112 protein-coding genes, 1 tRNA gene and 1 pseudogene (2 of these 114 cut by a window edge) are annotated in these 115343 nt (G+C 55.4%); 58 read left to right on the top strand and 56 right to left on the bottom strand.

Going from position 1 to position 115343, the window contains the following annotated elements; all coding sequences use genetic code 11:
• The 6 genes from BUA49_RS01105 to BUA49_RS01080 all read left to right on the top strand — a co-directional run.
• Positions 1-404, top strand: the final stretch of a protein-coding gene (locus BUA49_RS01105; protein ID WP_072794959.1) for a hypothetical protein. It extends 958 nt beyond the left edge of the window; the window shows 404 of its 1362 coding nt (coding positions 959-1362); its start codon lies off the left edge, out of view; it ends in the stop codon at positions 402-404.
• A 245-nt stretch (positions 405-649) separates the two neighbouring features.
• A complete protein-coding gene (locus tag BUA49_RS01100) occupies positions 650-1477 on the top strand; it encodes an IclR family transcriptional regulator (RefSeq protein WP_072794958.1) in 828 nt (275 codons plus the stop codon).
• A gap of 183 nt (positions 1478-1660) precedes the next feature.
• Positions 1661-3754 carry a 3-hydroxyacyl-CoA dehydrogenase NAD-binding domain-containing protein gene (locus BUA49_RS01095; protein WP_072794957.1) on the top strand — a complete coding sequence of 698 codons (2094 nt, stop codon included), beginning with the start codon at positions 1661-1663 and terminating at the stop codon, positions 3752-3754.
• A gap of 211 nt (positions 3755-3965) precedes the next feature.
• A complete protein-coding gene (locus tag BUA49_RS01090; RefSeq protein WP_072794956.1) occupies positions 3966-5150 on the top strand; it encodes an acetyl-CoA C-acyltransferase in 1185 nt (394 codons plus the stop codon).
• Between the two features lie 20 nt (positions 5151-5170).
• Positions 5171-6973, top strand: coding sequence for an acyl-CoA dehydrogenase (locus BUA49_RS01085; protein WP_072794955.1), 1803 nt, complete (start codon positions 5171-5173; stop codon positions 6971-6973).
• A 106-nt stretch (positions 6974-7079) separates the two neighbouring features.
• The gene (locus BUA49_RS01080) at positions 7080-8057 is read left to right on the top strand and encodes an NAD(P)H-dependent flavin oxidoreductase (RefSeq protein ID WP_072794954.1); all 978 of its coding nucleotides are present in this window, start codon (positions 7080-7082) and stop codon (positions 8055-8057) included.
• 82 nt (positions 8058-8139) lie between these two features.
• On the opposite strand, the gene BUA49_RS01075 is transcribed toward BUA49_RS01080, so the two are convergent.
• The 7 genes from BUA49_RS01075 to cyoA all read right to left on the bottom strand — a co-directional run bounded on the left by BUA49_RS01075 (position 8140) and on the right by cyoA (position 14921).
• A complete protein-coding gene (locus tag BUA49_RS01075; RefSeq protein WP_072794953.1) occupies positions 8140-8676 on the bottom strand; it encodes a response regulator transcription factor in 537 nt (178 codons plus the stop codon).
• A 38-nt stretch (positions 8677-8714) separates the two neighbouring features.
• Entirely contained in the window at positions 8715-10034 is a 1320-nt protein-coding gene (locus BUA49_RS01070) for an ATP-binding protein (RefSeq protein WP_072794952.1), read from the bottom strand.
• Positions 10035-10108: 74 nt separating this feature from the next.
• Complete coding sequence (locus tag BUA49_RS01065) at positions 10109-10921, bottom strand: SURF1 family protein (protein WP_217650390.1); 813 nt, start codon at positions 10919-10921, stop codon at positions 10109-10111.
• The gene (gene cyoD, locus BUA49_RS01060; RefSeq protein ID WP_072794951.1) at positions 10918-11337 is read right to left on the bottom strand and encodes a cytochrome o ubiquinol oxidase subunit IV; all 420 of its coding nucleotides are present in this window, start codon (positions 11335-11337) and stop codon (positions 10918-10920) included. Before cyoD ends, BUA49_RS01065 begins: the two co-directional genes overlap by 4 nt.
• The gene (cyoC, locus tag BUA49_RS01055) at positions 11337-11960 is read right to left on the bottom strand and encodes a cytochrome o ubiquinol oxidase subunit III (RefSeq protein WP_072794950.1); all 624 of its coding nucleotides are present in this window, start codon (positions 11958-11960) and stop codon (positions 11337-11339) included. The genes cyoD and cyoC overlap by 1 nt, the downstream gene beginning before the upstream one ends.
• A gap of 1 nt (position 11961) precedes the next feature.
• On the bottom strand, positions 11962-13935 hold the full coding sequence (gene cyoB, locus BUA49_RS01050; protein WP_228704456.1) for a cytochrome o ubiquinol oxidase subunit I: 1974 nt from the start codon (positions 13933-13935) through the stop codon (positions 11962-11964).
• Between the two features lie 32 nt (positions 13936-13967).
• A complete protein-coding gene (gene cyoA, locus BUA49_RS01045; protein ID WP_084063458.1) occupies positions 13968-14921 on the bottom strand; it encodes a ubiquinol oxidase subunit II in 954 nt (317 codons plus the stop codon).
• 145 nt (positions 14922-15066) lie between these two features.
• On the opposite strand from cyoA, the gene BUA49_RS01040 reads away from it, so the two are divergent.
• Positions 15067-16383 (top strand): MFS transporter, encoded by a 1317-nt coding sequence (locus BUA49_RS01040; RefSeq protein ID WP_084063457.1) that lies wholly within the window; start codon positions 15067-15069, stop codon positions 16381-16383.
• Between the two features lie 107 nt (positions 16384-16490).
• Here the strand turns inward: BUA49_RS01040 and BUA49_RS17885 are convergent, their stop codons facing one another.
• Together BUA49_RS17885 and BUA49_RS01020 are read right to left on the bottom strand one after the other, a co-directional pair.
• Complete coding sequence (locus BUA49_RS17885; protein ID WP_228704376.1) at positions 16491-17888, bottom strand: hypothetical protein; 1398 nt, start codon at positions 17886-17888, stop codon at positions 16491-16493.
• 173 nt (positions 17889-18061) lie between these two features.
• The gene (locus BUA49_RS01020; protein ID WP_072794945.1) at positions 18062-18808 is read right to left on the bottom strand and encodes an SDR family oxidoreductase; all 747 of its coding nucleotides are present in this window, start codon (positions 18806-18808) and stop codon (positions 18062-18064) included.
• A gap of 131 nt (positions 18809-18939) precedes the next feature.
• Here BUA49_RS01020 and BUA49_RS01015 point away from each other — a divergent pair, with 131 nt between their 5' ends.
• The gene (locus BUA49_RS01015) at positions 18940-20001 is read left to right on the top strand and encodes an AraC family transcriptional regulator (protein ID WP_139248723.1); all 1062 of its coding nucleotides are present in this window, start codon (positions 18940-18942) and stop codon (positions 19999-20001) included.
• Positions 20002-20034: 33 nt separating this feature from the next.
• Here BUA49_RS01015 and BUA49_RS01010 read toward each other — a convergent pair whose 3' ends face one another.
• The 9 genes from BUA49_RS01010 to BUA49_RS00975 form a co-directional block, all read right to left on the bottom strand.
• Complete coding sequence (locus BUA49_RS01010) at positions 20035-21294, bottom strand: sensor domain-containing diguanylate cyclase (protein ID WP_084063456.1); 1260 nt, start codon at positions 21292-21294, stop codon at positions 20035-20037.
• An 11-nt stretch (positions 21295-21305) separates the two neighbouring features.
• On the bottom strand, positions 21306-22370 hold the full coding sequence (locus BUA49_RS01005) for an HD domain-containing phosphohydrolase (protein ID WP_072794942.1): 1065 nt from the start codon (positions 22368-22370) through the stop codon (positions 21306-21308).
• A gap of 7 nt (positions 22371-22377) precedes the next feature.
• Positions 22378-26058 (bottom strand): response regulator, encoded by a 3681-nt coding sequence (locus BUA49_RS01000; protein ID WP_072794941.1) that lies wholly within the window; start codon positions 26056-26058, stop codon positions 22378-22380.
• An 11-nt stretch (positions 26059-26069) separates the two neighbouring features.
• Entirely contained in the window at positions 26070-27668 is a 1599-nt protein-coding gene (locus BUA49_RS00995; RefSeq protein ID WP_072794940.1) for a methyl-accepting chemotaxis protein, read from the bottom strand.
• A 413-nt stretch (positions 27669-28081) separates the two neighbouring features.
• A complete protein-coding gene (locus BUA49_RS17735) occupies positions 28082-28243 on the bottom strand; it encodes a hypothetical protein (protein ID WP_175547537.1) in 162 nt (53 codons plus the stop codon).
• Between the two features lie 99 nt (positions 28244-28342).
• On the bottom strand, positions 28343-28606 hold the full coding sequence (locus BUA49_RS00990) for a Txe/YoeB family addiction module toxin (protein ID WP_072794939.1): 264 nt from the start codon (positions 28604-28606) through the stop codon (positions 28343-28345).
• Positions 28603-28845, bottom strand: a complete 243-nt coding sequence (locus BUA49_RS00985; protein ID WP_072794938.1) for a type II toxin-antitoxin system Phd/YefM family antitoxin — start codon at positions 28843-28845, stop codon at positions 28603-28605. Before BUA49_RS00985 ends, BUA49_RS00990 begins: the two co-directional genes overlap by 4 nt.
• A gap of 104 nt (positions 28846-28949) precedes the next feature.
• Positions 28950-29852, bottom strand: coding sequence for a GGDEF domain-containing protein (locus BUA49_RS00980; protein ID WP_072794937.1), 903 nt, complete (start codon positions 29850-29852; stop codon positions 28950-28952).
• A gap of 71 nt (positions 29853-29923) precedes the next feature.
• Positions 29924-30577 (bottom strand): DUF2238 domain-containing protein, encoded by a 654-nt coding sequence (locus BUA49_RS00975; protein ID WP_407656648.1) that lies wholly within the window; start codon positions 30575-30577, stop codon positions 29924-29926.
• Between the two features lie 251 nt (positions 30578-30828).
• Here BUA49_RS00975 and BUA49_RS00970 point away from each other — a divergent pair, with 251 nt between their 5' ends.
• Complete coding sequence (locus BUA49_RS00970) at positions 30829-31698, top strand: CHAD domain-containing protein (protein ID WP_072794936.1); 870 nt, start codon at positions 30829-30831, stop codon at positions 31696-31698.
• A gap of 134 nt (positions 31699-31832) precedes the next feature.
• Here BUA49_RS00970 and BUA49_RS00965 read toward each other — a convergent pair whose 3' ends face one another.
• The 3 genes from BUA49_RS00965 to BUA49_RS18215 form a co-directional block, all read right to left on the bottom strand.
• Complete coding sequence (locus BUA49_RS00965) at positions 31833-33020, bottom strand: MFS transporter (protein WP_228704375.1); 1188 nt, start codon at positions 33018-33020, stop codon at positions 31833-31835.
• Positions 33021-33119: 99 nt separating this feature from the next.
• Positions 33120-34076: an APC family permease gene (locus BUA49_RS00960; RefSeq protein ID WP_267283704.1), complete on the bottom strand. Its 957-nt coding sequence runs from the start codon at positions 34074-34076 to the stop codon at positions 33120-33122.
• Positions 33971-34294, bottom strand: a complete 324-nt coding sequence (locus BUA49_RS18215; protein WP_407656683.1) for a hypothetical protein — start codon at positions 34292-34294, stop codon at positions 33971-33973. Before BUA49_RS18215 ends, BUA49_RS00960 begins: the two co-directional genes overlap by 106 nt.
• A 358-nt stretch (positions 34295-34652) precedes the next feature.
• Here BUA49_RS18215 and BUA49_RS00955 point away from each other — a divergent pair, with 358 nt between their 5' ends.
• The gene (locus tag BUA49_RS00955) at positions 34653-35162 is read left to right on the top strand and encodes a DUF1269 domain-containing protein (RefSeq protein WP_072794935.1); all 510 of its coding nucleotides are present in this window, start codon (positions 34653-34655) and stop codon (positions 35160-35162) included.
• A gap of 115 nt (positions 35163-35277) precedes the next feature.
• Here the strand turns inward: BUA49_RS00955 and BUA49_RS00950 are convergent, their stop codons facing one another.
• Genes BUA49_RS00950 through BUA49_RS00940 form a run of 3 tightly spaced genes read right to left on the bottom strand, consistent with a single transcriptional unit; the run spans position 35278 to position 37678 of the window.
• Positions 35278-35472: a FeoB-associated Cys-rich membrane protein gene (locus tag BUA49_RS00950; protein ID WP_072794934.1), complete on the bottom strand. Its 195-nt coding sequence runs from the start codon at positions 35470-35472 to the stop codon at positions 35278-35280.
• A gap of 21 nt (positions 35473-35493) precedes the next feature.
• Positions 35494-37368, bottom strand: coding sequence for a ferrous iron transporter B (gene feoB / locus BUA49_RS00945; RefSeq protein WP_072794933.1), 1875 nt, complete (start codon positions 37366-37368; stop codon positions 35494-35496).
• Between the two features lie 4 nt (positions 37369-37372).
• Positions 37373-37678: a FeoA family protein gene (locus BUA49_RS00940; RefSeq protein ID WP_072794932.1), complete on the bottom strand. Its 306-nt coding sequence runs from the start codon at positions 37676-37678 to the stop codon at positions 37373-37375.
• 195 nt (positions 37679-37873) lie between these two features.
• Here BUA49_RS00940 and BUA49_RS00930 point away from each other — a divergent pair.
• Positions 37874-39027: pseudogene (locus tag BUA49_RS00930) on the top strand (IS3 family transposase).
• A gap of 33 nt (positions 39028-39060) precedes the next feature.
• On the opposite strand, the gene BUA49_RS00925 reads toward BUA49_RS00930, so the two are convergent.
• Together BUA49_RS00925 and BUA49_RS00920 are read right to left on the bottom strand one after the other, a co-directional pair.
• Positions 39061-40494, bottom strand: a complete 1434-nt coding sequence (locus BUA49_RS00925) for a gamma-aminobutyraldehyde dehydrogenase (protein ID WP_072794930.1) — start codon at positions 40492-40494, stop codon at positions 39061-39063.
• A gap of 13 nt (positions 40495-40507) precedes the next feature.
• Complete coding sequence (locus tag BUA49_RS00920; protein WP_072794929.1) at positions 40508-41428, bottom strand: LysR family transcriptional regulator; 921 nt, start codon at positions 41426-41428, stop codon at positions 40508-40510.
• 240 nt (positions 41429-41668) lie between these two features.
• Here BUA49_RS00920 and BUA49_RS00915 point away from each other — a divergent pair, with 240 nt between their 5' ends.
• The 5 genes from BUA49_RS00915 to BUA49_RS00895 all read left to right on the top strand — a co-directional run bounded on the left by BUA49_RS00915 (position 41669) and on the right by BUA49_RS00895 (position 47047).
• Entirely contained in the window at positions 41669-42805 is a 1137-nt protein-coding gene (locus BUA49_RS00915) for an ABC transporter substrate-binding protein (protein WP_072794928.1), read from the top strand.
• An 80-nt stretch (positions 42806-42885) separates the two neighbouring features.
• Positions 42886-43887, top strand: a complete 1002-nt coding sequence (locus BUA49_RS00910; protein WP_072794927.1) for an ABC transporter ATP-binding protein — start codon at positions 42886-42888, stop codon at positions 43885-43887.
• Positions 43884-44816 (top strand): ABC transporter permease, encoded by a 933-nt coding sequence (locus BUA49_RS00905; protein WP_072794926.1) that lies wholly within the window; start codon positions 43884-43886, stop codon positions 44814-44816. The genes BUA49_RS00910 and BUA49_RS00905 overlap by 4 nt, the downstream gene beginning before the upstream one ends.
• Positions 44806-45588: an ABC transporter permease gene (locus tag BUA49_RS00900; protein ID WP_072794925.1), complete on the top strand. Its 783-nt coding sequence runs from the start codon at positions 44806-44808 to the stop codon at positions 45586-45588. Before BUA49_RS00905 ends, BUA49_RS00900 begins: the two co-directional genes overlap by 11 nt.
• 31 nt (positions 45589-45619) lie before the next feature.
• Positions 45620-47047, top strand: coding sequence for a gamma-aminobutyraldehyde dehydrogenase (locus BUA49_RS00895; RefSeq protein ID WP_072797540.1), 1428 nt, complete (start codon positions 45620-45622; stop codon positions 47045-47047).
• 311 nt (positions 47048-47358) lie between these two features.
• Here BUA49_RS00895 and BUA49_RS18210 read toward each other — a convergent pair whose 3' ends face one another.
• From BUA49_RS18210 to BUA49_RS00880, 4 genes are all read right to left on the bottom strand, one after another.
• A complete protein-coding gene (locus BUA49_RS18210) occupies positions 47359-47511 on the bottom strand; it encodes a HipA N-terminal domain-containing protein (protein WP_084063455.1) in 153 nt (50 codons plus the stop codon).
• A complete protein-coding gene (locus BUA49_RS18205; RefSeq protein ID WP_407656682.1) occupies positions 47469-47651 on the bottom strand; it encodes a HipA N-terminal domain-containing protein in 183 nt (60 codons plus the stop codon). Before BUA49_RS18205 ends, BUA49_RS18210 begins: the two co-directional genes overlap by 43 nt.
• Before the next feature lie 521 nt (positions 47652-48172).
• Positions 48173-48249, bottom strand: a tRNA-Arg gene (locus BUA49_RS00885).
• A gap of 100 nt (positions 48250-48349) precedes the next feature.
• Positions 48350-48889, bottom strand: coding sequence for a YaeQ family protein (locus BUA49_RS00880; RefSeq protein WP_072794924.1), 540 nt, complete (start codon positions 48887-48889; stop codon positions 48350-48352).
• Positions 48890-48964: 75 nt separating this feature from the next.
• Here BUA49_RS00880 and BUA49_RS00875 point away from each other — a divergent pair, with 75 nt between their 5' ends.
• From BUA49_RS00875 to BUA49_RS00820, 12 genes are all read left to right on the top strand, one after another.
• A complete protein-coding gene (locus BUA49_RS00875; RefSeq protein WP_072794923.1) occupies positions 48965-49330 on the top strand; it encodes a CidA/LrgA family protein in 366 nt (121 codons plus the stop codon).
• Complete coding sequence (locus tag BUA49_RS00870; RefSeq protein ID WP_072794922.1) at positions 49323-50045, top strand: LrgB family protein; 723 nt, start codon at positions 49323-49325, stop codon at positions 50043-50045. The genes BUA49_RS00875 and BUA49_RS00870 overlap by 8 nt, the downstream gene beginning before the upstream one ends.
• Before the next feature lie 168 nt (positions 50046-50213).
• Positions 50214-51776, top strand: a complete 1563-nt coding sequence (locus tag BUA49_RS00865) for an ABC transporter substrate-binding protein (RefSeq protein ID WP_072794921.1) — start codon at positions 50214-50216, stop codon at positions 51774-51776.
• Positions 51777-51872: 96 nt separating this feature from the next.
• Positions 51873-52922, top strand: coding sequence for an ABC transporter permease (locus BUA49_RS00860; protein ID WP_072794920.1), 1050 nt, complete (start codon positions 51873-51875; stop codon positions 52920-52922).
• Positions 52919-53851 (top strand): ABC transporter permease, encoded by a 933-nt coding sequence (locus tag BUA49_RS00855; RefSeq protein WP_072794919.1) that lies wholly within the window; start codon positions 52919-52921, stop codon positions 53849-53851. Before BUA49_RS00860 ends, BUA49_RS00855 begins: the two co-directional genes overlap by 4 nt.
• A 6-nt stretch (positions 53852-53857) precedes the next feature.
• A complete protein-coding gene (locus BUA49_RS00850) occupies positions 53858-54868 on the top strand; it encodes an ABC transporter ATP-binding protein (RefSeq protein ID WP_072794918.1) in 1011 nt (336 codons plus the stop codon).
• Entirely contained in the window at positions 54865-55875 is a 1011-nt protein-coding gene (locus tag BUA49_RS00845) for an ABC transporter ATP-binding protein (RefSeq protein WP_072794917.1), read from the top strand. The genes BUA49_RS00850 and BUA49_RS00845 overlap by 4 nt, the downstream gene beginning before the upstream one ends.
• A gap of 87 nt (positions 55876-55962) precedes the next feature.
• On the top strand, positions 55963-56877 hold the full coding sequence (locus BUA49_RS00840; RefSeq protein ID WP_072794916.1) for a LysR family transcriptional regulator: 915 nt from the start codon (positions 55963-55965) through the stop codon (positions 56875-56877).
• The gene (pepQ, locus tag BUA49_RS00835; protein ID WP_072794915.1) at positions 56870-58162 is read left to right on the top strand and encodes a Xaa-Pro dipeptidase; all 1293 of its coding nucleotides are present in this window, start codon (positions 56870-56872) and stop codon (positions 58160-58162) included. The genes BUA49_RS00840 and pepQ overlap by 8 nt, the downstream gene beginning before the upstream one ends.
• Before the next feature lie 98 nt (positions 58163-58260).
• Entirely contained in the window at positions 58261-58467 is a 207-nt protein-coding gene (locus BUA49_RS00830) for a bacterioferritin-associated ferredoxin (RefSeq protein WP_072794914.1), read from the top strand.
• 156 nt (positions 58468-58623) lie between these two features.
• On the top strand, positions 58624-59100 hold the full coding sequence (gene bfr, locus BUA49_RS00825) for a bacterioferritin (RefSeq protein ID WP_072794913.1): 477 nt from the start codon (positions 58624-58626) through the stop codon (positions 59098-59100).
• Between the two features lie 9 nt (positions 59101-59109).
• The gene (locus BUA49_RS00820) at positions 59110-60462 is read left to right on the top strand and encodes a phosphohexomutase domain-containing protein (protein WP_072794912.1); all 1353 of its coding nucleotides are present in this window, start codon (positions 59110-59112) and stop codon (positions 60460-60462) included.
• Between the two features lie 49 nt (positions 60463-60511).
• Here BUA49_RS00820 and BUA49_RS00815 read toward each other — a convergent pair whose 3' ends face one another.
• A complete protein-coding gene (locus tag BUA49_RS00815; RefSeq protein ID WP_084063453.1) occupies positions 60512-61636 on the bottom strand; it encodes a phospholipase A in 1125 nt (374 codons plus the stop codon).
• Positions 61637-61649: 13 nt separating this feature from the next.
• Positions 61650-61988 (bottom strand): hypothetical protein, encoded by a 339-nt coding sequence (locus tag BUA49_RS00810; RefSeq protein WP_072794911.1) that lies wholly within the window; start codon positions 61986-61988, stop codon positions 61650-61652.
• Positions 61989-62186: 198 nt separating this feature from the next.
• Between BUA49_RS00810 and BUA49_RS00805 the strand changes: the two genes are divergently transcribed.
• A complete protein-coding gene (locus BUA49_RS00805) occupies positions 62187-62600 on the top strand; it encodes a c-type cytochrome (RefSeq protein ID WP_072794910.1) in 414 nt (137 codons plus the stop codon).
• Positions 62601-62649: 49 nt separating this feature from the next.
• Here the strand turns inward: BUA49_RS00805 and rep are convergent, their stop codons facing one another.
• A complete protein-coding gene (gene rep / locus BUA49_RS00800) occupies positions 62650-64668 on the bottom strand; it encodes a DNA helicase Rep (protein WP_072794909.1) in 2019 nt (672 codons plus the stop codon).
• Positions 64669-64808: 140 nt separating this feature from the next.
• On the opposite strand from rep, the gene BUA49_RS00795 reads away from it, so the two are divergent.
• The 4 genes from BUA49_RS00795 (at position 64809) to rmf (ending at position 70943) form a co-directional block, all read left to right on the top strand.
• Positions 64809-66545 (top strand): putative bifunctional diguanylate cyclase/phosphodiesterase, encoded by a 1737-nt coding sequence (locus tag BUA49_RS00795; protein WP_072794908.1) that lies wholly within the window; start codon positions 64809-64811, stop codon positions 66543-66545.
• 49 nt (positions 66546-66594) lie between these two features.
• Entirely contained in the window at positions 66595-68967 is a 2373-nt protein-coding gene (locus tag BUA49_RS00790; protein WP_072794907.1) for a Tex family protein, read from the top strand.
• A 68-nt stretch (positions 68968-69035) separates the two neighbouring features.
• Positions 69036-70589, top strand: a complete 1554-nt coding sequence (gene gshA, locus BUA49_RS00785; RefSeq protein WP_072794906.1) for a glutamate--cysteine ligase — start codon at positions 69036-69038, stop codon at positions 70587-70589.
• Between the two features lie 138 nt (positions 70590-70727).
• On the top strand, positions 70728-70943 hold the full coding sequence (gene rmf, locus BUA49_RS00780; RefSeq protein ID WP_072794905.1) for a ribosome modulation factor: 216 nt from the start codon (positions 70728-70730) through the stop codon (positions 70941-70943).
• Between the two features lie 6 nt (positions 70944-70949).
• On the opposite strand, the gene BUA49_RS00775 is transcribed toward rmf, so the two are convergent.
• Entirely contained in the window at positions 70950-71393 is a 444-nt protein-coding gene (locus BUA49_RS00775) for a flagellar basal body-associated FliL family protein (protein ID WP_072797536.1), read from the bottom strand.
• 114 nt (positions 71394-71507) lie between these two features.
• Here BUA49_RS00775 and BUA49_RS00770 point away from each other — a divergent pair, with 114 nt between their 5' ends.
• Together BUA49_RS00770 and BUA49_RS00765 are read left to right on the top strand one after the other, a co-directional pair.
• Positions 71508-72014, top strand: a complete 507-nt coding sequence (locus tag BUA49_RS00770; RefSeq protein ID WP_139248721.1) for a disulfide bond formation protein B — start codon at positions 71508-71510, stop codon at positions 72012-72014.
• Between the two features lie 102 nt (positions 72015-72116).
• Complete coding sequence (locus BUA49_RS00765) at positions 72117-72596, top strand: Rsd/AlgQ family anti-sigma factor (protein WP_072797534.1); 480 nt, start codon at positions 72117-72119, stop codon at positions 72594-72596.
• A gap of 120 nt (positions 72597-72716) precedes the next feature.
• Here the strand turns inward: BUA49_RS00765 and BUA49_RS00760 are convergent, their stop codons facing one another.
• The 3 genes from BUA49_RS00760 to BUA49_RS00750 all read right to left on the bottom strand — a co-directional run bounded on the left by BUA49_RS00760 (position 72717) and on the right by BUA49_RS00750 (position 74519).
• On the bottom strand, positions 72717-73433 hold the full coding sequence (locus BUA49_RS00760) for an FKBP-type peptidyl-prolyl cis-trans isomerase (RefSeq protein ID WP_072794903.1): 717 nt from the start codon (positions 73431-73433) through the stop codon (positions 72717-72719).
• Between the two features lie 148 nt (positions 73434-73581).
• Positions 73582-73965 (bottom strand): DUF4124 domain-containing protein, encoded by a 384-nt coding sequence (locus BUA49_RS00755; RefSeq protein ID WP_072794902.1) that lies wholly within the window; start codon positions 73963-73965, stop codon positions 73582-73584.
• Positions 73962-74519, bottom strand: a complete 558-nt coding sequence (locus BUA49_RS00750; protein ID WP_072797532.1) for a TIGR02444 family protein — start codon at positions 74517-74519, stop codon at positions 73962-73964. Before BUA49_RS00750 ends, BUA49_RS00755 begins: the two co-directional genes overlap by 4 nt.
• A gap of 46 nt (positions 74520-74565) precedes the next feature.
• Between BUA49_RS00750 and BUA49_RS00745 the strand changes: the two genes are divergently transcribed.
• Complete coding sequence (locus BUA49_RS00745; protein ID WP_072794901.1) at positions 74566-76545, top strand: ATP-binding cassette domain-containing protein; 1980 nt, start codon at positions 74566-74568, stop codon at positions 76543-76545.
• 14 nt (positions 76546-76559) lie between these two features.
• On the opposite strand, the gene ppx is transcribed toward BUA49_RS00745, so the two are convergent.
• Positions 76560-78086: an exopolyphosphatase gene (gene ppx, locus BUA49_RS00740; protein WP_072794900.1), complete on the bottom strand. Its 1527-nt coding sequence runs from the start codon at positions 78084-78086 to the stop codon at positions 76560-76562.
• Positions 78087-78400: 314 nt separating this feature from the next.
• Here ppx and trxA point away from each other — a divergent pair, with 314 nt between their 5' ends.
• A complete protein-coding gene (gene trxA / locus BUA49_RS00735; protein ID WP_011784020.1) occupies positions 78401-78727 on the top strand; it encodes a thioredoxin TrxA in 327 nt (108 codons plus the stop codon).
• Between the two features lie 161 nt (positions 78728-78888).
• Here trxA and BUA49_RS00730 read toward each other — a convergent pair whose 3' ends face one another.
• Positions 78889-80013, bottom strand: a complete 1125-nt coding sequence (locus tag BUA49_RS00730) for a putative sulfate/molybdate transporter (protein WP_072794899.1) — start codon at positions 80011-80013, stop codon at positions 78889-78891.
• Between the two features lie 44 nt (positions 80014-80057).
• The gene (locus BUA49_RS00725) at positions 80058-80942 is read right to left on the bottom strand and encodes a helix-turn-helix transcriptional regulator (RefSeq protein WP_072794898.1); all 885 of its coding nucleotides are present in this window, start codon (positions 80940-80942) and stop codon (positions 80058-80060) included.
• A gap of 117 nt (positions 80943-81059) precedes the next feature.
• Between BUA49_RS00725 and BUA49_RS00720 the strand changes: the two genes are divergently transcribed.
• From BUA49_RS00720 to BUA49_RS00690, 7 genes are all read left to right on the top strand, one after another.
• Positions 81060-81758, top strand: coding sequence for an ABC transporter permease (locus BUA49_RS00720; RefSeq protein WP_072794897.1), 699 nt, complete (start codon positions 81060-81062; stop codon positions 81756-81758).
• Entirely contained in the window at positions 81755-82498 is a 744-nt protein-coding gene (locus BUA49_RS00715; protein WP_072794896.1) for an ATP-binding cassette domain-containing protein, read from the top strand. The genes BUA49_RS00720 and BUA49_RS00715 overlap by 4 nt, the downstream gene beginning before the upstream one ends.
• Before the next feature lie 32 nt (positions 82499-82530).
• On the top strand, positions 82531-83337 hold the full coding sequence (locus BUA49_RS00710; RefSeq protein WP_072794895.1) for a substrate-binding domain-containing protein: 807 nt from the start codon (positions 82531-82533) through the stop codon (positions 83335-83337).
• Between the two features lie 65 nt (positions 83338-83402).
• Positions 83403-84272, top strand: coding sequence for a formate dehydrogenase accessory sulfurtransferase FdhD (fdhD, locus tag BUA49_RS00705; RefSeq protein ID WP_072794894.1), 870 nt, complete (start codon positions 83403-83405; stop codon positions 84270-84272).
• Positions 84265-84852, top strand: coding sequence for a molybdenum cofactor guanylyltransferase MobA (mobA, locus tag BUA49_RS00700; RefSeq protein ID WP_072794893.1), 588 nt, complete (start codon positions 84265-84267; stop codon positions 84850-84852). The genes fdhD and mobA overlap by 8 nt, the downstream gene beginning before the upstream one ends.
• Positions 84849-85340, top strand: coding sequence for a molybdopterin-guanine dinucleotide biosynthesis protein B (mobB, locus tag BUA49_RS00695; protein WP_072794892.1), 492 nt, complete (start codon positions 84849-84851; stop codon positions 85338-85340). Before mobA ends, mobB begins: the two co-directional genes overlap by 4 nt.
• 11 nt (positions 85341-85351) lie before the next feature.
• The gene (locus tag BUA49_RS00690) at positions 85352-86599 is read left to right on the top strand and encodes a molybdopterin-binding protein (protein ID WP_072794891.1); all 1248 of its coding nucleotides are present in this window, start codon (positions 85352-85354) and stop codon (positions 86597-86599) included.
• Here the strand turns inward: BUA49_RS00690 and BUA49_RS00685 are convergent, their stop codons facing one another.
• The 4 genes from BUA49_RS00685 to BUA49_RS00670 are packed head-to-tail and all read right to left on the bottom strand — an operon-like array spanning position 86600 to position 90616.
• The gene (locus BUA49_RS00685) at positions 86600-87076 is read right to left on the bottom strand and encodes a DUF6505 family protein (RefSeq protein ID WP_072794890.1); all 477 of its coding nucleotides are present in this window, start codon (positions 87074-87076) and stop codon (positions 86600-86602) included.
• A complete protein-coding gene (locus tag BUA49_RS00680) occupies positions 87073-87777 on the bottom strand; it encodes a biotin/lipoate--protein ligase family protein (RefSeq protein ID WP_072794889.1) in 705 nt (234 codons plus the stop codon). The genes BUA49_RS00685 and BUA49_RS00680 overlap by 4 nt, the downstream gene beginning before the upstream one ends.
• Complete coding sequence (locus tag BUA49_RS00675; RefSeq protein WP_072794888.1) at positions 87774-88619, bottom strand: Mrp/NBP35 family ATP-binding protein; 846 nt, start codon at positions 88617-88619, stop codon at positions 87774-87776. The genes BUA49_RS00680 and BUA49_RS00675 overlap by 4 nt, the downstream gene beginning before the upstream one ends.
• A gap of 17 nt (positions 88620-88636) precedes the next feature.
• The gene (locus BUA49_RS00670) at positions 88637-90616 is read right to left on the bottom strand and encodes a 4Fe-4S binding protein (protein WP_072794887.1); all 1980 of its coding nucleotides are present in this window, start codon (positions 90614-90616) and stop codon (positions 88637-88639) included.
• 135 nt (positions 90617-90751) lie between these two features.
• Here BUA49_RS00670 and BUA49_RS00665 point away from each other — a divergent pair, with 135 nt between their 5' ends.
• The 9 genes from BUA49_RS00665 to BUA49_RS00630 all read left to right on the top strand — a co-directional run bounded on the left by BUA49_RS00665 (position 90752) and on the right by BUA49_RS00630 (position 98076).
• A complete protein-coding gene (locus tag BUA49_RS00665; protein WP_072794886.1) occupies positions 90752-91330 on the top strand; it encodes a DUF3305 domain-containing protein in 579 nt (192 codons plus the stop codon).
• On the top strand, positions 91330-91929 hold the full coding sequence (locus BUA49_RS00660; protein ID WP_072794885.1) for a DUF3306 domain-containing protein: 600 nt from the start codon (positions 91330-91332) through the stop codon (positions 91927-91929). The genes BUA49_RS00665 and BUA49_RS00660 overlap by 1 nt, the downstream gene beginning before the upstream one ends.
• Before the next feature lie 90 nt (positions 91930-92019).
• Complete coding sequence (locus BUA49_RS00655; protein WP_072794884.1) at positions 92020-92631, top strand: TorD/DmsD family molecular chaperone; 612 nt, start codon at positions 92020-92022, stop codon at positions 92629-92631.
• A 41-nt stretch (positions 92632-92672) separates the two neighbouring features.
• Positions 92673-92864: a twin-arginine translocation signal domain-containing protein gene (locus BUA49_RS00650; protein ID WP_072794883.1), complete on the top strand. Its 192-nt coding sequence runs from the start codon at positions 92673-92675 to the stop codon at positions 92862-92864.
• Between the two features lie 87 nt (positions 92865-92951).
• Positions 92952-95837, top strand: coding sequence for a molybdopterin-dependent oxidoreductase (locus tag BUA49_RS00645; RefSeq protein ID WP_072794882.1), 2886 nt, complete (start codon positions 92952-92954; stop codon positions 95835-95837).
• A 15-nt stretch (positions 95838-95852) separates the two neighbouring features.
• Complete coding sequence (gene fdh3B / locus BUA49_RS00640) at positions 95853-96461, top strand: formate dehydrogenase FDH3 subunit beta (RefSeq protein WP_072794881.1); 609 nt, start codon at positions 95853-95855, stop codon at positions 96459-96461.
• Positions 96462-96546: 85 nt separating this feature from the next.
• Positions 96547-97719 carry a formate dehydrogenase subunit gamma gene (locus BUA49_RS00635; RefSeq protein ID WP_072794880.1) on the top strand — a complete coding sequence of 391 codons (1173 nt, stop codon included), beginning with the start codon at positions 96547-96549 and terminating at the stop codon, positions 97717-97719.
• Positions 97716-97844: a hypothetical protein gene (locus tag BUA49_RS18125; RefSeq protein ID WP_267283713.1), complete on the top strand. Its 129-nt coding sequence runs from the start codon at positions 97716-97718 to the stop codon at positions 97842-97844. Before BUA49_RS00635 ends, BUA49_RS18125 begins: the two co-directional genes overlap by 4 nt.
• On the top strand, positions 97837-98076 hold the full coding sequence (locus BUA49_RS00630) for a sulfurtransferase TusA family protein (protein WP_072794879.1): 240 nt from the start codon (positions 97837-97839) through the stop codon (positions 98074-98076). Before BUA49_RS18125 ends, BUA49_RS00630 begins: the two co-directional genes overlap by 8 nt.
• A 13-nt stretch (positions 98077-98089) precedes the next feature.
• On the opposite strand, the gene BUA49_RS00625 is transcribed toward BUA49_RS00630, so the two are convergent.
• The 4 genes from BUA49_RS00625 to moaB are packed head-to-tail and all read right to left on the bottom strand — an operon-like array spanning position 98090 to position 100610.
• On the bottom strand, positions 98090-98539 hold the full coding sequence (locus BUA49_RS00625) for a molybdenum cofactor biosynthesis protein MoaE (protein ID WP_072794878.1): 450 nt from the start codon (positions 98537-98539) through the stop codon (positions 98090-98092).
• A gap of 1 nt (position 98540) precedes the next feature.
• Positions 98541-98801 (bottom strand): molybdopterin converting factor subunit 1, encoded by a 261-nt coding sequence (gene moaD, locus BUA49_RS00620; protein WP_072794877.1) that lies wholly within the window; start codon positions 98799-98801, stop codon positions 98541-98543.
• Position 98802: 1 nt separating this feature from the next.
• Positions 98803-100014: a molybdopterin molybdotransferase MoeA gene (locus BUA49_RS00615; protein ID WP_072794876.1), complete on the bottom strand. Its 1212-nt coding sequence runs from the start codon at positions 100012-100014 to the stop codon at positions 98803-98805.
• 23 nt (positions 100015-100037) lie between these two features.
• The gene (moaB, locus tag BUA49_RS00610) at positions 100038-100610 is read right to left on the bottom strand and encodes a molybdenum cofactor biosynthesis protein B (protein ID WP_072794875.1); all 573 of its coding nucleotides are present in this window, start codon (positions 100608-100610) and stop codon (positions 100038-100040) included.
• Between the two features lie 365 nt (positions 100611-100975).
• Here moaB and rho point away from each other — a divergent pair, with 365 nt between their 5' ends.
• The 3 genes from rho (at position 100976) to BUA49_RS00595 (ending at position 104999) form a co-directional block, all read left to right on the top strand.
• Complete coding sequence (rho, locus tag BUA49_RS00605; RefSeq protein ID WP_072794874.1) at positions 100976-102238, top strand: transcription termination factor Rho; 1263 nt, start codon at positions 100976-100978, stop codon at positions 102236-102238.
• A gap of 267 nt (positions 102239-102505) precedes the next feature.
• The gene (gene ubiD, locus BUA49_RS00600) at positions 102506-103993 is read left to right on the top strand and encodes a 4-hydroxy-3-polyprenylbenzoate decarboxylase (protein ID WP_072794873.1); all 1488 of its coding nucleotides are present in this window, start codon (positions 102506-102508) and stop codon (positions 103991-103993) included.
• Position 103994: 1 nt separating this feature from the next.
• A complete protein-coding gene (locus BUA49_RS00595; protein ID WP_072794872.1) occupies positions 103995-104999 on the top strand; it encodes a 2Fe-2S iron-sulfur cluster-binding protein in 1005 nt (334 codons plus the stop codon).
• 102 nt (positions 105000-105101) lie between these two features.
• Here the strand turns inward: BUA49_RS00595 and BUA49_RS00590 are convergent, their stop codons facing one another.
• From BUA49_RS00590 to BUA49_RS00565, 6 genes are all read right to left on the bottom strand, one after another.
• Positions 105102-106343, bottom strand: coding sequence for a heme biosynthesis HemY N-terminal domain-containing protein (locus BUA49_RS00590; RefSeq protein ID WP_072794871.1), 1242 nt, complete (start codon positions 106341-106343; stop codon positions 105102-105104).
• Positions 106340-107431, bottom strand: a complete 1092-nt coding sequence (locus BUA49_RS00585) for a uroporphyrinogen-III C-methyltransferase (RefSeq protein WP_072794870.1) — start codon at positions 107429-107431, stop codon at positions 106340-106342. The genes BUA49_RS00590 and BUA49_RS00585 overlap by 4 nt, the downstream gene beginning before the upstream one ends.
• 8 nt (positions 107432-107439) lie before the next feature.
• Complete coding sequence (locus tag BUA49_RS00580; protein WP_072794869.1) at positions 107440-108252, bottom strand: uroporphyrinogen-III synthase; 813 nt, start codon at positions 108250-108252, stop codon at positions 107440-107442.
• A complete protein-coding gene (hemC, locus tag BUA49_RS00575; RefSeq protein WP_072794868.1) occupies positions 108233-109174 on the bottom strand; it encodes a hydroxymethylbilane synthase in 942 nt (313 codons plus the stop codon). The genes BUA49_RS00580 and hemC overlap by 20 nt, the downstream gene beginning before the upstream one ends.
• A gap of 131 nt (positions 109175-109305) precedes the next feature.
• Positions 109306-110064 carry a LytR/AlgR family response regulator transcription factor gene (locus BUA49_RS00570; RefSeq protein WP_072794867.1) on the bottom strand — a complete coding sequence of 253 codons (759 nt, stop codon included), beginning with the start codon at positions 110062-110064 and terminating at the stop codon, positions 109306-109308.
• Positions 110061-111029, bottom strand: coding sequence for a sensor histidine kinase (locus tag BUA49_RS00565; RefSeq protein WP_072794866.1), 969 nt, complete (start codon positions 111027-111029; stop codon positions 110061-110063). The genes BUA49_RS00570 and BUA49_RS00565 overlap by 4 nt, the downstream gene beginning before the upstream one ends.
• A gap of 173 nt (positions 111030-111202) precedes the next feature.
• On the opposite strand from BUA49_RS00565, the gene argH reads away from it, so the two are divergent.
• A complete protein-coding gene (gene argH, locus BUA49_RS00560; RefSeq protein ID WP_072794865.1) occupies positions 111203-112612 on the top strand; it encodes an argininosuccinate lyase in 1410 nt (469 codons plus the stop codon).
• 53 nt (positions 112613-112665) lie between these two features.
• On the opposite strand, the gene BUA49_RS17880 is transcribed toward argH, so the two are convergent.
• Positions 112666-113214, bottom strand: coding sequence for an EAL domain-containing protein (locus BUA49_RS17880; protein WP_072794864.1), 549 nt, complete (start codon positions 113212-113214; stop codon positions 112666-112668).
• 207 nt (positions 113215-113421) lie between these two features.
• A complete protein-coding gene (locus tag BUA49_RS17875) occupies positions 113422-113883 on the bottom strand; it encodes a PAS domain-containing protein (RefSeq protein WP_072794863.1) in 462 nt (153 codons plus the stop codon).
• A 118-nt stretch (positions 113884-114001) separates the two neighbouring features.
• Between BUA49_RS17875 and BUA49_RS00545 the strand changes: the two genes are divergently transcribed.
• Positions 114002-115343: the 5' end (the start) of a class I adenylate cyclase gene (locus BUA49_RS00545; protein WP_072794862.1), read on the top strand. 1529 nt of this gene lie beyond the right edge of the window; only the first 1342 of its 2871 coding nucleotides appear in the window; its start codon is at positions 114002-114004; its stop codon lies off the right edge, out of view.

Genomic DNA, 115343 nt, shown 5'->3' with positions numbered 1-115343 from the left:
GGGTGTCAATCTCCAGCGTGATTCCAGAGGATGCCCTGAGTGGCCTTGTGACCTCCGCTGGGGGGATGTGGCTGCTCGCTGTGGCCGGTCTGCTGATTCTACCGCTGCTATCAACCATTGGGATTATCCCGATTACGGTGCTCAGCGTTCTGGCTGGCTTGCTGCCGCAACTCATTGCGGAAGGCATGGACCCGATTCTGATATCCGTAGCTCTGGTTATCGGTTTTTCCCTGGCGATGATGCTTTCGCCCTTTGGGCCGTCTGTCATGCTGCTTTCCCGTTTTGGTCAGGTGCCGCGCTGGGTGGTGGCATTCCGCTGGAATGGCGTGTTTGTATTAATAGCAGTGCCATTGTTACTAGCGCTTCTGGCTTTAGAGATCGTTATCTTGCCAACCATTCGGTAAAGGGGTGTTTTCGGAGCCTTTTCTTTTATCAGGCAGAACGATATACCAATTATTACTCATGTCTGGCAGTTTCTCGGACATCAGGATGCTGCCTGAAAAGCGTATGTTTCATTTTTCGATGCGAGTTTTGACCTGAGTTTGTGGTACTTGCATTCATCAACGATTAAAATGCTGCATACTTTATATTCACAGAATTTATAGCCCGGAACACGGGAGCAGGCGACGTTGTTGGAGGGCGCCATATTATGTCAAAAGCAAAAACCACTTCACCGGGGCTGATGGCCGCTTCCGGTGACGGCGAACCGGTGAAGCCGGAGAAGGATCGGAAGTTCGTCGAGGCGCTGTCCCGTGGTCTGGATGTGTTGCGTGCCTTCAGTCAGGGCTCGGTGATTCTTGGTAACCAGGATATTGCCCGGCTTACCAACCTGCCCAAGCCAACCGTGTCCCGTATGACCTATACCCTGACCAAACTGGGGTATCTCAGTTACAACACCCAGCTGGAGAAATATCAGCTCAGCTCCGGTGTGCTGGCATTGGGTTATGCTTACGTATCCAACTTGAAAGTCCGTCAGTTAGCCAAGCCTTACATGGATGAGTTTGCGCGCCAGACCAATATGTCTGTGGGTTTGACCTGCCGTGACCGGCTCCACATGATCTATGTGGAAAACCGCCTGCCCCCGGAAGCTTCTTTGCTGCGGATGGATATCGGTATCAAGCTGCCTATGGCGACCACGTCTGCAGGCCGGGCCTACTACTGCGCAGTTGCAGATAAAGGACGCAAGGTTATTGAAGATGCGATGGAGCTAAAGTACGGCCCGGAATCCTGGCCTGAGAAGAAGGAAGGGCTGGATCGCGCCATGGAGGACTACAAGAAGTATGGCTTCTGTCTTTCAATCGGTGAGTGGGATCGCAATATCAACTCCGCAGGTGTGGCTGTTCACCTGCAGGACGGCACTATCATGACATTGACGTGTGCTGCACCGTCTTACCTGGTTTCGGCTGAAAAGCTTCGCGGCTCTATTGCCCACCAGCTTGCCATGCTTGCAAGTGACATTGAGACACTGGGCGTTTAATCCGGTTCCGGAGCGCCATACCCGCCGGTATACCCCGGGCTTCACAGAAAACCGCAGGATTCGTTCTGCGGTTTTTTTGTGCCCGGTTTTAAATGGTGGTTGAAACCCGGAGAGAACTTGTATTAAATCGTATGCATGTTTCGCTTGATAAAACTAAATTTCATATAGAGCGAGGGAGAGGTTATGTCTGAGGTCGTAAATTACAATCGTGAAGGCAGTATCGGCGTGATTACCGTGAATTACCCGCCGGTCAATGCCCTCAGTCATGCGGTGCGTTCCGGCCTGGTTGCCGCTCTGGAGCAAGGGCAGAAGGATTCAGAAGCCAAGGTGCTTTTGTTGGTGTGTGAAGGCCGTACCTTTATTGCCGGTGCTGACATCCGCGAATTTGGTAAACCCATGCAGGAGCCGGGGCTGCCCGCAGTGGTTGAACAATACGAAAACAGTGACAAGCCTCTTGTTGCAGCGATCCACGGCACAGCACTGGGTGGCGGGCTGGAAACGGCTCTTGGTTGCCATTACCGGGTTGCACTGAGCAGTGCCAAAGTTGGCCTGCCGGAAGTAAAGCTCGGCCTGTTGCCGGGTGCCGGCGGCACTCAGCGTTTGCCTCGTCTGACTGGTGCGCAGAAGGCGCTGGAAATGATTACGTCTGGTGAGTTTGTCGGGGCTAAAGACGCCCTCGCGCTGGGCATCGTGGATGTCGTTGACGACGGCAATGATGTGAAAGCCGCTGGTCTTGCCTATGCACAGCAGATTGCGGATGAAGGCAAGCCGGTGCGCCGGGTTCGTGATCTGACGGACAAGGTTTCGGCCGACAAGGGCAGCGAAGTATTTGATCAGTTCCGTGCCGTGCTGCAAAAGAAGGCCCGTGGTCAGTTTTCTCCGTTCAAGTGCGTAGATGCTGTTGAAGCGGCTGTTAACCTGCCGTTTGCTGAAGGCATGAAGCGCGAGCGTGAACTGTTTATGGAGTGCATGGACTCGCCCCAGCGCGATGGTCTGATTCATTCGTTCTTTGCGGAGCGTGAAGTTTCCAAGGTGAAAGGGCTGTCAAAGGATACGCCGGTGCGCGATGTGAACAGCGCGGGCATCATCGGCGCGGGCACCATGGGCGGTGGTATCGCCATGAACTTTGCCAACGTGGGTATCCCCGTCACCATTGTGGAGATGAAGCAGGAAGCCCTGGATAAAGGGCTGGGCATCATCCGCAAGAACTATGAAAGCTCCGCAAAGAAGGGGCGCATCACGCAGCAGCAGGTGGAAGACCGGATGGCGCTGATCACAGGTAGCCTGCGTTATGACGATTTCAAAAATGTGGATCTGGTGATTGAGGCTGTGTTTGAAAACATGGCGGTCAAAAAAGAGATCTTCGCGAAGCTGGACGATGTCTGTAAGCCCGGAGCCATTCTGGCCTCCAACACTTCTACTCTGGACATTGACGAAATTGCGTCTGCCACCAGGCGCCCTGAAGATGTGGTGGGCATGCACTTTTTCAGCCCGGCCAACGTGATGAAACTGCTGGAGAATGTTCGCGGAAGCAAGACCTCTGATGAGGTGAAAGCGACTGTGATGGCAGTGGCCAAGAAGATTAAAAAGGTAGGTGTACTGGTCGGCAATTGCCACGGCTTTGTTGGCAATCGCATGCTGCACAAGCGCGGTGCCGAGGCCATGGCTCTGGTAAACGAAGGCGCCACACCGCAACAGGTAGACAAGGTTCTGACGGATCTGGGTTATCCCATGGGCCAGTTTGCCATGTCGGATCTGGCAGGTATTGATGTGGGTTATCGTATCCGCGAAGAGCTTCGCAATGCCGGTGAGAATGTAGCGCCTAGCTGGATGGATAAGCTTGCCGAGCAGAACCGCCTTGGTCAGAAAACCATGGCGGGTGTTTACAAGTATGAGGAGGGCAGCCGCAAGCCTGTTCCGGATCCTGAGGTTGAGGGGATTATTGAGGATTTCCGCAAGGAGCAGGGTATCAGCTCCCGGGAAATTACTGTCCAGGAAATTCTTGAACGCTGCATGTATGTGATGGTGAATGAGGCAGCCAAGATTCTGGAGGAAGGTGTTGCTGATCGGGCTCTGGATATTGATGTGGTCTGGATTTATGGCTATGGCTTCCCGGCATACCTTGGTGGTCCGATGTTCTGGGCTGATCAGGTGGGTCTGGATGTGATTCTGGCTGCTGTGGAGAAGTATCACGGTGATGTGGGTGGGGAGCAGTGGAAACCTGCTGATCTGCTGAAGCAGCTGGTTGCTGATGGGAAGAAGTTCGGCGACTTGTAAGACCGTTATTGGCTGGTCTCTTTTGCCATATGCTTAGGGGCTGGCCCGATATGGGTCACTTTTTCTACTGGAAAAAACAACTCGCTTTGCTCAGACATTTTTTTCCGACAGAAAAAGCGACCCATACCGTGCCGATTTGATCAGCGGATTTTTATCTTTGCGATATTCCGATGAAGGGTAGGCACTCCATCTTTATTTTGAGGTAATTCTTATGTCAGACGCACTTATTGTTTCTACCGCACGCACCGGTCTTGGGAAGTCTTACCGGGGCGCTTTGAATAATACGCACAGTGTGGATCTTGCGGGGCATGTTATTAAACATGCGGTTGCGCGTACTGGTATTGATCCCGCAATTTTTGAGGATGTGATTCTCGGCGCAAGCTTTCAAGAAGGTGCACAGGGCAGGAATATGGCTCGTCTGGCGGCTATTCGTGGCGGCTTGCCAGTGACGACTGCCGGGTTGTCTATTAACCGTTTTTGCAGCTCTGGTCTGCAGTCTATCGCTATTGCTGCGCAGCGTGTGGTGTCGGAGAAGGTGCCGGCGATGGTAGCTGGTGGTGTGGAGTCTATTTCTCTGGTGCAGAACGATAAGTTCAACAGCTTTCACGCGACCAACGAGTGGCTGATGAAGCACAAGCCTGAGCTGTACATGGCGATGATTGAAACGGCGGATATCGTAGCCCAGCGCTATAACGTCAGCCGTGAATCTCAGGATGAGTATGCGCTGATTTCCCAGCAGCGTACGGCTGCCGCGCAGGAAGCAGGCAAATTCGACGACGAGATCGTGCCTTTCGACGCGACGATGCTGGTGAAGGACAAGGAAACCGGCGAAGTCAGCAAGAAAGACGTCACTCTCACGCGCGACGAGTGCAACCGCCCGAGCACGACGCTTGAAGCCCTTCAGGGTTTGAAGGCAGTGCGTGGTGAGGGTAATTTTGTCACGGCAGGTAATGCCAGTCAGTTGTCTGACGGTGCGTCTGTTTGCACCGTGATGAACAGCACTTATGCCGAGAAAAATAACATTGAGCCCATGGGTATTTTCCGTGGTTTTGCAGTGGCAGGGTGTGAGCCGGACGAGATGGGTATTGGCCCGGTGTTTGCCATTCCCCGCCTGCTGGAACGTAATGGTCTGACCATGGATGACATTGATCTGTGGGAGCTGAACGAAGCCTTTGCGTCTCAGGTGGTTTACTGTCGTGACCGTCTTGGCATTCCCATGGAAAAGCTGAACGTTAACGGTGGCTCCATTTCTATCGGCCACCCCTATGGCGTTACCGGTTCCCGCCTTGCCGGCCATGCGTTGATTGAAGGTAAGCGTCGCGGTGCCAAATACGTTGTGGTTACCATGTGCATAGGTGGTGGCCAGGGAGCTGCGGGTCTGTTTGAAGTCGTATAATTGATGAGGGGTGCGACAACGTGCAGCAAAAGATCATCAACCCACAGGATCTGGCATTCCAGCTCTACGAGCTTCACAACGTAGAGCAGTATCTCAGCTATGATCGCTACTCTGATCATAGCCGGGAAACGCTTCAGGCCGCGCTTGATCTGGCATTGAAGGTCGCTGCAGAGGAGTTTGCTCCCCATGCGCGCCTGGTTGACGAGGAAGAACCTCGCTTTGAAAACGGTCGTGTGGAAATGCGCCCCGAAGTTAAAAAGGCGCTGGGCGTGTTGAAAGACACCGGGCTGATGGCGGCTGGCCAGGATTACGAGCGTGGTGGCATGCAGCTGCCGGCGGCTGTGGCGCAGATGTGTGTGGGTTTGCTCAAAGGCGCAAACGTTGGCACCCAAGGCTATGCCGGCCTGACCATTGCCGCGGCCAACCTTATTATGGTGCAGGGCTCGGAGGAACAGCAGGCCCGTTTTGCCGAGCCGATGATGGCTGGCCGGTTCTTTGGCACCATGTGCCTGACTGAGCCCCATGCGGGCTCTTCCCTTGGCGATCTGCGCACCCGCGCTGAGCCTCAGCCGGATGGAACCTATCGTCTGTTCGGTAACAAGATTTATATCTCCGGTGGCGACCACGAACTGAGCGAGAACATCATTCACATGGTGCTCGCTCGTGTGCCGGGCGCACCCCTGGGCGTTAAGGGCATTTCCCTGTTTCTGGTGCCGAAAATTCTGGTTGATGAAGACGGCAATCTTGGCGATCGGAACGATGTTGCGCTGGCAGGTCTGATTCACAAGATGGGGTATCGCGGCACCACCTCTACCATGCTCAATTTTGGTGAAAAACACGGTGCTGTCGGTTACCTGGTGGGCGAGGCCAACAATGGCCTGGCGGCCATGTTCCACATGATGAACGAGGCTCGCATTGGTGTTGGCTTAGGCTCCGTAATGCTCGGCTACACCGGTTATCTGCACGCGCTGGAATACGCTCGCGAACGCCACCAGGGCCGGCCTATCGGGGAAAAAGACCCGGGCGCACCGCAGGTGCCATTGATTCGCCACGGGGATATCCGCCGCATGTTGCTGGCCCAGAAAGCCTACGTGGAAGGCGGGCTGGCCCTGTGCCTGCAGGGTGCAATGCTGGTGGATGAGAAGAAATTCGCCACCACGGATGACCAGCGTAACCTGGCCGCAGGTCTGCTCGACTTACTGACTCCGGTGATCAAATCCTGGCCTTCGCGCTATTGCCTTGAGGCCAACAGCCTGGCGATTCAGGTACACGGTGGTTATGGTTACACCCGGGAATACCCCGTGGAACAGTTCTACCGGGATAACCGTCTGAACCCTATCCACGAAGGCACCCACGGTATTCAGGGCATCGATCTGCTGGGCCGGAAAGTGTCCACGGCTGGCGGTCGTTTTTATCGGGAACTGATGGGGCGCCTCGAAGCAACCATTGGTGAAGCCAGGCAGGAATCGCGGCTTGCTGAATCTGCGGATTGTCTTGAACAGGCGATGAAAGCAATAACGCAAGCCACAGACGTTATCAACGGCGAGAAGGCCAATGGTGACAAAGAGAAAGCTCTGGCGAATGCCACGCTTTATCTCGATGCCTTTGGCCAGGTTGTGGTTGGTTGGCTCTGGCTTCGACAAGGCCTCAAAGCCATTGCCGGGCTAGCTGGTAAAGGTGAACAAACGCCGGCGTTTTACGAAGGTAAAATTAAAGCCTGCGAGTACTTCGCCCGTTACGAACTACCCGGTGTGGTGAGCGCCGCAGAACTGCTGAAAGCTCTTGATACAACAGCGCTTGAGATTCATGAGGATCAGTTCTAGAAAGCAGAAAGGGCGCACCCGAAATGGACAGAACAGCCAAAGCCCTGACAATTATCTCTACTGATGAGTTTTGAATTCATTTAAGTGACGAAACAGGAAGCCCGCTATGAAAACCAGAATCACCGAGATGTTTGGCATCCGCCACCCGATCATTCAAGGGGGGATGCACCATGTCGGCTACGCTGAGCTGGCATCAGCCGTCTCCAATGCCGGGGGCCTGGGTATCATCACAGGGCTGACCCAGCCCACGCCTGAGGATCTTGCGCGAGAGATTACCCGGTGCCATGAGATGACCGACAAACCTTTTGGCGTGAATCTTACCTTCCTGCCTTCTTTTAATGCGCCTCCTTATCCTGAGTATATCGCCGCGATTATTGAAGGTGGTGTAAAGGCGGTTGAAACGGCGGGGCGCAGCCCGGAAAAGTATATGCCTCAGCTCAAGGCCGCAGGCATCAAGGTGATTCACAAGTGCACCTCCGTACGTCACGCCCTGAAAGCGGAAAAGATTGGCTGCGATGCGGTCAGTGTTGATGGCTTCGAGTGCGGCGGTCATCCCGGTGAGGACGACATACCGAACTTTATTCTGTTACCCCGTGCGGCTGAAGAACTGAAGATCCCTTTTGTTGCCTCTGGCGGTATGGCGGATGGCCGTAGCCTGGTTGCAGCCATGGCGCTGGGAGCCGAGGGCATGAATATGGGCACCCGTTTTCTGGCCACCAAGGATGCCCCCATTCACGATAACGTCAAACAGGCGATCGTGAAGGCTGATGAGCTTCAGACTCGCCTGATCATGCGCAACCTGCGCAACACGGAAAGGGTTCTGAATAACGCCGCCGTTGAGGAGATCATCCGTATTGAAAAAGAGAAGGGTCAGGCGGAAACCATCGATGATATCCGTCACCTGGTAACCGGCGCCAAAGGCCGTCTGGTACTGCAGGAAGGTAAAATGGACGAAGCAGCCTGGAGCTGCGGCATGGTGGCGGGCCTGATTCATGATATCCCGACCTGCGATGAGCTGATTCAGCGCATCATGGCGGAAGCCGAGACCATTGTGTGCCAGCGCCTGGCTGGTTTTCTGGGATAGGCACAGCCCAGCAAGGTCCAAGTCCAGCAGAGCCAGTGTGCCCAGTTCGCCACCTTCGGGGGGCGGGCACTTGCCATGCCAGTCACTTTACCGGCTTTTTCTCAAGCTTCCGGGCCAGAGTTCGGCGATGCATGCCGAGCCTGCGGGCGGTTTCGGAGATATTGTAATCGGTTTCCGCCAGCACCTCATGAATCCGCTCCCACTCCAGCGTTTTGATGGATGTGGCGCGGTTGGTTACCGCGATGTTGGTCGTGCCCGCTACGTGCTCGAAGGCAGCTTCTATATCGTCGGTGTTTGAGGGTTTGGCGAGATAGTGGCAGGCGCCGAGCTTGACCGCCTCTACTGCGGTATTAATGCTGGCAAAGCCGGTCAGTACTACAATTAACATCTTTGGATCGTGTTTGTGGAGCAGCTGCACGCATTCCAGGCCCGACGAGCTGCCTGTCAGCCTGAGGTCAACCACTGCATAACCGGGCGAGAAGGTGCTCAGAAGATTGGCTGCCTCATCATGAGTCGCTGCGATCAATACCTCGTAATCCCGACGCCGAAACGAGCGTGCCAGGGTGCGGGAGAATGCCTCGTCATCTTCAATGATCAGTAGCAACCTTGTTGCCGACATCAATAATCCATCCTTTCAGAAATTGTCCCGCTCCGGGCTTACCCCGGGGGCCGCCACGTTGCAGGAGGATCTTCGATTGCAATCGCGGCCAGCGGCAGAGTCAGCTTGACCCGGGCACCACCTTTCGCCCGATTGTGTGCCTCTACGGTGCCGCCCAGACGCCGGGCGACGTTAACACTCAAAAACAGCCCGAGGCCACCGCCGGGTTTGCCTTTACTTGACTGGTAGGGCTTGCCGAATTCAGCCAACATCTCCGGTGGAAAGCCCGGCCCCCGGTCAGACACTTCCAGCTGAAGCAACTCGTCATTCCGGCCGATCTCCAGGCTCACCCATTGTGGCGATGCCTCAAGGGCGTTATCAAGCACGTTCCAGATCATCTGTTTCAATGCGGTATCAAAAACCACCGGGCAGTCTTCTATAATACGGTTGTCGTACTGAAATGTCTCAATCGACCGAATATTACGCCACTCCTCGACCAAATCCTGTAAAAAGGTGCGGAGCGTGGTTTTGACCGAGGATTCGCCTCGGGTTTCACCGGCCGACAGCAGAATCCCGCTGACGATGGTTTTGCAGCGTTGCAGCTGAGCCTGCATTTCGGCGATTTCATCCTGCAGTTCGACCTGTCCGGTCAGCTCGGGCATTCGCCGCCAGTCACCCAGAATGACCGACATTGTTGCCAACGGGGTGCCCAGCTCGTGAGCCGCGCCGGAAGCCAATAAACCCATACGCACAATATGCTCCTCTTCGGCGGCCCGTTGGCGTAAATCCGCCAGCTGTGCATCACCAGAGCGCAGGTTGCGGGTAATTCGGGTAATAACAAAGGCCAGCAGGATGGCGTTCAGCGCAAAGCTGATCAGCAGACCTTCGAGATAAGCGCTGGGAAAAGGATGGGCGTGGCTGGTCAGTGGTGCCAGCGGAACATAGTAGACGGTCATCGCGGCAAGGCTGATGCTGGTCAGCCCGACAATGATCCAGGTAGCCCAGACCTCAAGCAGTACCGCGCTGAGAATAACCTGCAGCAGAAACAGGAAAGCGAAGGGGTTGGTAGCGCCGCCGCTCAGAAACAGCAGCGCGGTCAGGCTGACGACATCCACCAGCAGGGCCAGGAACAGCGGCCTGTTGGTTACCGACTGGTGCAGGCGGTCGCGCCAGAGACTGAACAGATTGAACAGAATCAGCCCGGCAATAACCAGCAGCATTGGCAGCAGTGGCAATTGATACTCAAAAACCAGACTGACCACGGCGATGGTGGTTATCTGGCCGAGCACAGCAATCCAGCGCAGCTGAATCAACAGTTGCATGTTTTTGCGGCCACCGGCGATGTCGCCGCCCGCCTTCTGGTGCGGTTTCGGTGTCAAACGGGGTTCTCCCTGGCTGGTATTCACGATTTACGTCAGGAGTGTCGCGCCGGAATATCGTCCTGTGGTGCGTTCTATTGTCTGGCAGTCTGCCAGCGCTGGCGCTTTCGCACCAGCCGCTCTTCGCGGCCAACCCAGAATGCGCCAGCACCGACCATCAGGGCCAGTACAAACCAGGTCAGGGCGTATTGCAGGTGGTGATTGTAGAATGAAATTACCGTGAGGCCGCCGACCGGTTCCCGGTAGGTTTGTTTCAGGGAGTGGGGTGCCCGTGTTTCACCCCGGGCTTCGGCGTCGATAAAGAACGGGGCTACCCGGGCAATGGGCAGGGCTCTGGCGGTAGCGATTGCCTCAACGTCGCGGGAGTACCAGCGGCCGGTGGCCGGGTCGTTGTCCCTTAGCACGCCGCCCCCTGTTTGGCTGAGCCGAAGCAGGCCAGTAACGGTGACCGGCTGATCGTTGGCCGTTCTCGTGGCCTTCTCGTTGGGCGTTTCGGTCACGAATCCCTGGTTGATCATCACCAGGCTGCCGTCGGCCTGTTGCAGCGGCGTCATTAGCCAGAAACCCTGGCCCAGATCAGTCGATGTTTGTACCGGCGTGGTTTTTTCATAGAGCAACTGGCCGGTCACGCGTACATGAAGGTAGGCATCATCCCGTTCATTGATGGCCGGCCAGACGTCCGGGCCGGGGGCAGGGGAGGCGGGTGCTTCCACCCGTTGGTTAACGCGCTCAATCAGATTCTGTTTCCAGCCCAGCCGTTGCACCTGCCAGATGCCCAACGCGGTGAACCCGCTAAAAGCCAACAACGCGATCAGGGCCCATATAACAATAAAGGTGGTTGATCGGGGGCGCGGCGCTGGCTCGCCATGGCGGGCTTTGCCGGTCACTGGCTCTGCATTTCCAGTACTGGCTCTGACATCAGGCCGGGCATCATATTGATATTGAGGTTATACATTACCCAGACAGAGCCGGCCAGGGCAATGAACACCAGAATCAGTGTGAAGATCAGTGCCAACAGGTTCCAGCCGCCTTCGGCTTTCGGGCTCATGTGCAGGAAGTAGATCATATGTACAAAGATTTGTACCGCGGCAAAGGCCAGTATGACCAGCGCGGTGAGTTCGGTGCTTTCAATAACGTTGGCCATCACCAGCCAGAAGGGAATGGCGGTCAGGATGACCGACAGTACAAACCCAATCATATAGCCTTTCAGCGTGCTATGCCCCGGGTGCGTTTCTTCGCCATGGTGCCCCTGATAGTGATCATGGTTGTCCCCGGACGGTGGCTGTGCGTTGTGTTGGCTCATTACAGAACTCCCATCAGGTAGACGAAGGTAAAGACACCGATCCAGACCACGTCAAGGAAGTGCCAGAACATCGACAGGCACATCAGACGGCGGCCGTTTTCTGCATTCAAACCAAAACGCTTGACCTGCACCATCAGCACGATCAGCCAGACAATGCCGAAGCTGACGTGCAGGCCATGGGTTCCTACCAGCGCAAAAAATGCGGTCAGAAAGGCGCTGCGCTGTGGGCCGTAGCCCTCGCTAAGCAGGTGCGTAAACTCGTAAAGCTCCAGGCCAATAAAAGCCGCACCAAACAGGCCGGTAACTCCCAGCCATAACAGGGCACCGTTGACGCGTTTCAGCTGCATCTGCAGCATCGCAAAGCCGTAGGTGATTGATGACAGCAGCAGGAAACTGGTGTTCAGCGCTACCAGAGGCAGATCGAAAATATCAGCCCCGGTGGGCCCTCCAGCGAAGCTGTTACTCAACACGGCATAGGTGGCGAACAGGCCTGCGAACAAGAGGCAGTCGCTCATCAGATAGAGCCAGAAACCCAGCAGCGTGCCCTGTTCCGGGTGATGTTCGCGCACATAAAAGTGCGAGCTGGGAAGGTTCTGTGTGGCGTCGGTCGCGTTCGTTGTCATATCAGGCGTACCTATCCAGCTGTTGTGACCGTTCGTTCTCGATGCGGGTAACGTCTTCCGCCGGAATGTGATAATCACGGTTGTAATTGAAGGTGTGAATAATAATTCCGCCGATCAGCGCCACAAACGAGACGCCCGCCAGCGGCCACATGTGCCACACCAGACCAAAACCACAGGCTGCACTTAGCATCGCCAGCACAAAGCCAGCCGCCGTGTTCTTGGGCATGTGGATTGGCAGGAATCCGTCCCGTGGCCGCTCATAGCCGTGCTTTTTCATGTCGGTCCAGGAATCGTTGTCGTAGACTACCGGGGTGAACGCAAAGTTGTATTGTGGCGGCGGCGATGAGGTGGACCACTCCAGAGTGCGGCCATCCCAGATGTCACCGGTGTGGTCACGCAGTTCATCGCGACGGCGATAGCTGACCACAAACTGGATGATTGAGGCGACGATGCCGCCCAGGATCATCAGCGCGCCGATGGCCGCAACCACAAACCAGATCTGCAGTGACGAATCATCAAAGTGATTCATGCGTCGGGTCACACCCATCAGGCCGAGCACGTAAAGCGGCATGAAGGCCGCGTAAAAGCCGATAGTCCAGAGCCAGAACGACCATTTGCCCCAGTAATCATCCAGCTTGTAGCCGAACGCTTTCGGGAACCAATAGTTGATTGCTGCGAACATGCCGAACAGCACGCCACCGATGATCACGTTATGGAAGTGCGCCACCAGGAACAAACTGTTGTGCAGCACGAAGTCAGCCGGCGGCACGGCCAGCAACACGCCGGTCATACCGCCAATGGTGAAGGTGACCATGAATGAGACTGTCCACATCATTGGCAGCTCGAAACGGATACGGCCGCGATACATGGTAAACAGCCAGTTGAACAGCTTGGCGCCGGTCGGAATCGAGATGATCATGGTGGTGATGCCGAAGAAAGCGTTCACACTGGCTCCGGCCCCCATCGTGAAGAAGTGATGCAGCCACACCAGGTACGACAGCACGGTGATGACTATCGTGGCGTAGACCATGGAGGTATAGCCAAACAGACGTTTGCCACTGAAAGTCGCGACCACTTCGGAAAAAACCCCGAAGGCAGGCAGTATCAGAATGTAAACTTCCGGATGGCCCCAGATCCAGATCAGATTGACATACATCATCATGTTGCCACCCATATCGTTGGTAAAGAAATGGGTGCCCAGCATGCGGTCCATCGAGAGCATGGCTAACACGACGGTCAGGATAGGGAATGCCGCTACAATCAGGATGTTAGTGCACAGGGCGGTCCAGGTGAAGATCGGCATTTTCATCAGTGTCATGCCCGGAGCGCGATTTTTGATGATCGTCACCACAAAGTTGATCCCCGATAGCAGGGTGCCGACACCGGCTATTTGTAACGACCATATATAGTAATCAACCCCGACACCCGGACTGCCCTGAATGCCGGACAGCGGCGGGAAGGCCAGCCACCCGGTTTTCCCGTACTCGCCGACAAACAGCGAAACCATGGTCAGGCCGGCGCCAGCTGCGGTCATCCAGAAGCTGAAGTTGTTCAGGAACGGAAACGCCACATCCCGAGTGCCCAGTTGCAGTGGCACAACAAAGTTCATAATGCCGACAATCATCGGCATGGCGACAAAGAAGATCATGATCACGCCGTGAACGGTAAACAGCTGATCATAGTGCTCCGGGGGCAGGAAGCCCTCGGAGCCGCCAAAGGCCATCGCCTGCTGCGCCCGCATCATCAACGCGTCACTGAAACCCCGCAGCAACATGACGAACGCCAGAATGATGTACATGATGCCGATTTTCTTATGGTCGATACTGGTGATCCAGTCGCGCCATAGAGTGCCCCAGAACCGCTTATGGGTGATGAAGCCCACCACCCCCAGACCGGCGAGCGCGGCGATGACAAAAGTCACGATCAGTATGGGCTCGTGATAGGGGATCGACTCCAGTGAAAGTCGACCGAAAATCAAGCTGGTCAGATCTGTCTCGTCCTGCATTGTCAGTCTCTTAGATCAATTGAGGTGATCGGCCTGCCATCGGCAGACGCGTCGTCGCCTTTGCCCATCATCATTTGGTCCATGCACATTTTCCCTTCCACGACGCATCGGTTCAGAATCGCGTGATACAGATCTGGCGCCACTGTGCTGAAGTAGGTGACCGGCGTGGCAGCGCTGGGCTGCGCCAACTGCAGGTACTCGGGCCGGTTCAGAGTGCCGCCTTGCTTTTTGGCTTTTTGCACCCAGGCATCAAACTCGTCGTTCGATACGCCGTGGTATTTGAAGCGCATGTCCGAGAAGCCGGCGCCGCTGTAATTGGCGGAAAAGCCCTGGTATTCCCCCGGCTCGTTGATTACGGCGTTCAGTGTGGTTTGCATACCGGGCATGGAATAAATCTGGCCGGCCAGCGCCGGTATATAGAACGAATTCATTGTGGAGGAAGACGTAATGTGGAAACGGACCGGCGTATCGACCGGGGTCACCAGTTCATTGACCGACGCCACGCCCTGCTCGGGATAGATAAAAAGCCATTTCCAATCCAGTGACACCACCTGAACATTCAGCGGCTCGTGATCCGCAGCCAGCGGCCGATCGGCATCAATCCGATCAAGTGGACGATAAGGGTCCAGCTTGTGAGTGCTGATCCAGGTGATCAGTCCCAAGGCGATAATAATCAGCAGGGGCACGCCCCAGATCACCAACTCAAGCTTGGTTGAGTGGTCCCACTCCGGATGGTAGGCGGCCGTTTTGTTGTTCTTGCGATAGCGCCAGGCAAAGAAGAAAGTCAGCAAAATGACCGGCACGATCACAATCAGCATCAGCAGAGTTGAGACAATGATCAGGTCTGCCTGCTGGGAGGCAATATCCCCCGATGGGTCCATGACCACCATGCCACAGCCACCGAGCAGGGTGAGCGGGAAGAGGGCGAGCCCGTATCTAAGTCGTGGAAAAGGCATGTAAGCAAATCCAATATAGAAATGGAAAGGCCGACATTATAAAGAGCGGGAATACGCTTGGCGATTGGACAGGTTGTCCCGTACCTTATCCGAAAGAATCATCGTACACTGCGCTAAATATGTTCAGTTTTGAGGATAGAAGATCATGACAACTACTCGTACCCACAGCGATGCTGTGCCTGCCGATACGTCGGGTCACCAGGCACCGATCACACCCGGCGAGATTGCAGTTGGTGTCAGTATCGGCCGGGCGTCCGAGTATTTTGACTTCTTCGTGTATGCCATCGCGTCGGTGCTGGTGTTTCCGGCACTTTTCTTCCCGTTCGAGACGCAACTGGTCGGCACCCTTTATTCCTTTGTGATTTTTTCGTTTGCCTTTATTGCGCGACCGTTCGGCACCGTTATGTTCATGAAGTTGCAGGAACGTTTCGGGCGCGAAGCCAAATTAACGTTAGCGCTGTTCGCCCTGGGTACCACCACGGCCGGTATTGCATTTTTGCCGACCTATGATGACATCGGTGCCTACGCCATTGTGCTACTGGCGCTGTTCCGGCTAGGGCAGGGGTTTGCGCTGGGCGGCGCCTGGGATGGGTTGCCCTCGCTGCTGGCATTGAATGCCCCCGCTAACCGTAAAGGCTGGTATGCGATGGTCGGCCAGTTGGGCACGCCGGTCGGGTTTATTGTAGCGGCCAGTCTGTTTGCCTACATGCTGGCGAACGTGTCGGAAAAAGATTTCTTTGAATGGGCCTGGCGCTATCCGTTTTTCGTGGCCTTTGCCATCAACGTGGTTGCGCTGTTTGCTCGTTTGCGCCTGGTGGCAACCGATGATTACGCCAAGCTCCTTGACCAGAGAGAGCTTCAGCCTTCCAGCGTTTCAAAGCTGGCCAAAGGTCAGGGTCGGGTGGTGCTGATCGGCGCTTTGGCGACGCTTGCCAGCTACGCGTTGTTCCATCTGGTCACCGTTTTCCCACTGTCCTGGCTGAGCCTTTATTCTGATCGCACGATCACCGATATCCTGATGGTCGAGATCGTTGGCGCGTTTTTCGCTTTGGGCGGTGTGGTTCTCTCCGGAATACTGGCTGACCGCATTGGGCGGCGCACTATGCTTGGCAGCCTGGCTGCACTGATCGCTGTCTTCAGCCTCTTCATACCGGCGTTTCTGGGCGGCGGTGAACTCGGCGAGAACCTGTTCATTATCATTGGCTTTATTCTGCTTGGGCTGTCCTACGGCCAGGCGTCCGGGGCTGTAACGGCAAACTTTGAGGCGCGCTTCCGGTATACAGGTGCTGCTTTGACGGCCGATATGGCGTGGTTGCTGGGGGCCGCTTTTGCACCCCTGGTGGCTTTGGGCCTGTCGGCGCACTTCGGGGTTACATCGGTGACGCTCTATCTGTTGTCCGGTGCGGCGAGCACTCTGGCGGTTCTCTGGTTCAACAAAGCGAGTTACGCGCGGGATCAGTGATCTCGACTCGCTGCCGTTGAACGCTGCAGTGCTAGCGAAGAAGCTAGGCAGCTCGCGGGCCTGCCTGCAGGCTCTGGCATTGGCTCACGTGTGAGCTTTTCCCGGGTTTACCGGGTAATCGTCTTGCTGGCAGATACCGACCAATCACTCTCAAGACCGTTTGTATCTATGGCTTTGATGGCGAAGTACCAGGTGCCCTCAGCAAGCCCTGCGACTTCGTATTCCATCGCCTGACCATCTTCCACAACCGCTTCATTAGACCTCTCTTCAATGCTTTGTTCGGTGCCGTATCGCACGATGTACTTTTCAATCTCACCCATTGCCAGTGAATCCCCGTTGACGCGGGTGGAAGGTGCATTCCAGCTCATTTTCGCGGACCCGGTTACCGGCGCCGGTTCAGGAGCAGGCTCTGGGGTCGGTACGGGTTCAGGAACAAGTTCTGGGGCCGGTGCGGGTTCAGGAACAGGCTCGGGAGTTGGCTCCGGCGCTGGCTCAGGAACCGGCTCAGGCTGAGGCGAAGTAATATGTCCTGTTGAACTCAGAGTGTCTTCAAGGCTCGTGACAGCATCGGCCAGAATATTGTCCTGAACGCCCGTATCTATTAATAACGCCTGCAAATATTCAGCCTGAAGCATGCCTGCCAGCGCTAACAGCTCAACGCTCAGATTCAGATTACCCCCGGCGCTCAGAGGCAGGTCTCCATTTGCCTCAGAGCTCGCCCGGGCGGTTTCAAGCACATCACCCAGTGTGCGCCAGAGATCACCATCTACCAGGCTCAGAAATGCGATATTCAGCAAAGCGGTCTTCAAATCCGACGCTTGAACGCTACTTAAATCAGGCGCTGCAAGATCTACAGGCCTCCTGGACAGTGCGCCAGCATCAAGCCCAAAGCGCTCTTCCTGGTCCCCAAGTAGCTCCACGAACCGGGACAAACTGCCATCCGGAGATTTGAGGAATTTTTCAAATGCCAAGGTTACCAGTGGCGTTAAAACAACACTCCGGTTGGGGTCTGAAGGATTCACAAGCGATTTTAAAACCAGGTTACTTCCCGGCCAGAACCATTCGCCAAAGCCGACGCTAACGCGCGAAGGCGTTATACATGCAGGTTGAGCATCACAGCGCATGAGAGTTTGGGTATCTGACTGCAGAATCACTTTCAGGGGTTGGTTTGAATAGTCTTCAGGTACTGAAATGCGGAACCCACCATTCTGGTTAGTCCTGACCGTTTCACCTATCTGTACCCAACCGCTATCCATGGCGCCAGGCTCGTGATACCAGATAGATATCAGCCCTCCCTCAATGGCGCCCTTGACTGCATAGCCCTCCACCCATAGCTTTTGGTTTTCAGTTTCGCCAGAGGCGGAGTCGTTACCGGGAGTGCTCACCGATGCATTGGGCGCTTCAGCTGGCGGGGTTGCTGAATCAACGCCGCCGCAGGCCGAAAGCAGCGAGCTTAGCGCTATGGCGAAAAAGCCGAGCCGTGTGCGTGTATGGAAGGTGGTCATTGCAACTCCAGGGAAAGTGGATGCTGCAATGCTAACGGCCAAAGGTGTCAAATGGTGTTAAAAATGGCGCCGTTTGGTTACGGAATGCGTCAATTTACCGCCATCTGGTATTCGCCTTTACCCGGTTCCCGTTTTTTCCTGACGGTAAAGGCCCAGCCAACGGCTTCGGTGCGCTACATGGTTCGCGCAAACAGACCAAAGGGCATGGCCTTCAGCACGTAACTTACGGGTGTCCATGGCCACCAGGGTACGTAGGCCCGGCGCTTTTCCTTGTCGATGGCTTGAACCAATGCACGCACGCCGGTGTCCAGATCCACCCGGAAAGGCGCATTTTTGGTGTCCCGGTTAATGTCGGTGAGAATGTAGCCTGGCATGATGTTACTCACCCGGATTGGCGTACCTCTTGTGTCCAGCTGCAAGCCCTCTGCGAGAGAAGCCACGGCGGCCTTGGTTGCGGCGTATACATTCAGTGCTCCACGAAAGCCGCGCACGCCGCTGACCGAGGACATCAGCACCAGGTGGCCGCTGTTCTGTTCCCGGAAGATTTCCATGGCGGATTCGCATTGGGCGATGGCGGCTACAAAGTTGGTTTCGGCAGCCTGGCGATTGGACGAAAACTGGCCGCGACCGATGGCTGATGAGCTTCCAATGCCTGCGTTGACAACTACCCGGTCCAGACTGCCGAACTCCTGCTGGAAAGCCCGGAAGACCTCAAATACCTGCTCGTAGTCACACACATCGAGAGGGCGCACAAGTACGCGGATATCGGGGTAGTTGGTCTGCAACTCCTGCTGCAACTCGCTCAGCTTCTCGGCGCTACGGGCGCATAACGCCAGATTACAGCCCTTCGCCGCCCATGCCCGCGCCATTCCTTCACCCAAGCCAGTGCTTGCTCCGGTAATCAGGATGTTTTTTCGCATAGTGTCTTCCTTAGTGAGGCGTTCTGCTACCAAGTGTCCGGCAGAGTCTGTTAACGCAGTTGTTGCAATAAATGGATATCCGCACAGTGTAACTCAATGTAAAGTTGTTGGCCGCAAACGAGCCAGTATGCGTGTTAATTCAGAGCCAGTCACAAATGCGCGCTTGCAACACCCAGATTTTTGTACTTGAGCATTACCTCCGCATCGCAACTGGAAACCCGAAAAGCTGGCTGTCCGCGCTTCAGGTGCTGACCGGCAGTCCACGGTTGTCGCAAGAGGTGAAAGTGTCGCCTGGTTGTGCCGATTTCGATTCCCGCCTGTCATTTCTCAAGGCGGAAAACGTTAACGTGTGCGGTATCTACCTGCGTTCCGCGTCCAGTATCGTCGGTTCCAATGCTGGGATCGCGACGATCATTATGCCTGTCCAGGGGAGCGTTGATTTTGAGGTTGAAGGCCGGCATTTTTGCTGCACCCCCGGGGTTCCTTTTGCGCTCAAGCCAAATGCAGAGTTTCGTGCCCGGCTGTCATCGGAGGTCCACCTTTTCATTGTTCAGATTAGCGAAACAATCTGGATAAATGCGAACGATTCGCTGGAAAATGGCGATGCTCAACTCGCAAAAATACTCAATAGCTATTTGCTTGAAACACCATTTTTTCGGGATCATCATCATGCAAAGCAACGGATCCGTTGCTTTGAGGAAGTCCTGGCACGTTATCTGGCAGGCGAAAGGTCGGCGGCTTCGACGGTTCAGAATAAAGTGCTGATTGGAGAGGATCGAAGGATATGCACGGCCCTGGAACAGATCAATGACCGATTAGCAACAGATATTGAACTGGAAACAATAGCCCGGGATGCAGGCCTGAGCCTGAGAAACTTCTATTACCTCATGAAAAAATATACAGGTATGACACCTTACAATTACTGCCTGTCACGCAGATTGGTCAAGGTCAGGGAGTCCCTGATCTGTTGCTATCGCGAGGAACCGGGAGTCGGGAATCATGCGCTGAAATGGGGATTTAATCATGCGGGCCGCTTTTCATCGTATTATTACGACCATTTCGGTGAGTATCCCAGTGATACTATTCAAGGCCTTGAGGTATTGAAACGGAATTCTGCAAAGGTGGCTTCGGTCAGCACAGGCGCTTCGGGGCAGAAGACATTGTGGTATACCTCTGCGGATTCTTCCTCTTGAGAGGTGTTGGCTGCAAGTGGTCAACCCATTTACCTATTCGCAAATGCTGACCTTGTTACGGCCATTGGCCTTACTTCGATAAAGTGCCTCATCTGCCCGTATAGAAACATCTTCGAAGCAGCTATCTGAGCGGTGGAGCTGTGATACGCCGAGACTGACGGTTGTGCACGCCCAGGCATCGTCGAGTCTGAAGCGTGCTTCTCCAACCGATTTCCGGATTCTTTCCGCTAAAACTCGCGCATTCTCCATATCGGTTCCGCGGAGCAGGATCGCGAATTCTTCGCCGCCCAGTCTGTAGGCATGATCCGATGCCCTGAGTTGGTCAGTGACGATAGTGGCGGATTGGCTGAGGACTTGATCGCCCATGGCATGCCCGTACAAATCATTGATATTTTTGAAGTAATCAAAATCATAGGTGATGATAGACGAGTTGGTTCCGGAACGGACGAATTCCGAATAGCGACTTTTCAGATCGCGGTTGAATTGCTTCCGGTTGAACAGCCCTGTCAGTTCGTCGGTAACCGATTCTGTGCGCAACTTTTTTTCCAGGTTTTTCTGGTCAGTGATGTCACGCATGACACCAAGCACGATATGGTCCATCTCCTGATGAACGGTCTCTTCGATCCAGCGTATTTTGCCATCTTTTTTACGTATTCTGTAAGTGGCCGTCTTGCCGGATACAGTTCCCCAACGACCATGTATGGCATCGAAGTTCTGCCGGTCTTCGGGAATGCAGCGGTTGCGTATTGTGCAGAAGGAAGGGTGGTCCGCCTGTCCAAGGTCCAGAATTCTGGGAATCACGGCGGACCAAACCAGTTCATTTGTCCGGAGGTCAGCCTCCCACCAGGCCAGCCCTCCGACCTCCTGAGCCTTGGCCAATCGGAGATTTGCTGATTCAAGCTTTTCTTTCATCGCCTGTATTGCCGCTCTGTCAGAGTCGTCGCGAATGATGGCAATTGCATAGTCTGTGGATTCGACCATGATCTGGCTTAACATGACGGCGACCGGAAAAATGGAACCGTCGGCGCGGCTGCCATGAAAGCGAAGCCCTGATCCCATGGGGCGCTTCATTGGCTCGCTGAAAAAGCCCTCAACGTGTTGTTCGTGAGCGGTTCTCGAATGTTCTGGTATCAGGATGTCCAGTGAATCGCCTTCCAGCCGTGTCACGCTCGTTAAAAAAATGTCGGCCGCTTTCTGGTTGGCATTGATAATGGTTCGGTCCCGACTGATGAGAATGGCTGCATCGGGAATCGCATTGATCATCCACCTCAGGTTTTCGGAAGTCATTGGCATAGGTGGTCTGGCTAGTCCTGATAGGTATTTTTGATTTTTGCAAAGCTGTCGACGTCATCAAGGAACAGGTCGACCAGCTCCGGATCAAAGTGCTTGCCCCGGCTTTCCCGTATCAGTTGCACAGCATCTGCTATCGGCCAGGCTTTCTTGTAGGGGCGTGCGGAAGTCAACGCATCAAATACGTCGGCCAGTGCTGCAATTCTCCCGGAAAGGGGAATATTTTCACCTTCTAATCCACTTGGATAGCCGCTCCCGTCCCATTTTTCGTGGTGGTTGATGGCAATTTCACGGGCCATGACCATGAGTTCGTTGTCATTACCCTCCAATAGCCGCCCACCGATTTCAGCATGGGCTTTCATGGTTTGCCATTCTTGCGGATCCAGCTTTCCGGGTTTTAACAGGATGGCGTCGGGAATGCCAATTTTACCGATGTCATGCATTGGGCTGGCTTGCAGGATCAAGTCGCATTGCTCTTTGGGCCAGCCAGCTTTGTCGGCAAGAAGGGCACACATCTTGCTCATTCTTATAATGTGGCTTCCCGTTTCTTCATCCCGGTACTCCGCCGCATGTCCAAGCCGCCGAATGATTTCCAGCCTGGTTTCCTGCAGTTCCTGTGTGCGTTTTCCCACCAGCATTTCCAGATGATTTTTCTGATCGTGCACTAGCCGATGGGCGAGATGGGCGTCCAGAAAATTCCTGACGCGCATCAGTAACTCCCGGCGATCAAAGGGTTTACTAACAAAGTCCCGGGCCCCTGCGTCCAAAGCACGAAGCAGATACTCCTGCTGATTCTGCGCGGTCAGTATAACAATGGGAGGCAGCATCGGGTCATTCAGATTGCCGAGCTGCTCCATAATCTGGTATCCGTCAAAGCCCGGCATATTAAGATCCAGGAGAATCAGAGAAGGATTGTGCGCCTGGTAGGCAGGAAGAACCTGATGCGGATCGCTGATGAGTACCAGGTTTGTATAGCCTGCGGACCTGAGAGTTTTTTCCAGGAGTTTCAGGTTGACCAGTTCGTCGTCAACCACGAAGATGCTCTGTTCCTGAAGGTTTTTTTCTGAAAAGGTGCACATGATTCGTTTACCCGAGGTATTTTCCCAGTGTGTTCGTTAATTCTGCAATGTTGATTGGCTTGGTTAGATAATCATCGAAACCGGCATTTTTCCCTCTCCGGACTTCACTATGCATGGCGTTCGCCGTGAGGGCGATGACAGGGGCATTGTTCGGGGGCACCTGTGCCTTTAACTTATCCAGGACAACGTAGCCGTCCAAATCCGGCAAATTAATATCGAGAAGAATGAGGTCCGGTTGACAGGCCCTTGCCAGGTTCAATCCTTCTTCGGCGGTGATCGCCGAAATAAGCGAAAAGTCGCGTTGCCGCTGGACGATTCTTTCAACAAGTTTCAGGTTCGCCGGATTATCCTCAATATAAAGAATGGACCGTTTTTTGTTGGAAGTTCGCTCGCCAGACAGAGTTTGGCTTTGACCGTAATCGATTGACGGCTCGGCGTTTGTGCTCGTGTGCAGCCGTTCAACCGGCAGGCGGATCCAGAATGTAGATCCTTCGCCAATGGCGCTGGTAACCCCAATGCTGCCTCCCATCAACTCCACGAGCCGCCGGGTCAGTGATAGCCCTATGCCGGTACCTTCGATATGGCCAAGCTCTGCCCCCAAGCGGTTGAACGGCTGGAACAGTTCAGGTATTCGGGACTCCGGGATGCCAGGGCCGGTATCTGTAACCCGAATATCAACCCATGCAGATCCATGGGGTTTTGCCTCGATCAGGATGCTGCCATCGACCCGATTGTACTTGACGGCATTGGACAGAAGGTTCAGCAGGGCCTGTTTCAGGCGGGTCCAGTCGGCGGCGACGCGGAGGGTCCCCATGTTTCGGATGGAAATTTGGATACCGCGCTTTTCAGCGGACAGCCTGACGAACGTTAACGCTTCGTCAGTGATTGCGCGCACGGGTATGGTTTCGAGCGAGAGCTCCAGCTTACCCGACTCGATCCTTGCCAGATCAAGCACTTCATTGATGAGTTCGAGCAGGTGTTTGCTGGCGGACAGAATTTCGTTGACGCTGTCCTGCTGGTCGTCATTCAGCTCTGGATCGCTTTCCAATAGCTGGCCAAAGCCCAGGATGGCATTCATCGGCGTGCGCAATTCATGGCTCATGCTGGAAAGGAATTCGGATTTTGCCCGGTTGGCTTGGTCTGCCTGTAGCTTTGCATGAGTCAGACTCATGCGATTCGTTTCTCCCATATCAATCATTCGCTGAGAGTTAATGATCACGCCGTAGTTCGCGGCAAAGGGCCGTAGAAAATTGATGAGTGACTGGTCGTAACCGGAATCACGGTTGGCAAGGGCGAAGACACCGACCAGGTCGGAGCCGATAAAGACCGGCACGCTGAGAAACGTCCTTATTTCAGGGTGCCCTTCCGGGAGCCCGGTGAACAGTTCGCCTGATCGGGTTTCGTCGACACTCACCACCTTCCCTTCTCTGACCGACTCTCCAATTACACTATCGAGACCGAAAAGCTCGAATCTGTCCGTCCCGACCCGGCTGTACATCTCTTCAGAGCTTGGGCCCCAGGGGATATTGCTAATGGATTGAACCCGGAGATACGGAGTTTTCTCGCCGTCATGGAGCACTTCTGCCAGAAAACCAAATTCGCTGCTGGTCAGTTCCAGCAGGCTCTCGAGCATGCTGTCAAGGGTGGCCCGGAATTTCCCTTCGCGAATGAACGCGGTGAGGGAGTCATGAAGTATGTTCAACAGGCGGGTCTGGAGAGCCAGCTGCTGCTTCGCTTCATGGGCCTGAGTCACGTCCTGAACGATACCCAGCATTTGTTTTGCCATGCCATCATCGCTCCGAATCACAGCGCCCGCTTCCAAAAGCAGCCTCACCGTGCCATCGGGCCATACAACCCGATGTTCAATTCGATAAGGTTCATCATGTTCAATAGCGGCCGCTATTCCTGCCTCAACTTTTGCACGGTCATCGGGATGAACAGCGGTTATAAAGTTTTCATAGGAGGTTTCCAGATCCCCTTCCGGGTATCCGAAAATTACCGGGATGGTTCCCGTCCAGAACAGATCGTTGGTTTCAAGGTTCCACTCCCAGGTACCGATGTTTGCAAAGGACTGGGCCTTGCGGAGCCGTTCCCGGTCCCGTTCCTGGTAGAATTCTGACATCCAGCGGGCAAGAGAATTGGAAATGACACTGCCAAGTATATCAATCAGACCCTGAGCGCGGGGAACATCCTTCAAGGCGTTCTGCCGTGTTAGCAGCTCCAGTGAACCCAGCTCTGTCCGGTCTGCCCGGAGCGTGGTTTCGATCTTGTAGCAGTCATCTGCTTGTCGTTCGCTTCCAGTCGTGTCAAACCCTGTAATCGAAAGGGAGGCGTTATGGCTCGAGTCGACTGCAGGCCGGTTCCCTTTGGCAAAGAGGTGATCGGTCTGGTGAAGCTTTATCGATACATGATAGATGCCAAGAAATCTGCAAAGTGGTTGCAGTGCTGACTGGAGTATTTCCGGGACGTCTGCCCAGTCGCCGGAAAGAACCTGGGCGCTGGCCCCACTGACCAGCCTTGCGAGTTGCCCATACAGCTCCCCGCGGTGTTCGGACGTTTTGACATGGGTGATGTCTTTGCGAATAGCAATGTACTTGTACGGGCGCTTTCTGCTATCCAGAAAGGGAACGATCGTCGATGAGACCCAATAGTAACGACCATCTTTAGCTCGGTTGCAGATCTCACCCTTCCAGACATCGCCCCGGGATATCGTTTGCCACAGGTCTCTGTAAAAATCGGGTGAATGATAGCCGGATTTCAGTATGCGATGATTCTGGCCGAGGAGCTCTGTCTCGGAATACTGGCTGGTGTCACAAAAGTTTCGGTTAACTTCGGTAATTTGCCCCGCGCTGTCAGCCATACTGACTATGGCGTGATGATTCAGTGCAAGGTGTTCCTGCTCTCGTTCGTACAAGATGTCATAGAGTCGTCCACCGGATGTTGCCCGCCCGACCCGTTGATTTGTCACTTCAAGGATAAGCCGGGGCAGGTCCGCATAGGTTGCACAGTGAGTATTGGTTTCCGTCAGACTGAGTAAATCCCTGGCTTCACTATCGGTAATGTCGTCGGTCGTAAAGAAAACGGGTATGCCTGAGCTCTGAGGGAAAAAACGGAGCAGGGCAGAAAGCTTACGATAACTCATCAAGTCGCTGTAATGACTTACAACGATTACATCGGGATCGTGTTGTGTGAGCAAGTCGAATGCCGCCTGAATGGAGCTTGCCGGCAATATTTCAATAGACCGAGTGGCCAGATGTTCCCGGATTGCCTCATGGGTTGCCTGCCGATCCTCAAGAATCAGGGCAGTTCTGGGCATCGGTGAGTGAGAAATTCCCAGCTCCTGACAGGTGCTGGCCAGCATTCGGGAAGTGAGCGGTTTAACAAGAAAGCGCCTGGCTCCCGCTGCCATAGCCTCGCTCGCTAATTGGGTTGTCATTGATTTTCCGACAACCACGATCGGGGCTTTGGCTATTCCGTCATTGGTATGCAGTTCGGCTATTATCTCTCTCAACGGCAGCGCTTCGGAACCATCGGCATCAATTAGCCAGACATTGGGTGGCTCCGTCGCTTCGACGGGGGCAGCCATTGATGAGAACCGACAGTTGAAATCTGAGGACAGCAGGGTTTCCTGCTGCCGTTTCAGCCAGCTTTCCGTTTCTCTATTCCCGACAATCCTGATATCAATCATTCGGCTAACCGTCAGGCGCTGTTGCGCTCTCTCAGCCGGGAAACCAATCCACCAACTTCACCGATCTGTCGTTTCAGTTCGTGCATGGACTCCTGCGCTTCCTTCACGACCTGCATTGCCGTGTCGCCCAGATCGTTAATACTGACAATTTTGCCGGATATTTCGCCTGAGGCATTGTGTTGTTGCTCTGCCGCAACCGATGTGCCGTCACAAGCTTCGGAAATACGTTCTATAAAGGTAACGAGTTCCGACAAGGTGCTCTCGGAGCTGATGGCATTGTCGACCGTCTTTTGTGCATAGCTGTCGCAACGTGTCATGGACTGGGTCGCATTGGAAACGGTCTCGTGAAATCGGCCGAGGGTAGTATTGATCTGCTCAGTTGTGGCCTTGGTGCGCTGTGCGAGGCTGCGGACTTCATCCGCGACTACAGCAAAACCACGACCGGCATCTCCGGCCCTGGCCGCTTCGATCGAGGCATTGAGGGCAAGCAGATTGGTTTGCTCAGTGATGTCACCGATTATACTCAGCGCCTGACTGACCCCCTTGCTCGCCTCGGTGAGCTGGCCGACAGCATTCGATGCCTCTGCAAGCTCCTTAGACAGGGCATCCATACTGTGACGGGTTTCCTGAGTCAGGGCCTGCCCACTGGCAACGCGCTCGCTGGCCAGTCGAACTTGCTCGAGCATGCCGGTCGCATTGCTCGCAACCTCTTTGGATGTGGCAGACATCTGCTCGCTTGCTGAGGCAATGGTATCTGTCGCTGTAGCCTGTTCCCGAACCGCAGAATGGGCATCGTTACTTCTGGAAATAGTGTGTTCAGCACCGATGTTCAGCTTGCCGATAACGTCGTCCATGCGTTTGACAATGGCATCGAGCTCAGCACCCTGTTGGGCAATCACCAGATCAAGACTGCCAATATCGTCTACACGACCAGTAAAGATTTTCTCTGCCACCGTATCGTCTATTATGCCTCTGGCCCTTTGAACACATCTCTTCAGTGGGCTGGTGAGGCCGGTGATGGCGGCCGAGCTGACAACAAAGGCTGCAACCCAGACGCCAAAGGCGGAGTACCAGGTCTCCATAAAATACTGAGCAGCCCCTGCGCCACTCATAATGAAAGCCATGGTGAGAATCAGTTTAAGTTGCAGGGGCATTGCTCTGCGGAGCTTTGGCGGCTCAACGGGGCCCTTGGTGGCCTGAGTCTCGCGCAGGGTGGCATATAGTTTTTCTGCGCGCGCCTCGGCCGCAGGTGAGAGCTGCGAGCGAATGGATTGCAGCTCAAGAAGCTCGCCATTCTTCCCGGTAACGGGTATCGCATAGGCCCGGACCCAGTAGTGGTCGCCGTTCTTGCACCGGTTTTTAACCGCGCCAAGCCAGGTTTCTCCTGATTTTAACCGTCGCCACATTTCTTCATACGCTGCCCTGGGCATGTCGGGGTGGCGAATAATGTTGTGCGGCTGTCCAATCAATTCTTCTCTGGAGAATCCACTGATATCGACAAATTCGTCGTTAATGTGGGTGATCTGTCCTTTCGGGTTGGTAGTGGAAAGGATATTTGCGCCGGAACTGACAGGCACATTTCGATGGGTGACAGGGTGGTTCACGCGCACGTGTGTGTCTCTCTAAGTGAAGTTTGAAGAGTAGTTGTTAGCGTCACTTACGAGGATAAGTATGCATTAGTTCCTTTATTTTTTGCGTAAAGGAGTTTTTAAAATAAATCTACTTTTTTGTTTTTGATTTTTTATTGATATGATTTAAAAGGAAAATTTATTTCATTTCGAGATTTTCGGGCGTGCTCTGCATATTTTTTCTGCAGAAAGCGGATAATAGAACGTTGTTTTGTGCAGAATTCGGATAAGTGGTTCCGAAAATAGTTATGGATGTTATGTCGGGAAGATCAGAAGGGCGGCGGTTTTCAATCCAGACCCATAGGCACCCGGTCACGCTGCGCGAGCTCAAGCTGCGTACCCGGGTGCTGGCAAACCGGAACTGCGGCGTTTCGATGCACTCGGGCTTTTCAGGATCAGCTTTTTTTCGGGTTAATCTGCTTCGCACCCGTAGGGAAGATTTGTCCACTTTTACCTTTGACTACATACTGAACAGCTCCGCCAGACTTTAAAAAAGCAGCAGTTTGCTCCTCGATTGAGGCAGTCGTTACTGAATCTTTTGTGGGTTTCTTACTCATTATATTCTCCCGGTTAAATGTTGGCTTATTCGCCCACTTCGGTAATTCTGGAGCCGCGAAGAGGCTGAAAATTGCCCGGCAACAGCGACTGGCTATGCATTATTCGTAGTGACTCCAAAGCCGTAGAACCTTCACCACACGCTGATCCTCCAGCACTTGATACACTAAACGATGCTGTATATTGATCCTGCGTGAATAGGCTTCCGCCAGATCACCGATTAACTTCTCAAACGGAAGCGGCTTTCGATATGGATTTTCCGAGATCAGTACCAGCAACTCCTGAGCTTTTGGTTTCAAGCCGCTGGAGGCCAGTTTTTTTGCATCTTTTTGGGCTTGCTTGGTATAGGCCAGCTTCCATGTCACCAGTCGAGCTCCTCATCGCATTGATCGACGGAGGTAACCATCCCATCACGAATAGACTCACGCATACCTGGAACAGACAGCAGGTAAAGCGTTTCCTGAATAGCCGCCCAATCATCCTCAGACACTAAGACAGCTCTATTTCGCTTACCCGTGATAACAATGGGTTGGTGGGACTCGGCGGCTTCATCAATTAACCGATATAGGTTGCTGCGCGCCTCAGTTGCAGTAATTCCTGTCATGACGCACCTATAATGTGTTCGACTTTTGATCATTGTACGCTTTTTGATACGTACGTCAAAACGAACGCTATGCATAACGCGGAGCGCAGCGGCGGCCCATTTTGTCAGGCCGAGACAACCCTGTCTTTGCCCAGGCCTTTGGCCTCATACAGGGCACCATCGGCCCGCTTGAGAGTGTCTTCGTATGAGCGGTCTGCCGGCATCATAGTTGTGACGCCAATACTGACTGTGACGGCGGTATTGCCTACTGAAAACCGACTCAGTTCCTTTCTGAAAGACTGGTGTAAACGCGCGGCAAACTGCACCGCGCGCTCACGTCCAGTATTGGGGAGAGCAACCACAAACTCATCACCGCCCAAGCGGTAGGCAGTATCGGTTTTTCGGAGCTCTGATCGACATATGTTGGCCACGGCAAGGATCATCTCATCCCCGACGTGATGCCCCCGGGAATCGTTGATTTTTTTAAGGTTGTCCAGATCAAACATCAAAATGGAGGTCGGCGCGGAATGCCGCGAGAATGTCTCGTGGTGAAGCACCAAGTCGCGCTCCAGTTTCCTTCTGTTGAAAAGGTCAGTGAGCTGATCGGTGTCGCTCAGTTCCCGTAGTCTGATTTCCAGATCGTGGCGCTCTGAAATATTACTCGCGACCCAGAGCACCACCGCCTCATCGTCCACCAGGAAATCCAGGGCTTGTATGCGACCTTCAAACCAGATCGGTTCCTCGGGTCCTTCATCGGGCAAGCCTTTCACATCCCCACTGCTCAGCTCATACTCTTCGACCAGCAGCCTGCGGGTCTCCAGCGCCCGGTTAATCTGCTCGAGAAACCAGTCTGCCTTCTCAGGTTTCACCAAGTCTGAAACGTACAGACCGACCAGGCCGCTGCCGTCGTGGTAATAGCGAACATCACTGCCACCGAACACCGCGACGTATTTGCCGCTGCGGGACAGGATAAAAGCCGGGTCTGGTAAGGCTTCCAGAACGGAGGCCATCTGCTCGATATTGATCATGAATCGGTTCTTATGAACTGTCGCAATTGCGCACATATTACCCGAATTCGGAGTCAGTGTGGATAGCTCGGCTACCCGACTACATTTTTGATCTGTTTGTCATGAAATTTAGAAAGAAAAACCAGTGAAGAAATAGCCCCGACTAGTGCAAACGCCATATCGGATTGGGTATCCCAGATATAACCTTGAGTCCCCAAAAAGGCTTCGGCTCCCCCGCCTGATATCACGGCAACCCACCACTCAATCAGCTCATAAAAAGCACTAAAGGATAATGCCACGCAAATTACGAATAGGCTTAGCCACCATCGCCCATTCACAACGTGCTTTCTGATCAAAATCTCTCTTGCTATTAAAGCAGGCACAAAGCCCTGAAAAAAATGGCCGAGTTTGTCGTAGTTATTCCTTTCCGCTCCAAATAAACCATCAAAGAATGGAACCTCTGCATAGGTGTAATGGCCACCAATCATTAAAACGATGCAATGTGCCAAAATCATTAGATACACGATTGATGTCAGCTTGAAGCTTCGATAAGTGGTGACTAAAAGGGCAGCCCCAATCAAGGCTGGAAGAATCTCCAGAAGCCACGTTATCTGGTCTTTTGGATCTATTCCAGACCAAATAAGAACAATAAAAAAAATACCGGCCCATAAATATTTGATCGTATTTACCCCTGAAATGTAACCGCGACTGGACAGACCATTTCGATATTTCAGGAATCTGACCACTTAATTACGGATTTTGAATTCCCGGAATGCCTGTCTGGAAATCTATAAAAAAGCTTAGCTGAGTATGGGGTTCACTGCCACGTAATCGCTTGGCTTCTGTGATTTGCTGCATGATGCAGGAAGTGATGGGGCTTGTTGCGGGAACAGGTTGTCTGGATCGACAATACGCTTGTTCCACATCAGTATTCTGTGATCTCAATAGTGTTTAGATAACCTCAGCTGTAACTTCTGAATAAAATGCGGGTGAAGCAATGCGCTATCGTCTCAATCCTAACGGTAATTTTGGCAAGCACCTCAAGCGGCTAATGCAGTCCATTAATGAAGACATCTCTCTAGCGCTTCTGCACGCATGCAGGGTTCCAGAAACGGGGGTCCATGAGGCTCGAAAAAGCTGTAAAGAAATGCGGGCTCTACTGCGGCTGATCAGACCCCAGATTGGCAAAGCAGAGTACAGCCGTTGGCAAGAACACTACAAAACGATTTCCGGGAAGCTTTCCGGCAGCCGAGACGCGATCGTTCGTGTGAACACCTGGCGAGGGCTAGTAAAAGAAAACGCAGCGTTGCAAGAACAACGATACGATGCCATTGACCGTTTTCTGTCTGAACAGCAAAAGCTCAATCCACTTGAGGCTAAAGGTCGTGAATTTTTCATGGAGCTGGCTTTAGAAGTTGAAGCTCAGAGCCCCGCGCCTCAAGAATGGGACCTGCCAAAGTCACTGTCTAAACTTATGCCCAACCTCAAACACCTTTATCAAAAAGCCCGTGACGCCGAGAAAAAGGCGAATAGCTCTGGCGATATTGAAGCCTTCCACCAATTTCGAAAACGCTCAAAAGATCTGTTCTATTGTTCACGTGCATTGCGCCCGATGTTTGGCAAAAGCCTGAAGTCAAAGGTGGACGGGTTGGAAGCAATGACAGAGCTTCAGGGTTCGGCTAATGACCAAGCTGTGTTGCTCGAATACCTTACCGATCATCGCCATGAAATTGGTCTGGACTCTGAACAATGGGACTTGGCTGAGGCATGCATTGTTGCGAAGCTACAGGAGCTCCAGAAGCAGACCCATAAGCTGGCGAAAAAACTTCTTTCAGATTCACCAGCATCCTTTATTAAGTCCCTATAGCTGACCGATGCCGGATTTCTGGGCTCGCTGGTCAAACGGCATGTCGTCATACCAGTCCTCCTTATAAACATCCCGGTTTTAATTGCACGGCTGGCTGAGTACCGGAGCCCACTCAATACTTTAGAGGAACCTGCTCAACGCAACGGCTCCCGGCTGCGATCCGGCATCAACATGAGCGCCAGTACAGCTATAAACGAAGTAATCGCCAGATACATGGCAGGTGCCGTCAGCAACCCGGTGATCGCGATCAGCGAAGTGGCAATCATCGGGGTCAGGCCGCCGAACACGCCCATCCCCAGATTGAAGGCAACGGAATAGCCTGACAGACGATCACTCTCCGGGAACAATTCAACAAAAAGCGCGGGCCCGGAACCGAGCGGAACAGCCAGCAGCAGGAACACCAGCGAGTGGGCCACGATCACCGCAGTGAGCGACCCACCGGAATCCAACATCCAGACGTGGAGGGGCCACGCAATGATCGAAAGCAGCATCAGTGATAATGCGATCCAGCTCCTTCGCCTTAGCCAGCGGTCACCAACGATTGCGAACAACGGCATGGCAGGAATGACGAGCACCATCATGCCGGTGTTGATCAGCAGCGCGGTGCCGCGTGACATCAAATCCTGCGCGGAAAGCCATTCCGGCAGGTACACGAAAGCGATGTAGTAGCAGGTCCCGTAGCTGGAGGCGAACACAAGGGCCAGCAGAGTCTCACGGCGATTGGTAGTGAAAGCCTGCAATAGCGGTGACGTCTCTTCGCGGCCCTCATGGTGTTTTTTGAACCGTTCGGAGTTGTGCAGATTGCGGCGGATTGAGATCGCCGCGATACCGAGAATCGCGCCTATGTTGGCCCAGCTACCTGTGAGGCCACGCTTACCCTTCGGTGCAGTTTCAACCAGATAAGTAGCCGAGGAAGAGAACTCCCCGCCCACAGAAAGCCCCTGTAAAAGCCTGACCAACACCAACAACGCGGGCGCGAGCAGCCCCGCTTGCTCATAGGAAGGCAACATGCCCAGCAACAAGGTTGGAAGGGCCATCATGGTGACCGAGATCTGCATGGTCCGCGCCCGCCCGTAACGGTCCCCAAACCAACCGAAGACTGCGGCACCGAGCGGACGCATTATGAACCCGGCAGCGAAGATCCCATAGGTCGCGAGCAGCGCCGCCGTCGGGTTACCAGAAGGAAAAAAGACCGGCGCGATCACCCCGGCGAGGTAGCCGTAAACAGCAAAGTCGTACCACTCCACCACGTTTCCGATAAACCCCGCCATGATCTTGTGTCGCAGTGTGGGAGGACGTGGCGCCCGAGCGTTCCTGCTCATTCGGGATTTCTCCATTCCAAAGTGCAAGAGCCTAGTGTGCTGAAAGGTTCATGGTTCGACCTTTCACCACTCTGTAGGTGGCTTCAATAACAAAGGCGGCTACCACCATTGCGACCAGAAACCAGAGTTGTCCGGGTGAACTGATGGCGGTCTGCCAGATAAGGGCTCCCAATGCACCAAGGCACCAAGGCACAGTATGATGCCAGCAACCGAGAGCATGCGTTTCCACCCCGAACCGCCCGTCAGTGCCAGATTGGCGCCATTAACCTCCGCAAAAATCACAAGGAAGCCAGCACTACCCATCATCGACATACTGGACAGATTAACCAGATTGGCAGTCAACACGGTTGCTCCTGATGTGATTAAGAGTCCTTCGACGGGCTTTCCCCAGATCTTCCTCTCCAGTGCCTCAGGCAGCTCTCCGTCTTTCGCAATGATGTAACTGAGGCGAGCCGCACCATAAGTCGTGGCATTGATTGCCGAAGCCGTTGAAAGCATGGCCGCAATCGCGATCAATACGAAACCGGTTTGCCCCAGCGATGGCCTGGCTGCTTCCGCAAGAGCATAGTCCTGGGCATCGACGATCTTATCGACAGGCAGGCTTCCCACGGTCACCATCGCAACAAGGACATAGAGCACGATCACGAAACCGACGCATGAGTAGAAGGCGCGGGGCAAAGTTCTGGGCGCGTCCCTCACATCCTGGGCGGTGTTGGCAATCAGCTCGAAGCCTTCGTAGGCCAGGAAAATGATCATTCCGCCGGCAATCAGATGCAGCGGCGAGGACCATGTCGACGGTGCCAGTTTGCTGCTGTCGATGCCCCAGATACCAACGCCGATAAAAATGGAAAGAATCACCAGTTTAAGCAACACGATCCAGTCCTCGGCTTCGCCGATGAGTCGGGCGTTCAACAGGTTCAGCCCGGTAATGCCGAGGACACTGCCCGTGATCAGAACGTGTTTCCAGAAAGGCTGACAGTCCGGGGGGAAGAAAGAGGCACCATAGCTCCCGAACGCATAGGAATAGATCGAGAGCATGCGATGTAACTTAGCCAAAGCAGAATGTTGGCCGTCCCTGTGAGCAGGCCGGGCCCGAACGCGCGATCCAGGAACGAAACTGTATCTCCCTGACTGGGGTACCTGACCGAGAGCGATGCGTACGAGTAGGATGTGACAAGCGCAACCATGCCCGCGATAAAGAAGGCCAAAGGGGCGCCCCCGCCGGTTAACTTCACGGACAGGCCCAGAACCGCAAAGATCCCACCCCCTACCATGCCGCCGATCCCGATTGACAGGACTTCCCAGTAACCGAGACCTTCTTTTTCTGACTTATTCATAAAGGTTCATCCGCTATTACAACATATAACAGCCCAGTCGACGGTTCCCCGGTACGATCCCGGCGGTAACGGCATAAACGTCGGCCGGAGAACTCTAATTACGCATGCACCGATTTTAAGGGATGGTTACAAAAGTACCTCTTGAATTCTGGAGTGCGACGTTGGCTTCCCATCGCACTTCCTCCTATGCTCTAACCATAGGCCGGGAGTGTCCACTAGAGCGGGCAAGGGCCAAGTCTATTTTTAGACTGATTTATTAGTATTGCTGTAGAAAACCAATTGGAAGGAGCCAAACATGCGCCGCCTGTATTTTCTTATGCCTGACATTGCTGCAACTCAAGAGCTTGTGAAAGAACTGCTCCTCTCACATGTGGACGAGCATCATATCCACGTTGTCGCCAAAGAAGGAACCCCAATGGAAGAACTCCCTGAGGCCAACTTGTTCCAAAAGAGTGATTTTGTCCCGGCGATTGAGAGAGGCCTTACCGTGGGCGCCGCCACTGGCTTGATTTGTGGATTGGTAGCAATGACCCTGCCAGCTACCGGGGTGATAATTGGTGGCGGCGCCGTTTTGTTTATCACTGCTGCAGGCACCGGTGTTGGCGGCTTGATGTCAAGCCTTGTGGGTGTGGGTCTTCCAAACTCACGCCTGGAAAAATTCGAAGAGAGGATCAATGCAGGAGAAGTCCTGGTGCTAGTGGATGTGAAACGTCGCCGGGTGGATGAAATCCAGGAGTTGGTAAGAAAACATCATCCCGAGGCGGATATCCAAGGCACCGAACCACTGTCGCCGCCTTTCCCCTGAAGCTCCGATATCCGGCGTTTCAAGCGGGTGATCTCATCCTGCTCCTGGATTTTCTTCTTCGTGTCAGCTAGCGCTTTTTACAGTGCGGTGGGCCTGATGACTCCGCCCCACCGCTTTAGCTTTGCGGCGAACCGGAGTGCCGTGTAGATGCCTCGGGTTCTACCCCGTTGCGGCAGCTACCAGCACTGCTGCTGCAACCGTTACAGCCGCCACAACCTGAAGGTTTCTTGCCCAAGCCGGGTATCCACTGGCGCGCCACGAAAAACACCGCTGCCAGCACGCAAATTCCTACGATAATGTCCTGCCACATAGTCCCTCCTCAACAAGATTCTCAGTGAATCAGTAACGCTGAGATTTGGTAAGTTGCCCAGGCCGCAAAATAAGCCAGACTAAATAAGTAGGCCGTAAAAAGTGCCGTTGATTTCGCCGAGTTGGTTTCTCTTTTAACGACCGCAATGGTGGAAATACACTGAGGCGCGTAAACAAACCAGGCGAGATAGGCAAAGGCCACGGGTAAACCCCAGCTGCTGTGCAACGCACTGCCCAATGCTTGATCTCCGCCAGCCACGGCGTAGACTGTCGCTAGAGCACTTACGGCCACCTCCCGTGCGCCCATAGTGGGAATCAGTGCAATACACATCTGCCAGTTAAAACCAAGGGGGGCGAAGAGGGGCTGCATCCAGTTACCCAGCATGCCGGCAAAGCTGTACTCAATCGCCGAGCGGGTGGCATCCACCGGAGCGCCGGGATAACTGGCCAGAAACCACAGGATTATCGAAAGTGACAAAATAATAGTGCCCACGCGGCGCATGAAGATCCACACCCGCTCACGCAAACCGATGAAGACGTGATAGGCCATAGGCCATCGGTAACTGGGTAGCTCCAGTAATAGCGGGAACTCTTCACGCGTCTGACGGCGCCGCATTACCCAGGCGACCAATGCGGCGCTCACAACCCCGGCAAAATAGAGTACGAAAAGGGTTAAACCCTGCAAATTAAATACGCCTGCTACCGTCTCGCGAGGAATAAAAGCACCGATAATCAGGGCATAAACCGGTAATCGCGCCGAGCAAGTCATCAATGGCGCCACCATAATAGTGATAAAACGCTCGCGCGGATCAGATATGGTTCGGGTCGCCATAATGCCCGGCACTGCGCAAGCGAAGCTTGACAGTAAGGGGATAAAGGACCTTCCTGAAAGTCCGAGTCCGCGCATGGGGCGATCTAGCAAAAAGGCTGCACGTGTAAGGTAGCCACTGTCTTCCAGTAGCAAAATAAACAGAAACAGAAGGACAATCTGGGGTAGAAAAACGATGACGCCGCCAACTCCGGCGATAATACCGTTTACCAAAAAGTCGCGCAGAATACCGACGGGTAAAATATGAGTCAGTAAACTACCCAGCATACCAAAGCCCGCATTTATGCTGTCTGCAACGGGGGTGGCCCAGGCAAAAACTGCCTGAAAAACCACCAGTAGAATACTAAAGAGAACCACCAGACCCAACACAGGATGCATCACCACCTGATCCAGGCGATCCTGCCAGCGAGGCATTTGAGTTGGTTGAATTACGTGGGAACGTATTAAGCTCTCGATCTTGTCGTAGAGTTCCTCAACCGATTCCTGGCGGTCGCTCAGTGTCAGTACCTGGGCATCCCCAGCCTGGTGGTGGGCATATTGGTCCAGCTCATGTTTAAGTGCATCTACACCATGGCTGTTTACGGCGACTGTCTCAATCACTGGAATGCCAATATCCTGTGACAGGCTGGCGGTATCAATGGTTATGCCCCGGTTGCGGGCCGCATCCATCTGATTCAGTGCAAGAATCAGTGGTCGGTTCAAACTGCGCAGTTCCATCACCAGGCGCAGTCCCAGGCGCAGATTGGTGGCATCCACTACGGCGATAAGTACGTCAGGTCTGGCTTCGCCGTGGATATTTCCCAGGATGAAATCGCGTGCCACCTGCTCGTCGGGGGAGGTGACAAACAGACTATAGGTGCCGGGAAGGTCAAGGAGTTCAGCTTTGTTAGTGAGGCCGCTAATCGTCCCCGAACGCCGCTCGACGGTAACGCCGGGATAATTGGCCACCTTGGCGCGTGCACCGGTTAAACGGTTAAAGAGGGACGTTTTTCCGCAGTTAGGGTTTCCTATCAGTGCGAAACGTAGTGGCGCTTTGTCAGCGTCGATATTTGCTGCAGCTTGATTCAATCTACTACCTACCACCAGTCACGGTGACCTCTTCAACACAAATTTTGGCAGCCTCAGCACGGCGCAAGGCGAACTTGGTTCCATTGACTTGAACCGCCATTGGGTCGCCACCAAACAGACCAAAACCTATAACCTTAAGATGAGCCCCCGGAAGGAACCCCAGTTCTTTAAGTCTTAGGCCAACCTGCTCGTCATGCGAGCCGAATAGAGATTGCGGGAGCAAACCGATGACCCGTAAGGTGGCTCCCTTTCGGCACTGATCGAGGCGGGCTGAGGTATGCAGTGCATTGGGAGATACTGCAGATTCCATAAAATAACACTCATTAAGCGCAAATGAGATTGATTGATATTAAGAATAGCGTATTTACAGCTCTCCCGCAATCGGTAGGGGCTTTGGTGAATAAACGCAGATTCCTTTGCGCGTGCTGATTGTAGTCGGCATTGGGTTCTACCCTGTTACTGCGGACACTTCTAAAAAGAGGCACACTGTGCCAAAGGAGTGTTCATGTCCAAACGCAGAAAATTCAGTCCAGAGTTCAAACATGAAGCCATCGCGCTGACTCGCCAACCCGGTGTCAGCTGTCGCCAGATAGCCTTGGAAGTGGGCATCAACCCAAACCTGTTGTCGAGGTGGCGACGGGAAGCGGATGAGGAGGCAGATAAAGCCTTCAAGGGCTCAGGCTCCCCCAGAGACGAGGAGGTTGCCCGTCTCAAGCGAGAGTTGGCCCGTGTAAAAAAGGAGCGTGATTTTTTGCGCGAAGCGGCAGTGTTCTTCGCAAAGGAGTCGTCCTGAGGTATCAGGCGATTCAACGTTGTCGCAATCAGTTCCCGATACGTCTTATGTGCCGATGCTTGAAGGTGTCAGCCAGCGGTTATTACGCTTGGGTATCTCGCCCTTAGTCCATACGGGCAACGGCGAACCAGCGTCTGTTATCGCGCATCAGAGAGATTCATGATGACAGTGGTGGGATGATTGGTTCGCCTCGCATGCACGAAGACCTAGTTGCCGAAGGTGCGTCAACCAGCCTGAATCGTGTTGCACGCTTGATGGCTACGCATGGCATCCAGGGGTGGCCGAGGAAGAAGCGAGGACGTGGTGGACGACGATCTTACAGACCACCTGGTATTCGGAACCATCTGGAGCGGAACTTCTCGGCGCTAGAGCCGAATACCAAATGGGTGACGGACATCACGGAGATACCGACGCAGGAAGGAAAACTCTTTCTTTGTGTAGTCCTCGACCTGTTCAGCAAGCTGATTGTGGGTTGGTCTATGCATCACCGACAGGATCGCTACATGGTGATCAGGGCCGTTGAGATGGCGGTTTGGCAACGTCAGGGACAAGCTCCTGTCATATTGCATTCAGATCGAGGCAGTCAGTTTACGAGCGGAGACTACCAGCGATATCTCGGTGGCAACCGCCTGATAAGTAGCATGAGCGCGGTTGGCCATTGTGGCGACAATGCCGCCTGTGAAGGGTTCTTCGGGGTACTCAAGCGAGAAAGAATCCACCACCAACGCTACCGTACTTTAAATGAAGCGCGTGCTGATGTGTTCGATTACGTAGAGCGGTTCCATAATCCCAGGATGCGACGTAGAGTCGCTACTCAAGATCTGAAGTTATCAGCTGTTTTAAAACCGTCCGTGGAAACGGGGTAGAACCCTTGCCATGCTCTAGTGAGATGTCGTCTATCAGTGCGACACCATGATATGCCGCAGTACAGAGTAATCATCCAGAGCAAACGCTGAGAGATCGTTACCGTATCCAGACGCCCTTAAGCCACCGTGTGGCATTTCGCTGGCTAGCAGGAAGTGGCTGTTAATCCAGGTCGCACCGTACTCCAGCTCCGAAGCCACGCGCATCGCCCGACCGATATCGCCTGACCAGACTGAAGACGCGAGGCCGTATTCGGAGGCATTCGCCCAGCTCACGGCTTGCTGCTCGTCGTCACAGCAGGTGACCGATACTACCGGCCCAAAGACCTCGGCCTGAACAATCTCATCGGACTGCTGAGCTCCAACAATCAGCGTTGGAGCATAAAAATAGCCTTCCAAGTCAGGAATATAACCACCCACTGCCACATCGATATGAGACTGTTCCCGGGCTCGTTCCACAAAGCTCGCAATACTATTGCGCTGGCGATCACTGATCAGCGGACCAACATCATCCTGCTGCCGCGACACCCCGAACCGGAGCCCACGAACCCGCTCCGACAGCATTTCAACAAACTGGTCGTAAATCCCTTTCTGAACGAAAATGCGACACGCGGCCGTGCAATCCTGCCCCGCATTGTAATAGCCGTAGCGCGCAACGCCGGCCACGGTCTTTTCAACATCGGCATCGTCAAGGACAAGCACTGGCGCTTTGCCGCCGAGTTCAAGGTGGGTTCGTTTAACACTTTTATGGGCTGCCTGAAGGATCTTCTGGCCCGTTGGAATGCCGCCGGTGAGAGAAATCATACGGACCCGGGGGTTCGCGATGAGCTGGCGACCCACACTCTCACCCCGCCCGGTGACAATGTTCAAAACACCCGGAGGCAGCACCGACGCAATCAACCGGGCGAGCGCAAGCGCCGTGTAAGGCGTCAGCTCGGACGGTTTGAAAACGACGGTATTACCCGCCGCGAGAGCTGGAGCAATTTTCCAGGCAGCCATCATGATGGGATAGTTCCATGGCGCGATGGCGACGACGACGCCGACGGCTGATCGCCGCACAAAGCTGGTCTGCCCCGGACAGTACTCGCCGGCCACAGGGGCCGCCTGGTTGCGAACCAGGCCCGCGTAGTAACGAAAGGTGTCCGCAGCGGCCGGGAGCTCTTCATCCAGCGCCTGGCCGGGATTTTTGCCACAGTTGATCGTCTCCAGGCCGGCAAGCCATGGCTTCGCCCGCTCTATCGTTTGGGCAATCGACAGTAGCAACCTGGAGCGCTGGTTAATGGCCATTCGCGACCAAGCATGAAATGCGTCGCTGGCCTGCGCTACGGCGCCATCGACCTGATTGGCCGAAGCCTCAGGCACTGCGCCGAGTGATTGGGCGGTCCGCGGGTCATAAATAGTTTCCGCTGTACCCAGACCAGTACAAAGCTGGCCGCCGATCAGTAACTCTGTGGGCCAATCATCAATCATTATGCACAACTCTCTATATAGGCAGGGCGGATCCTGAAGCCGAAGGCAGTTGCTCCCGTGCCACCGACACAAAATATTCAACCAGTGCATTGCGACGACCACCCCGGCGCCAGGCCAGTCCAATGTCCAGCGTGTCGGAGAGATCAATGATCTGCCGCGCTTCAACACGATCACCCTCCAGTGACCATGGGCGGTAGGTCATATCCGGCATCAGAGACACTCCCATTCCGGCATAAACCAGACTTCGCACCGCCTCTACAGAGCCACTCTGAATGGCGATCTCCGGTTCCTGGGAAAAGCCGCGCCACAGACGCCGGATCTGATCGCTGAGATCATCAACCCTGAGCAAAATCTGGGGTTCCCGCAACAACTGGTCCATGCTGATGGACTCTTCCAGCAGCAGCGGGTGGTCCGGCGGTAACCACGCCCGGTAACGGGAATAGGTCAGAACTTCGGTGTTGAGCGCTTTATGGTTCTCGATACTGGATAGAAGAAGCACCCCCACGTCCAGTTCACCATTGACCAGCAAATGCTCGATATAGGAACGGTCATCCTCGAAAACACGCAGTTCCACATTGCCATAGATTTTCTTGAAACCGGAGAGCAGGTCAGCGAGATAGTAGCCTGAGACCAGGCTTGTCACGCCAATGTTGAGGGCGCCAATGACTTCATCGGTCGCCTCGGTCAGGCTGCGTTTCGCGTTATCGACGGCAGACATGATCTGGTAAGCCTGACGCAGAAACTGATGGCCGGAATGGGTCAGCTCCATGCCCTTGGAATGCCGGGCGAAAAGACTGACGCCGACATCGTCCTCAAGCTGTTTGATGGCGGTTGTGAGCGTCGACTGGGAAATATGGACGGCATTGGCCGCCGATGACACAGAGCCCGTCTCTGCCACCGCAATGAAGTATTGAATCTGCCTGAACGAAAACATGTCGCCATGCTCCTGCACGGTATCTGTTATGCCGGGCCCGCAATTCGATGATTCGTTACGGAAAGTTCATTATTCAACGAGATATCGATTTTTTCAATGGTAGGCTTCTTTATTTTGTATTGGCTATGCCCCGCGATTGCTGAATAAGCTCTAGTAAGAACTCAGAAAAAAAGAGTTTTCAATAACAAGTCAAATACGTTGTGCCAACAACGCGGCTCACTCAGACGACAGGTACCGGTCATGAAAATAAAGAATCTGAAACTAGCGGCGCTTTCGCTCACCCTTGTTTGCACCAGCGCTCATGCTGCCGAGGGCTTAGAGGACCAGGTCAACATTGTGGCTTGGCCGGGGTACATTGAACGTGGGGACACTGATCCCAATTACGACTGGGTGACCCAGTTTGAACAAAATACCGGCTGTTCGGTAAACGTAAAAACCGCAGCGACGTCTGACGAAATGGTCAGCCTGATGGCAAAGGGTGGTTATGACCTAGTCACCGCATCGGGCGATGCCTCGCTTCGCCTGATCTATGGCAAGCGCGTCCAGCCTATTGATATCAGCAGAATAACGGCCTGGGACTCGATAGACCCTCGCTTGCAGGATGGCGCCTGGTTCACCGTTAACGGTGAACACTACGGTGTGCCTTTCCAGTGGGGCCCCAACCTGCTGATGTATGACACCGATGTATTCACTACGCCGCCAGATAGCTGGGATGTGGTCTTCAAGCCCATGACACTACCGGACGGCAAGTCCAATGAGGGTAGGGTTCAGGCCTACGATGGACCGATCTATATCGCTGACGCTGCGCTTTACCTAAAAGACAAGAGGCCTGAGCTCGGTATCACCGACCCCTACGAGCTGAATGAAGAGCAGTACCAGGCTGTTCTGGACGTACTGCGTACACAGCATGATCTCCTGCATCGGTACTGGCACGACTACAACGTGCAAATGAGTGATTTCAAGAACGAAGGCGTTGTTGCGTCCAGCGCCTGGCCGTTCCAGGCCAATGCCCTGAAAGCGGATGGCCAGCCTGTTGCAACAAGCTTCCCCAAGGAAGGTGTGACAGGATGGGCAGATACCACCATGCTGGCCACAAATGCTGAAAATCAGGAGTGCGCCTATGCCTGGCTGAACTGGTCAATCACGCCCAAGCTGCAGGGTGACCTGGCGTCCTGGTTTGGTTCCGTACCCGCCGTACCCGCCGCCTGTGACGACAACGACCTGCTGGGCAAAGACGGCTGTAAGGCCAATGGTGCAGACCATTTCGAACAGGTCTCGTTCTGGAAGACTCCGAGAGCTCAGTGTGACGGCGACAAGGAATGCGTGTCATACAGTCGCTGGACGCAGGATTACATCGCCATCATGGGTGGCCGCTAACGCTTCCCTCCCGGGAGCCTGTTCCCGTGTGTAACGGTAACAGGCTCGATTGACGACAACTTCAGGAATCCGGGTCATCTATGTCAGTGATCTTTGAGAATGTGAAACGTCACTTTGGCGATGTTAAGGCTGTCGATGATGTGTCTCTCACCGTCAAAGAAGGTGAGTTCTTTTCCATGCTTGGGCCTTCGGGATCGGGCAAGACCACATGCCTTCGCCTGATGGCGGGGTTTGAGCAGCCAACGTCGGGCACCATCTATATCAATGGTGAAGACGCCACGTGGCTCCCTCCCTTCAAACGCAACGTGAATACGGTCTTCCAGGATTATGCGCTGTTTCCTCATATGACCATCGAAGACAACGTCGGTTACGGGTTGATGGTCAAAGGGGTACGACGCAAAGAGCGGGCAGTACGGGTAAAGGATGCGCTGAAACTGGTGGATCTGGAGCATCTGGCCAATCGCCGACCTAATCAGTTGTCAGGTGGGCAACAACAGCGTGTGGCACTGGCGCGGGCACTGGTGAATCAGCCAAAGGTGTTACTGCTGGATGAACCACTGGGCGCCCTGGATCTGAAGCTCCGCGAACAGATGCAGGGTGAACTCAAGGCCCTGCAGAAACAGCTGGGTATCACTTTTGTCTTCGTCACGCACGATCAGGGCGAAGCCCTGTCCATGTCCGACCGGATTGCGGTATTCAACCAGGGCCGGATTGAGCAGGTCAGCACCCCGGAAGCACTCTATGAGTCGCCGAAAACCCGCTTTGTTGCCGACTTTATGGGAACGGCCAACATCATTGACAGCAAGCTGTTTCCCGAGCTTGTCGACGGTCCCCAGGTTTTCGCATTGCGCCCGGAAAAAATCCGACTCAACAATGGCCACGGCGATATGACATTGCAGGGCCAGGTATCCGAAATTTTCTACCAGGGCGCGGTAACCAAAGTTGAAATCCGACTGCCCAACCATCGTACGTTACTGGTCCAGCCACCCTATGCCTTTGATCGCAGCTCGCTGGGCGAGCAGCCCGTCAGTATCAGCTGGGATCGCGCGGATATGGTGAGGCTGGAGGAGCCGGGGTCATGATGCCTGCTACCGCCGAAAATCGGGCCGCCGTCAGGAAATCGGGATCCCTGTTCAACCGGCCGCGCCTGAAGCTGATACTGCTGCTCGGACTGCCCGCCATCTGGTTTCTGGTTATTTACATCTACCCGCTGCTGCATTTGCTGAGCCAGTCCTTCTATACCTTTGATGATTTCACCATGACTGTGGTCAGGGATTTCAGCCTCGAGAACATCAGAAATCTGTTCTCGCCCGCCAACGCCGACATCATTATCAGAACAGCCACCATGGCACTGGCGGTGTCGGTATTCAGCGCGGTTATCGCCTTTCCTGTGGCCTACTACATGACACGTCATGCCTCGGGGAAGATGCAGGCGTTTCTGTATATCTCCGTCATCCTGCCCATGTGGACCAGCTATATCGTCAAGGCGTATTCCTGGACCCTTATCCTCTCGCAGGAAGGTGTGGCTTACTGGATCATTGATGCACTGGGCCTGACCAGCGTACTGCATGCGATCCTTGATATACCGTCCATCGGTGGCAATACCCTGTCCACCTCCAATGTGGGACGTTTTCTGGTATTCACCTATATCTGGTTGCCGTTCATGATATTGCCGATACAGGCGGCTCTGCAGCGACTGTCGACGAGTTTGCTGGATGCGTCAAATGACCTTGGCGCACGCCCTTTCCAGACGTTTCGCCATGTGATTCTGCCGCTCTGCATTCCCGGTGTTATTGCCGGCTCCATCTTCACCTTTTCACTGACGCTCGGTGACTACATCGTTCCGCAGCTAGTGGGTCCGCCCGGCCTGTTTATTGGCAACATGGTCTACATCCAGCAGGGTTCGATCGGCAATATGCCAATGGCGGCGGCTTTCACCCTGGCACCGATCCTGATTATCGCGGTCTATCTCTACTTTGCCAAAAGGGCGGGGGCGTTCGATGCACTCTGATAAATCGACCTGGCTGCTGAAAGGGCTTGCGCTGGCGGGTGTCTGCTTTCTATATCTCCCGATACTGATCATCCTGATCTACGCCTTCAATACCGAGGAATCGGCCTTCTCATTCCCGCCCAAAGGGTTCACGGTCGAGTGGTTCTTCAAGGCCGCCGAGCGTGATGACATCTTTCAGGCGCTCGGCTTTTCCCTGCAGATTGCGGCGATATCCACGCTGATCGCACTGTTACTGGGATCACTGGCAGCGCTCGCGCTCTACCGGAACAATTTCCCGGGTAAAAATGCCTTCACGCTGATCATGATCCTGCCTATCGCCCTGCCGGGCATTGTCACCGGCCTTTCACTGCTGAGCACATTTAAGTCAGCGGGCATCACCCCGGGTATGGCGACCATCACCATCGGGCACGCAACCTTCTGTGTGGTGATCGTCTACAACAATGTTGTCGCCCGATTACGCCGCATTTCATTCAACATCGTCGAGGCATCCTATGATCTGGGGGCAAGCGCCTTGCAGACTTTCTGGCACATCATCCTACCCAACCTGGGAGCGTCCCTGTTTGCCGGTGGGCTACTGGCATTCGCGCTGTCTTTCGATGAGTTGATTGTGACGATCTTCACTGCGGGTCATGAGCCGACCCTTCCGCTGTGGTTGCTCAATCAGCTATCCCGGCCGCGTGATGTGCCCATCACCAATGTAGTGGCACTGCTGGTCATGATGATGACCATGCTTCCCGTACTGCTTTCCTACTGGCTCACCAAAGACCGATAAGGACCAAGCCATGAACCAAATGATCAAAGATATTGAACACCAGATGCTCATCAACGGGATGCTTGTGGCTGGACAGGGCGAGGCCGTTGATATTGTGTCCCCCCATAATGACGAACGGGTTCTGGGCATCAGTGAAGCAACCGAAGCGCAGGTGGATGAGGCGGTCAAGGCGGCGCGGGCTGCCTTTGCCGGCTGGTCGGAACTGACCCCCAAGGACCGGTCGCTCCACATGCTGGGCATTGCCGACCTGATCGAAGACAATGCCGAGCTGTTTGCGAAGCTGGAATGCCTCGACACAGGGAAACCGTACCACCTGATGCTGGATGAAGAAATTCCTGCCGTCGTTGATATTTTCCGATTCTTTGCCGGTGCGGCCCGCTGCATGAACGGCTCTGCCGGTGGCGAATACCTGCCTGGTTTCACCTCTATGGTTCGCCGTGACGCGATTGGCGTTGTTGCCTCAATTGCCCCGTGGAATTACCCGTTGATGATGGCCGCCTGGAAGCTGGGGCCTGCACTTGCAGCCGGCAATACCGTGGTTCTCAAGCCGTCTGAATTAACACCGCTGACAACCCTGCAGCTTGCCGCCATGCTCAAGGACAAGTTGCCGGCCGGCGTTCTCAATGTCGTTTTTGGCCGTGGCCAGACAGTCGGCGCGCCGCTGACATCACATCCGGACGTTGACATGGTGTCACTGACCGGATCGATCCCTACCGGCCAGGCCATTGTCAGTAGCGGCGCGGCCACGATGAAACGGACGCACATGGAACTGGGCGGCAAAGCCCCGGTTATTGTCTTTGAGGACGCGGATATTGAGAAAGCGGTTGATGGCGTGAAGAATTTTGCCTTCGCCAATGCGGGACAGGACTGCACCGCAGCGTCCAGGGTCTATGTTCAGGAATCCATTTACGACAAGTTCGTCGACGCACTGACCGACGCCGTTCGCACCCTCCGGGTGGGAATGCCGTTTGACGACGAGAGTGAGATTGGACCGGTAGTCAGCAAGGCACATCTTGAACGGGTCGAAGGCTTCGTAAAACGCGCCGAAGCACTGGACCATACCAGGGTTACCATCGGTGGTGGCAGGCTCGATCAGCCCGGTAACTTCTTTGCGCCAACCGTGATTGCCGATGCCCGGCAGGCTGATGAAATTGTCCAGAAAGAAGTCTTCGGCCCTGTCGTTTCCGTCACATCATTCGAGACTGAATCCCAGGTGCTCGACTATGCCAACGACTCCATTTACGGCCTGGCATCTTCAGTCTGGACGCGGGACACTGCCCGAGCCACCCGTCTGGCGGCAAAACTCCGCTATGGCTGCACCTGGATCAACACCCACATGCTGCTGGCCTCGGAAATGCCCCATGGGGGCGTGAAGATGTCGGGCTATGGCAAAGACATGTCCATGTACAGCCTTGAGGACTACACCGTCGTACGTCATATCATGATCAGCCACGACTAAGCCCGCAGGCGACTGCTTCAGGTTGCCTTTTTCAGCTCCAATTGGCCGCGCGCGGGCATAGGCGCCTGCTAGATTCCTGGAGCGGTTTGCGCAATCCGACGGCCGTTGTTATGTTTTGAGCATGGTTTCCACATATGATTGCCGATTACCGTAGGGCTATCGAGGGAAAAGCGCATGACAGATAGCGAGAAACCGGGACAGTCGGACAATTAGTACCAATTAGTAATTCGCGTTACTAATTGGTACTAAACCAGCAAGTATCAGAACTTTCGATAAAAGTTTTTCCGCTCGGACAGCTTAGGGCCTAGGGTTTACGCAAACGACTCGATCGTCACCGCTCCTGCCAAATCTTTCCCGTTATTGATTAGCAATGTGAAGCTGTCCTCGGGGTCAATGCGCTGCTCGAAGGCCTGTACTCGCTTCAGCCAGCCCTCAGAGCAAAGACCGCTGAAATAGGGAGGCACAACCCCTCTGACTCATAAGGCTCAGAACGAAGGGGTAAGCTCATGCTGATAGCACTACCGATTTTGAGGTATTGAGCATCGTACTGAAACTGAACGCGGCTTCCAATCCGCTCCAAATGCCCTGCAAGCCTGCCATGCATAAATACCGTCGCTTTGGTACTGAAGCGGCTCATTGATTGCACCTCTTCCTGTTTGTAGTGGAAATTTGTAAGAGGACTATAATACTGGAATCATAATCTATGGAGCCTCTCTCGAGTCTTAGGAAAATGACACAATTTTTTCGCCGGGCAGATCTTCTCCAGCCCTGCTTGCAAACTCCACTAAACTTGGTTCTGCCAAAACGTAAAGCGGTCATCCTGTAGTGGTTCAATGATTCCGGACACCAACGTAGGTAATAATTAGGTAGGCGCTGGAGAGTAAGGCCGTGCTGTTAGGGATGGTTAGTTGGAAGTGGTGAGAAATTCCAACCGTTAAGTTTTACTCGATAGCGCGAAAAGGTGTTTAGTGCGGTGCCCTCACGAACATGGAAAGCAATCAGGCAGGGGTCATGCGGTTAGGGGGCTACCTATGTGCTAAAAAATATAGGGCACTGTCAGGGCACCATTTGGGCACAGCCAAATAAAAAGGCCCTACGCTTTCACGTAAGGCCTTCTTAAAAATATGGTGCGCCCAGCAGGATTCGAACCTGCGACCCCTGCCTTCGGAGGGCAGTACTCTATCCAGCTGAGCTATGGGCGCATTCGAGCATGACGGCGATGCGTCAATTTCGAGTGCGCAATCTTACGTGTGCGAGCGGGCACTGTCCAGCCCCGAGTTCACTGGTGGGACTGGCTTTTTCTTACGGGAAAATGGTGCTGGGGGTAATGCTCGCCAGCGCGCCTTCATTGCTGAAAGAGACCTCGCCATCCTGAATCGTTACCTGATAATTCATGTTGCGTTCTGCCAGTCCAGCAAGGGTTTCTGTGGATTCGGCCGGCAGTTCAATAATGGTGAGGTTGCGGAAGCGGCTCAGTTTATTCTGGTGCTTTTCCAGCCACAGCGGCACGGCGCGGCCGCCGTAGGCGTAAAGAATAACCTGGCGTGAACGGTTGCAGGCTTTGCGCAGGCGGCTTTCGTCGGGCAGGCCCAGTTCAATCCACAGCTCTATCTCGTCACTGAGGCTTTTCTGCCAGAGCTCTGGCTCGTCGTCTGTGCTCAGGCCTTTTGTGAACTCGAGTCCCTCACGGGCGTTCAGTGCAAAGGCCAGCAGGCGTATCATCATGCGTTCGTCATTTTCTGACGGGTGCTGAGCAATAGTGAGCTGATGGTCGGCATAATAGTGCCTGTCCATATCGGCGATATTGAGCGTGGCTTTAAAAATGGTTGCTTTGAGCGCCATGGCCTTCCTGCAGTGGTATCAAGATGTTGGTTTGCGCTAGTGTAATGCAATTCTCCGGCTGATGAGCATGACGGCATGTCGATGTTGCGCGGTTTTCTGATACTGGTTCTGTTTTTCCTTTTTGGCGAGGCGTTGCGGTTGGTGTTTCTGATACCGGTCAGCGGCGGTGTGCTCGGTATGATCCTGATGACGTTTACGCTAATGTTGCGGGGCAGGGTAAGCGATGCGTTGGCTTCGTCCAGTCAGGCGCTGATCTCGGTGCTGGTGTTGCTGATCATGCCGGGTGTGGTCGGGGTGTTTTTTATGGCATCACAGTTCTCAGAACAGTGGCTGGCCGTGGCGGCTGCATTGCTGCTGGGTACCTTTCTGAGCGTTCTGAGCACTCTTTTGTTAATGAAAAGCGTGGTTCGTTTGGCTGCTCGGGGCCACACAAATGACTGAGCTTGCTGAACGCTTTATCGCTATCCCTGACATTTTGTCTGCCAGCCCGATATTCGCAATAGGGCTCACGTTGAGCGCATTTTTTGCCGGCAACTGGCTGTTTGCGCGTATTGGCCGGCCGCTGTGGATGCCGCCGGTGGTCCTCTCGGCCGTGATGTTGGCGGCGGTTATTGCTGTTCTGTCGGTGGATTACATTCGCTATCAGGAGGGTGCTCGCTGGATAGCCGTGTTGCTGGGGCCCGCGACGGTGGCTTTGGGGATCCCGCTGTATCAGCAGATTCACCATATCCGGGCCATGTGGCTTCCGATCGTTGTCACGCTGCCTTTGGCGGCCACACTGGCGGCGGTCTATGCGGTGGTGATCGCTTGGGCGATGGGCGCTCCGCCAGAGGTACTGGCTTCGCTGGCACCCAAATCTGTGACGGCTCCGATTGCTATAGGTATCACCGAGCAGCTAGGTGGATCTGTGCCTTTGATGATGGGTGGTCTGCTAATAACCGGTGTGGTTGCGACATTGTGTGTCGACCTGCTGGCAAAGTGGCTGCCGGTTGACGATGAGCGAATTCTCGGTTTTGCCCTTGGTCTTAACGGCCACGCGATTGGTACGGCGAGAGCGTTCGAGATCAGCCATACAGCTGGTGCTTTTGCCTCCTTGGGTATGGGGCTTACGGGCATTTTTACCGCACTTATATTGCCCCTGGTTTTCCGGTTTTAGAGTCTGGCGCGGGCTGTCCGCGCCAGCCGTCATTCAGTTCACGAATAGCCGCAAGTTGTAATTTCGATTGCCGTACGTAGTTTCCGGTACTAGTTTCTATCACAGACATCCGGGGCGCCTGAGCCTCGGTGTGCCGTAAAAATTCGTAAAACAACGACGGAAAACGCAATGAAAAAACTACTTGCAGCTTTAGTCGGTACCCTGGCGCTGGCCACGGCTCCTGTTGCTCTTTCTGCCGAGGCGACGAAAGAGCTTAAGATGGCGTACGACGCTGATCCGGTTACCCTCGATATTCACGAGCAGCTCTCTGGTGGCATTCTGCAGTTGTCCCATATGTCTTTTGATCCGCTGGTGCGCTGGACAAAAGATCTTGGCTTTGAGGCCCGCCTGGCAGAAAGCTGGGCGCGCATTGATGATAAAACCATGCGTTTCAAACTCCGTGAAGGGGTGAAGTTCCATTCCGGTAACGAACTCACCACCAAGGATGTGAAGTTCACTTACGACCGCCTGAAAGAAAGCCAGGATTTCAAGGCCATCTTCAAGCCGTTCAGTGGCATTAATGTCATTGATGATTACACCTTTGAGCTGGTGACCAGCGAGCCCTTCCCGCTGCTGCTCAATACCGCTACCTACATCTTTCCGCTGGACAGCGAGTTCTATTCCGGCGAGACAGCCGATGGCAAGAAGAAGAGCGCTATTCTGAAGCACGGCAACTCGTTTGCTTCCGGTCACCTGTCCGGCACGGGTCCCTACATGGTCACGTCACGCCAGCAAGGCGTACGCATGGAGTTTGAGCGCTTCGCGGATTACTGGGATGAAGACTCTCCCGGCAACGTGAAGAAAATCGTGCTGACTCCGATCAAAGAAAACAACACCCGCGTTTCTGCGCTCTTGTCTGGCGGCGTGGACTTTATCGCTCCGGTGCCGCCTACGGATCTTGAGCGCATCAAACGCGACAAGGACACGAGTCTGGTTACCATGAGTGGCACCCGCATTATTCTGTTCCACCTGAATCAGGAGCGGGTCGAGGCCTTCAAGAATCCGAAGGTACGCCAGGCCGTAGCCTATGCCATCAATCAGGAAGGCATTGCCGCCAAGATCATGAAAGGCTTTGCCACGCCCGCATCCCAGTTGTCACCGGTTGGCTATCAGGGCCACAACGAATCCCTCAAGCTGCGTTATGACGTGGAAAAAGCCCAACAGCTGATGAAAGAAGCCGGTTACGAGGATGGTTTCACCATCACCATGATGGCGCCGAACAATCGCTACGTGAATGATGACAAGATCGCTCAGGCCGCCGCCGCCATGCTGGCGCGCATCAACATCAAGGTAGATCTCAAAACCCTGCCCAAGGCACAGTATTGGCCCGAGTACGACAATCGCTCGGGGGATATGATGCTGATTGGCTGGCACGCAGATACCGAGGACTCTGCCAACTTCTATGAGTTCCTGACTTTCTGCCCGGAAACCGACAGCGGCGCTGGCCAGTACAACGCCGGTAACTATTGCAACCCGGAAATTGATGCGCTGGTTGAGAAAGCCAACGTTGAAACCGATGTGGAAAAGCGCACCGCCATGCTGCAGGAAGTGGAAAAGCGCCTGTATGACGATGCTGCTTTCGTTCCGCTGCACTGGCAGGATCTGGCGTGGGCGAGCAAGAAGAACGTGAAGATTGAGCCGGTTCTGAACGTGATGAACTTCCCCTTCTTGGGCGACCTGGTCGTAGAGTAAGGGGGCGCCAGCTCCCTTCTCTCCAAACCTCTCTCCCGTCCCTCTCCAGGGATGAGGGGGAGAGGCTTTCAAGCATTTACGAACGGTAAATCCTTCATGTTAGCGTTTTTGGTTCAGCGGATATCCCAGGCAGTGCTGGTCATGTTCGTGATCAGTGTGATCGCGTTTGCCATCCAGGATGGCCTGGGCGATCCACTTCAGGAAATGGTGGGTATGTCAGTCTCCCTGGAGGAGCGGGAAGCCCTGCGCGACGAGCTGGGGCTAAATGACTCCATGGTGGTTCAGTATCTGCGATTTGCGGGTAACGCCATTCAGGGGGATCTGGGCAACTCCTATTTTTACGGCAAGCCTACCCTTGAAGTGATTTCTGAACACCTGCCGGCGACTCTGGAGCTGGTGATCGGGTCCAGCCTGATCATCATGCTGTTGTCGGTGCCCATTGGTGTCTATGCCGCCATCCGGCCACAGACTTTGTTGTCCAAGTTCTTTATGGGTGTGAGTACCGTCGGGATCTCCATCCCGGTATTTCTTACGGCCATCGTTCTTATCCAGATATATTCCATCGGTGTAACCGTTGAGTGGTTCCCGGTGGACACCAGCTGGGGTCAGTGGCTGAACGGCGCTGTGAGCACCGAAGGCGGCCTGCCATCCTATGGCCGCGGCGATGAACTGACTCACCTGTTTGGCACCTGGTATTCCGGCTTTTTCTCGAAAAGTGGTCTGTTGCACCTGGTGCTGCCCTGTGTGTCTCTGGCGTCCATCATGCTGCCGCTGTTCATCCGCCTGATTCGTGCGGAAATGATGGAGGTGCTGCAGAGCGACTACATTCGTTACGCCCGGGCCAAAGGCCTGAGCGCGGTGCGGATCAATTTTCTTCACGCCCTCAAGAACACCATGCTGCCGGTCATCACCGTAGGTGGTGTGCAGATTGGCATCATGGTGGCCTACACGATTCTTACTGAAACCGTATTCCAGTGGCCGGGCGTCGGGCTGATGTTCCTCGAGGCCATAACTCGAAGCGATATTCCCTTGATCGTCGCCTATCTGATGGTCGTGGGTCTGATTTTTGTGATTACGAACACGTTGGTGGATCTGGTTTACGGGCTGGTGAACCCCACGGTTAAACTGACAGGTAAGAAAGCATGACAACAGCGACTCTTTCACGCTGGGATCGCTTTCGCGAGTCCTTTCTCTGGTATAGCTTCAAGCGCGACAAGGTTGCGATCGTCAGCTTTCTCGTACTGCTGCTGATGGTGCTGGCGGCAATTTTCGCACCCCTGCTGGCCCCGACGGATCCTTACGATCTGGCGCTGATCAATATCATGAACTCGGAACTGCCACCGGTGGGTATGCAGGGCGCAGATCCGGCCTTCCCTCTGGGCACAGATTCCCAGGGCAGGGATATGCTCTCCACCATTCTTTACGGCACCCGGGTGTCGTTGCTGATCGGCTTTGGCGCTGTGGTGCTGCAGGCCGCGCTTGGCATTCTGTTCGGGCTGTTGGCGGGCTATCTGGGGGGCCGCGTAGATTCCCTCCTGATGCGTATTGCTGATGTTCAGCTTTCTTTCTCCACCCTGATGGTTGCCATCATTGTGGGTGCGGTATTCAAGGCCAGCTTTGGTAACCTGATGTTTGGTGAGATCGCCATCTACATGTTGATTTTCATCATCGGTATTGCCGAGTGGCCGCAGATTGCCCGCACCGTGCGCGCGTCCGTGCTGGCGGAGAAAAAGAAGGAGTATGTTGATGCTGCCAAGGTGATGGGCTTTCGTACCAATCGCATCATGTTCCGCCATATTCTGCCCAACACGCTTTCTCCGATTTTTGTTATTGCCACCGTACAGATCGCCAACGCGATTATTTCCGAGGCGGCCCTGTCGTTTCTCGGGCTTGGAATGCCGGAGACACAGCCTTCTCTGGGCTCGCTGATCAAATCCGGTTTCGACTACATTCAGAGTGGTTCCTGGTGGATTACCCTGCTTCCCGGCCTGGTGCTGGTCGTGCTCGTGCTGGTCATTAACCTGTTGGGTGACTGGCTGCGGGATGTTATGAACCCACGGCTGTACAAGGGCTAGAGAACCATGAAAAGCGACACGCCACTGTTGGAAGTAAAAGATCTGGATGTTCGGTTTGCCGTGCGCGGCGGCGATCTCACGGCCCTGCGCGGTATCAGCTTCAGCCTCGACAAGGGCGAGAGGCTGGGCCTGGTGGGGGAATCTGGTGCCGGTAAATCTGTTGCGGCTTTCTCGATCCTCAACCTGATTGCCCGCCCGGGTTATATTGCCGGCGGGCAGATTCTGTTCGAAGGCCGAGACCTGGCTGCCATGAGCGAGCGGGAGCTGCGCAAGATTCGCGGTAACCGCATTGCCATGATTTTTCAGGATCCGATGATGACGCTTAACCCGGTGCTGAGGATTGGGACCCAGATGGTTGAGGCCATTAAGGCTCACCGCCAGACCAGCACGAAAGCAGCGCGGGATATTGCGCTGAGCAAGCTGCGCAAGGTGCAGATTCCCTCGCCGGAAAAACGGCTGGACCAGTATCCCCACGAGTTGTCGGGTGGTATGCGCCAGCGGGTGATTATTGCCATTGCCCTGTTGCTGGATCCGGAAATCATCGTTGCCGATGAGCCCACCACGGCGCTGGATGTGACGATACAGGCAGAGATCATGGCGCTGCTGCTGGATCTGTGTGAGCAGGAAAATGTAGCGCTGATGCTGATCACTCACGATCTGGGTGTTGTATCCCAGGTAACCCAGCGCATGCTGGTGATGTATTCCGGCCGCATTATCGAGCAGGGGCCAACGCGGGAGATCATCAACGATGCCCAGCACCCCTATACCCAGGGATTGATTAATGCATTGCCGCAGATGGGCGAGCCCGGTGCGCGGCTGTTCCAGATTCCCGGTTCCATGCCGTCCCTGAAAAACGTACCGACCGGCTGCCCGTTCCATCCGCGCTGCAATTTCGCTACCGATCAGTGCCGGCAAACCATGCCCGAGTACGTGCGCTCCGGGAACGTGGATGTGGCGTGTTACGAGGTCAGCAACCTGATTGAGCAGGAGAAGCAGATGCAGGAGGCCGGATCATGACCTCCCCACTGGTAGAAATTCGCGGGTTGGAAAAGCGGTTTGATCTTTCTGGCAGCCTGCTAGAGCAGATCACCTTCAAAAACGGCCGTTTCCAGCGCAAGCAAGAAGCGGTGCATGCCATCAACGGTGTCGATCTGCAGGTACAGAAAGGTGAGGCGCTGTGTGTGGTGGGCGAATCAGGCTGCGGCAAGTCCACGATTGCCCGCACGGTTATGGGCTTGTTGTCGCCCAGCGCCGGAGAGGTTCACTACGGTGGCCAGCGCATTGATAATCTCAAAGGTCGGGATGTGCTGCCGTATCGCCGCAAAATGCAGATGATCTTCCAGAACCCCTACGCCTCTCTGAACCCGCGTATGACAATTCAGCAGACTCTGGAAGAACCGATTCATTTTCACCGCCCGGACTTGGCTCGCAGCGAGGTGCGCGACAAGGTTCAGGAGGTCATGGCGTCCGTGGGGATAGATCCGGACTGGGGCAGCCGGTTTGGCCACGAATTCTCCGGTGGCCAGCGCCAGCGCATTGCCATCGCACGTGCCCTGGCGGTGGACCCTGAGTTCATTGTGGCGGACGAGCCCATATCGGCACTGGATGTATCCATTCAGGCCCAGGTGCTGAACCTGCTGATGGACGCTCAGGAGACCCGCAATCTGACGTACCTGTTTATCACCCACGATCTTGCCGTGGTGGAACATTTCGGCACCCGGGTTGCTGTGATGTACCTGGGGCGTGTGTGTGAGCTGGCGGATACCAAAACGCTGTTTGCCGCGCCGCGCCATCCGTACACCCAGGCTTTGCTTTCAGCAATACCCAAGCTGGCAGACGACAGGCCCAACTACATTCGGCTACAAGGGGAAGTGCCAACGCCGGTCAATCTGCCATCCGGATGCGTATTCCATGGCCGGTGCCCTTATGCTAATGAGCGCTGTCGCCAGGAAATACCTCAGCTTATTGCTACTGACGGTGGTGCACAGGTTGCCTGCCATGCAGTGGAAGAAGGGCGGTTGTAAGAAGGCTACTGCAATAAGCTATGATGCGCGCGGTGAGTAGCTTTTGAAAAACCGTCACTCTTTACTTGTTAGTTTGCTGGGGAGCCCATGGAAATACGCTGGCTGGAAGACTTCATGATGCTGGCACGCACACGCCATTTTTCGCGTGCCGCCGAACTGCAGCATGTAAGCCAGCCCACGTTCAGCCGTCGCATTAAACTGCTTGAAGAAGCCATGGGTGCTACCCTGATTAACCGGCAGACTCTGCCCTTGTCTCTGACACCGGCCGGGGAACGGTTTCTTGATCTATGCCAGCGGGTAACCCGGGATGTCCGCGAAGTCCGCAGCCAGATTGCCGATATGGAAGCGGAAGTGTCTGCGCGCATCAGTGTGGGTTCTACCCAAGGGCTTTTTTCCCATTTTTACCAGCGCTGGGCCAGTGATGCAGGCGTTGCAGACCGCTTGCAGCTCAATCTCAACGCGACAAGCTGGGTGGGGGAGCAATTTCTGGATGCTCTCGACGGCGGCGAATGCGATTTGGTGCTGTGTTACTGGCATCAGGATTTGCCCTGGAGTGACCGACTTGGCCAGGGCGAGTACGAATCAATCATTCTTGCCCGCGAGTGGCTGGTCCCAGTGAGTGTTGCAGCGGATAACGGCCAGCCCCGGTTTCCTCTGCCGGGAACCGCAGGCCAGACGGTGCCGCTGATTGGCTATCATTCGCGGGGATTTTTGCAGTCTGCAATTGAATCGCATCTGGCGCGGATTAAAGAATCCGTAAACCTCCTGCCACTGAACGAAAACACCCAGTCTGCAAGCGTCAAGGCGCTGGTCAAGCAGGGCTTTGGAATGGGCTGGCTGCCCAGCCGGATGACGGAAAAGAGCGAGCACTTTGGCAGTCTGACGCGGGCTGGCGACGAACGCTGGGATGTCCCATTGGAAATCCGCCTTATCCGCCTGCGTGAGCAACGCTCAGACGACTTTTTAACTCTCTGGAAAACACTGGAAAACCAACATGCCTGACACCAATCTGCTGTCTCTTCAGATTGATCACGTGGGTATTCTGCAGGGCCGCTATGAGGAGGTTCTGGAAAACCATGGATATGACAGCTTGCTTATCAGTTCTGGCGCGGCGCCTGTGCGCTACGGAGACGATCAGTCCTGGCAATTTCAGGGTTATGGCCCGTTCCTGCACTGGACGGGGCTCGCCGGTTTTGAACACGCATGGCTGCTGATACGGAAAGGCCACAAGCCACTGCTCTCAATGCATCAGCCTGTTGATTTCTGGCACGCGAGTCTTGAGCTGGCACAGGAACCCTGGCTGGCGGAATTCGAGCTTCGCTTCAGCGAGCATCGCGCGGCGCCTGCGCTGGACAGCTTAGGCCAGTTGGCTGTTATCGGTGATCCGTTGCTGCTGGCGGATGTGTCAGGTGAGCACAATCCAGGCGCGCTTTGCGATGCGATTGATGAAACGCGGGTGCATAAAACAGCCTACGAAATAGCCTGCCTGGCCCACGCCAACAGGTTGGCCATTGCAGGGCATCACGCCGCCCGCGATGCGTTTCTAGCCGGTGCCAGCGAGTTTGAAATTAACCTGACATACCAGCGCGCAACACAGCAGCGTGAGGCCGATGCCCCTTATCACAGCATTATTGGTGTAAACGAGCATGCCGGGACACTGCATTACCAGTGCTACGACGCGGCAGCGCCCGACAAATCGCGCAGCTTACTGATTGATGCCGGAGTGCGTTACCGGGGCTATTGCTCCGACGTTACCCGCACCACCGCTGGTGTCGGGGAAGGGCGCTTTGGCGCGCTCGTGCAGGGCCTTGAGCAGTTGCAGTTCCGGCTATGCAAAATGGTAGCTCCGGGCGTTGACTATGTGGACATCCACCGCAGAACGCATCAGGGCATTGCCGCCTTGCTGAGTGCAGCAGGTCTGGTCAGCGGCCTGAGCGATGAGGAGATGGTATCCGAAGGCGTTACCCGGGCCTTTTTCCCCCACGGCATAGGGCATTTCCTTGGCGTTCAGGTACACGATGTTGCTGGCAAGCCGGTACCGTCCCCTGCTGACGCTCCCTTTCTTCGTCTGGTCCGAACGCTGGAGCCCGGCATGGTCGTTACCATTGAGCCAGGGTTGTATTTCATACCCTCCTTGCTTGAGCCGCTTCTTTCTGGCCCTCTCGGGGAACATATGAACCGTGCGCTGATTAAAGAATTGCAGGGATGTGGAGGAATACGGATAGAAGATAATGTGGTGGTTACCGATTCGGGATCCAGAAACCTGACCCGAGAGGCAGAGGCCTGAAACAATCCCTTGCACAAAATTAATACAACAGACTTGCAATCTTGGATGCTAATGACAATAATTATCACTAACATTGTTGTCGTTGGTAGGATTGCATTATGTATGTATGCCTTTGCCACGGAGTCACAGACCGGGATATCCGTGAAGCTGCAGAAAACGGTGTTTCTTCCATGCGCCAGCTCGGTGAAGAGTTGGGCGTAGGTACCCAGTGCGGACGCTGCGCCTCGACAGCGCGCGGCATTCTGCGTGAAAGCCGCGCGCCGGATTACCTCGCTTTGGCAAACATCTTGGCAAGCCCCGCCTGACGTCCCCGGGGTTTATTTCCTTTCCGCAATTTTGTAATGCGCTTTAACACGCTATTCTTGCTGGGTGACGAGAGAATTTTCTGAACCCGAACTAACCAGCCGGATTGGATTTTATTCAAAAGGTTTACCCATCGGCTGGGATCAAGGAGCGTTGCAATGAAAGGCGATAAGAAAGTCATCCAGTTTCTGAACAAAGTCCTTGCCAACGAGCTGACAGCCATTAACCAGTACTTCCTGCATTCACGCATGTACAAGGACTGGGGCATCACCAAGCTTGCGGCCAAGGAGTATGAAGAATCCATCGATGAAATGAAGCACGCCGATCAACTGATCGAGCGCATTCTGTTTCTGGAAGGCCTGCCCAACCTGCAAGACCTGAACAAGCTGATGATCGGCGAGAACGTTGAGGAAATGATTGCCTGCGATCTTAAGATCGAACACATCGCCCATGTCGATCTGAAAGAAGCGATTCTCTACTGCGAGTCCGTTAACGATTACACAAGCCGTGAGCTGTTCCGCAGCATTCTTGACAGCGAAGAAGAGCACATTGACTGGCTCGAAACCCAGCTGGAAATGATCAACCTGATGGGAATCCAAAACTACATTCAACTGCAATCTGCTGCTGCGGAGTAAATACCGACGATGGATCTGTCCTGCTTTAAAGCCTATGACCTGCGCGGCAGTGTGCCGGAGCAGTTGAACCCAGCTTTGGCCGAGCTCATCGGCCGTGCCTATGTGGAAATCACTGGCGCTAAAAAAGTCATTGTCGGCTATGACATTCGCCTCTCAAGCCCGGAAATCACCAAAGCCCTGAGCTCCGGACTTATGGCAGCGGGTGCGGATGTGTTCGATATAGGTTTGTGTGGTACCGAACAGGTGTATTTCGCCACCAGCCATTATGAAATGGACGGCGGCATCATGGTCACCGCCAGCCACAACCCCAGAAATCATAACGGCATGAAAATGGTGGGGCCGGAATCCCGCCCGATCAGCTCCGATAATGGTCTGAACGATATTCGCGACCGGGTGCGCGAGCCCTTTGCTGACGCGCCGGTACAGGGCAAATATGAAACATTGGAAGTCACCAGGGCTTACATAGACCACCTCTTGGGGTACGTTGACGCGGCTGCCCTGCGCCCCTTGAAACTTGTCGTCAACGCCGGCAACGGCGGTGCGGGCCTGGTGATCGATCAACTCGAAAAGCACCTGCCTTTCGAATTCATCAAAGTGCACCATCAGCCAGACGGTAACTTCCCCCATGGGGTGCCCAACCCCATCCTCGAAGAGAATCGCGCTGCCACAGCCGATGCTGTAATCGAACACGGTGCAGCTATGGGGATCGCCTGGGATGGTGATTACGACCGCTGCTTCTTCTTTGATGAGAACGGTCGGTTTATTGAAGGCTATTACATTGTCGGCCTGCTGGCTGATCAGTTCCTGCGCAAAACCGGCCCCGGCAAGGTCATCCACGACCCGAGGTTGATCTGGAATACCCAGGACCTGGTAAAAGCCGCCGGCGGCGAAGCCATCGAAAGCAAAACCGGCCATGCCTTCATCAAGCAACGCATGCGAGACGAAGACGCGGTTTACGGCGGGGAAATGAGCGCTCACCACTACTTCCGGGATTTCGCCTACTGCGACAGCGGCATGATTCCCTGGTTGCTGATCGCCGAACGCCTGTGCCAGTCCGGCAAGCCGTTCTCATCCCTGATCGATGCCCGTATTGAAGCCTATCCGGCCAGTGGCGAAATCAACCGCACCATCGCTGATCCTCCCAAGGTGATCGCAGCCATCGAGGAAAAATACGGAGCCGGCGCAAAAAGCGTCAGCTACGTAGACGGCCTCAGCGTCGAATTCGACAACTGGCGCTTTAACCTGCGCATGTCCAACACGGAACCCGTCGTTCGCCTGAACGTGGAAACCCGTGGTGACATACCTCTGATGAAAGCGAAGACAGAAGAGTTGCTTGCAGAAATGGAGCGCTTGAATAAGTAACAGCTATTGATGGGGGCCGGGGTGCCGGCACCTCGGCTTAGCTCCAAACTTAAAGCCAGTCTTTCAGCATAATTCCAAGCCCGAACCGCTCAGTCCGATGATTGTAGTCAATCAGGCTCTCCCCATACCCGTTGTAGTACTGGAAAAACCCCTTGATCGTATCCCCTAGCGGAAAGCTGTAACCAAACTCCACCGAGGTGTGATTGTCCGAGCGCAGGTTGTTTAGCAGCTTCAGTGAAAGCGTCCGGTCCTCGGAAAGCTTATAAACGAAGTTGTAATCGGCATGTCCCAGATAACGCTCAATGTCTGCATTATCATCTTTACTGTTCTCCGGAATCCGGTACCAGGGCTGCACAACGAACAGCCAGCGCCCATAGGTGAAGCCGGCGCTTGCAATAATCCGGTTCCAGCTCCGTGAGCGCGGTTCCGACTGGCCGTTGGATTGATGGTTAATGCCAATCGTCATACCGCTCAGTGTTGCTGCACCGAGGTTCCAGTTCGCCTGGTGGCGCAGAAAAATCTCGGGTTCGTAGTTGGTCTCCCGGAAAGGGGCGGAATCCTCCTGATTATAAACCTGCCAGAAAGAACGCTGGGTATAACCGAACCATAATGTTGTGCGATCGGCCAGCCAGCCAGTCAATAGTGGAACCTTGAAGCTGATCTGGTATTTGGCCTCCTCGTTCTCAAGCTCGTAATCGTAAGTGGTAGCACCCAGCCTGGGGTTGGTTGGCACCGTATTCGGGTCTGCGACCCAGGTGATTGGCATGATATAAGTAGGCTTATAGCTTATGAAACTACCAGAAAACGAAAACAGCGCTTTCTCAGCAGTAACGTATTGATCCACCATATTGTTCATCACGCCACTGTCGGGGTCATCCTCGCCGGAGCCCTCAGCCACCTGCTCCTGGCTTTTCCTGTCAGGAGCTAATGTATCTGCTGCCTGCTCGGCATCCTCAACGTCCTGCTCGTTTGCCTGGTCACGGGCCGTTTGTGGATCGTTGAAAGAATCGTAGCAGGCCAGGCGCTGCACGCCCTCCCGAATCAGAGCGCACTCTTCAAGAGAAGTGGTTTGGCGGTCGTCTGCCGGTATGGTTTCCTGTGCAATCGTCAGCGCAGGCCACAGCAGTGCCAGCGTAGCGGCCTTCGAGGCCCGGGCATTGGGGCATTTGTGCATACTTCGAATCTCTCTATGCTGCATTGAGGCTGAGCCATGTGTTGGCAATACCGTAAACCCAGACGCCAATCAGGGTAACTGCCAATAACGAAAAAACGATTTTGTGTCGAAGCTGGTTGTCAGCACTTGCCGCTACAATCCACCGCAGATACATAAGGCCAATGAAGCTCAGGAAAACGGCAAGGCTTGCGAGCGCGGGTATCAGGAGCCACGCCGGGTTGATACTATGGCCGTTGTCCGTCTGGCTGGAGAACCAGCCCATGGATGCCAGTAGCACTGCCAACGCGCTGAACTCTGTAATCACAAGTGTTTTACGCAGTGGGTGCGGGGAGGGTTTATCCGGGTTGTTCATGAATCTGATCCTGAATTTCTGGGGTAAGCTGCGACATGGTAACCGGATGCCATGAAAGAGTCTCCACGCTAACGAAATGGCAATAAAAACGGTGGAAATCAATTTATGATTTTGCTATTCGGTTTTTTTGCCGGGGTTCAGTCGCTATAATGCGGCAACCAAAGATTATAACGCTCAAATGCGAGGTGCATTGTGAAGATGAAGAGAGTCCTGGCTGTTGTATTGCTCGGTTTTGGCATCACTGCCGGCGCCGTTATGGCAAGTGTTGAAGACGAAATCCGTGCGCGTATCCAGCCGGTCGGTGAAGTATGCCTGCAGGGTGATGCGTGTGGTGAGGCCGCAGCAGTTACTGAAACAGCCAGCTCCGGACCTCGTTCCGGCAGCGAAGTTTACGGTGCCGTGTGCATGGCATGTCATACCACAGGCGCTGCTGGCGCACCGGTAATCGGTGATGCTGGAGCCTGGGCTCCTCGCATCGACCAGGGCATAGAAACCCTGATCACTCACGCCCTCAATGGCTTCAACGCTATGCCCGCCAAGGGCGGTTGCGCCAGCTGCCCGGATGAGGAAATCCAGGCTGCAGTGGAGCACATGGTGGCAGAGAGCAAGTAAATCCTGCGCTCTTGCCGTCAAAAACCCCGCAGTTGCGGGGTTTTTGCTTTCAGAGCCCTAAATCACCAAGAAGAGCGCTTAGTGTCGCCTTGCCCTTTTTCTGATTGGCTTCGACATCCAGGTCTCCGGTACCCTCCCAGTGTACGTCGTCCTCCGGGAGTTCATCCAGAAACCGGCTGGGAATGGTTTCGAGCTTTTCCCCATACTGCCTGCGCTGGGCGGCGTAGGTCAGGGTCAGAGTTTCTTTTGCGCGGGTAATTCCCACATACATCAACCGCCGCTCTTCTTCGATATTGCCTTCTTCGATACTGGATCTGTGTGGCAGGATTTCCTCCTCCAGCCCCAGAATAAACACATGAGGGAACTCCAGGCCCTTGGACGCGTGAAGTGTCAGCAGTTGTACCTTGTCGCTGTCATCCTCTTCTTCCCGTTGTTCCATCATGTCGCGCAGAATCAGCTTTGTGATGGCATCTTCTATTCCCAGCTCATCGGCGGTTCCCTTGCCGTCGTCCAGCATCCTCTGGATCGAGTCCACCAGATACCAGATGTTCTCCATGCGGCGCTCGGCTTGTTTTGGCGTACCGGAGTTCTGGTGTAGCCACTCTTCATATTCAATATCTGTGAACAGCTGTTTGATCACGGGTACAGGGTTTTCACCGTGCAGGCACTCACAGGTTGCATCCACCCAGTGGGCGAACCGCCGCAGCCGGTCCAGGCCTTTCTCGGTTACATGAGTTTCTGCGCCCATATCGCTCAGTGCCCGGAACAGGCTGACGTCGCGGGCACGGGCATAGTGGCTGAGTTGCTCGAGCGTGCGCGGGCCGATTTCGCGCCGAGGTACATTCACTACCCGCAGAAAAGCGGCGTTGTCATCCGGGTTAATCAGCAGGCGCAGATAGGACATCGCGTCCTTGATCTCGTTTTTAGAGAAAAACGACTGGCCCCCTGAGATGCGATAGGGAATCTGGTAGGCCTGTAGTTTCATTTCCAACAGGCGGGCCTGGTGATTGCCCCGGTAAAGCACGGCAAAGTCCCTGAACCCCAGCCCCTTCTTCAGTTTCTGGTCGAGAATTTCGGTGGCCACCCGCTCGGTTTCGGCGTCTTCGTTACGGCAACGGACAATGCGGATCTCGTCGCCAATGGTGTGGTCGCTCCACAGAGCTTTTTCGAATACGTGGGGGTTATTGGCGATGACCGTATTGGCGCTGCGCAGAATGCGCGAAGTGGAGCGATAGTTTTGTTCCAGCTTTACAATTTTCAGGCTTGGGAAGTCTTCCTTTAGCTGCGCCAGATTTTCCGGCCGTGCGCCCCGCCAAGCGTAAATCGACTGATCGTCGTCACCAACAACAGTGAATGCAGCACGCTCAGCAACCAGCATCTTTACCAGTTCATACTGGCACAAGTTGGTATCCTGGTACTCGTCCACCAGCATATAGCGTATTTTTCTACGCCATTTTGCAAGCACCTCGGGGTTGGTGCGAAAGAGTTGCACCGGGAGCAGAATAAGGTCGTCAAAGTCAACGGCATTGTATGCCTTCAGGTACTCGCTATAATGTTTGTATACGATGGCAATGCGTTGCTCCCGCTCATCCTCAGCTTTGCTGTATGCTTCTGCGGGCCCGCGCATGGCACTCTTCCACGACGAAATGGTCATCTGGACATCGTTGAGTTCATCGCCGGCGTCGGCACTGGCCTCTCTGAGCATCAAGTCCCGTAGCAGGGCTTTGGCATCTTCCGCGTCAAAGATGGAGAAGCCGGGGTGATAGCCAAGGTGGGTGTACTCTTCCCGGATCATGTTCAGCCCGAGATTGTGGAAGGTGGACACTATCAGCCCGCGGGCCAGTTTGCGGTCTACAATCCGGCCCACACGCTCTTTCATCTCGCGGGCGGCTTTATTGGTGAATGTAACAGCGGCGATATGGCGCCCCGGGATGCCAAGGTGCTCAATCAGATAGGCAATTTTCCGGGTGATTACGCTGGTCTTGCCACTGCCTGCACCGGCAAGAACCAAAAGCGGGCCATCGGTGTAGCGAACAGCTTCATTTTGTCGCGGGTTAAGTTTGTTCACAAATACACTGCCAGAATGGATTGAGACGGGAACTTTCGGTAAGACAACAGTCTACACCAGCCTGACTGTACCTTGTCGATCTATCAGCTATCCTTTTATAAGAACGGATTTATTGCTCACGCACCCATGGATTCTGCTTAATGACCTTGCCACTGGAAACTGTCGGACATGACCAGCTTCGCGTTCTGGTTCTGACGCCGGATTATGCCGATTTTCTCTGGCTTAGCGCACTGCTGAAAGGCGATTCTGAGATAAGCCCGGATTCGACCTGGTGCCCGGATCTGGTGGATTGTGACGACCTGATTCGCAATGCAAAGTTCGACATTATTGTCTGGAACTGCGTGTTTCATGGTGGGTCAGAAACCGCCTTTTTGCAGTACCTGGCCGTTGCCAGTGGTGGCCGTCCGGTTCTGGCACTGAGTGCTGAAACTCCGCGCGAGCGGGCGCCGGAATTGCTTTCCGGTGGTGCGGCAGATTATGTGAGCTTTCAGGAGCTTGATCGCTGGAGCTTTCGTCGGGCGGTGAAGTGCCTTTGGTATCGCGAGCAACTTGCTAATTCGGCGCACAGCCAGCTGGGCCGGGGAGTCGCAAGCGGATTTATTAACCGGGATCTGTTCTTCGACAGGCTGCAGCAAGCCCTGCTCAGGGCCCAACGGGGTGGTTACCGGCTGGCGTTGTTGCATCTGAATATCGATGATTTTCGCAGCATTAATGAGACCTTCGGCTACCAGAAAAGTGATCAGCTGATGATCATGGTAGCCGCTCAGGTCCGACAGGGGCTGCGCCGCGTGGATTCCCTGATGCGCATTGGCGGTGACGAGCTGGCCATTATCGTTGAAAAAATAGAAGACTCACTGGATATCACACAGATCATACGAAAAGTAGTCAATGCCCTGGATGAGCCGGTAACGATTGATGGCAAGAGTGTTGTTGTCAGTGCCAGCTTGGGGGTGGCTACGTATCCGGAGGCCGGAGACAGTCCCGAAAATCTCATGCGCAGGGCTAACCGGGCGATGTTTGAGGCCAAGCGGGATCCGGGCACCAGCTATCGCTTTTACGATCGCCAGCTGCATATTTCTGCCGGCTACCAGCTCAGGCTGGAAGCGGATCTTCGCAACGCGCTCAGAGGCAATGAGCTGGAGCTGTATTATCAGCCAAGAATTGATCTGGCCAGTAATGACGTGCGTGGCGTTGAGTGTCTGTTGCGCTGGAACCACCCGGAGCGTGGCCTGGTTGGGCCGGACGAGTTCATCCCCGTTGCAGAGCGCAGTGGCCTGATTGTTCCTATCGGTTACTGGGTAATAGAGCAGGCCTGCAAGCGCCTGCAGGAGTCCGCTGAGCTCGGGTTTCCCGGGCTGGTGTTTGCCGTCAATCTCTCGTTCCGGCAGTTCCACGACCGCAAGATGACAGAAACCATATTCCGGATCATCTTCAACGCCAATGTAGATACCAGCTTGCTGGAGCTGGAGCTGACGGAAAGTGCCATGATGCACGATCCTGAATACGCGCAACGCTGCCTGCGTGAGCTCAATCAGCTGGGTATCAGTTTCGCGCTTGATGACTTTGGCACAGGTTTTTCTTCTCTCAGCAATCTCCAGCACCTGCCGATCTCACTGGTTAAAATCGACAAATCGTTTGTGCAGGCTCTGGGCGAGTCTGCGGACGCCGAGCATATTATCCGGGCGATTATCAGCCTGGCGCACAGCCTCCAGATCAGTGTGGTGGCCGAGGGCGTTGAGACGGAAAGCCAGCTGGAGTTTCTGCGTCAGCAACACTGCGATGAAATTCAGGGTTACTTCTATGCGCGCCCCATGCCCTGGGCCGACCTTGTGCAATTCCTGAACAAGCGTGGCGAGTCCGCTTGCCTGCAACTGTAAGCCGCTGTACCTTTGCTGCTTTATCCGACACGCATCAAACAGAGGTTGCATGAACAGTATCTCCAGGCGAATCGCTGACGAACTCGGCGTACGTGAGCAACAGGTTAATGCCACCGTCGCCCTGCTGGACGAAGGTTCCACCGTTCCGTTTATTGCCCGGTACCGCAAAGAGGTAACAGGCTCGCTGGATGACAGCCAGCTGCGCACGCTTGAGGAACGCCTGCGCTATCTCAGAGAGCTGGAAGACCGTCGCGGCACTATCCTCAAAAGCATTGAAGAGCAGGGCAAACTGACCGACGAATTGCGCGCCAGCATCCTGAGTGCGGATGCCAAGAATCGCCTGGAAGATCTTTACCTACCCTTTAAGCCCAAACGCCGCACCAAAGCTCAGATTGCCCGGGAAGCGGGCCTGGAACCTCTGGCTGACGCTTTGTATGGAAATCCGGCTCTGGATCCGGAAACCGTGGCTGAAGGCTATATCAACGCGGATGCGGGTGTTGCCGATACCAAAGCCGCCCTCGACGGTGCCCGTTATGTCCTGATGGAGCGTTTTGCCGAAGATGCGGAACTCTTGGGCGAACTGCGAAACTTTATCTGGCAGCAAGGGCAGTTGAAAGTCACGGTTATTGCAGGCAAGGAAAACGAAGGTGCCAAGTTCCGTGATTATTTTGATTATGTAGAACCGTTGAAGAAAGTGCCTTCGCATCGGGCTCTGGCGATTTTGCGTGGACGCAATGAAGGTATCCTCTCTTACGCTCTGGTTGTGGGTGATGTGGATGATGACCGGCGCCAGCCGCATCCCGCAGAGCAACGTATCGCTGCGCGCTGGAACATCCGGGATAACGGTCGCCCTGCTGACAAATGGCTGTCAGAGGTGGTGCGCTGGACCTGGCGGGTAAAGCTGTCTACGCAGATCGAGACAGATCTCATGTCCCAGGTGCGTGAAGCAGCTGAAACCGAGGCCATCAACGTTTTTGCGGCCAATCTGAAAGACCTGCTGTTGTTGGCGCCTGCCGGGCCGCGCCCGACTCTGGGGCTGGATCCCGGCCTGCGCACGGGTGTAAAGGTAGCCGTTATTGATGGTACCGGCCAGGTTGCAGGACATGGCGCTATCTTCCCCCACGCGCCCAAGAACCAGTGGGACAGCTCCATCGAAAAGCTCGCAGCCTGGTGTCGTGAATACCGCATTGAGCTGGTTGCCATCGGCAACGGCACAGCCTCCCGTGAGACGGAGAAGCTGGTGGGGGATCTGAGCAAGCGCTATCCGGAACTCAAGCTGGCGCGCATCGTTGTGAGTGAGTCCGGTGCTTCGATCTATTCCGCCTCAGAATTTGCCTCCAAAGAGCTGCCGGATCTGGACGTGACCATTCGTGGAGCTGTCTCCATTGCCCGTCGGTTGCAGGATCCGCTGGCCGAGCTGGTCAAGATCGAACCGAAATCCATTGGTGTTGGCCAGTACCAGCACGACGTATCCCAGGTTCAGCTCTCACGCAGCCTGGATGCTGTAGTGGAGGATTGTGTCAACGGTGTCGGCGTCGACCTGAATACGGCATCGACACCCTTATTGGCAAGAGTGTCGGGTCTGAACCAGACCATCGCGCAGAACATCATCGAGTACCGCAACCAGAACGGTATGTTCCGTAACCGCAAGCAGCTGTTAAAGGTTTCCCGACTGGGTGCCCGCACCTTTGAGCAGGCAGCTGGCTTCCTGCGTATCGCCAGCGGAGAGAATCCACTGGACCGGTCATCTGTGCATCCTGAGGCCTATGGGGTGGTTGAGGGTATTGCAGCAAAGAATAATCGGAAAGTTGAGGGTATTGTTGGCGATGCAGCGTTCTTGCGTGGTCTGAATCCCCAGGATTACGTAACAGATCAGTTCGGTGTGCCTACCATCCAGGATATTCTCTCCGAGCTTGAGAAGCCCGGCCGGGATCCGCGCCCGGAGTTTCGTTTTGCAAGTTTTGAAGAAGGCGTGGAAACCCTTGGCGATCTTGAGCCCGGCATGGTGCTTGAGGGGTCCGTTACCAATGTCACCAACTTTGGAGCATTTGTGGACATAGGCGTGCATCAGGATGGGTTGGTGCATATTTCCGCGCTTTCTCACACCTTCGTGAAAGACCCTCGTGAAGTGGTCAAGGCAGGGGATATCGTGAAGGTTAAAGTCATGGATGTAGACATCCCCCGTAAACGGATTGCGTTGTCCATGCGAATGGATGACCAGCCAGGTGAAAAAGCGGATTCAAAGCGGTCAGCTTCGGGCCGGGCGGCGGGCGGCCAAACTGCCGGCATGCCAAGTGGGCAACAGGCGGGTAAGTCCAAAGCCAAGTCAGCGCCCCGGGGCCAGAACAAAGGCGCTGATCCGGGTGCCATGGCAGGCGCACTGGCTCAGGCGTTTGCGTCAGCCCGCAAGGATAAGCGTTAAGCGGTTTCAACTATTTCCACCAGCCGGCGTCGCTCACAAGGCATAGCTGGCTGCAGCAGGAGTCAATCATGGCCGAATCCCGCCATTCTGTGTTCCGCCAGTTCGCAGCCAGCGACTGGAACGGATTTCTGAAAGGGGTAGAAAAAGAAGGTTTGCGCGTCGACCGCAACGGGTTCATTGCGCAGACGCCACACCCAGAGGCCCTGGGCTCTGCGCTCACGCACCCGTCCATTACAACGGACTATTCTGAGTCCCTTCTGGAACTGATTACGCCGGTGTGTAGCAGTACTTCCGAGATGCTGGAGTCGCTGCGCAATACCCATCGCTTCGTTCAGCAGAACCTGGGTGATGAAGTTTTCTGGCCGGCCAGTATGCCCTGTGAGCTGGATGGTGATGCCAGCATTCCCATTGCCGAGTATGGTTCTTCAAATATCGGGCGCCTTAAGCACGTTTATCGTCAGGGACTGGCAGTGCGATACGGGCGCATGATGCAAAGCATTGCCGGAGCTCACTACAACCTCTCCTTACCGGACAGCTTCTGGGACATCTGGCAGAGCGCGCTCGGCGACCAGCAAAGCATGAAGGATTTCAAGTCTGATCAGTATTTCTGGTTGATTCGCAATTTCCGCCGCAGAAGCTGGTTGCTGATGCTGTTGTTCGGCGCATCGCCGGCCCTGGATGCGAGTTTTGTTGCCGGAGTGCGTCACGACCTCGGCCGTTTTGATGGTCGCAGTTGGTTTGGTAAACACGCTACTTCTTTGCGTATGGGCGATCTGGGTTATCACAACAATGCCCAGTCTTCGCTGAACATCTGCTTCAACAAGCTCAGTACCTACACCCAGACTCTGGATCGGGCCATTCATACCAACTGGCCAGCCTATGAAACCATAGGCACCCAGCGTAATGGCGAATTTATCCAGATCAATACCAGCGTGCTGCAAATAGAAAACGAGTACTACAGCGCCGTGCGTCCTAAACGTACTGCTCAAAGTGGAGAAAAGCCGATTCAGGCGCTCGATGCCCGCGGTGTGGAATATGTTGAGGTGCGATGCCTGGATCTGGATCCGTTCTCCCCGGTAGGTGTCAATGAGGCTCAGGTCGACTTCCTCGATCTCTTCCTGCTGGACTGCTTGCTGTCAGAGTCTCCGCGGATCGATGATGCCGAATGCAGCATGCTGGACGACAACTACAAAGATGTTGTCGCCAGAGGTCGTGATCGCGAGTTAACGCTGTGCCGGGATGGCGGGCGTACGCCCATCGGTGAAGCGGCTACGGCATTGTTGGATGGGCTCGAGCCACTGGCAGAAATACTGGACGGTTGGAATGGTGGTGACGTTTATCGTCAGGCACTGTCGGCCCAGCGAGGAATTCTGTCTGGTGATAGCCAAGTGCCTTCTGCGCGGGTTATTGATGCCATGCAGGCTTCCGGGATGGGGCATCGTGACTGGGGCATGGATATGGGGCTGAGACACCAGAACACACTCCGGCAGGAAGGCATGGAGGCCAGCGTACATGCTGCGTTCACTGCTGCCAGCAAGGATTCTCTGGCAGAGCAGAGGCGGATAGAGGCCTCGGATACCCTGGGGTTCAGTGACTTTCTTGAACAGTATCTGCGTTCCTGACGGGCGCAGACTGCTGGCTCTGACTCCTTCTTCGGGTTAGCATCGCTTATAGGCCTGTTTCACAGAAGGTGAACAAAAGTTTGTCACTTTCTGACGCTGGTGCTAACTTCAATAGCTTCAGTCAAAGGGAGTATTGGCATGGCAAGGGATATCAAGCTCGGATGGGACGTTGAGGCTCTGAATAAAGCCTATCGTCAGGGCTATATGGCGGCTTCCATGGGAATGGATAAAACCCGCTGTCCCTATCGCGGTGACGTCGTCGTAGCGGCTTGGGAGGCCGGCTGGGATGATGCAGGTGAGGTTGTCCGGGAAGAGCATGCCTTGGGTAATGACCTGTTTTCCCGGATTGCCTGAAGCCCGCTATTTTTGCACCACAAACTCCGTAAACAGTACACCGGTAATAGCTTCGCCGGTTTGCTGTTCTTCCAGCACCCCGTTTATTCTTGATTTCGCTTCTTCGCGCAGCGCCTGCTGGCCGTCCATTGTTGTCAGCTTTTCCGTATCTGTCTGCTCACCAAACAGCATTACCAGTTCGTGGCGTAGCCTCGGCATGTGAGCCGCAACAGCCGTTCGCGTGGTCTGCCGGGAAGCTCGCAGGGTGACCGCTGCTTTCAGGTAAGTCAGCTTGCCGTCTGAGCTGCCTACGTGGGTTACGAACGGCGGCTCCATGGCAATATAATCAGTGATGCCTGATTCTTCTGCGGTTTCCTCTTCTGCTTGAACGGCGTCTTCCGCCCAGGCGGCGGGGACCAGTGAAAACAACAGGAAGATACTCAATAAAACGAATTTTGGCTGAGGTGTCATAAGCTTGCAGTTAGTCATGGTTTAGGGTTTAGTGACAAAATCAGCAGCGTTTCCGCCGGATTAACCGAGAATAGCAGGCTCGGCGGAGCATTTGTGGAAAACCGAGGAAACTTTGTGAAAGGAAGAGCAATCTTTGCAGTTGTTTTTGTAGTCTGTGCCGGATTGTTGGGCGTAGCGTTTTACATGGAGCATGTGATGGGGCTGGAGCCTTGTCCTTTGTGCTGGCTTCAGCGCTTCGGCTTTATGGGAGTGGGTCTGGTGAGCTTTGTGGCAGCTTTGCATGGTCCCGGGCAACTGGGGTTGCGTGTGTATGGCCTGTTGCTGGCGGTAACGGCCGGTGCTGGTCTGGGCATGGCAGGTCGCCAGCTGTGGTTGCAGAACTTGCCGGCTGATCAGGTGCCCGCCTGCGGTCCCTCTGTGGACTATATGCTTGAAGTGTTGCCGTGGGCGGAAGTGCTTTCTACAGCTCTCAAAGGCACCGGAGACTGTGCTGCTGTGGTCTGGCGTTTTCTTGGGTTGAGTATTCCCGGTTGGACAGCTGTCTTTTTTGCTTTGCTGGTGATTGTAGGCCTGGGCATGCTTTTTCACCGGGGGAAACCAAAAGGCTGGATCGCTGGCTGAAACGGTTGCGGCCGGCGGCGGGCATGGGTTAACTTAATCCAGAGTTAACACATGTCAGCATCAGGGCTGAACAGCCGGATTATCAAGCGGAGAGCAGGCGTCATGTTGGAAAATTGCCGAAATGCCAGGGAGCGTTGGGGTGGCGTCAGCGAACTCATTGATCGTTGGCTCAAGGATCGTCAGGAGCTACTGGTTCACTACTGCGATTTATCCGGAGAAAGCGACTTCTCGCAAACCGAAGCGCTGAGGCAAAAGTTCGTTCGGCTTTGTGAAGTGCTGGTGGATTACGTCTCTACCGGTCACTTCGAAATATACGAACAACTGGTCAGGGAGGCCCGGGAGTTCAATGACGGTGGGCTTGAGCTGGCCGCGAAGGTTTATCCGCGCATTGAAAAAACCACAGAAGTGGCTCTCAATTTCAATGATCAGCTGGGTGAGCATGCGCTGTCTGAGCAGGACGTGAAGGCGCTGTTTGATGAGCTTTCCGTTTTGGGCGAAACTCTGGAAAGCCGTTTCGAGATGGAAGATTTTCTGATTGAGCATCTCCACAACGTGCATGCGGACAAGGTAATACCTGCGTGATCTGACACCGGGGGTTACAAAAAAGCCTCAGCAGCGGAAACGCTGTCTGAGGCTTTTTTGTGGCTTCAGGCAGGCTGAAGCCACAGGTGGGAGCCATGCAGGCTCCTTGGGCATAACGGCTTAGTTGCTTGCTTCCGGGTTAATGGCCAGTAGCTCCACATCAAAAACCAGGGTTTCGTTCGGACCGATAGCGCGGTTGCCACCCGGGCCGTAGGCCAGATCAGAAGGGATATACAGCTTGTAGCGGCTACCTTCGCTCATCAGCTGCAGGCCTTCGGTCCAGCCCGGAATAACCTGGTTCAGGGCAAAGGTCACCGGCTCGCCGCGTTCACGGGAGCTGTCAAAAACCTCGCCGGAAAGCAGTTCACCGGTGTAGTGCACCTGCACAGTATCAGTTGTGCCCGGTTGGTCACCCTTGCCTTCTTCCAGCACTTCATACTGAAGGCCGGATTCGGTTGTTTCGACACCGTCCCTCTCGGCATTTTCTGCAAGGAAAGCTTCGCCGGCTGCCAGGTTTTTCTGTGCCAGCTCTTCCACCTGCTTGCTTTGTTCTTCCTGCAGCGACTGCTGGTATTCCATCAGAGCTTTCTGGATTTCCTCACGGCCCATTCGTTTGGCTTCTTCATCGCCGGCGTGACCATGCTGAATCCCCTGAAGAAACTGATCCATCTGCAGATTCGGGAGGTCGTTGTTCATACGCTCACCCAGTACCAGGCCCATGCCATAGCTGACCTTCTGGTCAGTAGAGTCCAGTTTCGGATCCGCCGGAGTCTCGGGAGGAGTTGAGCAGCCGGCAACAATGCCGGTCATCGCCAGTGCAAGCAGCGTTTTTTTCATTACGTCATCCTTTTGGGTTAGTAAGGAGTGGGCCATAGCCCACGCATTGTGTTTATCAGAGGGGAAAAGGTAACGGGTTCAGAGCGCAGATTCCACTGAACATCTGTTAAGGAGCTGCGGATTCCGTCTTGTACCCGCAAAGATGCCGTCAGCTCCCATTGCGTCCCGCACTCGGGCCAAGATAGAAGGGCGCGCTATAGGGTGACTGCCAGTCAGTCTCGGGGTTGGATGCTCTGGCAGGAAGTCTGTCCGTATCTGCTCTTTCTATGGCCAGCGTGTTCCACGGGCCGTGCTGTGGTGGCTGGTCGGCGTAATGCCAGTTGCCATCTGTATCCTGCCACTTGAAGACGATATCCGGCCCTTCTGTTGGAATCGGAGAAGGCACCAGGCCCTCAAATGCAGGTATTTCGGGCTGTGCGTCTTCCGCAACCGGTTTTGAAGCCTGGTCTGGGTCATTCAGGCCGAAAAACATCAGCAGTAACAGCAGGCCGAGAGCCGGAAACGAGAGCCGGACGAGCCATTTGATCATCATGGCTGTGTGTCTCCCTGTGGAAAGGCGATGAGAATATCGCAGAGTGTGCCCAGAAGCTGCGTGGTTTTCACGGTCGTGCCGGATGCCGGTGCTGCAGCAGCGAGGTTGGGGCGGATCAGATTGTTTCGTTCATACATGTTGCTCTGTTCCGGATTGGGCGCTGTTAAAGTCCGCCAGGCCAAAGCCAGCTCGATGCGCTCTGACTCCAGCTCAAGACCGGCCAGGTTTGTGCGCAGAGCATTGTATGAAGCCTGCGCCTTTGGCACTGACGTGCGAATGGCACGCAAGCTGCCGGTTACACGATCGCGCCACTCTGTTACCGTAGCGTCATCAATTCCGGTGTACGCCCTGCCTTTCAGTGCAAGCCATCCGGCGCATAAAATTCGTGTTACGCTCCAGCCTTCATTCTGAAGGGCCAGACAGGTTTCCTGCGCCGGCGAGTGCTGCCAGAATGTCAGTGCAAACTGCCAAAGCGGATTGTCCGGCTCCAGATTGTCCGGCAGCGCCATGGGTTTTGACGGTAATTTCGGGTTGGTCTCCAAGCTGACCTGCATGAGCACTGAACCATCCCTGACAATTTCACTTTGATTATATGACAACATGTTAACGATAACCGATCTCAGTTTACAACGGGGTGGCGTCTGGTTGCTAGATTCCGTCGCTCTGACGGTGCAATCCGGCCAGCGCGTGGCAATTGTAGGTGCCAATGGTGCCGGTAAGTCCAGCCTCTTTCAGTTATTGCTGGGCCAGTTGGCACCAGAGCAAGGCAGTGTGTCACTTCCCGGCGGCTGTCGCATCGCCCATATGGCTCAGGAAGTTGAGGCGACAGGGCGAAGTGCCAGAGATTTCGTTCTCGACGGTGATCTTGACTTGCGCCGGCTTGAGCGGGAACTTCAGCAGGCTGAAGCGCGGGGCGATAACAACGCGGTTGCTCATATACACGGCGAGCTGGATATACACGAAGCCTGGTCTGCCGCCAGGCGTGCCGAGTCGCTGCTGCGGGGGCTTGGGTTTCAGAATGGGGATGCAGATCGGCCTGTTTCAGCTTTTTCCGGCGGCTGGCGGATCCGGTTGAACCTTGCCCAGGCGCTGATGCGGCCATCGGATCTTCTATTGCTGGATGAGCCGACTAACCACCTGGATCTTGATGCCTGCTTGTGGCTGGAGAACTGGCTGCGCCGTTTCGACGGAACCCTGCTGTTTATCTCTCACGACCGGGATTTCATGGATCGGGTTGCTACTCATGTGGTTCATTTTGATCGGCAAAAGCTGGAGTTGTATACGGGTAATTACTCAGCGTTTGAAGGTCAGCGCAGCGAGCGGCTTGCGCAACAGCAGGCGGGTTTCGAGCGGCAGCAAACGAGAATCGCTGAAATTCAGCGTTTTATTGATCGCTTCAAAGCGCAAGCCACCAAGGCCCGGCAGGCGCAGAGCCGGGTAAAATCACTGGAGCGGATGGAGAAGATTGCCCCCGCTCATATCGATTCACCGTTCAACTTCCAATTCCCGGTGGCAGACAAGGTCTCCAACCCACTGCTTTCTATACGGCATGGGCAGGCTGGGCATGGCGAGAGTGTGATTCTCGACAATATCAACCTGACCCTTCTGCCGGGCAGTCGTGTTGGTTTGCTGGGGCCAAACGGTGCCGGTAAATCCACCTTGATGGATGCGTTGCTGGGACAGGGTGAAGAAGGGATAACAAGCACATTGCTGTCTGGTGAGCGGACATGCGGAGAGAACCTGGCCATAGGCTATTTTGCCCAGCACCAGCTGGAATCTCTGGATCTCGACGCAAGCCCCTTCCTGCACCTGCAACGGCTGTCGCCCAGGGCCTCTGAACAGAGCATCCGCAACTTTCTGGGTGGCTTCAATTTTCATGGCAATGAGGCGTTAAGCCCCATCCGCTCCTTTTCGGGTGGTGAAAAGGCCCGTGTTGCGCTGGCGGTTATTGCCTGGCAAAAGCCCAACCTGCTTCTCCTGGATGAGCCAACTAACCACCTTGATCTGGAAATGCGCCAGGCTCTGACAATGGCACTGCAAAATTTTGATGGTGCTATTGTTGTGGTGTCTCACGACAGACACCTGCTGCGTAACACCGTCGATGAATTCTGGCTGGTTAATGACGGTCGCGTTATGGAGTACCAAGGTGATCTTGAAGATTATGAGCGCTGGCTGGCGGATCGTCGCAAGGACGATACCGAGGCGCCGAAGCGGCAATCAGCTGGCGCCGGGAGTTCAGATGACAGTATCGCAGCTTCGGAATCAGAAGTCGGTATTGGAGAAAGTGCTGAAGACCGGAAGGTGCGTAAGCGGGCGGAAGCGGCTCTAAGGCAGAAGTTGAGTCCATATCGTAAGAAGCAGGCGACACTGGAAAAGCAGATGGAATCTCTGCATGAAACCCTTAGCGACATGGAGTCAGAGCTGGTCGACCCGGATTTGTATGATGATGAGTCAAAAAGCCGGTTAAAGGAGCTGCTGGGTAAGCAATCAGAAGCTAAAGCCCGTCTTGAGGGAATCGAAGCGGAATGGCTCGATGTCAGCGAAACGGTAGAAGCGATGGAGGAGGAGCTGGCGGGCTAGCGAGCCTGCCAGTGTCAGCCGCCCGCGAGTTCAAGCACAAAGTTCTGTTTGGCCAGATAATCCTGCTCGTTCCTCAGATCTGCAAGCGTTAGCGGGCGGTCATTGAACCAGCCATCCGGAAAGGTCAGTAAAAGGCCTTTCTCCCTTGGCTGCAGCGTGAAGGCCGGTGGCGGTTCCAGGTTACGGGAATGCTGAATCAGAACCGCAAGGCGTACCAATATGCAGAGGTGTCGCAGGCGCTCCCGATCACTGGAGTCAATTCCATCAAAAATGGACGTGGCGAATTTGCGCCGATGGCCCCTCACCAGAACTGCCAGCTCTAGCTGGGCCTGCTGTGTGAAGCCGGCCATGTCGGAGTAACGCAGCAGGTAGGCTCCGTGCTTGTGATACTGGCTGTGCGATATGGTCAGGCCAATTTCGTGCAGCTGGCAGGCCCAACGCAGAACTTCCTCATCGTGAACCGTGTCCAGGCTCCAAGTGCGTGCCATCTGTTCCCAAGCCGCAACCGCAGTTGCCTCGACAGCAGCTCCCTGGCTTTGATCTACGTGGTACCGCTCCTGAAGGGCCGAGATACTCCGTTCCCGCACATCTTCGTGTTGAATCCGCCCGGCAATGCCATACAGCAGCCCTTCCCGGAGTGCGCCATCAGCGAAGGTCATATCCTGTATGCTCAGGGACCGAAAGGCCCCCATAAGGATGGCGAAACCGGCAGGAAAAATATTCTGGCGATCCGGACGTAAACCCAGATCGCCCAGCTTCTCCACGCTGCCCATATCCACTAGCCTGCGGCGCAGCTCCTCCATGGCACTAAAGGTAATCGTGCCATCCGTTATTTTGAGAGTCGCCAGTACGATGCTGATGGCTTTGATTGAGCCGGACGCACCCACTGCACTCTGCCAGCCCACCGACCGAAAACGCTTGCGGATACTCAGAAGCTCCTGCTCGGCATGGGTAATGGCATTGTCCATCTGTTTGCGGGTAATCCGACCATCGGGAAAATACCGGTTCCGGAAAGAGACACAACCCATGTGCAGGCTTTCCAGCTCCTGGGGCTCAAAGCGTTGCCCGATAATCAGTTCCGTACTACCGCCACCTATATCGATCACAAGGCGTCGCCCGACATCGTCAGACAGCGTGTGCGAAACGCCAAGATAGATCAGTCGGGCCTCTTCCCTCCCGGCAATAACCTCCACCGGATACCCCAGAACCTCCTCGGCCCGAGCCATGAACTGGTTGGCATTGCGCGCGACCCTGAGCGCATTGGTGCCCACAATCTGGACACTTTCCGGCGGTGTGCCGTTAAGGCGCTGGGCAAACCGGCGCAGGCACTCAAGGCCGCGCTCCTGGGCCTCTTCGGTCAGGCAGTTCTTTGAATCAAGGCCGTCGCCGAGTTGTACCTTTTCGCCCATCTTTTCCATGGTGCGGATTTCGCCGTGCACGAGCCTGGCCACAACCATATGGAAACTGTTTGAGCCCATATCAATGGCTGCCAGCGTATCCGGTGAAGCAGGCGTATTTTCGGCAGAAGATGTGGCCGTCACGGTGATTAGAATCCTGTGGTATGAACTTGCGCGTACTATAAGCGATAATCAGCGGATCTGTCAGTAAATGCCCGGGTTTGAGCGTGGCATCGCGCCAGTCGAATTGAGTGGGGTCATAGGATCGCCGATTCAAGCTGGTGGATCTACTGCTTCACATACGCGGGATCAATCGCGTAAAGTAGTCTTTAACGTGATGGGGGTGAAGGGCTGCCGCCCGAACAACGGCAACCTTCAGCAACAGTCAACTGCACGTGCATGCGGGAGTCGGTATAACTGCCGAAATCCTGCTGTTGCGCATGAATCAGGAAAATGAAATGAGCGGAAATATCGTAAATGTAACGGATGCCTCCTTCGAGCAGGACGTGCTTAAGTCCGACGTACCCGTACTGGTAGATTACTGGGCGGAGTGGTGCGGCCCCTGCAAAATGATTGCACCCGTGCTTGAAGAAATTGCCGACGAATACGATGGCAAGCTGAAAGTCTGCAAACTCAACATCGACGAAAACGAGCAGACACCGCCCAAGTTCAACATCCGTGGTATCCCGACCCTGATGCTGTTCAAAAACGGCAACGTCGACGCCACCAAAGTGGGCGCACTGTCTAAATCCCAGCTCGCGGCATTCCTGGACAGCAACCTCTGATTGCATCCTGACTGCCTGAAAACCGCCCCGGAGCCATGCTCCCGGGCGGTTTTTGTTTGTCCGGCGAAACCGGAAAAGCCGGACATCTGTAAGGGAGGTTACGCCTTACCTTGCTCAATATTCGGGTGTATCCACCACTATAGTCTTAAATCCTGGCGGCTCTAAGCAGTCTCTTGCCTGCGCAACCAGGCACCCCGAACAGTCTCCGAAGCCACTCCGGCCAGAAGCCCGAAAAACGGGTCGACCCAAACGGTTACCAATGCTGTTATGGCGATAACAGGCCAGCAGGACGGCTTGACTATCCATAGGCGTTTGGACAATGCAAGCTCGGCTGCTGCCACGAACAGCAGAGCTCCGAGTCCGGCCATCGGAATGGCTGCAATCATTGAGAGGCCGCCCGGTATCACCGCAATCAGGAGTAAACCTGTTCCCAGCAAAACGGGCGCCACGCCGGTCCGGGCGCCGAAGCGATAATGCGCCGCCACACCACCCGCTCCGTGACACATGGGTAAGGCACCGAGCGGCACCATAAAGAGGTTCGCCAGGCCGGTAGTCACCGAAAGCCGGGCTGGCGAAACGCGGTGCGATTGCTCCCCGAAGTAATCCTCAACCACCAAAGCTGTCAGTACAATGGCATTGGTTATCGTGAGGGCCAGTTGGGGTAATACCAGCATGGAAATCGCTTGTTGCCAATCATCCATGCCCGGTAGCTCAGGCAGAGAAAGTGTGGTCGAATCCACTACAGGAAGCGTGAGCCCCGGTGCCCCCAGAATTGTTCCAATCGCTATAGACCCACCAAGTCCCATAAGCGCTGCTGGACAATTCGGCAACAGCTTCAGGGTAATGCCCAGCAGTGCCAGCGTGACCACGCCCAATGGCAAGGACGTGGCCATCAAACCGAGACTCATGTTGGCCAGCATCAACCCCAGCCCCAACTGGAGGCCACTTAACACCGATCTTGGTATGAGACGCGCTGCCCCGTTAATCCACCCGGTGGAGCCGAGAAGCAGCAAAACTGTCCCGATCAGCACGCCACTGGCGACCAGGCTCTGGGCGCTCACCTGAGTCGTAAGCAATAGTGCAGCAACCGCTTTCATGGGCTGTACTGGTATCGGCAAGCGGTAATACAGTCCTGTTGCGATGTAGAAAACGGCAAACCCTACCAATACCGGTATCGGTGCCAGGCCCGCAAGCCCGATAGCCCCCAGGCCCAGGGGAATCAGGGTGCCAAGATCCCCCAGCGCTCCACTGGCATCCTTCATCAGAACTTTTTGTATTGAAGGCATGCAGGCTCCTGATTAATTCGCCTGTTTGTTGTTATTGGAGTTGGTCAAGCGTTATATACGACTTTCCCCAGCTCACTGATGTCGTAGCCACCCAGCGCCTCGGCACGCTGAACGAAGCGCTCGCTTCTGGCAAACGACAGCAAACGCTGCAGCGTCGGCTCAAAGTAGTGACGCCTGCGCATGGCCAAGTCGAAATACTCCTCCTGCAAAGGAATAAAAGCCAGCCCCTGGCGCCGCGCCGCAGCTTCAATCCCCACGCCAATATCCGCTTCGCCCTGGCGAATGGCCAAAGCGAGATCGTCCTCGCTGAGCGACGGATGAGCGGCCCATGTAAGCTGGCTGGTGTCGATGCGGTGGCGGGTGAGCAAGCTCTGCAGCAAATGGCTGACGCCGGCATCGGGCTGCCGATGCGCGATCCGTATGCCGGGGCGGGTGGCATCCTCAATTCGCGCAAGTTGATGCGGGTTGTCGGAGGCTAAAAGAAGCCCCTGCTGACGTTTTGCCCACCGAATCAGCACCAGATCGCGCATCCCGCTCAGCCCTAAGGTGGCGGGGTCATTGTACCGCCGGGTTTCAGCATGCCAGATATGCATCCCGGCGAGCATCGCGCGCCCTTCGATTAACCGTTGCACGCCATCGCCGCTTCCCTGGCACAGCAACGCCAGCTCCGCGCCGCTTTCCTTCACTGCCCACTCCAGCAGCGGATCCTGGCTACCCGCCAGGACCGGCGGTGTCGGAGAACTCACAGCGTCGTCGCCCTCCAGGTGGTTCATCAACCAAAGATCAATGCGCTGACGCGGAAACAGAAGTTTTCCTGTCACCCGCACGCAGGGAATAACGCCTTGACTGACCAGATCGTAGACTTTGCGCTCTTTCAGGCGCAGATACTCGGCTGCCTCGGCTGTCGTAAGGTAAGTGGGAAGGGGCATCGCGTTCTCCTACTGTCCGGCAAGGCGCAAGACTGTTTGTGGCTGCATATTTTTCAGCAGGCTGTGCAAAGCGTAGTTAGAAACGCCACGATGCTCAAATAATAAGGAGACGCAGCTTTGGAAAATAATGCGTTCTATGTAGCGCTCTCGCTACTTGTAAATCTCGACGCCTCGCTATTCCAGATCGTGGCGCTTTCGCTGAAGGTGTCTCTTATGGCGGTGCTTATAGCCGCCGTGCTCGGCTTTCCCCTGGGTGCAGCTTTAGCGTTATGGCGCTTCCCCGGGCGCGGCGGGGTGATTGTTATGCTCAATGCCCTGATGGGACTGCCCCCGGTGGTGGCAGGGCTTATGGTGTACTTGCTCCTCTCGCGCGCCGGCCCACTGGGAGAACTGGGATTGCTGTTTACACCGGGCGCCATGGTGGTTGCCCAGGTGGTACTGGTGTTGCCGATCCTCGCCGCGCTGTCGCGCCAGAAGGTGGAAGAGATGTTGGGTGAATACCGCGAGCAGTTTGTTTCCCTGGGTATGTCACGTGCACGAATGATGCCTACCCTGCTGTGGGACGCCCGCTTTGCACTATTGACCGTTCTGCTCGCCGGCTTTGGCCGCGCCAGTGCCGAAGTGGGCGCGGTGATGATGGTCGGCGGCAACATTGACGGGGTTACCCGGGTAATGACCACCGCCATCGTGCTGGAAACCGGCAAGGGCAACCTGCCCCTGGCACTCGGGTTGGGCATTGTGCTGCTCTCTCTGGTTTTGCTGATTAACGCCGGCGCCTACATGGTAGGTGAAGTAACCAGAAGGCGCATAGGATGACTTCATTGAACGCCTCGCACTTGTCTTCATCGGTTCTTTTAACACCGCCAGCATTGCGCTTTGAGGAGGTCGCCTTCAGCAACGAGGACAAGCTCCTGCTGGGCCCCTGTTCGTTCACCCTGGACGGCATCGGTCCTACCTTGGTGATGGGGCCTAACGGTGCGGGCAAGAGCCTGCTGCTGCGACTGGCCCATGGTTTGTTGTCACCCACCCTGGGGCAAATCTCCTGGTCAGGTCAGGAGCGTCCCCGCCAGGCCATGGTATTCCAGCAACCAGTGCTTTTGCGCCGTTCAGCGGTGGCCAATCTCGTGCACGCACTGGCGGTGAATAACGTCCCGCGCAGGGAACGTATGAAGCTTGCCCTTGACGCTCTCGAGCGGTTTGGCCTGGCCGCCTGCGCAAAGACACCCGCGCGGGTGCTCTCCGGAGGGCAACAACAGCGCCTGACACTGGCGCGCGCCTGGGTGCTTTCGCCCCAGGTGCTGTTCCTTGATGAGCCCACCTCTGCGCTTGATCCGGCAGCGATTAGAGCCGTAGAGGCCGCAGTGCTCGAGTTTCACCATCGGGGAACGCGCATTGTGATGACTACCCACGATATCCATCAGGCCCGGCGCCTTGCCGGAGATGTACTTTTCCTGTCCGGCGGGAAAATACGTGAACACACGCCCTCTGAAGCTTTTTTTGACAAGCCCGTCTCACGAGAGGCGCAGGCGTTTATCGCAGGAGAACTGGTCGAATAGTCCGGTTTTTACATTTAAAAGGAGAAAACAAGATGAAAAAGACGCTTAATCTGGTACTCGCAGGTGTAACCAGCATGGGCTTGGCTTTCAGCGCTTATGCCGAGGACTACATCACCCTGGCCTCTACGACCTCGACCGAGAATTCTGGGCTGTTCAGCTCCATTTTGCCGCAGTTTGAAGACGCCACCGGTATCGAAGTTCGGGTAGTGGCCGTGGGCACCGGGCAGGCGTTTGAAATCGCGCGTCGCGGCGACGCCGACAGCCTTCTGGTGCACGACACTGCAGGCGAGCAGCGCTTTGTGGAAAACGGCTACGCCAGCGAGCGAGCCGATGTCATGTATAACGACTTCGTGTTGATTGGTCCCGCAGCGGATCCGGCTAATATCAGTGAGGCGCAGAGTGTTGCCGAAGCATTCGCGGCTATCGCAAAGGCCGAGGCCGCCTTCGCTTCACGCGGCGATGACAGTGGCACCAATCGCGCCGAATTGCGTCTCTGGGAAAACGCCGGTGTCGAGCCCGATGGAGACTGGTACCGGGAACTTGGCAGCGGCATGGGGCCGACGCTCAACACCGCCGCGGCCATGGATGCCTATGTGATGTCAGATCGCGCTACCTGGGTGGCATTCGGAAACCGACAGAACCTGACGCTGCTTTTTGAAGGCGACAAAGTGCTGTTCAACCAGTACGGTAGCCTGCTGCTTTCCGAGGAGAAACACCCGCACCTCAAACACGATCTGGCCAAACAATGGCACAATTGGCTGATTTCCGAAGATGGTCAACAAGCGATTGCCGACTTTAAGGTCGACGGACAACAGCTGTTTTTTCCGAATGCCAAATAGGCTAATCTCTGCCGACGCTCATTGAGATTCAAGGTAGGGGAGTTCCTGAAAGTGTTGAAAAAAACATGACGATTACAACTCTTTTGCCGGATCCTGCAGACCCTCGGCTATCCCGCATGGTTGAGGGCGTTGATGAAAACGGGCAACCGAAGTCGATCAGCGTGATCGAAGAGCGTCCTCTGACTATCTATCTGAATAGCCGGGAGATCGTCACAGCGATGACCATCGGCGATCATCCAGAGTACCTGGCACTCGGTTTTCTTCTGAATCAGGGTATGCTGAAAGAGACCGATCAGGTCACGAAGATTGATTTCGACGAAGAGCTGGAAGTTGCTGTGGTTCGCACCGCAGAAGTGACAGATGTAGAGGACAAGCTGAAAAAGAAAACCCGAACCTCCGGCTGCGCCGTGGGCACGGTATTTGGTGACATGATGGCGGGGCTGGATGGGCTGTCATTGCCGGATACACCGGTACACACCAGCACCTTTTACGATCTCTCCTACCAGATTAACCACACGCCCAGCCTTTACATGGAAACCGGTGCTATTCATGGCACTGCTCTGTGTCAGGGCCGCGAAATCCTTGCCTACATGGAGGATGTCGGGCGTCACAATGCGGTCGACAAGATCGCAGGCTGGATGCATCTGAACGGCATCCCTGCGGCAGACAAAGTTCTCTACACAACGGGCCGTTTGACCTCTGAAATGGTGATCAAGACGGCCCTGATGGGTATCCCGACCCTGATCAGCCGGTCGGGCTTTACGGCCTGGGGAGTCGATATTGCCCGGCAAGTCGGGTTGACGCTGATCGGACGGATGCGAGGCAAGAAGTTCACCTGTCTCAGTGGCCAGCATCGCCTGGTGTTCGATCAGGACCTGTCCCAGGTTCCCGATGAAGACAAGAAGCAGCGTCGAAAAGGGGCAGGGCATGACTGAGTGTGCGGTTATTCTTGCCGGTGGCCAGGCCAACCGAATGGGTGGTGGTGACAAAGGGCGATTGATGCTGGGCGATCAGTCATTAATTGACCGCGTTATTGAGCGTATCACCCCGCAGGTTGATGAAGTTGTGCTGAATGCCAATGGTGACCTGAGTCGGTTTGATGACCTGAGTTTGCCCGTGGTGGCGGATTCTATAGGCGATTTTCCGGGGCCTCTGGCCGGTGTTCTCGCTGGAATGGACTGGGCAGCCGAGCAGGGCCATGAATGGCTGATCAGCGTTGCTGCGGATACTCCATCTTTCCCCCGGAATCTGGCGGAGCGGCTGGCCAGGTACGATACCCCTGTGGTGTTGGCAGCCACCCCGGATCCGGAACGCGGTCGACTGCCCCAGCCGACCTTTGGCCGCTGGCAGGTCGCGTTGCGGCATGATCTGCGAGCCGCCCTTAACGACGGAGTACGCAAGATCCGTCAGTGGACACAAACCCAGGGTGAAACGCTGGTGGTTTTTAATGAGGGTGATTTTTTCAATATTAATACACCAGCAGATCTTGCCTGGGCGGAGAAGCACCTCAAGTGAACGTTATCGGTATCGTGGGCTGGAAAAATTCCGGGAAAACAACTCTGGCCAGTGCATTAATTCGTGAGCTCTCTGGTAGAGGGCTGACGGTCAGCTCGATCAAGCATGCCCATCACATGGTGGATGTGGATCAGCCCGGCACGGACAGCTACAAACACCGCGATGCTGGCGCCCAGGAAGTCATCCTGGCAGGTGGTCAGCGTTTCGCCATCATGCACGAACTACGAGGGGCCAAAGAGCCGACGCTGGACGAATTGCTGGCCCGTTTGGGCCCCTGTGACTGGGTCGTGGTGGAAGGGTTCAAAACCCATTCGCACAGAAAGATCGAAGTGCACCGGCGGGAAAGTTCGCGAACACCCCTGTATCCGGAAGATTCCAGTATTGTGGCTTTGGCAGCGGACTATGCTGCGGAGTTCCCGGGCCCCGTTTTCGATGTGAACGATGTACCCGGAATCGCTGACTTTGTTTTGAACTCTGAAAAACAGTAATCGGGAGAGCCATGAATCCGCTTCGTAATGACTGCTTTGCCTTACCTCCCGGGGTTAACTGGACGCCGGTAGAAGAAGCGCTGGAACGGTTACGCTCGCGCTTGCATCCCGTGGTGGGCATGGAGCGCTCCGTTCCGCTTTCACAGGTGAGTGGCCGGATATTGGCGAACGACGTTTATGCGCCTCGCGCTCATCCTCCCAGCAGCAATTCTGCGGTCGATGGCTATGCGTTTGCAGGGCCTTTAACCGAGGTGCCCTGCGCCATGCCCCTTGTTGATGGCCGGAGTGCCGCTGGGGAACCTTACATGGAGCATGTGCCTGAAGGCCATGTTATCCGGATTCTGACCGGTGCGGTGATACCCGCCGGCACTGATACGGTGGTCCTGGAAGAGGACTGCGAGGTCATTGACGGTCAGCTGCATTTGCACGGTACGTTAAAAGCAGGCGCTAACTTACGTAAGACCGGAGAGGATATTAAGGCACAGGATAAGATTCTCACGGCGAGTACCCGTCTGACGCCTACGCAGATTTCGGTCCTTGCCAGCGTGGGCGTTGAATCGGTTGATGTCTACCAACGGCTCCGTGTCGGAGTCCTGTCCACGGGCGATGAAGTGAAACCTGTCGGTTCAGCGGTCACCGATTGGCAAATCTACGACGCCAATCTCCCGATGCTGAGTGCACTGGTGGTGCAGCTCGGTTATGAGTTGGTGAACCTCGGCCATGTGCTTGACCGGGCCGAAGACGTCAAAGCGGCGTTAGAGAGCGGCGCTGAGCGGTGCGACCTGATTCTGACCAGTGGCGGTATTTCCGCAGGAGACGAGGATCATGTATCAAAAACACTGAAAGCCCATGGCGACATCAGTAACTGGCGCATCGCGATAAAACCGGGCCGCCCTCTGGCGCTGGCCATGTTCCAGGGTACACCTGTGGTGGGTTTGCCGGGCAATCCGGTGGCGGCCTGGGTCTGCGCGCTGCGCTTTGGAGCTCCGGCAATGGCGCTTCTTGCAGGCAGTGGATGGTTCGAGCCCCAGGCGTATTCCATGCCTGCCAACTTTCATAAGAACAAGAAGCCGGGCCGCAGCGAGATGTTGCGCGCCCGGATACGCGATGGCCAGGTTGAGGTGTTCGGCTCTGAAGGCTCGGGCCGGGTGACCGGACTGGCTTGGTCCGAGGGTTTGGTGGAGCTGAATGAAAGCGCCCAGCAGATAGAACCGGGGACCCCTGTGCGGTTTATTCCCTATGGCAGCTTCGGGCTGTAATTACTCGACGCTGCCATGCATGGCAAAGGCCTCTAAAGAGGCATCTTGTGGGGCCCTGGAGCGGTAGGTTTCCTCAACACCTAGTTCCGTCAGCGTGCGACTGACCATCAGCAGGGTGTTCTCCTCGAAGTCCTCACACATGCCACACATCTGGTCGATTTCTTCGCAGGCGACAGGGTAGGCCGCGTCGATGTCCGGCGCGCCATAACGCTCCACAAAGGTTTGCGCCAGGGTTTTTCGCGCCTGTTCCAATTCGTTGTCGGTGATGTTGCTCACGCCAACAAAGCTGGCGCGGCCACCGGATTCTATGCTGTACCAACCGTTGGTGAAGGCCTGGCGAGCTTTGCCTGTCAGGTCTGCTTCAGTCCAGTTGGAAAATTCAAATCCGCCCGAGATGGCCCATTCGCCGCTGGGGGCCGGCGTTTCAAACACATTCTCATCGGACACATCCAGTCTCAGGGTTCTGGCCAGTTTCATAGGTGCTCCGCAAATTCAATCAAACTCACTGTCTCGGTCATGACACCCTGACGCAACATCATCCGGCCTTTTTCATCCAGCCCAACAAAGACACCGGGCTTTGGCCGGTCGATCATTTTGCCCAGGGTATCGCAGCGTGGCCGCCACTCATTGTGTACGCGCTCAAATCCACTGTCCATGAAGTAGGTCAGCCACAAAAGGGTATGCTTGGACCAGCTCTCCAGCAGCGCCATGGGGGTGATATCGACACAACCCTCCTCGTGCAGACAGGTTTGATTCGGGTTTTCGCCCGGCTCGTCGCTTAAAAGCATAAAGGGCACATCGATGCCGATGACCAACCAGTTAGGGTGGGCCCTAGGATCTGACACATCCGCAGCAAAGCGAACGCTACCGCAGACAGCGCCATTGACCTTGATACGATCGGGCCACTGGAAATGCACGGGGACTTCGGGTGGAGCCAATGCGCCCAGACTCTCGGCCAGGCCAATCTGGGCAACATAGACCGCCTGAATCGCCTCTTCCAAGGACGTCTCCGGCGCCAGCACCAGGGCTGCGCGCAGGGTGTTAACCGCCTCGGAGTAAAAAATCGTGCCCGAATCGACCCCTGCGATGGCCCGGCTGACGGCCTTGTCAAAAGGATCCATGTGGTTGCGCACCGCTTCGCCCGAAAAGAGCGGCGGGAATTGGGGTGATTGGTTCATCGGATGGCCTGGGCATATATGTCAGAAGCAATAATTTCATCGGCGATACGCTGAAAGGATTGGGACTGAGGGCTATCCGGTCTCGACACCACAATCGGAACACCGCCGTCCGAACCGATGCGAATATCGAGATCCAGGGGAATTTCACCCAGGAAGGGCGCTCCAATCTTTTCTGCCTCTGCCCGGGCGCCGCCGGATCCAAAGGGATGGTGTTCTTTACCGCAGCCGTCACAGACAAAAGATGCCATGTTTTCGATCAGGCCAAACAGTGGCACCTCCATCCGGTTGAACATGTCGATGCCTTTGCGCGCATCCATCAGAGCTATGTCCTGGGGTGTCGAGACCACAACCGCGCCGGCAACGAAGAATTTCTGACTCAGGGTCATTTGCACGTCGCCGGTACCCGGGGGCAGATCCACCAACAGCACGTCCAGCCTGCCCCAGTCCACCTGGTTCATCATCTGTTCCAGGGCGCCCATCAGCATAGGCCCACGCCAGACGATGGCTTCGTCCTCCGGGGCCATCAGACCCAGGGACATCAGGGTCACGCCATGATTGCGCAACGGCAGGATGGTATGCCCGTCGGGGCTGGACGGGCGACCTGAAACGCCCAGCATCCGGGGCTGGCTGGGTCCGTAGACGTCTGCATCCAACAGACCCACTTTAAGACCTTTCGAGGCCAGTGCGACAGCCAGATTGGACGCCACTGTCGACTTGCCCACGCCGCCTTTGCCCGAGGCGATGGCAATGATGCGATCAATCCCCTTCGGGTTTTTGTCTTGTGGCCGGGGAGCGTCGGTACCGATCAGATTCGGTTTTCCTACTTCGGTGTACTCAACCATGTTGTTTCCTGTTGTTTTTAGCTGTCCAGATAATCATCACTGGTGCGAACCCGGGGACGCTCTCCCCCTGCCATGGGTGCCTTATCCCCGTGGAACTGGGCTTTAACTCGACAGTCGTTACACATCTTGATGAGCTGAACGTTGTCGGAGTTCTTGTACATCCAGTGCTGGTTTTCCAGTTTTTCAACAATTCGGTTAATGGTGCTCGCAACGCCAAACGGAGTGCCGCACTTGATGCACTCGAAAGGCTCTTCACCGTGTAATGCCCGGGCACTCAGTGCAGTCTTGGACACATCCAGCTGAGGCTTCAGAGTGATGGCCGTCTCTGGACAGGTGCTGTCACAAACGCCGCATTGAACACAGGCGTTTTCCGTGAACTGAACTTCCGGCCGGTCCGGATGGTCGCCAAGCGCACCGGTCGGACACAGGGATACGCAGGCCAGACAGAGTGTGCATTTATCCGAATCAATTTCTATCGCACCGTACGGCGCGCCCACGGGCAAAGGAATGGGAGCTTCGATCTTGTCTGACATTGCGGCAATGGTAACCCGCGTAATGTCCCGACGGCCGCCGATCAGCAAAACCGGCTCACTCACTCGCCCGACATTGTCACCGGCGCTGCAGAGTTCAATGGCGGAAATAACCCGGATCCGGCTCGGCGAGTTATGGGTGCCTTTGAGCATGGCCTGGGCCAACTCAACTTCCGCCGTCACCGCCCGGCGGTCTATTTCGTTATCCGCCAGGATCAGCACTTCGGCGTAGCCCGCCCCGAACGCTGCCATGATCTCGGCATGCCCGACCCGATCTACATGCTCCAGACCCATCGGAATCAGATCGTCTGCAAGTCCGTCGTCATATCGAGCCAGGTAGGCGATGGCATCCCCCCCCTCTTTCAATGTATGAAAAACCAGACGCGGTGACTCGTTGGTATGCTCTCGGTATACCCTGGCCATCACCTCCACGGCCTTGGTCAGCGCCTCGAACGGGGTTTCATTCATGGTCACGGCTGACGTCGGGCAAACCGCCGCGCAGGACCCGCAGCCGGCGCAAATATCGGAGTCAATCTGAATGTGATCCCCGGCGGAAAAAATGGCCTCGGTAGGGCAGACATCCAAACAACGGGTACATCCAGTCTTGTTGGCCCGGGAGTGCGCACACAGGGATTCCTCCAACCTGAAATACACCGTTTTTTCGAACTCCCCGACCCGTTCCCGGGCGGTCAGGGCAATGCGCTCCAACTCTCCGGTTTTGGTCGGGTCGGCCCAGAAGTAACCATTGCGTTTCTGATAACTGGGAAACGCCGGAGCGCCGCCGCGCAGGTCGATAAACACGTCACATTCGCTTCGGGCGGTGGCCTTCAACTCGCCGTAACCGAGTGCACCGCGACCGGCGGAATTCAGAGTCTGAAGCTGGGCAAATTCCAGCTTGAAGTTGCCCAGCGCGCCGCGAGCAGCCGTCAATTGACCTCTGGCCACATCGTAAGCAGCGGAAGGCAGCTGTATCGGGCCTGCATCACTGACGATACACGTGACACCCAGCTCCTCCTGCACCAGCTCCGCCATTCTGATGGCCTGCTCGGTCGGGCCGACAATGCAACATACACCGCTGGACTGAATGATTTTAGCGGGCGCCATGGGAGCCGGCAGCTGGGCAGCGGCAATCAAGGCCGCTTGTTTGGCATGTAAACGCTCTGGCTTCGCGCTGGAGGCACTCCAGCCGGCGCGATCCCGAATGTCGATGGTGCTAAACGGCGCCGAGTGCTGAATCTCAGCGTATACATCCTCACCCAGGCGCTCGAATAAAGAGGCCTGCTGGCCACAGGCGATGAGCAATTCGTTACTGGCGCCCAAGTGCTCGGCGGCGATGCGCATATCTTTGCCGCATAGTTGATCCACCGAGATCACCTGCTCAGCTGCCGCAGCCTTCTGCAGTGCCTCTGGATCGAAGCTCTGTGTTTTATCGCAAGAACATACCAGTAGGGTCTTGGGTGCCGTCATCAGAAGTTTGACTCTTTCGTTGTTTTTATACGTATCAGTTTTACTTTTCGAGCATGCCACAGCCATCTACTTTTGGACAATTGGATAATTGTCTGGGCCCTGCTAAATTTAAGCTATAACAAAAAGAGAAATGCCATGAGTAGTCGCACAGATGACTGGAAGCGTGAACTACAGGTCGGTGCAGTCGTTCGCCGGTCGCCAGGCGTAACCCGTTGGGCTCGGGATATCTGGAAGCCAGTAGCTGTTATACCGGGGGCACCGGACGCGTTCTGGAAAGAGCTGGTTCACGAGGGCGAGGTGGTCGATTACCACGCTGGCACCGCGACAATGGAATTATTTCGCGCCGACGTTGAGGGTTACCTGGTATCCCTTAATATGGCCGTTCCCTCCGTCTGGATCATAATGGACAAAGATGTAACGAGTCAGTCTCCATCAGGGTGGGTTGTCAGCACCGTTACCGCCAGTGCCCATGAGGCGTTGGATGCTCTGGATAGTGGCGAGAGCCTTGTTGAAGCGGTTCCGATTCCCGAGTCCCTGGCGGCATGGATCAAAGAGTTTATCGACATGCACTATATCGAAGAGCCTTTCAAGAAACGCCGTCGTGACGAGATCCGTGTTGATGGTATCGAAGATGCTAAAGGCGATCCGCGTATCCGTCAGGAGAGCGACGTCTATCGCGCTCCCGCCAACATCAAAAAGCCGAGACTTCAGTAATGGCCGAATCACGTCTACAGCGTTGGTCGCGCAAAAAATCCAAAGCTGCCAGGAAGGACGAACTCCCCACTCCTCCGGCCGTTGAGGCCGAGCCGTCCCCAGAAGTGCAGGAACTCGCCGTCAATGAAACCTTGCCGGAACACGAGGTTCTGGAGAAGTATGGTTTGCCCGACCCGGACAGCATCGAGCTGGGCACCGACATAACCGGGTTTATGCGAAAAGAGATTCCTGACCTCTTACGCCGTAAGGCCCTCCGAGCGTTGTGGAAATCCAACCCCGTGCTGGCGGTCCTGGATGGCCTTAATGACTACGACGAAGATTTCACTGACGCCGGCACCACGGTAAAAGGCGCAAAGACCCTATACAAGGTGGGCCAGGGTCTGATTGATAAAACCAAAAAGATTGATGAGCAACTCGAAAACCGGATCGAAACACAAGCCGAAGGCCTGGAACCGACTGAGCCTGAAGGGGTCACAGAGAAACTGGAGCCCGAGATTGCTGTTGAGCCACTGCCCGGTGGACGCAGCGTCTTACCTGTGGTTGGCGAAACTGAGGCGGAATCTGAACCGCGCTATCGCCCCCGAATGCGATTTGAATAGCCATGCTCGGGTCAAAGTTGCGCCAGAGTTCAATCGGCGCTATAAAGATTAGTAGTGCAAAATTCAAACAATAAAACTAAGGACTGAGACTTGGTCAATACTGCTGAAGTTCAGTGCCCCCGCTCGATCAGCGATGAAGATCGCGCGCGAGCCCAAATCTACCAATTGTTGGGTGTCTTGCTGGGCAACCCTCCTTCGAGAGAGCTGCTAAAAGGTCTGGCATCCTTGCAGAGCGATGGCACCCCTCTGGGCTCGGCCTCGAAAAATCTGGCCGCTCTCGCCGAACGCACTTCACCTTATGATGCCGAATGGGAGTACAACAACCTTTTCGTTGGACTCGGGCGTGGTGAGCTACTGCCCTACGCCAGCTATTACCTCACCGGATTTTTGAACGAAAAGCCCCTTGCAGATCTGCGTACCGATCTGATGGCGCGGGGCATCAAAGCCCGTAGCGACGTAAAAGAGCCCGAAGATCACATAGGCACACTGTGTGAAATCATGGCGGGCATCGTAGCCGGCGAGTTCCCATGCGACTGTGATCTGCCTTCGCAAAAAGCCTTTTTTGACGCGCACCTGGCAAAGTGGGCGGCACTGTTTTTTACCGATTTGGAAGAAGCGCAAAGCGCCATCTTCTACGCTCCTGTGGGCTCGCTGGGGCGGGCTTTCATGACCATAGAAGCTGATGCCTTTGCAATTCAGTAACCGGGATCGACAAGATCCCTTAACTCAGGTGGAGATGTCCTATGGACAAACCAAAGCGTGAAAACAGCCGTCGCCATTTTTTGCAAATGGCAGCAGCTGCAGCTCCGGCTGCCGTTGCAATGGCGGTTGCACCGAACGCTGCAGCCGAGGTCGTCAAGAACGACGCCCCTAAAAGCCGCGGGCTACGTGATACTGAACACACACGTAAATATTTCGAATCGGCTCGCTTTTGAGGAAGTGTGAATTATTCAAGGTTGCGTGATGCCCTTGGATGACCACACCTCCAGAAAAATGAGAATAAAAAAGCAGAGGTATCTGACATGTTAAGGAAGAAAACCAACGGGGTAGCGAAAGGCTCCCGTGCTGGATCTTTACTTTCATCTCTCGCTGCCAAGACTTTGGATCGTCGCCAGTTTTTAACGGCCTCCGGTGTTGCAGTGGGTGGGATGGCGGCTTTGTCGCTGACGTCTGGGCGAGTTGAAGCCGCGACCCCATCGACGACAGGTGGCGAAGTTGTGCGTAAAAAATCCGTGTGTACGCACTGTTCGGTAGGCTGCACCGTCGAAGCTGAAGTGCAAAACGGCGTGTGGACCGGCCAGGAACCCGGATGGGATAGTCCCTTCAATATGGGTGCCCACTGCGCCAAAGGCGCTTCGGTGCGCGAGCATGCCCACGGCGAGCGTCGTCTCAAGTCCCCCATGAAAATGGTCAACGGCCAGTGGCAGAAGATCCCCTGGGATCAGGCGATAAACGAAATCGGCGACAAGATGTTGCAGATCCGCGAGGAAAGCGGCCCGGATTCGGTCTACTGGCTGGGCAGCGCGAAGTTCAATAACGAGCAGGCCTACCTGTTCCGTAAGTTCGCCGCCTACTGGGGCACCAACAACGTCGATCACCAGGCCCGGATTTGTCACTCGACAACCGTGGCGGGCGTAGCCAACACATGGGGCTACGGTGCGATGACCAACTCGTACAATGACATCCACAACTCCAAAGCGATCTTCCTGATCGGGGGCAACCCCGCCGAAGCGCACCCAGTGTCGCTGCTACACATCCTGAAAGCCAAGGAAGAAAACAACGCGCCGCTCATCGTTTGTGATCCGCGTTTCACGCGCACCGCAGCGCATGCTGATGAGTTCGTGCGTTTCCGGCCGGGCTCAGACGTTGCACTGGTCTGGGGTATTCTCTGGCATATCTTCGAAAACAAATGGGAAGACAAGGAGTTTATCCGCACCCGGGTGTGGGGAATGGACGACATCCGTGAAGAGGTTAAGCGCTGGGACCCGGCAGAGGTTGAGCGCGTGACCGGTGCGCCAGGCGCTCAGCTTGAGCGCGTCGCCCGCACCCTGGCTAATAACCGCCCGGGCACTGTCATCTGGTGCATGGGCGGTACTCAGCACACCAACGGTAACAACAACACGCGCGCCTACTGCATACTCCAGTTGGCGCTGGGCAACATGGGCGTTTCCGGTGGCGGCACCAACATCTTCCGCGGACACGACAACGTTCAGGGTGCCACTGACCTGGGTGTGCTGGCCGATACTCTGCCTGGCTACTATGGCCTGGCTGCTGGATCCTGGGCTCACTGGGCACGTGTCTGGGAGGAAGACCTGGATTGGCTGAAAGGTCAATTTGCCGTGTGGGATAAGAACGGCAAGTCCAGAGCGATGATGAACGAGAAAGGCATTCCCGTGTCTCGCTGGATTGATGGTGTCCTGGAAGCCAAGGAGAACCTCGAGCAGCCCGACAACACCCGGGCCATGGTGCTATGGGGCCACGCGCCCAACTCACAGACCCGAATGCTGGAAATGAAGGAAGCCATGGAAAAGCTCGACTTGCTGGTCGTAGTGGATCCCTTCCCCACCGTTTCAGCCGTGCTGCATGATCGCAAAGACGGCGCTTATCTGCTGCCAACGACCACACAGTTCGAAACCTACGGTTCGGTAACGGCTTCAAACCGTTCGCTCCAGTGGCGTGAAAAGGTTGTCGAGCCGCTGTTCGACTCCAAGGTTGACCATGAAATCATAAAGCTGTTTGCGGACAAGTTCGGTTTCACCGATCGCATGTTCCGCAACATAGCCATTGAAGGCGACGAGCCATTGATTGAGGACATAACCCGCGAATTTAACCGTGGTATGTGGACCATCGGCTATACCGGTCAATCCCCTGAACGCATCAAGAAACACATGCAATACCAGCACCACTTCGACAAGACCACCCTTCGGGCAAATGGTGGGCCTTGCGATGGGGATATCTACGGCCTGCCCTGGCCAAGCTGGGGTACTGCAGAAATGAACCACCCGGGAACACCGAATCTGTACGATATGTCGTTGCCGGTGTCCCAGGGCGGTCTCACCTTCCGTGCCCGGTTTGGTGTCGAGCGCAACGGTGAAAACCTGTTGGCAGAAGGCGTTTACTCGAAAAACTCGGAGATCAAGGACGGGTACCCTGAGTTCACCATGCAGATGCTGATGGATCTGGGCTGGGACGGGGATCTTACCGCCGAGGAGCGTGCCACAATTGACGCTATTGCCGGCCCCGAGACCAACTGGAAGACCGATCTGTCCGGCGGTATACAGCGTGTTGCGATCAAACACGAATGTGCACCCTTTGGTAACGCCAAAGCGCGAACTGTGGTCTGGAACTTCCCGGATCCAGTGCCGCTTCATCGCGAGCCGCTGTACACAACGCGTCGCGACCTGGTCAAAGATTACCCGACCTATGCCGACAAGACGTTCTGGCGCGTCCCGACTCTGTACGAGTCCATTCAAAAGAACGACTTCAGCAAGGATTTCCCCATCATTCTGACCTCAGGCCGCTTGGTTGAGTATGAGGGTGGTGGTGACGAGACGCGCTCAAACCCCTGGTTGGCGGAGCTGCAGCAGGACATGTTCATCGAGGTGAACACGCGTGATGCGAATAACCTGAACATTCGTGACGGAAAAGATGTTTGGGTTTCTGGCCCTGAAGGCGGACGCATCAAAGTTAAGGCCATGGTGACTGAACGTGTTGGCGAGGGAGTAGCCTTTATGCCGTTCCACTTCGGCGGGCATCTGGAGGGCAAGTCTCTGAGAGACAAGTATCCCAAGGGCTCCGACCCCTATGTCCTGGGTGAATCCACAAACGTTGTTCAAACATACGGGTATGACTCGGTCACGCAGATGCAAGAGACCAAAGCCACCCTGTGTTCGATCATGCCAGCATAACAAGAGGTGTAGACCATGGCACTTGAAGGACAAGCAAGAGCAAAATTCCTTTGCGACGCCGAACGCTGCATCGAATGTAATGCTTGCGTAACGGCCTGTAAGAATGAGCATGAAGTTCCCTGGGGTATCAACCGTCGACGCGTGGTGACCATCGAAGATGGTAAGCCTGGCGAGCGCTCGATCTCGGTAGCTTGCATGCACTGTTCAGATGCGCCTTGTATGGCCGTTTGTCCCGTGGATTGCTTCTACCAGACAGAAGACGGAATCGTATTGCATTCCAAGGATCTATGCATTGGTTGTGGGTATTGTTTCTACGCTTGCCCCTTCGGCGCCCCTCAGTTTCCCCAGGCGGGCAACTTTGGTAGCCGTGGCAAGATGGACAAATGTACATTCTGTGCAGGTGGTCCTGAAGAAGACAACTCCACGGCTGAGTTCTCTAAATATGGGCGCAACCGTATTGCCGAGGGCAAGTTGCCGATCTGTGCAGAAATGTGTTCGACCAAAGCCCTGTTGGCCGGTGATGGCAACGAGGTGGCTGACATCTATCGCCAACGCGTAGTGAGCCGTGGTTTCGGTTCGGGCGCTTGGGGGTGGGGCACAGCTTACGAGAAGAAGGGTGCATAAGTTTGCCTGAGTATTCCGGGGCCTTCAGGCCCCGGAATATATTGAGGCGACGAATTCTTCTTGTTGATTCCGTTGGAGTGCTCTCATGAATTTAAAACTACTGGGTGCCGCCGTCTTTGTACTGGCGACACTGTCATTCAACTCTGTCTGGGCGGAAGAGGCCCCAGCGGTTGATCGGACAGCGACCGGGGGCGCTCAAACCCTGGAAGACATCATGGCTCGTCAGCAGAAGTTGAAAGTTGACGAGACTTTCCGGTCGGAAAATCTCGGTAATCCAGCCAATGCGGCGCCGAACACCGATCAGTTGGGCACACGAGGCGGGGTTTCTGACGCAGACACCTACCGCTCAATCCGCTATAACGAATTTGATGCCAATACACAGATCCGGGGGTCTGCTGCTGACGTTCTGATCCAGGATGGAGGTATAAGCTGGTACAAGCTGCGCGAAGGACCGATCATCACCTATGGTGGTGGCGCGCTTCTGGGTTTCATCGCCCTGCTGGTGGTGTTTTACCTGATTCGCGGCAAAATCATGATCGATGGCGGCCCTGCAGGCACCACGATTCAGCGATTCAAGGCCATCGAACGGTTTGGTCACTGGCTGTTGGCTGGCTCGTTTATCGCTTTGGGTATAACCGGGCTCATTACCCTGATGGGGCGGAGTTTCCTGATCCCCGTGATGGGGCCCGACGCCTTTGCGACTCTGGCAGCCGGCTCCAAGTGGGTTCACAACAACATTTCCTGGTCCTTTATGCTCGGTCTGGTGATGACGTTTTTTATGTGGGTGGCGCACAACATTCCTGACAAGCTGGATTGGCAATGGCTCAAGGCAGGCGGCGGTATTTTTACCAAATCCCATCCTTCAGCAAAAAAATTCAACGCCGGCCAGAAGATCGTTTTCTGGACCGTTATGGTGCTGGGCTTCTCACTCTCTCTGTCTGGCCTGTCGCTGCTGTTTCCCTTTGAAATGCCCATGTTTGCCGAGACCTTTAGCGTCATGAACAGTGTCCTGGGAACAGATTTCGCGACGGCTCTGACACCGCATGAAGAAATGCAGTACGCCAACATCTGGCACTCGATCATAGCTTTCGTAATGATGTTGGCTATTATCGCCCACATCTATATTGGCACCGTTGGCATGGAAGGTGCGTTCGATGCGATGGGTAACGGTCAGGTCGATGTGGAATGGGCGCGCCAGCACCACGATCTGTGGGTGGCCGAGGTCGAGGCCAAGCAAGGTAAAGGAGAGTTGACGTGAAGGTTATGATTTCTGCATTTGTCGCTTCTCTGGTGATTGCCTTCGCAGCCCCGGTAGTTCTGGGTCAGTTCGGATGGTCATCAGCCGAGCAAGGAAGCAGCGAAATGAGCGTGCGTCTTGACTGACCAATCAGAAGTACACCAAATCGATGCTATCGGTTTGGTGTGTCCCCTCCCCATTTTGCGTTTCAAAAAGCGCACTCAGGGTTTGCCCAGCGGGACACAGGTCGAATTCCTGGCCGATGATCCCACCGGTCGTCGGGATTTACAGGCGCTTTGCGAGATAACCGGTCACAGAATTGAATGGGTCCGGGAAGAGGATGCGGGCGTTCTCCGTTATTGTATCTGTCTGGCATAATTGGCGTTCGGGGCTACTTATCCCAAGCCTGCCCCCGAGCAACATCAGATGCCTTCTGCTCCACCCAGTGCTCCCCACTTTCAGAAAGCTCCTTTTTCCAGAACGGCGCAGACGTCTTTAAAGCGTCCATAATGAACTCGCAAGCCGCAAATGCATCACCCCGATGGGCACTGCAGATACCCACAAAAACAATTTGCTCCTGCAGCAGCAGCTTGCCAACCCGATGAATCACCCGCGCCTTACGCACATCCCAACGTTGTGAAGCATCCTTGATAAGCCCCGCAATCACCTGCTCCGTCATCCCGGGATAATGCTCAAGAAACAATCCCGATACATCCTGCGTATCGCCGCTATCGCGCACCAGGCCCGTAAACGTAGCAATGGCACCCGTGCCGGCACCGCTGTTCCGCAGCGCTGTATACTCAGCACCTGAATCAAAATCCTCAGTCTGGATACTGATCATGTTAGCCCCCTGTTACTGGCGGGAAAAAAGCCACTTCGTCGCCAGCCTTCACCGGCGTGCCAGGCTTTGCCATAGCCTGATTGATCGCAATCATCACCGGCTGACTGCCTTGCAGTTGAGCCCAGGGGCCGCCGCGGCTCGCCAGCGCTGCAAGAATGTCGCCGGCTGTCTGATTCCTGTCTGCCGGCAGCGTGAGTTGCTCAGTATCCAACTCCTCCCGGAGACGGGCAAAAAAACGAACGGTAATGGTCTGGTCGGTCATATCAACTTAATAACTCGGTAAAGGGGTAGTAAGTTAGCAAATCACCTTCAGCAACCAATGTGTTTTCCGGAACCACCGCCAGGCCATCGGCCCAGCAGGCAGAACTCAGCACACCGGAGCTCTGGTTCGGGTATGCATTGACTTGCGTCTTTCCGTCAACAGATTCAATGCGTGCACGGACAAACTCCCTGCGTACAGAGGGCGAGGTGACGTTAAAGGCGGCTGGTATCTGCTGGCCCACAGGGTGAATCCTCAAGCGGCCCTGGCAGGAGCGTATGTAAGGCATGCCTACGATCAGAAACGTGACCAGCACTGTAGCCGGGTTGCCGGGCAGGCCCAGTACCGGCGTGCCTTTGATTGAACCGAACGCCAAGGGCTTGCCGGGTTTGATCGCCAAGCGCCAGAGCGATAGCTCGCCGGATTCTTCCAACACCGCCCGCACATGATCTTCCTCACCCACGGAAACACCCCCGCTGGTGATGATAAGGTCGGCCTGTGACGCGGCGCGCTCGAGTGTTTCCCGGGTCACATCCCGAGTGTCCCGCAAAGTCTCACAAAGCACGACCTCACAACCCACATCGGACGCCAGGCCAAGCAGGGTGAAACGGTTGGTGTTATAAATCTGGCCCGGCCCCAGCGGAGTGCCCGGGTCGACCAGCTCGTCGCCGGTCGACAAAATCGCAACTCGCAGTTTTTTCACCACAGCAACTTCAGCCACACCTATTGAAGCCAGAAGTCCCATTTCCTGGGCACGGATTTTTGTACCTTTTCCCATGGCTAAACTGCCTTCCGAAAGATCCTGGCCGCGCCGGCGGATATTCTGGTCCGCTTTTACATCGGCATTGATCAGAATGCCGTCGTCGGTAACCTCAACCCGCTCCTGCATAATGACAGTATCTGCCCCTGCCGGAACTTCTGAACCGGTAAAAATACGGGCAGCGGTCCCGGGTTTCAGCGGGCTAGGGGCCGAGCCTGCGGGGATCCGGTCAGATACCGGCAGCGCCTGGCCAGGCGCGTAATCCAGGGCGCGCAGGGCATAGCCATCCACCGCACTGTTGTCAGCCGGAGGTACATCCGCGGGCGTCTGATAATCCTGTGCCAATATTCGGCCGAAGCTTTCGGTTAGCGGCAGGAGTTCGGTTGCCGTAATCACCGGAGCCTTGCCCAGTATATGAGCAATGGCTTCTCCGACCGGCGTCAGATTGGCTGTCATGGTGGTTGTCTCCGTGTTCAGAATTAACGTGTGGCGCGTTTTCCAATAACCTGTTGCAGGCGCTCGACCGCGCGCTCCGGCTTGCGGCCAACCAGAGCTGAGAAATTACAGGGGCCGTGGCGACTGTCCAGTTGTGCGTTCAGAATGCCATTCCAGCCTGTGCGGCATGCTCCTGTGGAGCCAGGTAGACAGAAAATTGCCGTATGGTTGGCAAGGCCGCCAAAGGCTCTGGACTGTATGGTAGAACTGCCAATTTCCAAAGCGGAGAGGCGCCTGAACTCTTCGCCAAAACCTTCAATGTTCTTGTCCAGAAGGGGTGCAACTGCTTCCGGTGTGCTGTCGCGCTCGCTGAAACCGGTACCACCGGTAATGATGATCACATGAACATCCTGATCCGCGATCCATGACGACATCGCTGCGCGAACCAGATAAACGTCGTCCGGCAGGATGCGCCGCGAGATAAGCTGATGACCGGCCTCCACCACACTATCTTCAAGAAACTGGCCGGAGGAATCTTCATCAAGGCCGCGGGTATCAGAGACCGTAAGAATCGCGATATTGAGAGGCTTGAGGTCGTTCGTGGGTTCAGTGCTCATGGAAAGGTGCTCCGAAAATCACAGGGGAAATTTTGTCTACCAGTATCCCTTTCAGTGGCGGTTAATGGAAGGGAGTAACCCATCAGGGGGAGGCGCCGGGTCTTGCTGATGGGCTTTCGGGCGGCAAGATTGACGTTTATTTGCCCCCTGCACTTGACATTGGCGGTCAAGGTAGCAGATTATCGCTCTTGCCCTACGAACGGTTGTACCCACTCTACTGGCTTTAGTACTTTGCTCCGGATTTCATCTACACCGGTTGCTCCATCTGCCAGCATCTGTTCTGACAATTAATTAAATAATCTGTTCAGGGGCACCCCTGTCATTCCAACTTCCGTTTAATTCCATTCCTGAAAATCTAATAACCTATGAATCTTACTGAACTCAAGCAGAACTCCATGCCCGAATTGCTCAACATTGCGCAAGAGATGGGTCTCGACAACTTGGCACGCTCGCGTAAACAGGATGTTATCTTCACCATACTGAAGAAGCATGCAAAAAGCGGCGAAGACATTTACGGCGATGGCGTACTGGAGATTCTGCAGGACGGCTTCGGCTTCCTCCGGTCTGCCGACGCTTCCTACCTGGCGGGACCAGACGACATTTACGTCTCTCCGAGCCAGATCCGTCGCTTCAACCTGCGCACCGGCGATACCGTTGCTGGCAAGATCCGCCCGCCGAAAGACGGTGAGCGTTATTTTGCCCTGTTGAAAGTTAGCGAAATTAACTTCGACAAACCGGATAACGCCCGCAACAAAATCCTGTTTGAAAACCTGACGCCGCTGTTTCCCGATGAGCGCATGCAGCTGGAAGCGGGTAACGGCAGCACCGAGGATCTTTCATCCCGGGTACTGGATCTTGTGGCCCCGATTGGTAAAGGTCAGCGTGGCCTGATTGTGTCGCCACCCAAGGCCGGTAAAACCCTGCTGATGCAGAGCATTGCCCAGTCGATCACGCGCAACCATCCTGAATGCCATGTCATGGTTCTTCTGATTGACGAGCGCCCGGAAGAAGTTACTGAAATGCAGCGCACGGTGCGCGGCGAAGTGATTGCTTCAACCTTTGATGAGCCACCTGCACGTCACGTTCAGGTAGCGGAAATGGTGATCGAGAAAGCCAAGCGCCTGGTTGAGCACAAAAAAGACGTGATCATCCTGCTGGATTCCATCACGCGTCTGGCCCGCGCCTACAACACGGTGATTCCTTCCTCTGGCAAGGTGTTGACCGGTGGTGTGGACGCCCACGCTCTGGAAAAGCCCAAGCGGTTCTTCGGTGCAGCCCGTAATGTAGAGGAAGGCGGTAGCCTGACGATTCTTGCGACGGCTCTGGTGAACACGGGTTCCAAAATGGACGAAGTGATCTACGAGGAGTTCAAGGGCACGGGTAACATGGAAATTCACCTGGATCGCAAGATTGCAGAGAAACGTGTTTACCCCGCTATCAATATTCGCAGTTCCGGCACGCGCCGTGAAGATCTGCTGATGAGCGAAGCGGATATCCAGCGTGTATGGATTCTGCGCAAGCTGCTGCACTCCATGGACGACGATACCGCCGCCATCGAGTTCTTGCTGGACAAGCTGAAAGACACCAAGACCAACGACGAGTTCTTCCAGTCAATGAAGCGCCGTTAAGGCTGGTCATACTAAGTACGCGCGCGTTTCCCCGGTTAGATTGAGCTCAGATCTGTTCTGACTTGTAGTTGACTGGTGATCAGATGAACGCGGTGAGGGCCTGATTTTCCAGACTGAGTCTTGCCATGGAAGGCAAGACCAAGCCCCCAGGGATGGGTTTACGGCGTGTCTGGGGAAGCAGGCCCTCATTGCGTTCTGCGTACCGGGCCAGAAGTCCAGAAGCCGATGAACTCCGTAATTAATGGCCAACCGAGAACGGAGCAAGTGATGAAATACAACGACCTGCGGGACTTTATTGACCAGTTGGAGAAACTGGGCGAGCTGAAACGTATCTCAGTTGAAGTAGACCCCCATCTGGAAATGACCGAAATCTGCGACCGCACGCTGCGGGCAGGTGGGCCTGCGTTGTTGTTCGAAAACCCCAAAGGCTACGACATGCCGGTGCTCGCCAACCTCTTTGGTACAACCAGAAGAGTGGCCCTGGGCATGGGGCAGGAAGATGTGACCGCGCTTAGGGACGTTGGCAAACTGCTGGCATATCTCAAAGAACCGGATCCCCCAAAGGGCTTCAAAGACGCTATCGAAAAACTGCCGCTGCTCCGGCAAGTAATGCGTATGAGCCCGAAAGTACTCAGGTCTGCTCCCTGCCAGGAAGTGGTCATCGAAAAAGATATGGTTGATTTGTACCAGATTCCGGTACAGCACTGCTGGCCAGGAGATGCAGGGCCGCTTGTTACTTGGCCGTTGGTGATTACTCGTGGGCCCCATAAAGAACGGCAGAACCTTGGCATTTATCGGCAGCAGGTGATTGGTCGCAACCGGCTGATCATGCGCTGGTTAAGTCATCGCGGCGGTGCGCTGGATTTTCAGGAGTTTCAGAAAGCTAATCCGGGCAAGCCCTATCCGGTAGCAGTAGCTCTTGGCGCAGACCCCGCCACGATTCTTGGCGCCGTAACGCCGGTGCCCGATTCGCTGTCCGAATACGCGTTTGCAGGCTTGCTCCGGGGTAGTCGTACCGAACTGGTGCAGTGTGGCCTCAGTGATTTGCAGGTGCCTGCCAGCGCCGAGATTGTTCTGGAAGGCTTTATTTACCCCGACGATAACGCGCCCGAAGGCCCGTTCGGGGATCACACCGGTTACTACAATGAAGTGGGCGAGTTTCCGGTGTTTACCGTTGAGCGGATCACCCACCGCAAAAATCCGATTTATCACAGCACTTACACCGGCAGGCCGCCCGATGAGCCGGCCATTCTGGGTGTGGCGCTGAACGAAGTCTTCATTCCCATATTGCAGAAGCAGTTCCCCGAAATTGTGGATTTTTACCTGCCGCCGGAAGGCTGTTCATATCGCCTTGCCGTGGTGACTATGAAAAAGCAGTACCCGGGCCATGCCAAGCGGGTGATGATGGGCGTATGGTCTTTTTTGCGCCAGTTCATGTACACGAAGTTCGTGATCGTGACTGATGACGACGTGAATGCCCGCAACTGGGAAGATGTGATATGGGCCATTACGACCCGGATGGATCCCGCCCGCGACACCATGTTGGTAGAGAACACGCCCATTGATTATCTGGATTTTGCCTCGCCTGTGTCTGGCCTGGGTTCCAAGATGGGAATGGACGCCACCAATAAGTGGCCGGGTGAGACAGACCGGGAATGGGGCGAGCCCATTGCCATGACCAGCGCGGTAAAACAGCGGGTAGACGAACTCTGGGATAGCCTGGGGATTGAAACTCCGCCTGCCCGCCCTGACTGATATGGGCAGCGGGCAATGGAGAGTAGGTCTTGAGCCTTCTCGAATTCGCTACACGGCAGACGCCGCCGCAGATTTACTGAGTGCTGCGGCAAGTGCAGGTGTTGCCGTTCCGTTCGCTTGCAAAAATGGCGTGTGCGAGCTCTGCGAGGCGCGACTGATTAGCGGCTCCGCTCTGAACACCCGAAACCAACAGACGATTCCGGTCGGCGCGCGGCTGATGATGTGCAGAACCGCAGCGCTCGACCATCTTGAACTGGAGATAAGTGCCGTTATGGCAGCAGGAAAGAACCAGCCCCGAAAGTTTCAGGCCAATGTCGTGGATGTGCGCTCTATCAACCACGATGTGTATCGGGTGGAGCTTCAGTTGCCACGGCGGCGGGAGCTGTCTTTTCATGCGGGCCAGTATCTGTCGGTCAATCTGCCGGATGCCGAACCCTGCTACTTTTCCATTGCCAGCAGCCCGTCAGAGCAGCACATTGAACTGCATGTCCAGGCCTCTCCGGAATGGGTGTCAGCGCAAAAAGTTATTGATGCGCTGACCTCCGGTGAAACAGTCAACCTGGAGCTGCCCCATGGCAAAGCTTGCCTTGCCAGCACACCGGAAAAACCATTGTTGCTGGTTGCAGCTGGTACCGGCTTTGCGCAGATGAAAAGCCTGGTGGATTATTTGCGCGGTACGTCTTTTGCCCAGCCGGTCAAACTGTTCTGGGGCGTGCGGCGCCATGAGGACATGTATCTCAGGTCCATGGCCCGCCAGTGGGAGGAGGACTGGTCAGTGTTCACATTTCAGCCGGTGGTCGGTGATGATGAGGACAACGACTGGAGCGGACATCATGATCAGCTAGTGCGTGCGGTGCTCGCCTCCGGCATGGACTGGAATAATTTGGAAGTACACGCTAGCGGCTCTCCGGCGATGGTTTATACGCTGATGGATGCCTTGGTGGAAGCCGGGCTGCCGTCTGAAGCGTTCTTTTCCGACGTGCTGGAGTATGCGCCCCGGAATTAAAACGATAAAGGCGTCAGAATGCTCGTTCTGACGCCTTTATCGGTAGGCCTGGTTCTTTCTGCAGAGGGCCCGGAGGCAAGAGCCAGGGCAGACAGCCGGCAATCAGGCTTTGGGCATGGGCAGTTGCGGAAGCCCGTTATCTTTTGCCAGCCCTTGCATCATAAGCTTGATGCTCACTTCTTCATCACCCATATGAGCGCTCAAGCGGCTCAGTTCTGCCAGAGCTTCCCGGCTACGGCGTAACTTCAAACTGGTCTCGAAGTACTCCCGGGCTTTGCCCCATAGCTCATTGCGCAGGCTCAGCCGGCCAAGTGCCAGCAGCAGCTCGGCATTGTTGGGCCGGTCTTTTAACCACTGTTCGGCTGCGAGCAGCTGCTCGTCCGGTTTGCGCCCTTCTATCCGGCCATAAAGATTGACCAGACCGTCGCTCCAGTGGTTATGCAGAACCTTGCGTAGCAGGGTTTCCGTCTGTGCTTCATCGCCAAGATCCGCCAGCAGACGAGCATAGTCACCGATGGTTTTCTCGTCCCGGCGCAGAAAGCCTGGCAGCTCATCCCAAAGTCGGGTGAGAGGTTCCAGTGATACATTCGGATCCTGCTGTTGCTGGCGCCGGCAGTCTTCCGCAGCGCGTTCCAGCAGGTTGTGCCATGCCTGGCGTTCCAGTTCACCCAACTCGGATTCCGGAAGGACACTGCGCTTGCGCAGCTCTGGCAGCAACTTTGACAGTTCACGCCAGTCTTCAAGACGAAGATAAGTGTTTTTCAGCAACTTGAGCACAAAAGGGTGATGCGGAGACTGCTTGCGCAGACGTACCAGCGTCGCCAGAGCCTGTTCCAGCCGGTTGCCGGCAAGCTGCAGTTGCGCTTGGGTAATGCCTACGGCCATATCCGAGCCTGGCGTACTTTCAAATGCCTTGCGCAACAATTCGTCCACGGCTTCGTGGTCGCCGCATTCAAAGGCGGCCTGGGCTGCTGCAAGATAGTTAATAAGTGGTGTGTCTGCGTTGCTGGCAGCCGAGGTCAGCATCTTGCGTGCCCTTGGCCAGTTGCCTTCCGCAAGCGCCAGTAGGCCCTGAGTGGTGCGGCGCCGCGCCCGGCGTTCCTTGCCGCGGGAAACCCAGCTGGCGACCAGCCCGGTACTTTGTCGCATGCGGCGTAACAGACTGATGGACACCACAATCAACGCAACCACGGCAATGAGCAGGGCAAGGCCCACCCAGAAGTTGGTTTCGATCAGGTAGTTGCCCAGGCTGATGCGGATGTAACCCAGGTCGTACTGCAGCCCGAGCGAGAGCCCGGTACCGATTAACAGGGCAAACAGAACGATCAGAAGCAGGCGAATCATGAATCACCGCCTCCGTTGCCTTTGTTGAGCCGGCCTGCGAGTCGTTCTTTGAGCAGGTCCAGGGATTTGCTGATGTCTGGCAGCTCCGGGGCGACGTTACGTGTCGACAGCTCTGCAAGAGTACTGCCCAGCGCGCTTACTTGTGGATTACTCGCGTCGTACCAGTCATCAACGGCCGCTTGCGCTTTGGTAAGCGCGCGCTCATAGAGTGGCTGGTTGCCCCTGAGTACGGCCATTTCAGCTTCTTCCAGCATCAGTTGCAGGTTCAGCCGCGCATAGGCGCTTTGATCCGGTGACAGCAGCGGTTTAACCGATTCATCCAGGCGGCGCACCACAACAACCTGCATCAGTGTGAATTTGAATTTCTGCCAGGCTCTGATCAGAATGCCCGGCTCACCGCCGGCTTCAGGGCCGTCTTCAGCCTGTGAGCCGGTGACAAATCCTGGTGCCTGTTCGTTGATAAGCGCCTGATCGGTGAGCTGGTGAACGCTGTCGATGGCGGCTTCAAGGGTGAGGTAGAGCCCCGTTCTGTCGACACTGGTGATGCCTTTGAGCGCCAGGACTTCCCGTGCCAGCTGCTGGCGTACCGGGTACACACCAATATCGTCAGACTCCGTCAGTACTTCGTCGGCGCTTTCGAGAGCAGAAAGAGCGCCGCGAATATCTTTTTCGATCAGCAGCCGCTGGTTGGCAATGCGGAGCAGATACTCGGCCTCCGCCAGAAGCCAGTCGGTGCGGGTACGATTTCCGGCTTCCAGCAGTTCGCGGGCGTTGTGATCAATCTGCCTCTGCTGGGTAGCAATCAGCTCCCGCTGGGACGTCAGCTTGTCTTCGAGGGATTGCAAACGCTGGCCTTGCTGGCTACCGCGGTCGCCATAAAGACTCTCAAGCTGAGCGGTATCCTGCTGCAGGCTATTCAGTGTCTGCATCGTAGCCTGATGGCCGTTCCATTGCTGCCAGTTCCAGACCGCCAGCGCGGCAACACTGATCAGTGCAATGATGGCGATAACCCAGACCGGCCAGACTTTCTGTCGGGTGGGTTGCTCTTTAGCAATCGGGGCGGGTAATTGTTTTGTTGTCTCAGTCACGGGCGTCCTTACTTGGCTTTTCCGGAGCCACCGTCCCGGCCTGCCAGTTGTTCTGCGACGGCGGCCACGATGTCATTATCGGCAAGGCTTCCTGGTATACACGGAGCATTGAATCCCGCAGCGCGAGCCTGGTCTGCAATACGCCGGGCGGGCACAATGACGGGTCTATCGTATAGATTATGGCTGCAATTCGCACTTAGTGCGATGAGATTGTTCAGGGTTTCTCCGGAGAGCGCAATAACGGCATCCGGCGCAAACTGATCCAGAGCTCGGCTGACCTGTGCTGCGGTGTAGTCCGGGCAGAATCTGCGGTACAGGGGCATTGCTGTAACTCTTGCGCCGCGTGCCTCCAGCGTTCTCAGTGTCAGCTCCCGCCCTTCCTCGCCACGGGCCACCAGCACTCGCTCTCCATTGAAATGTGCCAGAGACGGCAGTTTCAGTAACGCTTCACTGGTCCAGCCCTCTTCGGGCTTGCGCGGCCTCAGGCCGTACTCTGCCAGTGCTTTGGCTGTGCCGGCGCCGACGCCATACCAGTTCAGACCGGCGGGAAGCTGGGGCCACCAGGTGTCCAGCTCTTCCAGTAACAGACGGGCTGCATAGGGGCTGACGGCAATAACATGGGAGAATTCATCGAGGCTGAGAATAGTGGTGCGCCGCTCCGGGGTCTCCGGCAGAGGCTCTCTTTCTACCAGCGGAAACACGTGCGTCTCTGCGCCGGCAGCCTGAAACTGCCGGGCCAGCCTTGACGCTTCCGGTTCCGGCCGGCAAATCAGAACGCGCCGGCCGGCCAGACAGGTTGGGTCAGTGCGGAGTGTGGCCATAAATTTCAGCCAACACTTTGTCTGCGCCCAGCGCCAGAAGGTCCTCTGCCAGTTCACGGCCCAGGCGCTCGCCTTCAGCCCGGGGTGCCCGGCCTTCGACGCGAAGGATCAGGGTTCCATCAACGGCGCCAACCAGCCCGCGTAACCACAGGGTGTCGTCGTCTTCCAGCAGTGCGTAGGCCGCGATAGGCACCTGGCAGCCACCTTCAAGGCGACGGTTCAGGGCACGCTCTGCTTTGACGCGGTCAGCAGTGTCCGTGTGGTTCAGCGGTTCCAGCATGGCGCGCAGTTCGTTATCACTGAGCCGGCACTCAATGCCAAGAGCGCCCTGGCCAACGGCTGGCAGGGACACAGTGTCTGGCATGGAGTAACGGATGCGGTCGTGAAAGCCCAGGCGCTTGAGGCCAGAGCTTGCCAGTACGATGGCATCGTAATCACCGGCATCGAGCTTAGCCAGGCGGGTGTTCACGTTGCCCCGCAGAACCCGGATTTTCAGATCTGGCCGGTAGGCGCGAAGCTGTGATTCCCGGCGCAGGCTGGCAGTGCCCACCACCGAACCTTCGGGCAGAGCATCCACGTTGTCGTAATGGTTGCTGACAAATGCATCTGTCGGGTCTTCCCGCTCACAGATAGCAACCAGCCCCAGTCCTTCGGGAAAGGCCATGGGCACGTCTTTCATGGAATGCACTGCAAGATCCGCACGGCCATCGAGCATGGCTTCTTCCAGCTCTTTTACAAACAGGCCTTTGCCGCCGATTTTGGCCAGAGGAACATCGAGGATCTTGTCCCCTTGGGTTTTGATCTTGACCAGCTCTACAATCACGTTGTCGTGGAGCCGCTCCAGTTCGGCCTTGATGAATTCTGCCTGCCATAGCGCGAGGGCGCTGCTTCGGGTTGCGACACGAAGGGTTCGTTTGGACATGGTGCTCACTGTCGGTTCTGAAAAATGTTCGCCAAGGTTACCTTGTGGCGACGTAAAAGTCCCGTGGGTAGCCGCTTCACACAGCCCTTCACAGCACAGTTTTTTGCAGTAATCACGTTCATCCGGGCTTGCTATCCCTGCAGCCACTGGCGCACGTTGCTGGCGTGCCGGCGGCTTACCTGGAGCTCGCCGAGATCGTCCCTGAGCAATACTAGGTTGTGGCCCTCTGGGGTGCGTTTCAAAGCCTGAATAAAGCGCACACCTACCAACGTGTTGCGGTGAATCCGGAGTAACTGGCGCGGATAGCTATTTTCCAGTTCTTTCAGTGTGTAATCGGAAACCGCCTCACCACGGGAATGGTGAATGGTCACGTATTTCTGATCCGCCTGACAATAGCGGATCCCGGCTATATCTATCAGCTCGGTACCTCGATGGGTGCGAACCGCCAGTTGCTCGTTTTCTGTTGCATCCCCCCCTGTGCTGTTGCTGGCGTTGTTGCTGGAAAACGCCTGCAGTTGTACCCGGTTAATCCGCCCGGCTCGTGCCAGAGCTTCTGCCAACGCCTGTTTTCGGACAGGCTTGAGCAGGTAAGCGATGGCCTGCACATCAAAAGCCTGAATCGCATAACTGTCGTATGCGGTGCAAAAAATGATGGCCGGAGGGCTGCTGAGTTTGCTCAGACGTGCGGCGACCTCCATGCCGTCAAGGCCTGGCATACGTATGTCCAGCAGCAGAATGTCCGGTTGCAGTTCGGCAACCTGGGCAAGGGCTGAGTCGCCATCACCGGCTTCGCCGCAAACCTCGTATTCCGGCAAGCCCTCAGCTAGCCGCCGGAGGCGTTCCCGGGCCAGAGGCTCGTCGTCGGCTATCAGAATTTTCTGTTTTGTCATGGTTGTTGTGTGGTTTTTGGCAGTCTCAAGGTCACCGTGTAAACGTCGCCCTGATGGCTGTGTTTCAGAACTGCAGGCTCTCCGAACAGTGCCTGCAGTCGTGCTTGTATGTTGCTCAGGGCCATGCGGTTGCCGCTGTGCAGACTCCCGTTGCCTTCCGGTTTGGGGTTTTGCACAAGCAGGTACACAAAATTACCGCGTGCTTCCGCCTCGATGCGCACGGTACCACCCTCCGGGCGGGGCTGTATGCCATGATAAACCGCGTTTTCTACCAGCGGCTGCAGGGTTAGCGGTGGTATGGCCTGGCGGTCCAGTCCATCGGCAATATGCCATTCCAGTTTCAGGCGCGGACCAAGGCGCAGGGATTCAATGGCGAGATAGCGCTGGCACAAATCCAGCTCCTTTGACAGCGGGATGAGCTGGTCGCCGGTTCGCAGGCTGGCGCGAAAGAGCTCGGAAAGATCGAGAACGGCTTCTTCGGCCTGCTCGGGATCAGAGGCAATGAGGCTGGCGATGGTATTCATGCTGTTAAACAGGAAGTGCGGCTGTATGCGTGCCTGCAGCGCTGCCAGGTGAGCCTGCATTTCTGCTTCCCGTTGTTGCTGCCACTGGTGCTGCAGATAAAAATAGCGCAATACCATCAGCACAATCAGCAGCGCCAGTAGCAGCTTTTTGGCAATGGCCTGCCAGTCAATGATGCCCGATTGCGGGTGTAGAACATTGTCGGCAAACAGGCTGAACGCGAGCACGTCCAGCAGCACGATAGCTGCGATCGCAAGGGTGGCACGGGGCACCGATATTCTCGCCAGTCTTTGGCGAAGCAGGCAGATCAGCGCAGCACTGGTGAGAGTGGTCCATTGTACGAACAACGACAGTAGCGCGAAATAATTCCAGTCAATCCAGCCGTCGCTGGCCTGGACAATAGCCAGCACCAGCACCAGCAGTTCGCTGGTGATCAGCAGCATGAATACGGACCGCACCCGGCAAAGATCCGGTACGAAGAACTCCTGTGTGATGACCGCTTTGTCCCCGTGCAGGGGAGTCTCTTTTGTACGGGTCAGAATGCTATACTCCCGCTACCTTCAATGTATCCAGTTCCCGCCAGATAATGCCGGGCTGCCAGCAGGAAAGATAGACCATGACGGATCAGAAAAAACCTGACCAGGCCACAACCTCCGAAAAACCCTGGGGCGGACGCTTTAGCGAACCCACAGATGCTTTTGTGGAACGCTTCACTGCATCCGTAGGGTTTGATCAGCGCCTGTATCACCACGATATCACCGGCTCCATCGCCCACGCGACCATGCTCGCCGAGGTTGGTGTGCTGACAACGGAAGAGCGTGACAGCATTATCGATGGCCTGAACGGGGTGAAGGAAGATATTGAGGCGGGGCGCTTTGAGTGGTCTGTGAGTCTTGAAGACGTACACATGAACATAGAAGCTCAGTTGACCAATCGCATTGGCATCACTGGCAAGAAGCTGCATACCGGCCGTAGCCGTAACGACCAGGTGGCCACGGATATCCGCCTGTACCTGCGGGATGAAATTGATGTGATTGCTGAGGAGCTCCGGCGCCTGCAAGCCGGCCTGTTGGATCTGGCCGAGCGTGAAGCTGATACCATTATGCCTGGTTTTACCCATCTCCAGACGGCGCAGCCGGTCACTTTCGGGCACCACCTTCTGGCCTGGTATGAAATGCTGGTTCGTGATGGCGAGCGCCTGCAGGATTGCCGCAAACGGGTGAACGTAATGCCTCTGGGAGCTGCTGCTCTGGCCGGCACCACCTATCCGATCGATCGGGCCATGACTGCCAGACTGCTGGGTTTTGACCGCCCCTCAGAAAACTCCCTGGATTCCGTCAGCGACCGGGACTTTGCCATTGAATTTTGCAGCTTTGCGGCTTTGCTGATGACGCACATGTCCCGCTTCAGCGAAGAGCTGGTGCTGTGGACTTCAGCGCAGTTTGATTTTATTGATCTGCCGGACCGTTTCTGCACCGGTTCTTCAATCATGCCCCAGAAAAAGAACCCCGATGTGCCTGAGCTTGTCCGGGGCAAAACCGGCCGGGTGACTGGCCACCTGATGTGCTTGCTCACACTGATGAAAAGCCAGCCACTGGCGTATAACAAGGATAATCAGGAAGACAAAGAGCCGCTGTTCGATACGGTTGATACCATCAAAGGGTGCCTGAAAGCCTACGCCGATATGGTTCCGGCTATTCGTGCCAAAGCCGATAACATGCGCGTGGCCGCCAAGCGCGGTTTCTCTACAGCGACCGACCTGGCGGATTATCTGGTCAAGAAAGGCATGCCTTTCCGGGATGCCCATGAAGTTGTGGGTAAAGCGGTAGCTTTCGGTGTGGCGGAAGAGCGAGACCTTTCTGATATGACGCTGGAAGAGCTGGCGCGCTTCTCCGATACCATCGGCGATGATGTGTTTGACGTGCTTACACTGGAGGGCTCGGTTCAGGCCCGTGACCACCTTGGTGGCACCGCACCTGCTCAGGTACGGGCGGCAGTGGCCCGTGCGCGTAAGCTGCTGGGTTGATCCCTTTACCTCAAGCTCTTTACCCCTGAGCTCTTTATCCCAACCCCTGGGGCCTAACCGCCAATCCGTCCGGTGGAGAGGTCTACGGCCACCCAGGTGAGAGTTTGCAGTATCACCTGCCGGTCCAGCCGTTTGGTCAGATCAAACCGCTCTGCGACCGGCAGAAACTGATCCGGCTGTAACCATAGCTCATGGTTTCCGTCACCGGGAACCCGGCAGAGAATCTCGATGTAATCACCCCAAGTGACACTGGCAACCGGCTTTAGCGCCTGGAATTCGAGTATCAGGGCCTGGTTATCCAGAGCTTTGCGGATCTGGCCAACGTATTCATTACTGTCGTGGTCATCTGCTTCAGGGCGAGAAGCGTGGGCGGTATGAACCCGGTTGCGCCCGGATGTTTTTGCGTCGTGACAAAGATCTGCAGCCTGGCCCAGAAGCTGCTCGGGATCCGCAGACGTATCTTTGCCCATAATCAGCAGGCCACCACTGTCTGTGGTTTGCAGTTGACGTCCCTGCCACTCCAAAACAAAGTTGCGGATAAGGCTCAGGGTATCGTCTGCGATTCTCCGGGCCGCAGGTTGTGTGCCGTTCTCGATGAGCACTCGGCCGCCTGTTTTAAGGGAGCGGCCGTTCAGGGTGACGCGGATCTGTTGCTGTTGCGCCGTAAGAATATCCAGTTCAATCGTGAAAGGTGCTCCGGTGCGAGCGCATCTGCGGAACAGGGCCCGAATGCGCCCCTGGCCATTCTGACAGTAAAACAGGGCCTGCTCGGGCGTAATGTCAGTGCATGGTTGTAGTTCAAGTAACCGCTACAGCCCCTCTGTCCAGGTAATCTGGTTGCTGGCTATATCCAGTTCCCATATTCCGAAGCCTGCGGCTCTCTCTGCAAAGCGAAGCAGGCGTGGATCTATGGTGGAATTATCCTGTTGGGTGATCCGGGCGCTAGCGGCTTCATCTGAATCGCGCATGCTGACGCGCATTGAAATGCTTGCGGTGTAGAAAAAACCTTCTTTGTGGCGGAAAGTGACCAGTGCATCCTGGCCGCTCTCGATACGATGCCGGTTTACTGGTGCGAAAGGGTCATCCTCCCTTGATGCCAGAACTCGTTGTACCATAATGCCTTCCAGCTCGCTGGCATCGTATCCGAGTATGGCTTCGGCGTTATTGTCGGCGAACAGCACCTTGCCTTCATCGTCAATACGCAACAGGGTCTGGCGACCGTTACCGGCGGGTGCATCGGCACGATAACGTTGTATGACAAACTCTTTCACTGGGTACGACCTTGGGTTTTCTGGAGCGTAATTCGCTATTATTTTTCTGATGGTTTTGCCACGATGAACTCATCATGCTGATAAATAAACCGGAAATAACCTCTCTCCCGGAGCTGCCTTGACCGCTCATGCCCCACCGATCGCCCTGGATTTTGATGAGGGCATTGACCGCAAAACCCTGCGCCGTCTGCGGGACAGGTTTCTCGTGGTTAATCGCCAGCGCTGGCAGCGAGCGCGCTCCTCGCTTACCTACCGGCAACAGGTAGTACTGGAAATTCTGCCGCTGGTGTTTCACGCCAACCATCCGGCTTTACCCGGCTATCTGGATGTCGATTGTCCCTATGGCCTAAACCATTATCGGCCGGATTCAGCAACTGTGAGTGCTGCACGGCGTCTGACCCGTACCTTCAGCATTCGGGACGAAGGCAGGCGCCGGGCCGATCTGGAAGGGCTGTTTCTGATGGGTAGCCCCGGCACATTGGGGCACTCTGTCGCCAGTGACCTGGATGTCTGGCTGTGTCACCGGGACGACCTTCAGGAACCGGGTATCCGATGCCTGGAGCGCAAGGCAGAGAAGCTGACGGAGTGGGCATCTTCTTTTGGCATCGAACTGCATGTATTCGTGTTCTCTGCCGCCGACTGGCGTGAGGGCCGGCAGCGTGCAGAGGTGAGCGGTGAAAACTGCGGCAGCGCCCAGCACTACCTGCTGCTGGATGAGTTTTATCGCACCGGGATCCACCTTGGTGGGTGCTATCCGCTGTGGTGGCTTATTCCCTCAGAGCAGGAAGGCCGTTATCGGGAATGTGTAAACAAGCTGGTGGATTACCGTTTTATCCGCGGCGACGAATACATCGATTTTGGCGCGGTACCGGGCATACCGGCCAACGAATTTCTCGGCGCGGGTGTGTGGCAGCTCTACAAGGGTATTGATGCGCCCTGGAAATCTATCCTGAAGCTGTTGCTTATCGAATGTTACGCGCAGACGCAGGAGCAGCCGGTTTTGTCTCGGGTTTTCAAGCAGGCGGTATTCAGTGGCATCACAGATGTGGATTTTCTGGACCCGTATGTAATGCTGTACCAGCGGCTGGAGCAGTGGCTGACGGGGGCTGAAGCCGGGGCAAGGCTTGATCTGGTACGTCGCAGTTTGTACATCAAAGCGGGGCTGCCGCTGACCCGCACCGGAGCCGCGGGCGAGCAGGGCGCAGAGCCCTGGAGGGCCCGGCTGCTGAGGGAGCTTGTGGCTGGCTGGGGTTGGCAGGAGAAGCAGATTGAAGCGCTGGATGATCGTCAGCTCTGGCGGGCAGAGGAGGTTTCTTCCCTGCGCCGCGTGGTGGTGTCTGAACTGACTCACAGCTACCGGCTGCTCTCGAAAATGGCCCGGGATCAGGGCGAGCAGTCAGCGATCAGCGCCAATGACATTAACCTGCTCGGCCGCAAGCTCTACGCAGCATTCCAGCGTA

Source organism: Marinobacter antarcticus (assembly GCF_900142385.1).
Lineage (GTDB): Bacteria > Pseudomonadota > Gammaproteobacteria > Pseudomonadales > Oleiphilaceae > Marinobacter > Marinobacter antarcticus.
Note: the sequence above shows the minus strand (reverse complement) of the source record. Positions and strands in the feature narration are given on the sequence as shown.

Bases quoted from the DNA above. Each gene is read 5' to 3' on its own strand.
- cyoA (WP_084063458.1), bottom strand. From the start codon at position 14,921: ATGCCTTTTCCACGACTTAGATACGGGCTCGCCCTCTTCCCGCTCACC.
- BUA49_RS00900 (WP_072794925.1), top strand. From the start codon at position 44,806: ATGCACTCTGATAAATCGACCTGGCTGCTGAAAGGGCTTGCGCTGGCG.
- moaD (WP_072794877.1), bottom strand. From the start codon at position 98,801: ATGACCGACCAGACCATTACCGTTCGTTTTTTTGCCCGTCTCCGGGAG.
- argH (WP_072794865.1), top strand. From the start codon at position 111,203: ATGACGGATCAGAAAAAACCTGACCAGGCCACAACCTCCGAAAAACCC.
- trxA (WP_011784020.1), top strand. From the start codon at position 78,401: ATGAGCGGAAATATCGTAAATGTAACGGATGCCTCCTTCGAGCAGGAC.
- BUA49_RS01020 (WP_072794945.1), bottom strand. From the start codon at position 18,808: ATGCGAAAAAACATCCTGATTACCGGAGCAAGCACTGGCTTGGGTGAA.
- cyoD (WP_072794951.1), bottom strand. From the start codon at position 11,337: ATGAGCCAACACAACGCACAGCCACCGTCCGGGGACAACCATGATCAC.
- BUA49_RS00845 (WP_072794917.1), top strand. From the start codon at position 54,865: ATGACCTCCCCACTGGTAGAAATTCGCGGGTTGGAAAAGCGGTTTGAT.
- BUA49_RS01100 (WP_072794958.1), top strand. From the start codon at position 650: ATGTCAAAAGCAAAAACCACTTCACCGGGGCTGATGGCCGCTTCCGGT.
- BUA49_RS00635 (WP_072794880.1), top strand. From the start codon at position 96,547: ATGAATTTAAAACTACTGGGTGCCGCCGTCTTTGTACTGGCGACACTG.
- BUA49_RS18205 (WP_407656682.1), bottom strand. From the start codon at position 47,651: ATGCATGGCAGGCTTGCAGGGCATTTGGAGCGGATTGGAAGCCGCGTT.
- rmf (WP_072794905.1), top strand. From the start codon at position 70,728: ATGGCAAGGGATATCAAGCTCGGATGGGACGTTGAGGCTCTGAATAAA.
- BUA49_RS17885 (WP_228704376.1), bottom strand. From the start codon at position 17,888: ATGACCACCTTCCATACACGCACACGGCTCGGCTTTTTCGCCATAGCG.
- BUA49_RS01040 (WP_084063457.1), top strand. From the start codon at position 15,067: ATGACAACTACTCGTACCCACAGCGATGCTGTGCCTGCCGATACGTCG.
- BUA49_RS00645 (WP_072794882.1), top strand. From the start codon at position 92,952: ATGTTAAGGAAGAAAACCAACGGGGTAGCGAAAGGCTCCCGTGCTGGA.
- BUA49_RS00730 (WP_072794899.1), bottom strand. From the start codon at position 80,013: ATGCCTTCAATACAAAAAGTTCTGATGAAGGATGCCAGTGGAGCGCTG.
- cyoC (WP_072794950.1), bottom strand. From the start codon at position 11,960: ATGACAACGAACGCGACCGACGCCACACAGAACCTTCCCAGCTCGCAC.
- BUA49_RS00970 (WP_072794936.1), top strand. From the start codon at position 30,829: ATGCGCTATCGTCTCAATCCTAACGGTAATTTTGGCAAGCACCTCAAG.
- BUA49_RS00810 (WP_072794911.1), bottom strand. From the start codon at position 61,988: ATGAACAACCCGGATAAACCCTCCCCGCACCCACTGCGTAAAACACTT.
- BUA49_RS01095 (WP_072794957.1), top strand. From the start codon at position 1,661: ATGTCTGAGGTCGTAAATTACAATCGTGAAGGCAGTATCGGCGTGATT.
- fdh3B (WP_072794881.1), top strand. From the start codon at position 95,853: ATGGCACTTGAAGGACAAGCAAGAGCAAAATTCCTTTGCGACGCCGAA.
- BUA49_RS00650 (WP_072794883.1), top strand. From the start codon at position 92,673: ATGGACAAACCAAAGCGTGAAAACAGCCGTCGCCATTTTTTGCAAATG.
- BUA49_RS00565 (WP_072794866.1), bottom strand. From the start codon at position 111,029: ATGCTGCTGATCACCAGCGAACTGCTGGTGCTGGTGCTGGCTATTGTC.
- mobA (WP_072794893.1), top strand. From the start codon at position 84,265: ATGACTGAGTGTGCGGTTATTCTTGCCGGTGGCCAGGCCAACCGAATG.
- BUA49_RS00775 (WP_072797536.1), bottom strand. From the start codon at position 71,393: ATGACACCTCAGCCAAAATTCGTTTTATTGAGTATCTTCCTGTTGTTT.
- BUA49_RS01075 (WP_072794953.1), bottom strand. From the start codon at position 8,676: ATGTCGGCAACAAGGTTGCTACTGATCATTGAAGATGACGAGGCATTC.
- BUA49_RS00570 (WP_072794867.1), bottom strand. From the start codon at position 110,064: ATGACAAAACAGAAAATTCTGATAGCCGACGACGAGCCTCTGGCCCGG.
- BUA49_RS01000 (WP_072794941.1), bottom strand. From the start codon at position 26,058: ATGATTGATATCAGGATTGTCGGGAATAGAGAAACGGAAAGCTGGCTG.
- BUA49_RS01005 (WP_072794942.1), bottom strand. From the start codon at position 22,370: ATGTGCACCTTTTCAGAAAAAAACCTTCAGGAACAGAGCATCTTCGTG.
- BUA49_RS01090 (WP_072794956.1), top strand. From the start codon at position 3,966: ATGTCAGACGCACTTATTGTTTCTACCGCACGCACCGGTCTTGGGAAG.
- BUA49_RS01080 (WP_072794954.1), top strand. From the start codon at position 7,080: ATGAAAACCAGAATCACCGAGATGTTTGGCATCCGCCACCCGATCATT.
- BUA49_RS00685 (WP_072794890.1), bottom strand. From the start codon at position 87,076: ATGAAACTGGCCAGAACCCTGAGACTGGATGTGTCCGATGAGAATGTG.
- BUA49_RS00940 (WP_072794932.1), bottom strand. From the start codon at position 37,678: ATGGAATCTGCAGTATCTCCCAATGCACTGCATACCTCAGCCCGCCTC.
- rho (WP_072794874.1), top strand. From the start codon at position 100,976: ATGAATCTTACTGAACTCAAGCAGAACTCCATGCCCGAATTGCTCAAC.
- BUA49_RS00595 (WP_072794872.1), top strand. From the start codon at position 103,995: ATGGGCAGCGGGCAATGGAGAGTAGGTCTTGAGCCTTCTCGAATTCGC.
- BUA49_RS00765 (WP_072797534.1), top strand. From the start codon at position 72,117: ATGTTGGAAAATTGCCGAAATGCCAGGGAGCGTTGGGGTGGCGTCAGC.
- BUA49_RS00755 (WP_072794902.1), bottom strand. From the start codon at position 73,965: ATGATGATCAAATGGCTCGTCCGGCTCTCGTTTCCGGCTCTCGGCCTG.
- BUA49_RS00965 (WP_228704375.1), bottom strand. From the start codon at position 33,020: ATGAGCAGGAACGCTCGGGCGCCACGTCCTCCCACACTGCGACACAAG.
- BUA49_RS00580 (WP_072794869.1), bottom strand. From the start codon at position 108,252: ATGGCCACACTCCGCACTGACCCAACCTGTCTGGCCGGCCGGCGCGTT.
- BUA49_RS00725 (WP_072794898.1), bottom strand. From the start codon at position 80,942: ATGCCCCTTCCCACTTACCTTACGACAGCCGAGGCAGCCGAGTATCTG.
- BUA49_RS00880 (WP_072794924.1), bottom strand. From the start codon at position 48,889: ATGGCGCTCAAAGCAACCATTTTTAAAGCCACGCTCAATATCGCCGAT.
- BUA49_RS00715 (WP_072794896.1), top strand. From the start codon at position 81,755: ATGACTTCATTGAACGCCTCGCACTTGTCTTCATCGGTTCTTTTAACA.
- fdhD (WP_072794894.1), top strand. From the start codon at position 83,403: ATGACGATTACAACTCTTTTGCCGGATCCTGCAGACCCTCGGCTATCC.
- BUA49_RS00820 (WP_072794912.1), top strand. From the start codon at position 59,110: ATGGATCTGTCCTGCTTTAAAGCCTATGACCTGCGCGGCAGTGTGCCG.
- bfr (WP_072794913.1), top strand. From the start codon at position 58,624: ATGAAAGGCGATAAGAAAGTCATCCAGTTTCTGAACAAAGTCCTTGCC.
- BUA49_RS00795 (WP_072794908.1), top strand. From the start codon at position 64,809: ATGACCTTGCCACTGGAAACTGTCGGACATGACCAGCTTCGCGTTCTG.
- BUA49_RS00815 (WP_084063453.1), bottom strand. From the start codon at position 61,636: ATGCACAAATGCCCCAATGCCCGGGCCTCGAAGGCCGCTACGCTGGCA.
- BUA49_RS00915 (WP_072794928.1), top strand. From the start codon at position 41,669: ATGAAAATAAAGAATCTGAAACTAGCGGCGCTTTCGCTCACCCTTGTT.
- BUA49_RS18215 (WP_407656683.1), bottom strand. From the start codon at position 34,294: ATGGTAGGGGGTGGGATCTTTGCGGTTCTGGGCCTGTCCGTGAAGTTA.
- BUA49_RS00680 (WP_072794889.1), bottom strand. From the start codon at position 87,777: ATGAACCAATCACCCCAATTCCCGCCGCTCTTTTCGGGCGAAGCGGTG.
- BUA49_RS00660 (WP_072794885.1), top strand. From the start codon at position 91,330: ATGGCCGAATCACGTCTACAGCGTTGGTCGCGCAAAAAATCCAAAGCT.
- BUA49_RS00615 (WP_072794876.1), bottom strand. From the start codon at position 100,014: ATGACAGCCAATCTGACGCCGGTCGGAGAAGCCATTGCTCATATACTG.
- BUA49_RS00950 (WP_072794934.1), bottom strand. From the start codon at position 35,472: ATGTGGCAGGACATTATCGTAGGAATTTGCGTGCTGGCAGCGGTGTTT.
- BUA49_RS00850 (WP_072794918.1), top strand. From the start codon at position 53,858: ATGAAAAGCGACACGCCACTGTTGGAAGTAAAAGATCTGGATGTTCGG.
- BUA49_RS00710 (WP_072794895.1), top strand. From the start codon at position 82,531: ATGAAAAAGACGCTTAATCTGGTACTCGCAGGTGTAACCAGCATGGGC.
- BUA49_RS00830 (WP_072794914.1), top strand. From the start codon at position 58,261: ATGTATGTATGCCTTTGCCACGGAGTCACAGACCGGGATATCCGTGAA.
- BUA49_RS00920 (WP_072794929.1), bottom strand. From the start codon at position 41,428: ATGTTTTCGTTCAGGCAGATTCAATACTTCATTGCGGTGGCAGAGACG.
- BUA49_RS00590 (WP_072794871.1), bottom strand. From the start codon at position 106,343: ATGATTCGCCTGCTTCTGATCGTTCTGTTTGCCCTGTTAATCGGTACC.
- BUA49_RS01010 (WP_084063456.1), bottom strand. From the start codon at position 21,294: ATGCCAATGACTTCCGAAAACCTGAGGTGGATGATCAATGCGATTCCC.
- BUA49_RS00865 (WP_072794921.1), top strand. From the start codon at position 50,214: ATGAAAAAACTACTTGCAGCTTTAGTCGGTACCCTGGCGCTGGCCACG.
- BUA49_RS00980 (WP_072794937.1), bottom strand. From the start codon at position 29,852: ATGATCAATATCGAGCAGATGGCCTCCGTTCTGGAAGCCTTACCAGAC.
- BUA49_RS00790 (WP_072794907.1), top strand. From the start codon at position 66,595: ATGAACAGTATCTCCAGGCGAATCGCTGACGAACTCGGCGTACGTGAG.
- gshA (WP_072794906.1), top strand. From the start codon at position 69,036: ATGGCCGAATCCCGCCATTCTGTGTTCCGCCAGTTCGCAGCCAGCGAC.
- BUA49_RS00750 (WP_072797532.1), bottom strand. From the start codon at position 74,519: ATGCAGGTCAGCTTGGAGACCAACCCGAAATTACCGTCAAAACCCATG.
- BUA49_RS00925 (WP_072794930.1), bottom strand. From the start codon at position 40,494: ATGATTGATGATTGGCCCACAGAGTTACTGATCGGCGGCCAGCTTTGT.
- BUA49_RS00855 (WP_072794919.1), top strand. From the start codon at position 52,919: ATGACAACAGCGACTCTTTCACGCTGGGATCGCTTTCGCGAGTCCTTT.
- BUA49_RS00910 (WP_072794927.1), top strand. From the start codon at position 42,886: ATGTCAGTGATCTTTGAGAATGTGAAACGTCACTTTGGCGATGTTAAG.
- BUA49_RS00985 (WP_072794938.1), bottom strand. From the start codon at position 28,845: ATGACAGGAATTACTGCAACTGAGGCGCGCAGCAACCTATATCGGTTA.
- BUA49_RS00875 (WP_072794923.1), top strand. From the start codon at position 48,965: ATGTCGATGTTGCGCGGTTTTCTGATACTGGTTCTGTTTTTCCTTTTT.
- pepQ (WP_072794915.1), top strand. From the start codon at position 56,870: ATGCCTGACACCAATCTGCTGTCTCTTCAGATTGATCACGTGGGTATT.
- BUA49_RS00675 (WP_072794888.1), bottom strand. From the start codon at position 88,619: ATGGTTGAGTACACCGAAGTAGGAAAACCGAATCTGATCGGTACCGAC.
- BUA49_RS00665 (WP_072794886.1), top strand. From the start codon at position 90,752: ATGAGTAGTCGCACAGATGACTGGAAGCGTGAACTACAGGTCGGTGCA.
- BUA49_RS00690 (WP_072794891.1), top strand. From the start codon at position 85,352: ATGAATCCGCTTCGTAATGACTGCTTTGCCTTACCTCCCGGGGTTAAC.
- moaB (WP_072794875.1), bottom strand. From the start codon at position 100,610: ATGAGCACTGAACCCACGAACGACCTCAAGCCTCTCAATATCGCGATT.
- BUA49_RS00905 (WP_072794926.1), top strand. From the start codon at position 43,884: ATGATGCCTGCTACCGCCGAAAATCGGGCCGCCGTCAGGAAATCGGGA.
- BUA49_RS00760 (WP_072794903.1), bottom strand. From the start codon at position 73,433: ATGAAAAAAACGCTGCTTGCACTGGCGATGACCGGCATTGTTGCCGGC.
- hemC (WP_072794868.1), bottom strand. From the start codon at position 109,174: ATGTCCAAACGAACCCTTCGTGTCGCAACCCGAAGCAGCGCCCTCGCG.
- BUA49_RS00870 (WP_072794922.1), top strand. From the start codon at position 49,323: ATGACTGAGCTTGCTGAACGCTTTATCGCTATCCCTGACATTTTGTCT.
- BUA49_RS00670 (WP_072794887.1), bottom strand. From the start codon at position 90,616: ATGACGGCACCCAAGACCCTACTGGTATGTTCTTGCGATAAAACACAG.
- BUA49_RS00745 (WP_072794901.1), top strand. From the start codon at position 74,566: ATGTTAACGATAACCGATCTCAGTTTACAACGGGGTGGCGTCTGGTTG.
- BUA49_RS00860 (WP_072794920.1), top strand. From the start codon at position 51,873: ATGTTAGCGTTTTTGGTTCAGCGGATATCCCAGGCAGTGCTGGTCATG.
- BUA49_RS00955 (WP_072794935.1), top strand. From the start codon at position 34,653: ATGCGCCGCCTGTATTTTCTTATGCCTGACATTGCTGCAACTCAAGAG.
- BUA49_RS17735 (WP_175547537.1), bottom strand. From the start codon at position 28,243: ATGAGTAAGAAACCCACAAAAGATTCAGTAACGACTGCCTCAATCGAG.
- BUA49_RS00805 (WP_072794910.1), top strand. From the start codon at position 62,187: ATGAAGAGAGTCCTGGCTGTTGTATTGCTCGGTTTTGGCATCACTGCC.
- ubiD (WP_072794873.1), top strand. From the start codon at position 102,506: ATGAAATACAACGACCTGCGGGACTTTATTGACCAGTTGGAGAAACTG.
- BUA49_RS00840 (WP_072794916.1), top strand. From the start codon at position 55,963: ATGGAAATACGCTGGCTGGAAGACTTCATGATGCTGGCACGCACACGC.
- BUA49_RS00625 (WP_072794878.1), bottom strand. From the start codon at position 98,539: ATGATCAGTATCCAGACTGAGGATTTTGATTCAGGTGCTGAGTATACA.